The sequence below is a fragment of the Paenibacillus sp. RUD330 genome (assembly GCF_002243345.2).
GTDB lineage: Bacteria > Bacillota > Bacilli > Paenibacillales > Paenibacillaceae > Paenibacillus_O.
In genome coordinates this window covers 5,096,716-5,212,058 of record NZ_CP022655.2, presented here as the reverse complement: position 1 = coordinate 5,212,058, position 115,343 = coordinate 5,096,716, and the positions used below count along the sequence as shown (strand labels likewise).

At 58.1% G+C, this 115,343-nt stretch carries 97 protein-coding genes and 2 riboswitches (2 of these 99 only partly in view); of the genes, 74 read left to right on the top strand and 23 right to left on the bottom strand.

The features are described 5' to 3' along the window. The 15 genes from CIC07_RS23590 to CIC07_RS23525 form a co-directional block, all read left to right on the top strand. A protein-coding gene (locus tag CIC07_RS23590) for an AAA family ATPase (RefSeq protein WP_076357640.1) crosses the window boundary here: on the top strand, positions 1–559 show its 3' portion. Its footprint begins 200 nt before the window's first position; 559 of the gene's 759 nt are visible here — the last part of the coding sequence; its start codon lies off the left edge, out of view; the stop codon is at positions 557–559. Between the two features lie 366 nt (positions 560–925). Next, a complete protein-coding gene (locus CIC07_RS23585; protein ID WP_076358021.1) occupies positions 926–2,668 on the top strand; it encodes an ABC transporter ATP-binding protein in 1,743 nt (580 codons plus the stop codon). A 176-nt stretch (positions 2,669–2,844) separates the two neighbouring features. Beyond that, complete coding sequence (locus CIC07_RS23580) at positions 2,845–3,660, top strand: winged helix-turn-helix transcriptional regulator (protein ID WP_083688203.1); 816 nt, start codon at positions 2,845–2,847, stop codon at positions 3,658–3,660. 206 nt (positions 3,661–3,866) lie between these two features. Beyond that, the gene (locus tag CIC07_RS25545; RefSeq protein ID WP_234992961.1) at positions 3,867–4,136 is read left to right on the top strand and encodes a hypothetical protein; all 270 of its coding nucleotides are present in this window, start codon (positions 3,867–3,869) and stop codon (positions 4,134–4,136) included. Between the two features lie 6 nt (positions 4,137–4,142). Next, complete coding sequence (locus tag CIC07_RS23575) at positions 4,143–5,591, top strand: ABC transporter ATP-binding protein (protein ID WP_234992962.1); 1,449 nt, start codon at positions 4,143–4,145, stop codon at positions 5,589–5,591. A gap of 120 nt (positions 5,592–5,711) precedes the next feature. Beyond that, a complete protein-coding gene (locus tag CIC07_RS23570) occupies positions 5,712–6,785 on the top strand; it encodes an oxidoreductase (protein ID WP_076357642.1) in 1,074 nt (357 codons plus the stop codon). 250 nt (positions 6,786–7,035) lie between these two features. Next, complete coding sequence (locus CIC07_RS23565; RefSeq protein WP_157741974.1) at positions 7,036–7,614, top strand: RNA polymerase sigma factor; 579 nt, start codon at positions 7,036–7,038, stop codon at positions 7,612–7,614. Beyond that, positions 7,592–8,545: a DUF4871 domain-containing protein gene (locus CIC07_RS23560; RefSeq protein WP_076357644.1), complete on the top strand. Its 954-nt coding sequence runs from the start codon at positions 7,592–7,594 to the stop codon at positions 8,543–8,545. The genes CIC07_RS23565 and CIC07_RS23560 overlap by 23 nt, the downstream gene beginning before the upstream one ends. 78 nt (positions 8,546–8,623) lie before the next feature. Beyond that, positions 8,624–8,950: a hypothetical protein gene (locus tag CIC07_RS23555; RefSeq protein WP_165895278.1), complete on the top strand. Its 327-nt coding sequence runs from the start codon at positions 8,624–8,626 to the stop codon at positions 8,948–8,950. Positions 8,951–9,296: 346 nt separating this feature from the next. After that, positions 9,297–10,397, top strand: coding sequence for an ABC transporter ATP-binding protein (locus CIC07_RS23550; RefSeq protein WP_076357648.1), 1,101 nt, complete (start codon positions 9,297–9,299; stop codon positions 10,395–10,397). Next, a complete protein-coding gene (locus CIC07_RS23545) occupies positions 10,394–12,130 on the top strand; it encodes a putative 2-aminoethylphosphonate ABC transporter permease subunit (RefSeq protein ID WP_083688209.1) in 1,737 nt (578 codons plus the stop codon). The genes CIC07_RS23550 and CIC07_RS23545 overlap by 4 nt, the downstream gene beginning before the upstream one ends. A 148-nt stretch (positions 12,131–12,278) precedes the next feature. Then, positions 12,279–13,097, top strand: coding sequence for a phosphonoacetaldehyde hydrolase (phnX, locus tag CIC07_RS23540; RefSeq protein ID WP_076357650.1), 819 nt, complete (start codon positions 12,279–12,281; stop codon positions 13,095–13,097). Next, the gene (gene phnW, locus CIC07_RS23535; protein WP_076357652.1) at positions 13,094–14,221 is read left to right on the top strand and encodes a 2-aminoethylphosphonate--pyruvate transaminase; all 1,128 of its coding nucleotides are present in this window, start codon (positions 13,094–13,096) and stop codon (positions 14,219–14,221) included. The genes phnX and phnW overlap by 4 nt, the downstream gene beginning before the upstream one ends. A gap of 139 nt (positions 14,222–14,360) precedes the next feature. Further along, positions 14,361–15,146, top strand: coding sequence for a DeoR/GlpR family DNA-binding transcription regulator (locus tag CIC07_RS23530; RefSeq protein WP_076357654.1), 786 nt, complete (start codon positions 14,361–14,363; stop codon positions 15,144–15,146). 107 nt (positions 15,147–15,253) lie between these two features. Next, complete coding sequence (locus CIC07_RS23525) at positions 15,254–15,919, top strand: hypothetical protein (protein ID WP_076357656.1); 666 nt, start codon at positions 15,254–15,256, stop codon at positions 15,917–15,919. A 99-nt stretch (positions 15,920–16,018) separates the two neighbouring features. Here CIC07_RS23525 and CIC07_RS23520 read toward each other — a convergent pair whose 3' ends face one another. The 3 genes from CIC07_RS23520 to CIC07_RS23510 all read right to left on the bottom strand — a co-directional run bounded on the left by CIC07_RS23520 (position 16,019) and on the right by CIC07_RS23510 (position 19,595). Further along, positions 16,019–16,624 carry a TetR/AcrR family transcriptional regulator gene (locus CIC07_RS23520; protein ID WP_076357658.1) on the bottom strand — a complete coding sequence of 202 codons (606 nt, stop codon included), beginning with the start codon at positions 16,622–16,624 and terminating at the stop codon, positions 16,019–16,021. Between the two features lie 81 nt (positions 16,625–16,705). Further along, a complete protein-coding gene (locus CIC07_RS23515; RefSeq protein WP_076357660.1) occupies positions 16,706–18,127 on the bottom strand; it encodes an MDR family MFS transporter in 1,422 nt (473 codons plus the stop codon). Positions 18,128–18,524: 397 nt separating this feature from the next. Further along, on the bottom strand, positions 18,525–19,595 hold the full coding sequence (locus CIC07_RS23510; protein WP_240923495.1) for an LLM class flavin-dependent oxidoreductase: 1,071 nt from the start codon (positions 19,593–19,595) through the stop codon (positions 18,525–18,527). Between the two features lie 339 nt (positions 19,596–19,934). On the opposite strand from CIC07_RS23510, the gene CIC07_RS23505 reads away from it, so the two are divergent. Further along, a complete protein-coding gene (locus CIC07_RS23505) occupies positions 19,935–21,029 on the top strand; it encodes a putative 2-aminoethylphosphonate ABC transporter substrate-binding protein (protein ID WP_076357662.1) in 1,095 nt (364 codons plus the stop codon). A 292-nt stretch (positions 21,030–21,321) separates the two neighbouring features. Here the strand turns inward: CIC07_RS23505 and CIC07_RS23500 are convergent, their stop codons facing one another. After that, positions 21,322–22,095, bottom strand: coding sequence for a carbon-nitrogen hydrolase family protein (locus CIC07_RS23500; RefSeq protein WP_076357664.1), 774 nt, complete (start codon positions 22,093–22,095; stop codon positions 21,322–21,324). 689 nt (positions 22,096–22,784) lie between these two features. Between CIC07_RS23500 and CIC07_RS23495 the strand changes: the two genes are divergently transcribed. Then, positions 22,785–23,063: a hypothetical protein gene (locus CIC07_RS23495; RefSeq protein ID WP_139334432.1), complete on the top strand. Its 279-nt coding sequence runs from the start codon at positions 22,785–22,787 to the stop codon at positions 23,061–23,063. A gap of 153 nt (positions 23,064–23,216) precedes the next feature. Here CIC07_RS23495 and CIC07_RS23490 read toward each other — a convergent pair whose 3' ends face one another. The 7 genes from CIC07_RS23490 to CIC07_RS23465 all read right to left on the bottom strand — a co-directional run bounded on the left by CIC07_RS23490 (position 23,217) and on the right by CIC07_RS23465 (position 31,495). Continuing rightward, entirely contained in the window at positions 23,217–24,119 is a 903-nt protein-coding gene (locus CIC07_RS23490) for an MFS transporter (protein ID WP_346775650.1), read from the bottom strand. Then, on the bottom strand, positions 24,109–24,534 hold the full coding sequence (locus tag CIC07_RS25780; RefSeq protein ID WP_346775649.1) for an MFS transporter: 426 nt from the start codon (positions 24,532–24,534) through the stop codon (positions 24,109–24,111). Before CIC07_RS25780 ends, CIC07_RS23490 begins: the two co-directional genes overlap by 11 nt. A gap of 117 nt (positions 24,535–24,651) precedes the next feature. Further along, positions 24,652–26,427 carry an ABC transporter ATP-binding protein gene (locus CIC07_RS23485; RefSeq protein WP_076357668.1) on the bottom strand — a complete coding sequence of 592 codons (1,776 nt, stop codon included), beginning with the start codon at positions 26,425–26,427 and terminating at the stop codon, positions 24,652–24,654. A gap of 63 nt (positions 26,428–26,490) precedes the next feature. Then, positions 26,491–27,165, bottom strand: a complete 675-nt coding sequence (locus tag CIC07_RS23480; protein ID WP_165895370.1) for a YhgE/Pip domain-containing protein — start codon at positions 27,163–27,165, stop codon at positions 26,491–26,493. After that, complete coding sequence (locus tag CIC07_RS23475; RefSeq protein WP_165895368.1) at positions 27,162–28,421, bottom strand: YhgE/Pip domain-containing protein; 1,260 nt, start codon at positions 28,419–28,421, stop codon at positions 27,162–27,164. Before CIC07_RS23475 ends, CIC07_RS23480 begins: the two co-directional genes overlap by 4 nt. A gap of 66 nt (positions 28,422–28,487) precedes the next feature. After that, complete coding sequence (locus CIC07_RS23470; RefSeq protein WP_076357672.1) at positions 28,488–30,761, bottom strand: HAMP domain-containing histidine kinase; 2,274 nt, start codon at positions 30,759–30,761, stop codon at positions 28,488–28,490. Between the two features lie 71 nt (positions 30,762–30,832). Continuing rightward, complete coding sequence (locus tag CIC07_RS23465; protein ID WP_240923494.1) at positions 30,833–31,495, bottom strand: TetR/AcrR family transcriptional regulator; 663 nt, start codon at positions 31,493–31,495, stop codon at positions 30,833–30,835. 197 nt (positions 31,496–31,692) lie between these two features. Between CIC07_RS23465 and CIC07_RS23460 the strand changes: the two genes are divergently transcribed. Then, positions 31,693–33,945 (top strand): MMPL family transporter, encoded by a 2,253-nt coding sequence (locus tag CIC07_RS23460; protein ID WP_076357676.1) that lies wholly within the window; start codon positions 31,693–31,695, stop codon positions 33,943–33,945. A 1,155-nt stretch (positions 33,946–35,100) separates the two neighbouring features. On the opposite strand, the gene CIC07_RS23455 is transcribed toward CIC07_RS23460, so the two are convergent. Together CIC07_RS23455 and CIC07_RS23450 are read right to left on the bottom strand one after the other, a co-directional pair. Further along, complete coding sequence (locus CIC07_RS23455; protein ID WP_076357678.1) at positions 35,101–36,411, bottom strand: deoxyguanosinetriphosphate triphosphohydrolase family protein; 1,311 nt, start codon at positions 36,409–36,411, stop codon at positions 35,101–35,103. A 133-nt stretch (positions 36,412–36,544) separates the two neighbouring features. Beyond that, a complete protein-coding gene (locus CIC07_RS23450) occupies positions 36,545–37,498 on the bottom strand; it encodes an L-lactate dehydrogenase (protein ID WP_076357680.1) in 954 nt (317 codons plus the stop codon). 740 nt (positions 37,499–38,238) lie between these two features. Here CIC07_RS23450 and CIC07_RS23445 point away from each other — a divergent pair. Continuing rightward, positions 38,239–38,736 (top strand): hypothetical protein, encoded by a 498-nt coding sequence (locus CIC07_RS23445; protein ID WP_076357684.1) that lies wholly within the window; start codon positions 38,239–38,241, stop codon positions 38,734–38,736. A 133-nt stretch (positions 38,737–38,869) separates the two neighbouring features. Here the strand turns inward: CIC07_RS23445 and CIC07_RS23440 are convergent, their stop codons facing one another. Together CIC07_RS23440 and rpiA are read right to left on the bottom strand one after the other, a co-directional pair. Beyond that, a complete protein-coding gene (locus CIC07_RS23440) occupies positions 38,870–40,045 on the bottom strand; it encodes an undecaprenyldiphospho-muramoylpentapeptide beta-N-acetylglucosaminyltransferase (RefSeq protein WP_083688213.1) in 1,176 nt (391 codons plus the stop codon). 9 nt (positions 40,046–40,054) lie between these two features. Next, positions 40,055–40,735, bottom strand: coding sequence for a ribose 5-phosphate isomerase A (gene rpiA, locus CIC07_RS23435; RefSeq protein ID WP_076358027.1), 681 nt, complete (start codon positions 40,733–40,735; stop codon positions 40,055–40,057). Between the two features lie 304 nt (positions 40,736–41,039). Here rpiA and cls point away from each other — a divergent pair, with 304 nt between their 5' ends. From cls to CIC07_RS23410, 5 genes are all read left to right on the top strand, one after another. Next, positions 41,040–42,485 carry a cardiolipin synthase gene (gene cls, locus CIC07_RS23430; protein ID WP_076357686.1) on the top strand — a complete coding sequence of 482 codons (1,446 nt, stop codon included), beginning with the start codon at positions 41,040–41,042 and terminating at the stop codon, positions 42,483–42,485. A 101-nt stretch (positions 42,486–42,586) separates the two neighbouring features. Next, entirely contained in the window at positions 42,587–43,645 is a 1,059-nt protein-coding gene (locus CIC07_RS23425) for a cobalamin B12-binding domain-containing protein (protein ID WP_076357688.1), read from the top strand. Between the two features lie 13 nt (positions 43,646–43,658). Next, on the top strand, positions 43,659–45,746 hold the full coding sequence (locus CIC07_RS23420; RefSeq protein WP_083688215.1) for an ATP-binding protein: 2,088 nt from the start codon (positions 43,659–43,661) through the stop codon (positions 45,744–45,746). Positions 45,747–45,861: 115 nt separating this feature from the next. Further along, positions 45,862–46,413: a general stress protein gene (locus CIC07_RS23415; RefSeq protein WP_076357690.1), complete on the top strand. Its 552-nt coding sequence runs from the start codon at positions 45,862–45,864 to the stop codon at positions 46,411–46,413. A gap of 26 nt (positions 46,414–46,439) precedes the next feature. After that, a complete protein-coding gene (locus CIC07_RS23410) occupies positions 46,440–46,901 on the top strand; it encodes a DUF2188 domain-containing protein (RefSeq protein ID WP_240923493.1) in 462 nt (153 codons plus the stop codon). A gap of 179 nt (positions 46,902–47,080) precedes the next feature. Here CIC07_RS23410 and CIC07_RS23405 read toward each other — a convergent pair whose 3' ends face one another. After that, a complete protein-coding gene (locus CIC07_RS23405; RefSeq protein WP_076357692.1) occupies positions 47,081–48,862 on the bottom strand; it encodes a PdaC/SigV domain-containing protein in 1,782 nt (593 codons plus the stop codon). Positions 48,863–49,265: 403 nt separating this feature from the next. On the opposite strand from CIC07_RS23405, the gene CIC07_RS23400 reads away from it, so the two are divergent. The 5 genes from CIC07_RS23400 to CIC07_RS23380 all read left to right on the top strand — a co-directional run bounded on the left by CIC07_RS23400 (position 49,266) and on the right by CIC07_RS23380 (position 53,617). After that, positions 49,266–49,799, top strand: coding sequence for a type 1 glutamine amidotransferase domain-containing protein (locus CIC07_RS23400; protein ID WP_076357694.1), 534 nt, complete (start codon positions 49,266–49,268; stop codon positions 49,797–49,799). Between the two features lie 227 nt (positions 49,800–50,026). Continuing rightward, positions 50,027–50,524: a CcdC family protein gene (locus CIC07_RS23395; protein WP_076357696.1), complete on the top strand. Its 498-nt coding sequence runs from the start codon at positions 50,027–50,029 to the stop codon at positions 50,522–50,524. Between the two features lie 202 nt (positions 50,525–50,726). After that, positions 50,727–51,236 (top strand): MarR family winged helix-turn-helix transcriptional regulator, encoded by a 510-nt coding sequence (locus tag CIC07_RS23390; RefSeq protein ID WP_277345197.1) that lies wholly within the window; start codon positions 50,727–50,729, stop codon positions 51,234–51,236. Continuing rightward, complete coding sequence (locus CIC07_RS23385; protein ID WP_076357698.1) at positions 51,223–51,759, top strand: glutathione peroxidase; 537 nt, start codon at positions 51,223–51,225, stop codon at positions 51,757–51,759. The genes CIC07_RS23390 and CIC07_RS23385 overlap by 14 nt, the downstream gene beginning before the upstream one ends. A gap of 193 nt (positions 51,760–51,952) precedes the next feature. Next, entirely contained in the window at positions 51,953–53,617 is a 1,665-nt protein-coding gene (locus CIC07_RS23380) for a glutamine--tRNA ligase/YqeY domain fusion protein (RefSeq protein WP_076357700.1), read from the top strand. A 157-nt stretch (positions 53,618–53,774) separates the two neighbouring features. Here CIC07_RS23380 and CIC07_RS23375 read toward each other — a convergent pair whose 3' ends face one another. Further along, positions 53,775–55,379: an S-layer homology domain-containing protein gene (locus tag CIC07_RS23375; protein WP_076357702.1), complete on the bottom strand. Its 1,605-nt coding sequence runs from the start codon at positions 55,377–55,379 to the stop codon at positions 53,775–53,777. A gap of 199 nt (positions 55,380–55,578) precedes the next feature. Further along, positions 55,579–58,053, bottom strand: coding sequence for an O-antigen ligase family protein (locus CIC07_RS23370; RefSeq protein WP_076357704.1), 2,475 nt, complete (start codon positions 58,051–58,053; stop codon positions 55,579–55,581). Between the two features lie 112 nt (positions 58,054–58,165). On the opposite strand from CIC07_RS23370, the gene CIC07_RS23365 reads away from it, so the two are divergent. From CIC07_RS23365 to rfbD, 12 genes are all read left to right on the top strand, one after another. Then, positions 58,166–59,464, top strand: a complete 1,299-nt coding sequence (locus CIC07_RS23365; protein ID WP_327205390.1) for a glycosyltransferase family 4 protein — start codon at positions 58,166–58,168, stop codon at positions 59,462–59,464. Beyond that, a complete protein-coding gene (locus CIC07_RS23360) occupies positions 59,461–60,537 on the top strand; it encodes a mannose-1-phosphate guanylyltransferase (protein ID WP_076357706.1) in 1,077 nt (358 codons plus the stop codon). The genes CIC07_RS23365 and CIC07_RS23360 overlap by 4 nt, the downstream gene beginning before the upstream one ends. 14 nt (positions 60,538–60,551) lie before the next feature. Continuing rightward, complete coding sequence (gene gmd, locus CIC07_RS23355; RefSeq protein WP_076357708.1) at positions 60,552–61,514, top strand: GDP-mannose 4,6-dehydratase; 963 nt, start codon at positions 60,552–60,554, stop codon at positions 61,512–61,514. Positions 61,515–61,528: 14 nt separating this feature from the next. Next, complete coding sequence (locus CIC07_RS23350) at positions 61,529–62,509, top strand: GDP-mannose 4,6-dehydratase (protein WP_076357710.1); 981 nt, start codon at positions 61,529–61,531, stop codon at positions 62,507–62,509. Continuing rightward, positions 62,496–63,269 carry an ABC transporter permease gene (locus tag CIC07_RS23345; RefSeq protein ID WP_076357712.1) on the top strand — a complete coding sequence of 258 codons (774 nt, stop codon included), beginning with the start codon at positions 62,496–62,498 and terminating at the stop codon, positions 63,267–63,269. The genes CIC07_RS23350 and CIC07_RS23345 overlap by 14 nt, the downstream gene beginning before the upstream one ends. Beyond that, positions 63,269–64,534, top strand: a complete 1,266-nt coding sequence (locus tag CIC07_RS23340) for an ABC transporter ATP-binding protein (RefSeq protein ID WP_076357714.1) — start codon at positions 63,269–63,271, stop codon at positions 64,532–64,534. Before CIC07_RS23345 ends, CIC07_RS23340 begins: the two co-directional genes overlap by 1 nt. Positions 64,535–64,551: 17 nt before the next feature. After that, positions 64,552–65,886 (top strand): FkbM family methyltransferase, encoded by a 1,335-nt coding sequence (locus tag CIC07_RS23335; RefSeq protein WP_076357716.1) that lies wholly within the window; start codon positions 64,552–64,554, stop codon positions 65,884–65,886. After that, positions 65,870–68,395, top strand: a complete 2,526-nt coding sequence (locus CIC07_RS23330; protein ID WP_094248274.1) for a glycosyltransferase — start codon at positions 65,870–65,872, stop codon at positions 68,393–68,395. The genes CIC07_RS23335 and CIC07_RS23330 overlap by 17 nt, the downstream gene beginning before the upstream one ends. A gap of 58 nt (positions 68,396–68,453) precedes the next feature. Continuing rightward, positions 68,454–69,197, top strand: coding sequence for a sugar phosphate nucleotidyltransferase (locus tag CIC07_RS23325; protein ID WP_076357720.1), 744 nt, complete (start codon positions 68,454–68,456; stop codon positions 69,195–69,197). 78 nt (positions 69,198–69,275) lie between these two features. Beyond that, a complete protein-coding gene (rfbC, locus tag CIC07_RS23320; RefSeq protein ID WP_076357722.1) occupies positions 69,276–69,839 on the top strand; it encodes a dTDP-4-dehydrorhamnose 3,5-epimerase in 564 nt (187 codons plus the stop codon). 33 nt (positions 69,840–69,872) lie between these two features. Next, on the top strand, positions 69,873–70,904 hold the full coding sequence (gene rfbB / locus CIC07_RS23315) for a dTDP-glucose 4,6-dehydratase (protein WP_076357724.1): 1,032 nt from the start codon (positions 69,873–69,875) through the stop codon (positions 70,902–70,904). A 19-nt stretch (positions 70,905–70,923) separates the two neighbouring features. Further along, positions 70,924–71,775, top strand: coding sequence for a dTDP-4-dehydrorhamnose reductase (gene rfbD / locus CIC07_RS23310; RefSeq protein WP_076357726.1), 852 nt, complete (start codon positions 70,924–70,926; stop codon positions 71,773–71,775). A 45-nt stretch (positions 71,776–71,820) separates the two neighbouring features. Here the strand turns inward: rfbD and CIC07_RS23305 are convergent, their stop codons facing one another. Both CIC07_RS23305 and CIC07_RS23300 read right to left on the bottom strand, forming a co-directional pair. After that, complete coding sequence (locus tag CIC07_RS23305) at positions 71,821–73,371, bottom strand: hypothetical protein (protein ID WP_076357728.1); 1,551 nt, start codon at positions 73,369–73,371, stop codon at positions 71,821–71,823. A gap of 100 nt (positions 73,372–73,471) precedes the next feature. Next, positions 73,472–74,275, bottom strand: a complete 804-nt coding sequence (locus tag CIC07_RS23300) for a helix-turn-helix transcriptional regulator (RefSeq protein ID WP_076357730.1) — start codon at positions 74,273–74,275, stop codon at positions 73,472–73,474. Positions 74,276–74,594: 319 nt separating this feature from the next. Here CIC07_RS23300 and CIC07_RS23295 point away from each other — a divergent pair, with 319 nt between their 5' ends. The 6 genes from CIC07_RS23295 to CIC07_RS23270 all read left to right on the top strand — a co-directional run bounded on the left by CIC07_RS23295 (position 74,595) and on the right by CIC07_RS23270 (position 82,086). Then, the gene (locus CIC07_RS23295) at positions 74,595–75,992 is read left to right on the top strand and encodes a glycoside hydrolase family 30 protein (protein WP_083688223.1); all 1,398 of its coding nucleotides are present in this window, start codon (positions 74,595–74,597) and stop codon (positions 75,990–75,992) included. A 158-nt stretch (positions 75,993–76,150) separates the two neighbouring features. Then, the gene (locus CIC07_RS23290) at positions 76,151–77,497 is read left to right on the top strand and encodes a GH1 family beta-glucosidase (RefSeq protein WP_076357732.1); all 1,347 of its coding nucleotides are present in this window, start codon (positions 76,151–76,153) and stop codon (positions 77,495–77,497) included. Further along, the gene (locus tag CIC07_RS23285; protein WP_076357734.1) at positions 77,498–78,799 is read left to right on the top strand and encodes a glycosyltransferase; all 1,302 of its coding nucleotides are present in this window, start codon (positions 77,498–77,500) and stop codon (positions 78,797–78,799) included. Positions 78,800–78,936: 137 nt separating this feature from the next. Beyond that, on the top strand, positions 78,937–80,364 hold the full coding sequence (locus tag CIC07_RS23280; RefSeq protein ID WP_076357736.1) for an undecaprenyl-phosphate glucose phosphotransferase: 1,428 nt from the start codon (positions 78,937–78,939) through the stop codon (positions 80,362–80,364). Next, positions 80,354–81,313 carry a glycosyltransferase family 2 protein gene (locus CIC07_RS23275; RefSeq protein WP_234992965.1) on the top strand — a complete coding sequence of 320 codons (960 nt, stop codon included), beginning with the start codon at positions 80,354–80,356 and terminating at the stop codon, positions 81,311–81,313. The genes CIC07_RS23280 and CIC07_RS23275 overlap by 11 nt, the downstream gene beginning before the upstream one ends. Before the next feature lie 50 nt (positions 81,314–81,363). Next, positions 81,364–82,086, top strand: coding sequence for a serine/threonine-protein kinase (locus CIC07_RS23270; RefSeq protein WP_076357738.1), 723 nt, complete (start codon positions 81,364–81,366; stop codon positions 82,084–82,086). 48 nt (positions 82,087–82,134) lie between these two features. Here CIC07_RS23270 and CIC07_RS23265 read toward each other — a convergent pair whose 3' ends face one another. Continuing rightward, entirely contained in the window at positions 82,135–82,401 is a 267-nt protein-coding gene (locus CIC07_RS23265) for a hypothetical protein (protein WP_076357740.1), read from the bottom strand. Between the two features lie 107 nt (positions 82,402–82,508). Here CIC07_RS23265 and CIC07_RS23260 point away from each other — a divergent pair, with 107 nt between their 5' ends. The 12 genes from CIC07_RS23260 (at position 82,509) to trxA (ending at position 97,191) form a co-directional block, all read left to right on the top strand. Further along, positions 82,509–83,381 (top strand): DUF72 domain-containing protein, encoded by an 873-nt coding sequence (locus CIC07_RS23260; protein ID WP_076357742.1) that lies wholly within the window; start codon positions 82,509–82,511, stop codon positions 83,379–83,381. Between the two features lie 249 nt (positions 83,382–83,630). Continuing rightward, on the top strand, positions 83,631–84,704 hold the full coding sequence (locus tag CIC07_RS23255; RefSeq protein ID WP_076357744.1) for a LacI family DNA-binding transcriptional regulator: 1,074 nt from the start codon (positions 83,631–83,633) through the stop codon (positions 84,702–84,704). After that, entirely contained in the window at positions 84,701–86,611 is a 1,911-nt protein-coding gene (locus tag CIC07_RS23250) for a cache domain-containing sensor histidine kinase (RefSeq protein WP_076357746.1), read from the top strand. The genes CIC07_RS23255 and CIC07_RS23250 overlap by 4 nt, the downstream gene beginning before the upstream one ends. Then, entirely contained in the window at positions 86,608–88,104 is a 1,497-nt protein-coding gene (locus CIC07_RS23245; protein WP_076357748.1) for a response regulator, read from the top strand. Before CIC07_RS23250 ends, CIC07_RS23245 begins: the two co-directional genes overlap by 4 nt. Before the next feature lie 406 nt (positions 88,105–88,510). Continuing rightward, the gene (locus tag CIC07_RS23240) at positions 88,511–89,389 is read left to right on the top strand and encodes a carbohydrate ABC transporter permease (protein ID WP_076357750.1); all 879 of its coding nucleotides are present in this window, start codon (positions 88,511–88,513) and stop codon (positions 89,387–89,389) included. Positions 89,390–89,392: 3 nt separating this feature from the next. Continuing rightward, positions 89,393–90,229: a carbohydrate ABC transporter permease gene (locus CIC07_RS23235; RefSeq protein ID WP_076357752.1), complete on the top strand. Its 837-nt coding sequence runs from the start codon at positions 89,393–89,395 to the stop codon at positions 90,227–90,229. A gap of 1,287 nt (positions 90,230–91,516) precedes the next feature. After that, a complete protein-coding gene (locus tag CIC07_RS23230) occupies positions 91,517–92,458 on the top strand; it encodes a glycoside hydrolase family 113 (protein ID WP_076357756.1) in 942 nt (313 codons plus the stop codon). 37 nt (positions 92,459–92,495) lie between these two features. Next, positions 92,496–93,713 carry an AGE family epimerase/isomerase gene (locus tag CIC07_RS23225; protein ID WP_076357758.1) on the top strand — a complete coding sequence of 406 codons (1,218 nt, stop codon included), beginning with the start codon at positions 92,496–92,498 and terminating at the stop codon, positions 93,711–93,713. Positions 93,714–93,868: 155 nt separating this feature from the next. Next, positions 93,869–95,200 (top strand): ABC transporter substrate-binding protein, encoded by a 1,332-nt coding sequence (locus CIC07_RS23220; RefSeq protein WP_076357760.1) that lies wholly within the window; start codon positions 93,869–93,871, stop codon positions 95,198–95,200. A gap of 247 nt (positions 95,201–95,447) precedes the next feature. Beyond that, positions 95,448–96,284, top strand: coding sequence for an aldo/keto reductase (locus tag CIC07_RS23215; protein ID WP_094248428.1), 837 nt, complete (start codon positions 95,448–95,450; stop codon positions 96,282–96,284). A 118-nt stretch (positions 96,285–96,402) separates the two neighbouring features. Then, a complete protein-coding gene (locus tag CIC07_RS23210) occupies positions 96,403–96,828 on the top strand; it encodes an RrF2 family transcriptional regulator (protein ID WP_048748248.1) in 426 nt (141 codons plus the stop codon). Between the two features lie 51 nt (positions 96,829–96,879). Further along, the gene (gene trxA, locus CIC07_RS23205; RefSeq protein WP_048748247.1) at positions 96,880–97,191 is read left to right on the top strand and encodes a thioredoxin; all 312 of its coding nucleotides are present in this window, start codon (positions 96,880–96,882) and stop codon (positions 97,189–97,191) included. A 237-nt stretch (positions 97,192–97,428) separates the two neighbouring features. Here the strand turns inward: trxA and CIC07_RS23200 are convergent, their stop codons facing one another. Further along, positions 97,429–98,769 (bottom strand): 5'-deoxyadenosine deaminase, encoded by a 1,341-nt coding sequence (locus tag CIC07_RS23200; protein WP_076357762.1) that lies wholly within the window; start codon positions 98,767–98,769, stop codon positions 97,429–97,431. A 48-nt stretch (positions 98,770–98,817) separates the two neighbouring features. Next, a riboswitch (purine riboswitch) is annotated at positions 98,818–98,916 on the bottom strand. Between the two features lie 231 nt (positions 98,917–99,147). Between CIC07_RS23200 and CIC07_RS23195 the strand changes: the two genes are divergently transcribed. The 4 genes from CIC07_RS23195 to CIC07_RS23180 all read left to right on the top strand — a co-directional run bounded on the left by CIC07_RS23195 (position 99,148) and on the right by CIC07_RS23180 (position 102,748). Next, positions 99,148–99,618 carry a DUF2569 family protein gene (locus tag CIC07_RS23195; RefSeq protein WP_157741973.1) on the top strand — a complete coding sequence of 157 codons (471 nt, stop codon included), beginning with the start codon at positions 99,148–99,150 and terminating at the stop codon, positions 99,616–99,618. An 84-nt stretch (positions 99,619–99,702) separates the two neighbouring features. Next, complete coding sequence (locus CIC07_RS23190) at positions 99,703–99,864, top strand: hypothetical protein (protein WP_157741972.1); 162 nt, start codon at positions 99,703–99,705, stop codon at positions 99,862–99,864. A gap of 195 nt (positions 99,865–100,059) precedes the next feature. After that, positions 100,060–101,322: an SGNH/GDSL hydrolase family protein gene (locus CIC07_RS23185; protein ID WP_076357764.1), complete on the top strand. Its 1,263-nt coding sequence runs from the start codon at positions 100,060–100,062 to the stop codon at positions 101,320–101,322. A 193-nt stretch (positions 101,323–101,515) separates the two neighbouring features. Next, on the top strand, positions 101,516–102,748 hold the full coding sequence (locus tag CIC07_RS23180; protein ID WP_175619193.1) for a molybdopterin-dependent oxidoreductase: 1,233 nt from the start codon (positions 101,516–101,518) through the stop codon (positions 102,746–102,748). Between the two features lie 402 nt (positions 102,749–103,150). Here the strand turns inward: CIC07_RS23180 and CIC07_RS23175 are convergent, their stop codons facing one another. Next, a complete protein-coding gene (locus tag CIC07_RS23175) occupies positions 103,151–103,294 on the bottom strand; it encodes a hypothetical protein (RefSeq protein ID WP_021881336.1) in 144 nt (47 codons plus the stop codon). A gap of 95 nt (positions 103,295–103,389) precedes the next feature. On the opposite strand from CIC07_RS23175, the gene CIC07_RS23170 reads away from it, so the two are divergent. The 11 genes from CIC07_RS23170 to CIC07_RS23120 all read left to right on the top strand — a co-directional run. Next, positions 103,390–104,361, top strand: coding sequence for a DUF6612 family protein (locus tag CIC07_RS23170; protein WP_076357766.1), 972 nt, complete (start codon positions 103,390–103,392; stop codon positions 104,359–104,361). Positions 104,362–104,685: 324 nt separating this feature from the next. Next, entirely contained in the window at positions 104,686–104,886 is a 201-nt protein-coding gene (locus tag CIC07_RS23165; RefSeq protein WP_076357767.1) for a hypothetical protein, read from the top strand. A 234-nt stretch (positions 104,887–105,120) separates the two neighbouring features. Further along, complete coding sequence (gene ychF, locus CIC07_RS23160; RefSeq protein ID WP_048748243.1) at positions 105,121–106,221, top strand: redox-regulated ATPase YchF; 1,101 nt, start codon at positions 105,121–105,123, stop codon at positions 106,219–106,221. 218 nt (positions 106,222–106,439) lie between these two features. Continuing rightward, complete coding sequence (gene prfA, locus CIC07_RS23155; protein ID WP_076357768.1) at positions 106,440–107,513, top strand: peptide chain release factor 1; 1,074 nt, start codon at positions 106,440–106,442, stop codon at positions 107,511–107,513. Positions 107,514–107,671: 158 nt separating this feature from the next. Next, positions 107,672–108,727 carry a N5-glutamine methyltransferase family protein gene (locus tag CIC07_RS23150; RefSeq protein WP_083688225.1) on the top strand — a complete coding sequence of 352 codons (1,056 nt, stop codon included), beginning with the start codon at positions 107,672–107,674 and terminating at the stop codon, positions 108,725–108,727. A 395-nt stretch (positions 108,728–109,122) separates the two neighbouring features. Next, positions 109,123–109,899, top strand: coding sequence for a stage II sporulation protein R (gene spoIIR, locus CIC07_RS23145; protein WP_083688227.1), 777 nt, complete (start codon positions 109,123–109,125; stop codon positions 109,897–109,899). A 324-nt stretch (positions 109,900–110,223) separates the two neighbouring features. Further along, a complete protein-coding gene (locus CIC07_RS23140; protein ID WP_076357769.1) occupies positions 110,224–111,342 on the top strand; it encodes an L-threonylcarbamoyladenylate synthase in 1,119 nt (372 codons plus the stop codon). Positions 111,343–112,222: 880 nt separating this feature from the next. Next, on the top strand, positions 112,223–112,789 hold the full coding sequence (locus CIC07_RS23135; RefSeq protein WP_048747642.1) for a manganese efflux pump MntP: 567 nt from the start codon (positions 112,223–112,225) through the stop codon (positions 112,787–112,789). A gap of 51 nt (positions 112,790–112,840) precedes the next feature. After that, positions 112,841–113,437: a low molecular weight protein arginine phosphatase gene (locus CIC07_RS23130; RefSeq protein ID WP_076357770.1), complete on the top strand. Its 597-nt coding sequence runs from the start codon at positions 112,841–112,843 to the stop codon at positions 113,435–113,437. A gap of 127 nt (positions 113,438–113,564) precedes the next feature. Continuing rightward, positions 113,565–113,646, top strand: a riboswitch (ZMP/ZTP riboswitch). Positions 113,647–113,828: 182 nt separating this feature from the next. Next, on the top strand, positions 113,829–114,431 hold the full coding sequence (locus CIC07_RS23125) for a TIGR01440 family protein (protein WP_076357771.1): 603 nt from the start codon (positions 113,829–113,831) through the stop codon (positions 114,429–114,431). 243 nt (positions 114,432–114,674) lie between these two features. Further along, on the top strand, positions 114,675–115,343 hold the 5' portion of the coding sequence (locus CIC07_RS23120) for a serine hydroxymethyltransferase (protein WP_076357772.1). The gene runs 579 nt beyond the window's last position; only the first 669 of its 1,248 coding nucleotides appear in the window; its start codon is at positions 114,675–114,677; its stop codon lies beyond the right edge, outside the window.

The following is a 115,343-nucleotide window of genomic DNA, read 5'->3' as shown; positions in this document are numbered from 1 at the left end:
GGGCTTCAATGCCGAGGGAGGCGGCCTGAACTTCACGTTCTCCACCTATGCTTCCCATTCGGAGCTTCACCGGCATTTGAGGCTGGCGCGCGGAACCCGCAAGCCTCGGGACGGGTTCTTCTTCCGGGCAGAGAGCTATTACAATCTGGCCAGCAATATCGAGGAGCTGGACCGGGAAGGCTCCGGCCCCTCCATCATCGACAGCTATGGCGGCCGCTCGCTCCATGAGCAGTCGCATGGGGAATCTTTTTTTGCGGCCTTCATGAACCGGTTCGGCGGCGGAGGACTGTATGTGATGGACGAGCCGGAGGCGGCGCTGTCGCCGACGAGGCAGCTGTCGATGCTGGCCCGGATCCACGAGCTCGTCGGCAAAGGCTCCCAATTCATCATCTCCACGCATTCGCCGATTCTGATGGCTTATCCGGACGCAGTCATCTATCAGCTCAGCGGGAGCGGCATCGAAGAGGTCGCGCTGGAGGAGACGGAGCATTTCCGGGTGACGAGGCAGTTCCTGAACAACCGGAGTCCTATGCTGGAGGAGCTGTTCTCGGAGGAATAGGCTCGAATCCTTCCGCTCATGGAGCGACAGGTTTAAGGGCATTGGGAAGAGGCGTGTGGAGAGCCAAAGAGAGGCATGAGAAGTTCTCATGCCTCTCTTTGTTCTTCCCGGGAGGCTTCAGCCAGGCTTTGCGGTCCCTTCGCTGCGGATCGGGAGCGCGGCGGCAGCCGACTGGCAATGGCACTTGAGCGAGACCTATAATAAGAGCAAACAGATTCCCTCGGGACGGAAAGAGGGAAAGGGGGCTGCAGACGCATGGCATCTTCAACCGAAACCTCATCCTACCGCGAACGGGGCGATGCCCCTTCATCCGCCGGACAAGCCGGCGGCAAGCGGGCCGGCTGGCGTTCCTTCGTCAGGCTCATCATGGCGTCCAAGCCGCCCAAAAAGCTGATCGCCGTCGCGCTGCTGCTGAGCCTGGCTTCCACGGCGGCAGGCCTCGTCGTGCCGATGGTGACCAAGCAGTTCATCGACGGCTTCAGCCTGAGCGCCTTGAAGCCGGGCCATATCGTCATGCTGGCCGGATTCTTCGTCATCCAAGCGCTGGCCGGAGCGTACTCCAGCTACCTGCTCGCCCGGCTCGGGCAGCATGTCGTCGCGAGCCTGCGCGAGCGGCTGTGGCGCAAGCTGATGGCGCTGCCGGTCGCTTATTACGATCGCCACCAGACGGGCGAGACCGTCAGCCGCATGACCAACGACACAGGCGTCGTGCGCGGACTCATCACCGATCATCTGGTCGGCTTCGTCACCAGCATCATCTCGGCGATCGGAGCGTTCATCCTGCTGCTGACGCTGGATTGGCGCATGACGCTCATCCTGCTGATCGCGATTCCGGTGCTGGCCGGCATCATGGTGCCGCTCGGCATGATGATGCACCGCATCGCCAAGGAAACGCAGGACGAGACGGCTGCCTTCTCCGGCGGCATCAACAACGTGCTGTCGGAGGTCCGCCTCGTCAAGGCGTCGGGCGCGGAGCGGCGCGAGCTGGAGCACGGCTTCAAGGGTATCCGCGCCTTGTACCGGCTCGGCGTCCGAGAAGGCAAGGTCGGAGCGTGGATCGGCCCCGCCGTCTCCTTCACGATCATGATGCTGCTCGTCATCATCATCGGCTACGGCGGCGTGCGCGTATCGTCAGGCGAGATGACGGCCGGCGATCTCGTCGCCTTCATCCTGTACCTCATGCAGATCATCATGCCGGTCAGCCAGATCGCGGTCTTCTTCTCCCAATTCAACAAGGCGATGGGAGCGACGGAGCGGATCAGCGCGACGCTGGAGGAGACCGAGGAGGACTTCGCCGCCGGCGGGGAGCTCCGCAGCGCGTCGGCACCCGTCACGGCCGAGGGACTGGCGTTCGCCTATGCAGGCAGCGATCCCATCATTCAGGGCATGGACTTCGCGATCCAGCCGGGACAGGTTACGGCGATCGTCGGTCCCAGCGGAGGCGGCAAAACAACGCTCTTCTCGCTTCTGGAGCGGTATTACGCTCCTACCGCCGGAAGGCTGCTGATCGGGGGCGTGCCGCTCGCGGACTACTCCCTCGCCAGCTGGCGCAGCCGGATCGGCTATGTGGCGCAGGAAAGCCCGCTGATGGCCGGCACGATCCGCGACAATCTGACGTACGGCATCGACCGCGCGCCGGAGCCGGAGGAGCTGGAGAGAGCGGCGCGCCTGGCCTACGCCGACGTCTTCATCAGCGAGCTGCCGCAAAAATACGACACCGAGGTTGGCGAGCGCGGCATCAAGCTGTCCGGCGGGCAGCGGCAGCGCATCGGGATCGCGCGGGCTCTGCTGCGCAATCCGGACATCCTGCTGCTCGACGAGGCGACCTCGGCGCTCGACAGCCAGTCGGAGGTGATCGTGCAGCAGGCTCTCGGCAATCTGATGGAGGGGCGCACGACGGTCGTCATCGCCCACCGGTTGTCGACCGTCGTGGACGCCGACCAGATCCTGTTCGTGGACAAGGGACGCATTACCGGTCGGGGCACCCATGAGGAGCTGCTGGAGACGCATGAGCTGTACCGCGAGTTCGCGCTGCGCCAGCTGCGCTCTCCGAAGGAAGACGAGGCGGAGGAGCCGGTTGACCCCCGTTCGCAGCCGGAATTATACTAGAAGCATGGCGGCATGCCGCCATAGGGAATGGGAGGCGGATCCGCGCCTGCCTGCCCTCTGTACGGAATATCACGGGGTTGCACAGATAGAGTCTCAGACAGATAGAGAAATAGGGACAGAGATAGAACGAGAACAGATCCTCTCGCAGCTGGCAACGGATAGGAGGAGATTGTGGAGTGAACAGCATCCATTCTGAAGAAGACCTGGTCAAGCTCGCGCAGCTTCATCTGCCGGGCTATGGCTACGGAACGAAGGCGGGTGCGGAAGCATCCGCCGTCTCGACGGCTGAAGCCCTGCCGCCCATCATCTGCGCCTCGACGCGGCGGATCGTGCTGATCAGCCCGTACCCCAACCTGCTGCATGAGCTGATCCGGGACTTGTCCGCCGCCTGCTACGATGTCATGGTCTTCCACCGCGTGGATGATTACGTTCTGCACAGCCTGCAGGCAGACCTGTACCTGATCGACGGCAGCGCGGCCGACATGCTCGGCAGCGATCCCGGCTTCCGCACCTTCATGGCGGATCCGTCCAAGCAGAGCCGCGCCATTCTCCTGGACGGCCGGGACAAGCAAGGAACTCAATTCCGCGGCAGCGCGGATACCGGAGTCCTGCAGACGGTATCCCCCGCGGACGCTTTGGATCTCGTCGAGGACTGGCTGCTTCGGCATCCTGCCGCAGACGAGGCCGATCCAGGCATTCTGGGCTTCAAGGACCTGATCCTGGACACGAAGCGCATGGCGGTGTTCCGCGGCGGCAGCCCGATCGATCTGACCAAGACGGAGTATGAGCTGCTGCTCAGCTTCATCGGCGCGGAGGGAGCCGTCCAGACGCGCGACCATCTCATGGCGACGATCTGGGATGCGCCGTTTTTCGGCAACAGCAACGTCGTCGACGTCCATGTGAAGAGCCTGCGGCGCAAGCTGGGCGACAACGCCCTGGCTCCGATGTACATCGAGACCGTGCGCGGAGTCGGCTACCGGCTCGCGGATTGAGGAATGCCAGGCAAGAAGGAGCGCCCGCCGGGGCGCTTCTTTTTGTCTTTTTGATCCAGCCGTGACAACCGGCTTTTGGGAGGGCTGTTCGTCCGCGGGTTTGGCTATAGCCATCCTTTACGTAGAGCGCGCGCCGCGATAGGGATACTCTGAAAGGAGAAGGCGCGCTTCCAAGAAGGAAGCTGTGTCCGCAGGAGGTGCTTCCCGTGAAATGGCTCCAGGCATTCCTCGCCTATTACAGGCCTTACCGGCTCATGCTGGCCGCCGATCTGTTCTTCGCCGCCCTGGCTTCCCTCGTCGTCCTCGCTTACCCCATGCTCATCAGCCGCATAACAAGCGAGGCGATCAGCGGGCAAGGCATAGCGGCAGAGATGATGGCGAGGATCATCGGCGTGTTCTTGTTCCTCATGATCGTCGAATACGCAAGCGGCTTCTACACGGACTACTTCGGGCATGCCGTGGGCGCGAGAATGTAGGCGGACATGCGGGAAGATCTGTTCGTCCACGTCCAGAAGCAGAGCTTCGCCTTCCATGACAGCGCCAGCACCGGCCAGCTGATGTCGCGCATGACGAACGACCTGTTCGACATTTCGGAGCTGGCCCATCACGGGCCCGAGGATGTCGTCGTCTCGCTGGTGCGGATCGCAGGCTCTTTCGTCATTCTGAGCCGGATCAACGGCCCGCTCACTGGGCTGATCTTCTTGATTCTTCCGGTGCTTTTCCTGCTTGTCTATTTGTACAGCGGAAAGCTGAAGAGGGCGCTGAAAACGAGCAAGGAGCGCATCGGCGACATCAATGCCCAAATCGAAGACACGCTTGCCGGCATCCGGGCCGTGCAGGCCTTCAGTGGCGAGGAGGCCGAGACGGAAAAGTTCAGGCGCCGAAACCGCCGTTTTTTCGACAGCCGCAAAAGAGGCTACTGGGCCGAGGCGGTCATGTTCAACGGCCTGAACAGCTTCGTGTCGCTGCTTACGATTCTGGTCGTTGTCGTTGGCGCCTATCTTATCGGCCGCCGCGAAATGCAGCTGCCCGACCTGATCAGCTTCCTGCTCTATATCGGCACCTTGATCGCACCGGTCCGGATGCTGGTGAATTTCACGCAGAACCTGCAGAACGGCATCGCGGGATTCGAGCGCTTCCGGGAGCTCATGGAGCTCCAGCCCGATATCGCGGATGCGGATCACGCCGCCGATCTCGATCATGTCCGCGGAGAAGTTGAATTCGACCGGGTCAGCCTCCGCTACTCGCGGGAGGAGGGGGATGTGCTGGCCGGCATCGGCTTCAAGGCCCGCCCCGGCGAGTTCATCGCTCTCGTCGGCTCCTCGGGGGTCGGCAAAACGACATTCTGCAGCCTCATTCCCCGATTCTATGGATGCACCGAGGGAACGGTGAGGATCGACGGCAAGGATGTCCGGGACATCCGGCTGAAGTCGCTGCGCAGGCATATCGGCATCGTGCAGCAGGAGTCGTATCTGTTCGCGGGAACGATCGCAGACAATATCCGCTACGGCCGGCCGGACGCGACCGATGACGAGGTCAGGGAAGCGGCGGCGAAAGCGAACGCCGATGCATTCATCCTGGAGCTGCCGCAAGGCTACGGCTCCATGGTCGGGCAGCGGGGCGTGAAGCTGTCCGGCGGACAGCGCCAGCGCATCAGCATCGCCAGGGTGTTCCTCAAGAATCCGTCCATTCTCATCCTGGACGAAGCGACCTCCGCTCTCGACTACCGGAGCGAAAGGGCGGTCCAGGAAAGCCTGGAGCGGCTGGCGAGGGGCCGTACGACGTTCGTCATCGCCCACCGGCTGTCGACGATCCGGAGCGCGGGCCGGATTCTCGTGCTCTCGGAGCGGGGCATCGCGGAGGAAGGCACGCATGATGAGCTCATAGCCCGGGGAGGCTTGTACGCCCGTCTGACCGGAGTGCAGGCTTGACCGGGCTGAAGAGCCGAGCGGCCGATCCGTTCGGGGGCTTCGGAGCTTGGCTCTGGTTCCGCGAGGCGGCATGCGGGTAAGGATAAGTACCTTAATCCTACCGAAACGGAGGCGTTCATCATGGGCATACGAACGGGATTGATCGGATACGGCCTGTCAGGCTCGGTATTCCACGCCCCCCTCATCGCAGCCGAGGAAGGCTTGCAGCTGACCGGAGTCGTCACCTCCCAGACGGATAAAGTCCGGGAGGATTATGAAAACGTCGACGTGTACGAAGACGTGGAAGCGCTGCTGGGCAGCGGAGTGGAGCTGGTCGTCGTGGCAAGCCCGAATACGCTGCACTACGAGCATGCCAAGAGCGCCATTCTCGCGGGCAAGCATGTCGTGGTGGAGAAGCCGTTCACCAATACGGTGCGCGAGGCGGAAGAGCTGATCGAGCTGGCGCGGACCAAGGGCGTCATGCTCAGCGTTTTCCACAACCGCCGCTGGGACAACGACTTCCTTACCGTGCGCCAGGTGCTGGATTCCGGCACGATCGGACGGGTTTCCGTCTACGAGGCGCATTACGACCGGTATTCGCCGGAGGTGGAGGTCGAGGCGAGGTGGCGGGATCAGCCGCTGCCGGGCTCCGGCATTCTGTACGACCTCGGAGCGCATCTCATCGACCAGGCTGTGCAGGTTCTAGGCCGTCCGGATTCCATTTGGGCCGATCTGCGGCTCGATCGGGATGAAGCGGAGACGGTGGACTACTTCCACCTGGTGCTCGCCTATCCCCAGTCGCGGGCGATTCTGCGGGCCGGCACGCTGGTCCGGCAGGCGGGGCCGCGCTTCATGGTCCATGGCGATCTGGGGAGCTATATCAAATACGGGCTGGATCCGCAGGAGGATCAGCTGAAGGCCGGCCTGAGGCCGGGCGACGCCGACTGGGGCGCGGACAAGGAGGAATGCTACGGCGAGCTGACGACAGCCGTCGGCGACCTCACCATGCGCACCAAGATCGACACGCTGCCCGGCAGCTATCAGGACTATTACCGCGGCATCGCGGAGGCGATATCCGGCGGCGGCAACCCCCCGGTCGGCGCGGAGGAAGCGATGGAGGTCATCAGGCTGATCGAGGCGGCGCATCGCAGCGCCCGGGAGCGGAGGGTCATCGATCTGGCGCCGGCACTCGACGAGACCGCCAAGAAAGAATAGCTTTTTCTTGAAAAAAGGAGGCCGGCTGTTGGGATCCTGGTCGTCGGAACGGCTTGTACAAAACCGAATGCATCCCGGCGCGAGACCGTTCCCCCGTTATCAGGGGAGAACGGTCTTTTTGCTGTTCGCAAGCTTCGTCCTGCAAGACAGAGCAGGCTTGCCTGGAAGGATCTTCGCGCCAAGATTTTTTCTTGAAAAAATGGAACCGATCGTCCGCCAAAGCGGTCCTATATGCATGAGGGGGGCGGCCATGTCGGAAAAACTGGACTATATCAAGCATCTGGCTCCGGGATTCGACCGCGGCAGGGTGCTGCAGGATCTGATGGATCATTTCGGGGACGACGTATGGAGGTTCGCCTACTTCCTGACGCGCCGGGCCGATGCGGCGGACGATCTGTCCCAGGAGGTATTCCTGTCGGCGTACAGCTCGCTGCACGCCTATCGCGGGGACGGCTCCGTCAAAGGCTGGCTGCTCAAAATCACGCGCAATAAAGCCCTGCATTATTTGCAGAGCGCTTTCGTCCGCAAGGTGACGCTGACCGATCTGTTCACGGCATCCGGAAGCTCTCCCGGCGCCGACGTCGTCTTTTTCGACCGGATGGAGAGCCGCTCGTTGTGGGAGGCGGTGATGAGCCTGCCGCGAAAATACAGGGAGCTGCTCATTCTGGACTATCATTATGGCTTTGCCGTGAAGGAGATCGCGGCCATGACGGGGCTTCCGGCAGGAACGGTGAAATCCCGGACGCACCGGGCCAGGAAGAAGCTTGGCCAACTGCTGATTGAGGATGGAAAGGAGGCCGAAGGCATTGAACGCCAACGATCGGAATGAGAGGCTGAGAAGCCGGATGCAGCCGTCGCCATTCGTCTCCGGCCGGTTCACGGAGGAAATGGCGCAGGCGGTGAGCCGCAGGATCCATTCGCAGTCCGCAGGGCGGGGGGGAGAGGCCTGGAGGAGGCCGCGTCGGGCTATTCTGGCTGCGGTGCTGACGGCTGTCTGTCTGGCCGCGGTTTGGGGACTGCCGTCTCCGTTGCCGGGCCATCGGGGACAGGGAGGTCTGACGGAGAGCCATGCCTATTTCGAGCAGGGCAAGCAGCTGTTCGCCATCTATCCGGAGCCGGATGCGCGGGCAGGCATCATGCAGGGTTATGTATTCTCGTTCACCGCTCCCTTCCGCGTCTTTGAGGGCAAAAACCTCCGAGTGGAAGCCGTGCATGCCGAATCGGGCTGGAGAGAGACCGCATACTCCGGCCTGATCCGGAGTCCGGACAGCGGTTATGAAGGATTGGAGAGGCATGGGATGCAGTTCGTCCTCCCCCTCGGCGGACTGTGGAGGCTCGACGTGCTTCTCGACGGGGTTTCCTACGGACATGTGACGATAGCCTTGCATGAGCCGGACTGGCAGGCCAGTCCCGAGTTCCGCTCCGGAGCCTATCTCATGCGCGGCGTGGAAGGAAAGGTGGCCTTCATAGACGCCGGTTTCTCGGCAGGCATGCACCAGAAGTACATGTGGCATTTCTGGGGGGACAAGGAGAAGTTCGACGGAGGCTTCCAGGTGAAGGCGATCAAAGAAGGAGAGGAACGGCCTGTCGACGTCTTCTCGACGGATTCGTTCTTTTCCGGCTCCTTGAACGGCGCCGACCTGAGCGCCGTCTCCATGATGTCGCTGCCCGAGCCGGGACGCTGGCGCCTGCTTCCCTACGCGGACGGCAGGCTTTTGGATACGATCGTGGTGGATGTGAAGCAGGCGGGCAAGGAATGAACGCACGGGCAGGGATAGAAGCATGGCGGAAAAAGCAGGCAAGGGGTGAAAGCAAGAAGAGCAAGAAGCGCATGGAGCATGGAGAATAAGGCAAGCCATGGAGAGCCGGAAGAGCAAGAAGAGCAAGAAGAGCAAGAAGAGCAAGAAGAGCAAGAAGAGCAAGAAGAGCAAGAAGAGCAAGAAGAGCAAGAAGCAGGAACCAAGGAAACCAAGGAAACCAAACGGACCAAGAAGCAAGGAAATCAAAAAAGTGCCCTATATCATGATTGGAACCGCCTAGGGCGGTTCTTTTTTTGGCTGGCGATGGCGGAACACAGGGCGGTCATCGCACCCTCAGGCAATGGGAAACCTCGAGCATGGAAGAACCGTCTTACTCGAGCTTTTGCGGCAGAAACGGCCAAATAAGCGGGGAAACCCGTCTCGCTCGGAGCATTTCCGGCAGAAACGGCAGAATAAGCCGAAACCCCCGTCTAACTACTCGGAGGCTTGTCATTCGTTTGATGCTGTCATCGGCTAGTCCGATGATTGAAGATCCGTGAAAGGAGGGCCTTTCATGAGGATGATGGGGAGCTGGATGGGCGGGTTCGTCATTTGAAAGCCACAAACATGGGGATTAGTCTTGAAAAACAAGCGAAAACAACATAAATTAAAAGTGAAAACAACAAAACACACAATCTTAACTTGGTTTTGACATTCTATTTACACTTCACTCCTATCATGAAAGCAAGAACGAGCAGGATGGAGGGTGCCCATGGCAAAGGAAGGATTGACGGCACGCGGAGTAGGCAAATCATTCGGCGCTTTCGAGGCGCTCGGCGGAGTCGATGTGCATGCTCCCGAGGGGAAGCTGACCTGCCTGCTGGGACCGAGCGGCTGCGGCAAAACGACGCTGCTGCGCATCATGGCGGGGCTGGAGCAGCCCGACCGGGGCGAGGTGGCGCTGGGCGGACGCAGCCTGACGAGCGTGCCCGCCTCCAAGAGGCGCTTCGGCTTCGTGTTCCAGTCTTACGCGCTGTTCCCGCATATGACGGCGGCGGGGAATATCGCTTACGGCCTCAAGGGGAATATGCCGAGACGGGAAATAGGAGCCAGAGTGGACGAGCTGCTGAAGCTCGTCCGTCTGGAAAGCGTAAAGGACCGCTATCCGGCCCAGCTGTCCGGCGGCCAGCAGCAGCGGGTCGCGCTGGCCCGTGCGCTGGCGCTGCAGCCGGAGGTGCTGCTGCTCGACGAGCCGCTGTCAGCCCTGGACGCCAACGTGCGCGCCACTCTGCGCGAGGAGCTGTGCCTGCTGCAGGAGAAGCTCGGCATTACCACCGTCATGGTCACCCATGACCAAGAGGAAGCGCTCACGATGGCGGACGAGATCGTCGTCATGAACGGCGGCAAGGTGATGCAGGCCGGCACGCCGACGGACATCTACGATCATCCGGGAAATCCCTTTGTCGCCTCCTTCATCGGCGCGGTCAACTTCCTTCCCGAATGGGTGGGCGCATCCAGTCCGGACAGGCGGCTGGCCATCCGCCCGGAGCATGTCCGCATCGCCCGGGCGGACGACATTTTCGACGCCGCCAGGCGCGAGCTGGCGGCGGGGGCGGCGGAGCGCCAGCCGGGCGGGCGCCGGTCAGCCGGCTGCCTGCTGCTCGCAGGCCGGGTCGAGCAGGCTCAATTCCGCGGCTCCAGCTGGCGGATCAGCGTGCTGCTGCCGCATCCGTCCGGAGCGGAGCCGACGCTGATCCACGCCGATCTGCCCGCCCATGAGGCGGCGGGACTGCGTCTGGAGCGCGGTTCCCTGCTGGATTTGGCGCTGCCGGAGAACCGGCTGCTGAGCTACCCGGCGGAGGCGTGCCGATGAACGCCCGGCCGCCCGGCTCCTCGCCGCTTCAACCGGCGGCATCGGCGAAGCCGCGGCTCGGCGGCGGCGCCCTGGCGCAGGGAGGATCGCTTCTCCTGCTGCTCGCGCTGCTCGCCGCCGCTCTCGTGCTGCCGCTGCTGTTCATGTTCCGGCAGGCGGTGCTGAATCCGGACGGAAGCTACGCCGGGCTGCGGTATTTCCGGGCTTACCTGGAATCGCCGGCGCTGCTGGATTCGCTCCGTCACACCGTCTACATCTCGGTCATGACGACCGTAATCGCAGTGCCGCTGGCGTTCCTGCTGGCCTATGCGCTGGCCCGCTCCGCGATCCGCGGCAAGGCGCTGTTCAAGGCCATCGCGCTGCTGCCGCTGTTCGCTCCGACGATGATGCACGGCATCGGACTGACCTATCTGTTCGGCAACCAGGGCTTCGTGACGACCGGCCTGTTCGGCCTGCTGCCCTTCGAGCTGCGCATTCCGCTGTACGGCCCTGTCGGCATCATCCTCTCCGAGGTCGTCTATACGTTCCCGCAAGCATTCCTGATCCTGTCCGCGGCGCTCTCGGTGAGCGATTACCGCCTGTACGAGGCGGCCGAGACGATGGGAGCCGGACGGGCGCGCCAGCTGCTGACCGTCACGCTGCCTTCCGTAAAGTATGCGCTCGCGGGAGCGGTCACGGTCTGCTTCTCCCTCAGCTTCACCGATTTCGGCGCGCCGAAGGTCGTCGGCGGTTCCTACAACGTGCTGGCGACCGACATTTTCAAGCAAGTGGTCGGCCAGCAGAACATGGCTCTCGGAGCCGTCGTGAGCCTCGTGCTCTGCATCCCGGCGGTACTGGCTTTCATCGTCGACCGCGCCGTCTCGCGCAAGCAGCAGGCCTATGTCACGTCGCGATCGACGGCTTACCGGCATCGTCCCGGCAGGCTGCGCGATGCGGCCGCCTACGCTTGCGCATCCCTTGCCTCGCTGGCGATCGGAGCGCTGCTCGCGGCTGTCGTGCTGGCTTCTCTCATCAAGGTATGGCCGTACAACCTGTCTCTGACGCTGAGCCACTTCAACTTCGCCGACGCGGCCGCCGGCGGCATGGCGCCCTTCTGGAACAGCGTGCGGATGAGCCTGCTGACCGCTGCCATCGGCACGGCCGGAGCCTTCATGGCCGCGTATCTCATTGAACGGATCTCCCTGTGGAGAGGCCTCAGGCAGGCCGCATACTTCCTGTCCGTGCTGCCGCTCGCCTTGCCGGGCATGGTCATCGGCCTGGCGTACATTTTCTTCTTCAACCATCCCGGCAATCCGCTGCATGTGCTGTACGGGACGATGGGAATTCTGGTGCTCTCGGGAGTCATGCATTTCTTCTCCGTTCCGTTCATGACGGCCTCGGCTTCCCTGAAAATGACGGACAAGGAATTCGAGACGGTATCCTTGTCCATGAATGCCGGCTGGCTCCGGACGTTTTTCCGAATTACGGTGCCGCTCTCGCTGCCGGCCATCCTGGAGATGGCGGTGTACTTCTTCGTCCAGGCGATGGTCACCGTGTCGGCCGTCATCTTCCTGTACGGCCCGCAGCTCAAGCTTGCCTCCGTCGCTGTCGTCAGCATGGATGACGCCGGCGACACCGACATGGCCGCGGCGATGTCGGTGCTGATCCTCGGCGTGAACGTGGCCGTGAGGCTGGGGTACGAGGCTGTCAGCCATTGGCTGCGCCGCCGCACGGCGGCTTGGCGCGGATATTGAACGGAGGCGCAAGCGGCCGTCTTGGCCGCTTGCGCCGCTGATGCCGCTTCCGATGCGCTTCTGATGAAAATCGAAGCCGATCGAGCTTTGCCTTGCAAGGAAACAAGAGAAACGAGAATATCATTCGACCACACGGGAGGAAATGAAAATGACAACGGAACAGCAGCGCGTGCAAGCCGTCATTCTGGATTGGGCGGGGACGATGGTGGACTACGGAAGCCGGGCTCCGGTGGAGGCGTTCATCCGCCTGTTCGCAGAGCGGGGGGTGGAAGTATCCGACGAGGCGGTGCGCAAGCCGATGGGCCGCATGAAGCTCGATCATCTCCGCGACATCTGCGCGGACGGCGAGGTGAAGCAGGCGTGGAAGGCGCGCTACGGCAGCGAGCCCGGAGAGCAGGACGTGCAGGAGATGTACCGGGAGTTCGAGCCGATGCTGATGAGCACGCTGGACCGGTTCGCCGATCCGGTGCCGGGGGCTCTCGCCCTGCAGGACCGGCTGCGCGCCGCGGGCATCCGGATCGGAACGACGACCGGATATACCCGCGAGATGATGGCGGTCATCGAGCCTGCGGCGGCGGAGAAGGGCTACGCGCCCGATGCCGTCGTGACGCCGGACGAGATGCCGCGCGGGGGACGGCCGCATCCGTGGATGATTTTCCGCAACGCGGAGGTGCTTGGCATCTATCCGCTGTCCGCTTACGTCAAATGCGGCGATACGCCTGCGGATATGAGGGAAGGCCGCAACGCCGGCGTCTGGACGGTCGGCGTCGTTTTCGGCGGCAACGAGCTCGGCCTGTCGCAGGATGAGGTCGCCGCCCTGTCCGAGGACGAGCGCGAGCGCCGCTTCCGCGAGATCGCGGCGGGCCTGGAGGCTGCGGGGGCGCATGCGGTCATCCGCGAGATCGGCGATCTCGACCGCTTCATCGAGACGGTCAACGAGCGGCTGGCGAAGGGGGAGCGGCCATGAGGGCGGAGAGGCCGTATCTGCTGCTGACGCCGGGACCGCTCTCCACGACAGCCACCGTCAAGGAAGCGATGCTGCGCGACTGGTGCACCTGGGACGACGAGTACAACGGCCTCGTCCAGTCCATCCGCGAGCGGCTGACGCTGCTGGCGGCTCCGTCGGCGCCGGAGGCGTATACCGCCGTCCTGATGCAGGGCAGCGGCACGTTCAGCGTGGAGGCCGCCGTCGGCACGGCGCTGCCGCGCGATGGCGGCCGCCTGCTCGTGGCGGCCAACGGCGCTTATGGCGAGCGGCTTGCGCAAATCGCGGAGCTGCTCGGCATCGGCACGACGCGCCTCGGCTTCGGAGAGGTCAGCCCGGTCTCGCCGGAGCGGCTGGACGAGGCGCTGGCTGCGGATTCCGGCCTGACGCATGTCGCCATCGTCCACTGCGAGACGACGACCGGCATCCTCAATCCGCTGAGCGAGCTGGCCGCCGTTGTCCGCCGGCACGGACGGGAATTCATCGTCGACGCCATGAGCAGCTTCGGCGGCATTCCTCTGGACGCCGCCGAGCTCGGCATCGACTGGCTGATCAGCAGCAGCAACAAATGCATCCAGGGCGTGCCGGGCTTCGGCTTCGTCATCGCCCGCCGGGCCGTGCTTGAGCGCTGCGGCGGCCATGCCCGCTCGCTGTCGCTCGACCTGCACGGCCAGTGGGAGACGATGGAGAAAGGCGGCGGCAAATGGCGGTTCACCTCTCCGACCCACGTCGTGCGCGCCTTTGATCAGGCGCTGCGGGAATTGGACGAGGAGGGCGGCATCGCGGCGCGCCATCGGCGGTATGTCCGCACGCAGCGGACGCTGACCGCAGGCATGGAGGCCGCCGGCTTCGCGGCACTGCTGCCGCAGGAGCTGCAGTCCCCGATCATTACCGCTTTTCTATGCCCGGACGGCTTTGAATTCCGGGATTTCTACGGCTACCTCAAGCAGAGGGGATACGTCATCTACCCCGGCAAGATTTCCGCCGCCGACACGTTCCGGATCGGCAGCATCGGAGATGTGCAGGCGGAGGATCTGGAGGAGCTGGCCGAAGCCGCCGCGGCCTATATGGCGGCCAGGCGGACGGAGCCCGCTGCCGGAGTCTAGAGGAGCGGCGGCCCCGAGCCGGGAATTCTTGTCCCGCCTTCAGGCTTCACAAATCCGGCTCGCCGAGGTACGGTAAGAGAAACAAGCCTGCGCAGGGAGGATTTCCGCCCGCAGGCAGGATATAGAGGGGGGAGCAGCCATTTCGCTGGCGGGTGAGGAACGGAAGCAGATGATCGTGAATCTGCTGCAGCTGCAGGGCAAGGTGCGCACTCCGGAGCTGGTGAGCAAGCTGGAGGTGTCGAGCGAGACGGTCCGCCGCTATCTGGAGGAGCTGGAGCAGGAGAACCGGCTCAAGCGGGTGTACGGCGGCGCCGTGAAGGTGAATGTCGAGCGGGAGGAGCCGGCGTACGTCAAGCGCGAGGTGCTGCAGGCGGAGGAGAAGCGGCGGATCGGCCATGCTGCGGCGGCGCTAATCCAGGACAAGGACGTCATCATCCTCGATGACGGCACGACGACGGTGCAGATGATCGACATGCTGGTGCTGAAAAAACAGCTGACGGTGCTGGTGACGTCCATCCATGCGCTGAACCTGCTGCTGAGCTACAAGAACCGCGGCGTCTTCGACGGGGAGATCGTCTTTGTCGGCGGGCGCGTCAACAGCCGGCATTACCGCACGAGCGGAACGCTGGCGATGCATTTCATGTCCAACTTCCATGTGGACAAAGCCTTCATCGTAGCCGACGGCCTGCAGCTGGACGGCGGCGTCACCTGCTTCGAGGACGACCGCGCGATGCTGGGACGAGTCTTTCTCAAGCAGGCGAAGCAGAGCATCGTGCTGGCGGACCATGCCAAGGTCGGCAGCATCTATTACTGCCGCACCTGCGGGCTGGAGGAGATCGACATCGTCGTCAGCGACATCGCGCCTCCTCCTGAATGGGCGCCTTCCCTGGAGGAGAAGGATGTCCACTGGATCGTGGCCGACTAAGAGCGGAGCCTGGCTGGGAACAGCCGGGTTTTTCGCTTTTTCGGCGCCTGTCCGGACAAGGGACGGACCAGCTGGTAAGATAGGGGGAAAAACGGCGGTGGATTGCAATGGCTCGAAAACTGGCTTGCCTGCACGCGCATGAGTCCAATATCGGAATCATCCAGGAGATTGCGCCCGGGGGATTCGTCTTGGAGCATTACGTCGATCCCGGCTTGATCGCCATGATCGGCAACGATCCCGGCTTCGCAAGCGCGGGAGGCGGAGACAGGGTGCTGAAACAGCTGGAATGGATGGCTGCGGCGGGAGCGGACGCCATCCTGATCACCTGCACCCACTATATCGCGCTGCTTGACGAGTCGCGTCTGGCAGCCGGAATGCCGGCGATCGTCAAGATCGACGAGCCTTTCATCCAGGAGCTGTGCCGCAGCGGGCAGCCGCAGCTGCTGCTGTTCAGCAATCCGGCCACGGTAGAAGGAACGATGGCCAGGCTGCATGCTTATGCGGGCGCATCGCGCGGCGAGACGCCGGCAGTCCGCGCCGAAGTCATCCCGGATCTGTTCCCCCTGATCATGGCGGGCAGGAAAGAGGAATATGAGGACGCGGTAACCGCCCATCTGCTCCGGACGGCTGCGTCGGAACCGGGGCTCGTCCTATCCGTCGCCCAGCTGTCGATGGCAGGAGCCGCCGAACGGGCCGGGAGGGAGACGGGCAGGCGGATCGGCCATCCTCTCCGTCCGCTGGCAAGAGCGCTGGAGCTTTTGGCCTCGACCTGAACAAAAGAGAAAGCCCCTGCCGGGACAAGCGGCGTTCCGATCCTCGACGGGTCGAGCGGAGCGGCTTGGCCCAAAGGGGCTTTTTTCATTCCGGCGACGCTACATTCCCTCCGCCATCTTGCGCTCCATTCCGTCCAGGAGGAGCAGCAGGCCCGACTCGAACATCTCCTCCGACCCGACCAGCCGGAACAGCCCGTTCTCGTAGATCCTCCGGACGAGAGGGAACTCCGCCAGGTCGGACATCCGGTACCTCTCCTCCTCCGGATAAGCGGCCTGGACCCGCTTCTGCTCGTACTCGTCGACGGAATAGTTCAGGACATAGTTGAGGAGATGCAGCATGAAGGAGAACCGGTCCTCATCGCTTATCGGGGCGGACTCCACCATGCCGAGCAGCTGGTCCATGACGCGAAGGTAGTCCGGTTCGGGCCTTGTCTGCATGAAAATCTGCGCGGAGCAGGGGAATTCCCTCAGCTTGAGTCGGATGGTCCGTCCGCTCTCCAGCAGCCGTTCCTTCCAGCCGCCCTCCCGTGGCAGCCCAAGGGAGATTTCCTTCGCGACCTCGTTGGCAAGCGCCTGGAACAGCAGCTGCTTGCTCTTGAAATACCAGTAGATCGACGGAGCCTGGATGCCCAGCTCGGCCGCCAGGCTTCTCATCGTGAACTGCTCGATGCCCTGGACGGCGAGCAGCTTCCAGGACGCCTCCATAATCTTTTCCTCGGTGATATGTGGCCTTCGCTGAGGTTTCAATCCGCCATCTCCAATCGGGGCATGCTTGCCCTTATTATATCAATTGGACTTCGGATTGCGAAGGAAGAAGCTCAGGGCGAGAGCGGCCAGAGACAGTCCGAACGGAATCCGGAACGTGACGGCGAACGCGTGGCTGAGCGCGGCGATGTCGCTCGGAGACGCGGCCTTCTGGAGCTGACGGGTCAAGGATGACGTCAGGATCGTGACGGAAAAGGAGGTGAACAGCTGCTGGGCCGACGCCGTGATCGGCGTGATCCGGGCGAGCAGCCCCTTGGGAGCGGACTTCAGCACATACGTGTTGATCTGCATCATGCTCAGGCCTTGGCCCAGGCCGAAGAAGCAGACCGCCGCAATCAGGTAGGCGGAGGAAGAGTCCGGTGTGAGCCGGGTGAAGGCGGACAAGCTTCCAGCCAGCGACAGGATGCCCGCGACGACGACCGGCCGCGAGCCGTATTTGTCCGCGAGCCTGCCGCCTGCATTGAGGCCGATAGAGGACAGGATCGCTTGCGGGATGACATAGAGGCCCGATGTCAGCGGGGACAGCCCCTTGACCTGCTGGAGATAGAGCGTGATGAGCAGCAGGCTTCCGAACAAGGCCATCATATTGAACCAGGACAGGACGGCGCCGCGCGTAAAATAGCCGGACCGGAACGCGCGCAGCTCCAGCAAGGGCTGCTCCAGCCTCAGCTCAAGGACGATGAAGGCCAGCAATGCGGCTGCGCCGGCAATAAGCGGCGCGACGGCAGGCATGCCCGCCCAGCCGTTCGATCCGCCTTCGTGAACGCCGTACACGAGAGAAACGAAAGCGAGCGGGGCGAGAATCATGCCCGCCTTGTCCAGCTTGACGGCCCGGCCGGCAGGGCGCGGCTTGTTCGGGACGAAGCGGTAAACCATATAGAGCGCGACGGCTCCGACCGGCAGGTTGACGAGGAAGATCCAGCGCCAGGTTACGTATTCGATGAAATAGCCGGACAGGAGAGGGCCGAGAATGGGGGCGACGAGCATCGGCAGGCCGAGAATGCCCATGATGGAGCCGCGTTTCTCCGGGGGCGCCGCCTGGAAGCTGAGCGCCATGCCGATCGGCGCGACCATGCCGCCGCCGAGTCCTTGAATGACGCGGAAGAGAACGAGCTGGCCGGGCGTTCCGGCGAAGGAGCATAGAAGGGATCCGAGCAAAAAAAAGACGATGGAGAACAGGAAGGTCCGCTTGGCGGTGAAGCGGTCGGAAAACCAGCCCGCCAGCGGAATGACGGCGGACAGCGCGAGCGTATACGCTGTGATGGCCCACTGGATCGTTTTCAGATCGCTGCGGAAATGCTCCACGAGGCGGGGGACGGCGACGTTCATGATCGTTCCGTCGAGCATGACGAGGAACATTCCCAGGGCAACGGCCAGAATGAAGGGCAGGACGGCGCGCAGGGAGAAGGTCTCCGCTGCATCGGATTTCAATGGTACGGACATGGTTGAATCGGCTCCTTTTCAATTTCGGGGATGGAATCAAGGCGGCTGTCCGGGTAGGGAGAAGGCAAGGCCGCCATTACAATCTAACAACGTTATATTAAGCTTACTAAGTTAGACAATAACATCGGGCAGCGGCTTCGTCAACTGGGGATTGCATGCGAAATGCCTGCTGGCTCCCAAGAGGGCGCGGGCCGTCAGGGCGGCCGGAAGGAAGCGCAGGATGGTCCGCGGATGCAGAAAAAAGACCGTCCAGCCGCATGCAGGCGGGAACGGTCTTGGTAGCAAGTCAAGGGGCTCCTGCAGGGCGTTCTTGCGAGGAGCCGATGAGCGGGAATGAGCGGGCTTTCAAGTGGGAAATGTCCCTGGGAAGAAATGCTCGACGCTCCCTTGGGGAAAGTTACTTGCCGCCTTCGATGCGCTCCAGCTCCTTATGGACGATCGGGGCGACCTTCGTGCCGAGCAGCTCGATGGCCTTCAGCACCTCGCGATGGGGCATCGTGCTGACGTCCACATGCAGGAAGAAGCGGTCGAGGCCGAGGTTCTGGCGCAGCAGCACGATTTTCTCCGCGACGAATTCGGGATCGCCGACATAGAGAGCGCCCCGCAGAGTACGGGACTGGTCGTAGGCGGCGCGGTCGTATCCGGCCCAGCCGCGTTCTTTGCCGATGGCGCTCATCTGCGCCTGGTTATGGGGGAAGAAGGCATCGGCGGCTCCTTGAGTCGTATCGCCGACAAAGCCATGCGAGTGCGTGGCGACCCGCAGCTTCGAGACATCGTGGCCGGCCTGTGCGGCGGCGCGGCGATAGAGGTCCACCAGCGGGGCGAACCGCTCCGGCATGCCCCCGATAATCGCGAACACGACGGGAAGGCCGAGCACGCCGGCGCGAATGGCGGACTCCGGATTGCCTCCCGTAGCGATCCAGACCGGCAGCGGCTCCTGCACCGCGCGCGGGTACACGCCTTGGTTGTCGATGGCCGGCCGATGGCCGCCGGGCCAGCTTACTTTTTCCGATTGCCGGATGTGGAGCAGCAGCTCCAGCTTCTCGTCGAACAGCTCGTTGTAATCGTCCAGGCTGTAGCCGAACAGGGGGAAAGACTCGATGAACGAGCCTCGTCCCGCCATGATCTCGGCACGTCCGTCCGAGAGGCCGTCGAGGGTGGAGAACTGCTGGTAGACGCGGACGGGATCGTCCGAGGACAGCACCGTGACGGCGCTTGTCAGGCGGATCGTCTTGGTCAGGGGCGCTGCGGCGGCAAGCACGACGGCTGGAGCGCTTCCCGCATAATCAGGCCGATGATGCTCTCCGATGCCGTAGACGTCCAGACCGGCCTGCTCGGCGACGACGATCTCCTCGACCGCGTTGCGCAGACGCTGGGCATGGCTGATCGTCGGGCCTGCAGTCGAGGCCGGCATGGCCTCCAAAAACGTGCTGATTCCAAGTTCCATCTTTCTCGGTGAAGCGGACATAAGAATAGGCCTCCTTTAAGTCTATTCATTGTACTATATTATCTATTGCTTCTCAAATTTAGTAAGCAAAATGAAGGAGCTTTGAAGGGGCCTATTCGGCTCTGAAGGCATAGGTACAAGGATGCCCTGTTTCTTTTCTCTTTATTTTGGAAGAGGGGCGAAAATGCCGAGAAGAGCTTGAAACGCAACCGAAACACGTATTTTATGAGTCAAAACTTCTGCTGAATCCACATAAGAGCCAAAACAATACAAATCATTCACATTCGCTTTACGTTCCATTGAACAACCAACGCTAATGTAAGAAGGGAGAGCGAAGCCGAAGCGAAGGGGATAGAAACCATGAAGAAACAATGGCTGTTGACAGCGGCGATGCTCGCCGCATTCACCTGGGTATCGGCATGCGGCAACGGAACCGGCGGCGGAGGAACGGAAGCGGAAGGCTCGTCCAGCGGCACGCAAGCCAAGCAGGGCAAGGCGGGCTCCGAGCTGCTCGTCTACACGGCGCTTGAGGACGATCAGATCAAGGAGTATTTGAAAACATGGGATGAGCAGCATCCCGACATCAAGATCAACATCATCCGGGATTCGACCGGCATCATTACGGCCCGCCTGCTGGCGGAGAAGGACAACCCGCAGGCAGACGTCGTCTGGGGAACGGCGGCGACCAGCCTGCTCGTGCTCGACCAGAACGACATGCTGGAGCCTTATTCGCCGAAGGGCATCGAGCGCATCCAGCCGACCTTCAAGGATGACCGGGAGCCTGCCCATTGGGTCGGCATCGATGCCTGGGAGACGGCCTTCGCCGTCAACAAGACGGAGATGGAGAAGAAGGGGCTGGCGATTCCGAGATCGTACGAGGATCTGCTGAAGCCGGAATACAAGGGTCTGATCACGATGCCGAATCCTGCTTCCTCCGGCACGGGCTTCCTGACCGTCTCCGGCCTTATCCAGCTGATGGGAGCGGAGAAAGCATGGGCGTACATGGACAAGCTCAACGAGAACATCGCCATGTACGTGCACTCCGGCTCCAAGCCGGCCAAGATGGCGGGAACGGGCGAGTACCCGATCGGAATTTCCTTCGGCTACCGGGTCATCTCCGAAAAGGACAAGGGAACGCCGGTTGAAGCCGTCTTTCCTGCGGAGGGCTCCGGCTGGGACGTCGAAGCCAACGCCCTGATCAAGAAGGCGAACATCAACCCGGCCGCCAAGGAGTTCCTGGATTGGGCCATTACGGACGACGCGATGAAGGAGTACAAGAAAAATTATCCGATTACGGCCGTGAAGGACGAATCGGGCGAGCTCCCGGCCGGTTATGCCCAAAATCCCGTCGACCAGCTCATCAAGTACGACCTGCAGGCGGCCGCCAAAGACCGCGATGCGATTTTGAAGGAATGGACCCAGCGCTACGACGGCAAAAGCGAGCCGAAGAGCTGAAGAGCTGGAGAGCTGGAGAGCTGGAGAGCTGGAGAGCTGGAGAGCTGGAGAGCTGGAGAGCTGGAGAGCTGGAGAGCTGGAGAGCTGGGTAGCTGGAGAGCTGAAGAGCTGGAGAGCTGGAGAGCTGGAGAGCTGAAGAGCTGGAGAGCTGGAGAGCTGGGAAGCCAGCCGAAAAGCAGGAAAGAGTGCTGAGAAGCTGGAAAGAGAGCCGAAAAGCAGGAAGCGTGCTTGAAAGTTGGACATTGAAACGGGGGGCCTGCAGGCCATCCCCGTTTATTTGCTTGGAAGCTGCTCAGTCAAGAAGCTCCGGCCGCAGCCTGCCCGCAAGACGGCGAGTGGCTTGGGCAGGGTCGATATCGTAGACGATCAGCTCTTCGACTTCGGGGGAAGCCGTGGCAAGCGTTGCACCGGCAGGGGAAATCAGGCTGGTGACGACCTGCTGACCTTCCAATGCAAAATTGACGCTCGCGAAGTAAATTTGGTTTTCACCGCTGCGGCAAGCCATGGCGCCTTTATAGAATTCAGGGTTGGGCACAGCGGGAGTGAACTGGGGATGAAAGACGATATCCGCCCCTCGGCGCGCGGCCCAGCGGACGGTCTCGGGATATCTCCACCCCTCATGGCAGATGACGATGCCGAATTTCAGCCCCTCAATCTCGAACAGCCTTCTTCCGACGCCGGGGTTATAACCGAATGGCTCTTCGTCCGGATCGAGCTGGTTTTTGGTCTGGCGTCCAAGCAGCTCGCCATCGGCGGAGATGACAAATGCGGCCAGCTCCATGCCTCCCTCGCCTTTCCATTCCGTAGGCAGCACGACCGCGATCCGGCGGCTGGCGGCCAGCTCGCATAAGCGCTTCAGCGCAGCCTGCATGGCCTCATGATCATAGGGCTCAACTTCAAAGCCGACCCCTCTCAGCCCCGGAAGGACAGCCTCCGGAAAACAGACGATGGCGCTTCCCCGCTCCGCAGCCTGGGTTATTCCTCGGGCTATGAGATCCTCTCCATGCGCAAGAGACTTCGGAAAGCACGTTTGGGCGAGTGCGATTCGGACGAAATTCTTTTCCATTCGATATTCATCCCCTTTTTCTTCCATTGTAAGATGTCCCCAAGCAGCCTGCATAGGCTTTTCTGGGATAAGGATGAGGGAAGAAAATTCAACGGGGAGTTGGAGTCCGAAACGAGAGAAGTGGATGGACAACGAGACGAGAAGGGACAGCGGAAAACGGGGCGAGGAAAGGGGGGGGAAAGGGATAACGGGAAAACAAAGGGACGAGAAAAGAGACGGGAAAAGGGACAACAAAAGGATGAGAAAAGGGACGACAAAGGGACGGGAATGGGAAGGGGCTCGAGAACAGAACAGGAAGGAGGGGGGATTAAAAAGAACGGTAGAAATCAAACCTCGTTGAGTAGAAAGCAAGGATACGAACGTGACTGGAGACAAGAAAAACGCCCATGAAATCAAATAGGAGGCATTCTGATGCTGCCTGCGCTTATCGGCAGTACTTAAAATTCAATGCCAATTAACCGTACCGGACATAGGATCCGTTATTTGCTGAGAATGAGCTTTTAGAGGCAATTATCGGACATCAGATCCGTTATTTCTTTGAAGTCTACTTTTATGTTGATAATAAATTGGAAATGGCGGAACGTATGTCCGATAAATCTGAATTAGCCTGCAAATGGGCCGAATAGCGGAACGTATGTCCGATAAATTTCTAGAATAGCCTCTAATGGCGAAACGGGGACGAATTCCAGTTGAGTCGGAATAAGCCAATTGGCGAAAAGCGGGATACAGCGGGTAAAGCGGAGATGGTCTGTATTCGCGAAAAGCGGGATGCAGCGGGTAAAGCGGGGATGGTCTGTATTCGTGAAAAGCGGGATGCAGCGGGTAAAGCGGGGATGGTCTGTATTCGCGAAAAGCGGGATGCAGCGGGTAAAGCGGGGATGGTCTGTATTCGCGAAAAGCGGGATGCAGCCAGTAAAGTCGGGATGGCCTGTACTCGCGAAAAGCGGGGATCGCAAAGCGGCCCGTAATGAACCGGCTGCCGGTTAGGTCAAGTCACCCCGATAAGCGATGAGAACCGTTTCCCTCATGCTTGAGCCGGAAACAAAACGCTGCACGCCATCAAGAGGTGCCGGAACAAGCGGAAAACAAGAGACAAACAAAGGCTGAGCCGCATGAGCGGCTCAGCCTTTGTCATTGCGCGGGCGAATGCCGGCAAGCGCTAGGATGAAGGCGGCGGCAGCCACGGCAGCCATGACTCCAAGCAGCAGAGGCGCGGACTGCTTCATCAGCAGCGAAGCGACGGGCGGGCCTGCGGCCACGCCGATAAATCTCATGCTGCTGTACAGCGAGCTGATCGTTCCGCGCTCCTCCTTGTCGATGCCTTCGGTAATGAAGGCGTCGAGGCAGGGCAAGCCGGCGCCGATGCCTAGGCCTGCGCCCGACAGCAGGGCGATGCGGATGGAGGTGGCCTCCCAGAACAGGCAGGCGGCAATGCTGGCCGCACAGAGGAGGAATCCTCCGGTGACGGTCCATTTCATCACTTTCTTGTGCTCGCCGATCCATTTTCCCGCCGCATAGGAAGCCGCGCAAAGGACAGCCAAAGGAATCGCGAGCACAAGGCCTTTCAGGATGCCCTTCATGTGATGGCTTTTTTCCAGCGTTTCCGACAGGTAGAACAGCAATCCGAATAGGATGAACATCGAAAAGCAGCCTACGACGAACAAAGCCGTCAGCCATCTCGCCTTGCTGCGGTACAGATTCCAAACGCCGCTCAAAAATTTGCCCGGAGGCGGAGGCGCAGCTGCTTCCTTGCCCTGCTTGGGCGGCACCTTGACCAGGAACAGCACGAGGATAATGGAGAGCGCGCAAAGAACAGGCACGGACCAGAACGGCGCCTGCCAGGCAAGAAGGGCGAGAGCCGATCCGAGGATCGGGCTGAGCACCTTGCCGAACGTGTTGGAAGTTTCGATCAGTCCGAGTCCCGCGCTTACCTGCTGCTCGCTCCGGAACATGTCCCCGACCAGAGGGAGGACGATCGGCATGGCCCCTGCGGCGCCGATTCCCTGCAGCACCCTACCCGCCAAAATGATGCCGTAACCCCCCCGGCTGGAGACTGCCGGCCCAGCCGCATACCGCGCCTCCCGCCCCGGCCAGGATCAGCGAAGGGATGATGACCTTCTTGCGGCCGATGCGGTCGGATAGATAACCGGCGATCGGGATCAGAATGATGGCCATGACGGAGTAGACCGTTATGATGAGGCTCGCCTGCAAGGGCGTGATGCCGAGCGCCGTTTCGATGGCGGGCAGCACGGGAATGAGCATGGAATTGCCCAGCGTCATGATCAAGGGAACGGATGACAGGGCGAGAAGGGCGGCTGTGCGGCTGTCGTCGGCTTTCTTGTGGGAGGGCTGAGGCTCCCTGCCGACAAACTTCCCGCGCGGCCATTTCATCCCTCCGCCCGATGCGGCGGCGGAACCGCCGTGTTTATCTGGTTTCACTCCTGCCGTCACCCTTCTCTCGCGTAATGTACTCGAGCGCCGGAAAAGCGTCCTTGGGTAGGATTCGCCCCGGCCGGGAGTTTCATACCCGGCAAAGCCGGAGAAATCAGAGCCGCATCATCCTGCCTGCTGAGGAAACTGAAGCTCGTACAGACGGCGGTACCGCCCTCCTTGCTCCATGAGCTCCTCATGGGTGCCGCTCTGGGCGATGCGGCCCTGCTCCATGACGACGATGAGATCGGCTCTGCGGACGGTGGAGAGACGGTGTGCGATGACGAGGCTTGTCCTTCCGGCCAAGAGGGTTTCCAACGCGGCTTGGATGAGCTGTTCGGATTCCGTGTCCAGAGCAGCCGTCGCTTCGTCGAGAATGATGACTTTGGGGTCGGCAAGCAGTGCTCTGGCGATGGAAAGCCGCTGCTTCTGCCCGCCGGAGAGGCGGACGCCTCTCTCTCCCACTTCCGTATTGTAGCCGTCCGGAAGCTGCTCGATGAACGGATGCGCGTAGGCTGCCTGCGCGGCGCCGACTATTTCCTCCTCGGTGGCCCCCGGCTTGCCGTAAGCCAGATTGGCCCGTACGGTGCCGTTGCGGAGCATGACATCCTGCGAGACGATCGCGATCTGACGGCGCAGGGAAGCCTGGGTCACATCGCGGATGTCGGTCCCGTCGATCGTGATCCTGCCGCGGGTCGCGTCGTAATAACGCATGACGAGATGGGCTGCCGTTGTTTTGCCCGCGCCCGAAGAGCCGACAAGGGCGGTCGTTTTGCCCGCGGCCAAGGTCAGGTTGAATTCATGCAGCACATCAGCCGCGGAGGAGGAGTAGCGGAACGATACCTGCTCGAACGCGATCTTCCCGCCGGCGAGCCTAAGCTCGCCCGCATCGGGCCGGTCCTTGACGTCGGGAACGGCCGACATCGTCTCCATGATGCGGTCATAGGCCGCCGCGGACTGCTGTACGGTGCTCATGAGGCGGCTGAAGCGCCTGACCGGGTTTTGGAGCAGCCGCAAATAGCTGAGGTAGGCGATGACGGAGCCGGCGGTCATATCGCCGCGCATCGCTTGCCAGGAGCCGAAGGCAAGCACGAAAGCCATGCCTGCGTATTGGAGCAGGTCGATCATGGGGCCGAAGATCGCGCTGAAGCGGGTGGAGCGTAGATTGGCGTCCCGGTTGTCGGCGCTCAAGCGGGCGAATACAGCGCTTTCGCGTTCTTCGGCGGAGAACGACTTGACGAGCCGGATGGAAGAGAGCGTGTCCTGCAGATGGCTGCTCATCTCCGCCACGGTTTCCTGGACCCGTCGGAAGGTGCGGCGCATCCGTCCGCCGTAGCGGCGGGCCGTCAGGAACATGACGGGGAACAAGGCCAGGAGCGCAACGGTCATCTGCGCGTTCTCCAGCAGCATGTAACCGGCAATGGCGATGAACGTGACGGCGTCGGTCAGAATGCCCATCGTTCCGGAGCTGACCATTTGCTGGAGCTGGTTGACATCGCTCGTCATGCGGGACATCAGGTCGCCCGTTCGGCGGCGGTCGTAGAAGCCGAGATCGAGGCTCTGCAAATGGCGGTACAGGCGGTTGCGGATCTCGAAGACGGTCTGCTGGCCGGCTTTGCTGAACGTGTAGCTGCTGATATAGCCGAATACGCCGAGCAGAACCGCTGTCCCCAAGACGGCGCCTGCGATCGGCAGCAGCTGGCCGTACAGCTTGCCGGGAATGACATGGTCGACCGCATATTGGGTCAGCTTCGGAATGACGAATTGCAGGGCGGCGACGGCGGCCATGGACAGCCAAGCGGCCAGAAGCAGCGGCCATTGTCCTTTGACATGCAGGAACAGGCGCTTGAACATCGGCCACAGCGGAGCTTTATCGGGCTCGGGGGCGGCATGGGATCTCATTCTCAGTGGATTCCTCCGGGCGACAGAAAAAATTCTGCGTAGTGGTTCGATTTCCATCAACGGTCAATGAATAATTCCGCTTTCGCGGGCTTTTGCCGCAAGGCTCTCGGCGGCTCTTCCGAGCGGCTTCTTCAGCAGCAGGCCGGCGAGCAGCGCGATGACGCCGAAGAGCAGCAGCATCGACAAATCCCTGCGCGCGGCTGCGGGAAGAAGGCCTCCGACCGTTTCGCGGATGTCTCCGAGCGTGACGAGCATCGACTGCAGCAGGCCGATCGCCCAGAAGGTCAGGAAGCGGCCGAGATAGGCATGCGGGACGGCCGCCTCTCGATGGACATCCAGGCTGAGCATGGAGACGAGCAGCAGCGCGCCGACCCACAGCGAGAGCACGGTGAAAAACGGCGTCATCGCCGTTCCGTAATTGGCGATTGGGAACAGGGAATGCTGCTTCAGCTCGATCGGGCGGGCCAGAAATTCGGCCTTTTGGACGTAATTGCTCTTGAGCAGATCGATGGCTTCGCCGATATTGCCTTTCTTGCGCAGCTCCCGCAGCTTGGCCGCGAGGTCCCGAATCCGCTTTTCGGCCTCCGGCAGCTCGCTCTGGAAGGCGTCGAGCTTGCTTTGGCCGAACGCGATGCCTTTGGCGGCATCCCGGAGCAGTCCGGTCACGGCGGGCAGCTGGGCATGCGCCCGCTTCAGGGCGTCGCCGGCTTCTGCGGCGGCCTTTTGCGCCGCCTTCACTCCTGCCGCGACACGCGGCGCGAGCCCGCTGTCGTAGCGGCCGAGGAGGTCGGCGGCGATGCGCCCGGCCTCCTCGGCCCCTTGCCGCAGCTGCTCGGCAAGCCCGGCGGCCGGCTGCCGCCCGCCGCCAGCGCCTCGCCTGCGGCGCGGGCCAGCTCCGCCTGGCGGGCGAGGCTGCGCTCGAGCCCGCCAAGGCGCTTGCCGGCGGCGGCGAGCACGCCGCCGGCATCGCCGTAGGCGCCAAGCCGCGGCAGCAGCGCGGCCAGGGCGCCTGCCGCCGCGCGGCCCGCCTCGATGCGGGCGGCCGCTGCGGCGAGAGCTTCGGCGGCGCGGGCGGAGTTGTCCGCCCCGCCTTCGCCGAGCGCTGCGGCGGCCGCTTCGAGCGCCGCAGCAGCCTGCTGCACGAGCAGCAAATTCTGCTTCACAGCGGGAGATACCGCCTGAAGCGCCTCGCTGCCGTGCTGCAGGAACGTTCCGGCTCCGTCTGCGAAGCGGGAGCCTTCCCGGGTCAGCTTCTCGGCGAACGGGAGCGCTTTCTGCGCCTCCGCCGTGAGCTGGGCGGTCTTGCCCAGATCCTTCCGGGCGACGGCTGCGATCCGGTTCACCTCGGGCAGCTCCTTCTCCAGCCGGTAGACGAGCTGCTCCGCATGCTCGATCGCCGGCCGTTCCCGTTCGAGCTCGGTCCCGAGCTCGTTGAACAGGCGGAAGATCGTGCCGTTCACCGTTTCGGAAAATTGCTCGGTGAAGTTCTTGATGATCGTATTCGTTCCTGAGGAGGTTATCTTTGGCGCGATCGCATTGATCTTCTCATTGACGGTGTACGTAATCTCCGCGCGAAGCGGCTTGGGCGAGAGGATGCTGGCCATCCGCTCGGAGAAGTTCGGCGGAATGAGGATGCTGGCATAATAAGTGCCGTCCCGAACGCCGTCCAGCGCCTCCTTCCCGCCGACAAAATGCCAGCCGATCGACGAATTTTCTCGCAGCGCCCTGACGATTTCGTCTCCGGCCCGGAGCATGCCCCCGGCTTCGCCTCCCGCCGCGGCGCCCAGCGCCGGACTGAGCCGGTAGCCGGCATCCTCGTTGACGACGGCGAACGGGATTTCGGAAGTGCGGCCGTACGGGTCCCACGAGGCGAGAATATTGAACCAGGCGTACAAGGAAGGGAGCAGGGCGAGGCCTCCCAGGATGACGCAGGCGGTCCAGTTCCGTCCGATCCGCCGCCAATCCTCTGCAGCGATGCTGAATATCGTTTTCATGAATTCCGCCCTCCCAGATGCTGCGGCAGCAGCTTGTCTGCCTAGTATCCCGGGAGAGCGGGAGGATCATTCGGAGAGGACGGGCAGGCTGATGCGGACGACAGTTCCTTGGCCGACGCGGCTGCGGATGACGAAAGCGCCTTTGTGATTGCTGACGATGCGCTGGCTGACCATGAGCCCGAGGCCGTTGCCGCCCTCTTTGCTGGTGAAGAACGGCTCGCCCAGGCGAAGCAGGTCTTCCTCGGAAATACCGCTTCCCTGGTCCTCGACCGTGACGACGGCATATCCCGCTTCGTCCCGATGCAGGCCGATTTTCAGCACGCCGCCCGTCTCCGCCATGGACTCGATGCCGTTTTTGATGACGTTGACGAATACCTGCTTCATCTGGTTCGGCTCGCATAGGATCGGGGCGATGCCGCTGTCCAGATCGAGCTCGATTCCGACTCCGGACAGATTGGCTTCCGGCTCCAGAAGCAGCGCCATATCCTCCAGCATCGGCGCGATGCGCTGCTTGTGGTAATGATTGGCCTGGGGCTTGGACAGCACCAGAAACTCGCTCACGATGAAGTTGATCCGGTCCAGCTCCGAGAGCATGATCGACAGGAAGTACGGACTCAGCTCCTTGCCCTCCATCTGCATCTGCACGAAGCCCCGCAGCGTCGTCAGCGGATTGCGGATCTCGTGGGCGACGCCGGCGGCCAGCTGTCCGACGACGGAGAGCTTCTCCGTCCGGCGCAGCAGCTCTTCGGTATGCTTGCGGTTCGTCACGTTGCGGGAAATGCAGGATACCGCCACGATCGACCCGTCATGGTCTCGAATCGGGGAAGCCGTCGTGCTCACGTCGATGCGGGCTCCGAATTTGGTCTCGAGCGTGGACTCCGCGTCGATATAGGCGACCCCGTCCAGCACGCTTGCGATCATTCGGCGGATTTCCTCCTCGTTGGCGGGCGGGAAAGAGGCTGGAGAATTCGCATCCATCAGCTCCTGCTCCGACCACCCGAGCATCGTCTCGAAGGCGCGGTTGGCGCTCATGAGCCGCCCGTCGAGGCCGTACGTATGGATGGCGTCCTTCGTATGGCTGACGAGCGATTCCAGATGCTCCTTCGTGTGGCGAAGCTCCTCCGCCGACTCCTTCAGCCTGCTCGTATACGCGCTCATATTGGACGCCATGAGGTTGACGCTTTGAGCCAGCTCGCCGATCTCGTCGTTGCTGCTGAGGCGGATCGGCTTGTTGAAGTCTCCCTTGGCCACCGCGTTCACCCTTCGGATGACGAGCTTCAGCTTCCGCAAGGCGACGCCGGAAATCAGGTAGCTGGCCGATATGGCGACGATCAGCAGCGTGAGCGATATGGCGAGCAGCAGGAAGAACTGCTTGTTGAGCGACTCGCCGTACAAGGAGGTGTCCAGGGAAACGATGACGACGTAGCTGCGGATCGAGTCTACGTTGAAGGGGATGTAGCCCCTCAGCAGCTTTTTGCCGAGCAGCTCGGTCTTGTTGTACACCGGCAGGCCTGTCTGGCTGGCCTGTTCCATCAAGGCATAATCGTTCTCTCTATCGACGTACCGGTACGATCCGAACTCCATGGCGTTGTCCGGAAATCCTTGCCGCAGCTCGGAAGGCTGGCCGCTGTCCGAACCGGGCACCAGATCCGCATTGATGCCTGTGATTTCGACCAGACCCGGCGAATCGAGGATCATGTCGTCGATGTTGCTGTTGTCCTGGATCGGAGTCAGCTTGTCGACCATCGGCTGCACGTTGTAGGAGATCCGCAGGACGTAGTCGGCGGTTCCGTCGTAATAGAAGCTCAGCTTGGACTTGTAGCCGCTCTCGGAATAGAAGAGCGAGTCGCACCAGTAATTCTGGAGGCTCGTTCCCCGGTCGACATACGCGTATCTGCTGCTGACCAGGTCGCTGACGACCTTGCCGTTGAGGCTGCCGGAGCCGATCGTCTTGCCCTGCAGATCGGAATCGGACGAGGCCTTGATCGTAATCTTGCCGCCGTATTCGCGCTGGACGAGCGACAGGGAGCTCAGGTTGAGCTTGGCCGCGCTTTCCAGCAGGGTCGCTTGGGAGACGTCGGCGAGGCGGGGTCCGAGCAGGCCGATGGCGGCAATAGATGCGACACGCATCCGCTCCGAGACGGCGGCATCGAGGTAATAAGCCGTCCGCAGCGTCGGCGTCATGGAGAAGCGGATCTGATCGGCGGCCGTACGGATCTGCTGCTCGACCGCTTTTTCCTGCTGCCCGGTCGAATACAGGGAGAAAACGAGCAGGTTCAATGCCAGAATCAGGACAACGACTGACGATATGAGAGCGGATAGCTTCAGTTTGATCGACATGTCCTGCTTTTTCTCTCCTCACATAGCCAAGATGACCTACAGGATCGGGTGCTGGCAGACGATTGGGACAATCACGCTTGGTCTAGCGGACGTACGGAGTCGATGCCGGACCAGAACAGATCCATCATCTGATCGGCCAGCTCGTCGATGGAGCCGTACATCCCTTGCGCCGCTTCCCGATTGCCGATCATCAGCAGGGCGGTATAGAGATGGGCCATCAGAAGAGGGTTGCCCTTCTTCACTTCTCCGGCATCGAGAGCTTTGCGGAAATGGACGGCAAGAAGCTGGTGGAGATGGTCCTCGGCTTCGCGGATCTCGTTTTTCTGCTCCGCCGTCAGCCAGTGGGAGGCTTCCCTCATCAGCGTTTCGAATTCGTCATGCTGGCTTCGGGCCAGCCGGACCTGAGCGATGCGGAGCAGCCTCTCCCGCAGCGTTCCGCCGCTTTCCAGCAGCCTTTCTGTTCCGGCCTTGGCCTTGCGCAGCATATCGGTGACGGAGGCGGTGAACAGGACCGGCTTGCTCGTGAAATGATAATAGACCGACGCTTTGGTGACGCCGCACCGCTCGGCGATCTGGTTCAGCGATACGGCCTCGTAGCCTTGCTCCATGAACAGGACGGATGCGGCCTGCAGCACGAGGTCCCGGACGGGAGTTCCGCGGTCTTCCGCCTTCGGCCGGCCCGGCGCGCGGCGCGTTCCTTCTTTATCGGAATCGGAATGGTAAAATTTCGGCAAAAGAAGCTCTCCTTTCTATGTAAAATCGGAATCCGTTGAAAATTAACCCTACGGTATATATAATGGGAACAGGATTTTCGTTGGATGTTGACTTGCTTGCCTGGGAATGCGCTTCATGTCGGGCTAGCTTATTTTATCATGATTTCGTGCTCGGGGTCATACCGGGGGCGGAATGCAGAACCGAAAGGATGACGCTGATGAACGGATGGATGGAAGCTGTCGCCGGCCGGCGGAGCAAGTGGCTGACGCTGGCGGCATGGATCGTGATGGCCGCTCTGCTCAGCATGCTTCTTCCCGGCGTAAGGAGCGAGGTCGACGAGAACGCGCCCAACTTCGGCAAGCATGTCGCCTCCGTGCAGGCGGAGGAGGTGCTCAGCCGGGAGTTCGCGTCGAATGACGGAACGCCGGCGCTGATCGTCTGGCACCGGGAAGGGGGACTCCGCGAGGCGGATCTCGAGCTGATCCGGCAAGCGGCGGCGGATGTGTCGGCTCGGCCGGTCGCCCATCAGCAGGCGGCTGTGCCGCTCGACAAGCTGCCGGCGACGGCCTTGAAGGCGCAGCTGTCGCAGGACGGCAGCACGCTCGTCTGGGCCGTTACGTTCAAGCCTGAGGCCGGCACGCCTGAGCTCAAGGAAGGCACGCAGGAGCTGCGGGAGCGGATCAACGCGCTGGCCGGAGGCGGAGACGTATTCGCGGCATCCTACTCGGCCGCGGACTCCCCGGCGCCGAGCGCCAGGCTGACCGGGCCTGCGGGCATCGCGGTCGATGCGACCGCCTTGTTCAGCAGCGCCGATGTCTCGCTGCTGATCGCCACGGTGCTGCTGGTGCTCGTCTTCCTGCTCGTCATCTACCGTTCCCCCGTGCTGGCGCTCATCCCTCTGCTGGCTGTCGGCTTCGCCTACGGAGTGACAGGACCGATCCTCGGGTATATGGCCTCGCAAGGCTGGATCGATGTCGACTCGCAAGCCGTCTCCATCATGACGGTGCTGCTGTTCGGCGCAGGGACCGATTACTGCCTGTTCCTGATCAGCCGCTACCGCCATCTGCTGACGGAAGAGGAGAGCAAGGCGGCCGCGCTGCGCAGGGCCGTAACCGACGCGGGCGGGGCAATCGCGATGAGCGGGCTGACGGTCGTCATCGCGCTGCTGACGCTGCTGCTTGCCCGGTTCGGCGGCGTTCACCGGTTCGCCGTGCCGTTCAGCCTGTCGATTCTCGTCATGGCGCTGGCCAGCCTGACGCTTGTCCCCGCGCTGCTCGCGATTCTCGGCCGCGGCTCCTTCTGGCCGTTCGTGCCGCGGACGCCGGCGATGGCGGCGGAGCGGGCGGCCCGCAGGGGCAAGCCCGCGCCCGCACCGCGGAGCAGCCGGCGCTCCGGACTCACCGGGCGTCTCGTCGTCCGGCATCCATGGAAAGTGGCCGGGATCTCCCTGCTGCTGCTCGGGTCTCTGGCGGCCGTCAGCTCCCAGGTGAAGTTCACGTACGACATCCTATCCTCGTTCCCGTCCGATATGGAATCGAGAGAAGGCTTCCGCCTCATCGGCGAACAGTTTTCCGAAGGGAAGCTGGCTCCCGTGACCATCATCGCGGACACGGAAGGCCGGGGAGACATGGACGGCTTCGCGGATGAGCTGAGGAGCCAGCCTTACGTAGCCTCGGTGTCCCAGCCGCAGCAGGGGGCTGTCGATCCCGATATCCGCGCTTGGACGGTGGAGCTGAGCCTCAACCCGTATTCCCTCGAAGCGATGGACCGGATTCCGGAGATGAGGAGGCTGGCCGAAGGCGCTCTCGCCGGCGCGGGAGCCGCCGATCCGGCAGGCCATGTCTGGATCGCCGGACAGACCGCGGTCCAATACGACACCCGGGCGACGCAAGCCTCGGATACGAGGCTGATCATTCCCGTCGTCATCGGCCTCATCGCGCTGCTGCTGCTGCTTTACCTGCGTTCGGCAACCGCGATGCTGTACCTGATCGGAACCGTCATTCTCAGCTACTTCTCCGCCCTCGGCCTCGGGTGGCTCGTCCTGCAGGCGATCGGGATCGACGCGATACAAGGCGCCATCCCGCTCTATGCGTTCGTGTTCCTGGTCGCGCTGGGCGAGGACTACAATATCTTCATGGTGTCGGGCATCTGGAAAAAGAGGCGGCATATGCCGCTCCGCCAGGCCATATCCGAGGGCGTAAATGAGAGCGGTCCGGTCATTACGTCCGCCGGGCTCATTCTTGCCGGCACGTTCGCCGTGCTGGCAACGCTGCCGATCCAAGTTCTCCTCCAGTTCGGCTTGATTACGGCGCTGGGCGTCCTGCTCGATACGTTCATCGTAAGGCCGTTCCTCGTTCCTGCTCTGACGGCGCTACTGGGACGCTGGGCGTTCTGGCCTTCGGGCTTGCACCGGACCGCTGCGGAGCAGGTTCCGGAAGCCGGAGCGGCCGAAGCGAAGCAGCAGGGTTAGCCGAAGCAAAAGTGCCGGAGCAGCCGGAGGGCAGTCTGAAGGCGAGGCTGAAGGCAGGGGAGCCGAAGCGAGGCTATGGCGGTGGGAGCCAGGCTGCCGGAGCTGAAGGCAGGAGAGCCGAAGCTGAAGCGAAGCGGCAAGGTTAGCCAGAGGCCGGGCTGAAAGCGGTGGGAGCCGGCAGTTGGAGCGGTGGAGCGAAGCTGAAGCGAAGCGGCAGGGTTAGCCGGAGGGCAGACTGAACAGCGGTGGGAGCCAGGCAGCCGGAGCAGCGGAGCGAAGGTGAAGGAATGGCAGCCGAAGCTGGCAGGGGAGAGACCGGAAGCGATTTGTCCGCTCTCCGAACCGCCGAGACCGGCCATGGCGGACATCGCCTTAGGCGAGGGAATGCCGCCGAGGGCCACCCATGTACTATGGCGTCGCTTATTTTACCGGTTTTGTTGAGGTAGACCCGCAGATGCATGCCGCCGACAAGACAAAAGACCTCTTGCCTGCAAGTATCGGACATAGGATCCGTTATTTGCCTGCAAAGAGGTCTTTTGCTTTTTTATCGGACATAGGATCCGCTATTTCGGCCATTTATCGCTTTATGGAGCGAATTTCGAGCAAATAACGGATCTGATGTCCGATAAATCCGAGAATCGGCTAAATTCGAGCAAATAACGGATCTGATGTCCGATAGCCATGCCCGGCCTTTGTATAGTCGGGGCTTACGCGCAGCCAGAGCTCGGCGCGGCCAGGATCGGCATTGAAGATCGACTTGCGAGCAGGAGCGAAAGCCGAATTGGATTGGTTGAAAGCCAGGTGGTCGCCAGCAAGATACCTGGACATTCTACGAGCAACTAGTTTGTTGGAGTTCTATGTTCACGCAGGTAGTTGGATGTTCTATGTTCACGCAGGTAGCTGGAGTTCTATGTTCACGCAGGTAGCTGGAGTTCTATGTTCACGCAGGTAGTTGGATGTACTATGTTCACGCAGGTAGTTGGAGTTCTATGTTCACCCAGCTGGTCGAGCGGGAGCCGGGAGTCGTATGCCACCTGCGTCCCAGCTAGGAGTTTGGTTTTGAAAATCGGACCCGCGCTCAGAAAGCGAGGCAGAGAAACCCGCCACGCCCGCGCTCACGACCGACCATGTCGAACTCGCGGCCAGCTGTGCCGGTCAATCCATCTCATAGATGGAGCCGGACTTGCTGGCGAACAGCTCGGCGTACACCTTTTCGGCATAAGCGTCCGTCATGCCCGATATATAATCGGCTATGAAGCGAGGCCAGCTCCATTTGCCCGAGTGGCGCTCATAGTTCTCAAGCCAGTCGGGAGGGATGATCAAGCGGCCCATGTCAGGGTGGACAAAGCTTTCCCATAACCGCTGGACCATGATTTCGCTGCGCAGCTGCAGCCGCTGGACGCGGAAGTCCTTGACGAGCGTTACCCAGGCCAGCTTCTTCAGGATCTCCATTGTGCGGAGCAGGTCAAGATCCTGCCCGCCGTCGCGGACGAAGGTGACGCGCTTCCAGCCTCCGTCGTCGATGATGCCGATGCGGCCGGCAAAGGTGCTGACCCATCTGGCCTTGATCTCCCTGCGCGTGCGCGAGGACTCGCGGCCGGTGGATCGGTAGATTTCCTCCCATTGGGCCAGGAAATCGTCCAGCACCCGGCGAACCATGCCGGGGATGTCCACTTCATCCCAGCGAAAGCCCCGATTCCCTTCGTCATGGGCGATCTCCTGGACGAGATGCTCGTGGAGCCGTTCGTTTTCGAAGAAGGTCCGGTTCATGCCGATTTTGCCTGCGCGGATGCCGTCCTCGATATCATGGGTGGAGTAGGCGATATCGTCGCACAGATCCATCAGCTGCGTCTCAAGCGTCGTCTCGCCTGTCGGCATGTCCCACTTGCGGCGCAGCTCGGAAATGATTTCCCATTCCGGAGCGTACACTCCCTTGAGCCGGCCGGGCTCGTCGAGGCAGAACGGATATTTGTTGACGGCAAGCAGCACCGCAGCGGTCAGGTCGAGCCCGCTGCCGCTGCCGGCGCGCTTCTCCAGGAACATGAGAATGCGGAAGTTCTGGGCATTGCCTTCATAGTTCATTCCGTACTGCTCCTGCAGCAGGCGATTGAGCACTTCTTCTCCCCGATGGCCGAAAGGCGGGTGCCCCAGATCGTGGGCCAATGCCGCGCATTCCACGACGGCGGGACTGACGACGAGTCCGGGATGCTCTCCCCGTTCGACGAAGGGGTAGTGCTTGGCCAGCCGGCGCGCGGCTTCGCGGGCAATCTGGGACACCTCCAGGGAATGGGTCAGGCGTGTCCGGTAGTAGTCCCCGGAGCCGGCGCCGAATACCTGCGATTTCCCTTGCAGACGGCGAAACGCCGGGGATTGGATGAGGCGGGCGTAGTCGCGCTCGTATTCTTCCCTTTCTTCGCTGAAGGTGGCCGGGGCCGGTTCGTCCAGCCTCATATGCCTGATATCCATGCTCATGCTCCCCCTTGGCTGCCATGTCCAGCGGGATTCGGCGCTGGCCGAATCCCGCGTGCTGAATGCGGTATTTCGAAAATTGTAGCATAGCGGAAGCGGAGGAAGGTAGGGGCATCCCGGCAACTTGTTCCTACCAGGGAGGCAGTGTTTCCATGGCGGCCCGGATGATGGCGCAGGAGCGCTCGAAGCGTTCCTGCTCCTGGGCGCTGAGCCGAAGCTCCAGCACTTCCTGGATGCCGCTCCGGTTCAGTATGGCCGGTACGCCGATGCCGATATCCCGCTGCCCGTATTCGCCGTCCAGCACGGCCGATACCGCCATGATGCGGTGGTCGTTGTTGAGCACGGAACGGGCGATCGAGGTGAGGGCCGCCGCGATGCCGTAATGCGTGGAGCCCTTGCCGTGCAGGATTTCCCATCCCGCATTGCGCGTGCGCAGGGCGATTTCCTCCATGTCCATATGGCCGAAGCGGCCGGGGTGCTGGCCGATGATATCGGCCAGCGGCTTGCCGCCGACCGTGACATGCGACCATACCGGGAACTGCGATTCGCCGTGCTCCCCCATGATGTACCCCTGCACGCTTCGAGGATCGACCGGCAGGTCCTCGGAGAGCAGCGTCTTGAACCTGGCCGTGTCGATGGACGTGCCGCTGCCGATGATCCGCTCCCGCGGCAGGCCGGACAGCTTCCAGACGATATAGGTGACGATGTCGACCGGATTGGTGGCGGCGATAAAGATGCCGTCGAAGCCGCTCCGCATGATTTTGCCGATGATGTCCGCATGCAGCTCATAGGCGGATTCGAGCAGGTCGAGACGGGTTCCGCCCGGGATCGGATTGCCCCCTGCGCACAGGAGGACGATATCCATATCGCCGCATTGCTCGTAGGCGCCGTCATACACCTTGGTCCGCGAATGGCTGAAGTCCACGCAGTGGGACAGGTCGAGCGCCTGGGCCCGCGTCCGCTTCGGGTTTCGGCCGATCAGCATGATTTCGTCGCATACCGCCTGATTCACCATCGCATACGCGCAGCTCGCCCCTACATGGCCCACTCCGACGATGGCTGCTTTCCTGAGCTTGTTGACCATACCCGCCGCTCCTCCCGCTTGCCTCAGAACGATAACCGCTATGAATCACAATATGATGGATACCCGGTTGTCGTGTCAATGATATGTCAGAAAAATTAACACGTTAAAGCGGCCGATATTCTTTTCCGGGAATGAGCTTTTGCTTCGGGAGCTCCAGCGCCTTCCTTTCAACGTATATTTTGCCCTTCCCGCAACGATTCCATTTTGACGGAAGTCCCGAATCCGATCGGCTGGCCCGCCGGCAAAAGGCGGATCAACATGCCTGCCTGCGATTGAAATCGTCCGGATTTCCTTAAAAGGAAAAAATCTGGCGCAGAAAAACAACCAAACGGTTTTAAGGACGTTTACTTAGAAAGGAGAGGGCTTTGTCGAACCTTGCTGACGGGCAAAAAGCCCGACAGATCGTTACAGCAGGATGCCGAAGGGGGAGAGATGCATGGTGGGGTTTCTATACGGGCTGATGGTGGTGGCCTATTCCGGCTTTCGAGCGAGCAGCAGCGTGACGGCATCTTCCAGTTCTCGCTTGGCGCCGGGCTGCTCTTATTCGCCATTCATAGCGTATGCAAAAGTCTCGAAGAGAGCTGAAGAAAGCCTGCCGCCGCCAGTTGATCGGAACCGGCAGCATGGGAGCGTTCGAGCCGGCGGCCACTCGTACGGAATCGTAACGGTGCCAGGCGAGACGCATGTTCACCGAATACGGATAAACGGAGGATACGCGCAGGATAGTGGAGGATATTGCTATGGATGATGCTGATGCACCTCGGTCGCGCAAGCAGAACAATTTAATGATTGCACTGTCCGTGATCGTTGTTTTATTGTTGGGTCTTATTTTCAGAAGCTGCAATTATGTCGATGCCTATTATGAGAAAGAAAAAATAAAGAGCGTGACGATTGTTTTGAGCGATATCAAGGCAGGGCTTGAAAGGAGCGAAGACAAGTCCGTGTTGATTACAGACAAAAATAAAATGAATGATCTTTTGAATATACTAGAGGATAAAAGAATAATGCGGCTGTTTCCTCATTGGGGAGGCGTCGGATCAAACTCAACGGATCGCCTTGAAATGAGAGTCTTATTGGTTTCCGATAAGGATAAGATTTTGGACTATCATCTTACTTCTACTGGCCAATTGACTGTCAGAAAAGGAAACGACAACTTTGCGAATTCATTCCTTGTGAATGGGAAAGTCACGGAGCTTTTCCTTGAATTGACTCCATTTGTCGGCCGCATGTACGAATAAAACCTCAAGCGCCAGCCCGTACAAGGGCTGCGCTTGAGGTTTTGAAATTTGAGTATCAGGAGCTGGTTCATCCGAATTCGGGCTCATTAAGCCGACTGGCAGCAAGAATGGCCGGCCGCGCTCTGGACGAGGCCTATTTCCGCGCTTTTTGGTCGATGAGGCGGCGAAGGAGCGGCAAAGGGTCGGCCGGAGCGGCGTCGGCCATCCGCCCGCGGTAATCCGCCTTTTGCTCTTCCAGGACGGACAGATGCTCCAGCAGGGATGCCCTGTTGAGCTTCTCCTCCTGCAGCACCCGGCACAGGCCCGCCTGCTCGAAGGACGCGGCGTTGCGCAGCTGGTCGCCCCGGCTTTGGGCGAGCGTCAGCGGAACCAGAAGCATCGGCTTCCGCAGCGCCAGCAGCTCGAAGATCGCGTTGGAGCCGGCGCGGGAGAGGACGAGATCCGCCATCGCCAGCACATCCGGAAGCTCCTCCGACAAATACTCGAATGCCCGGTAGCCCGCTCCGTCATTCACAGGGCTGTCCTCAGGCAGCTGTCCTTTGCCGCATAGATGCACCACCTGGTACGGCTTCAGCAGTTGCGGCAATGCCTCCCGGACGGCTTCGTTGATGCGTCTGGAGCCCAGGCTGCCGCCCATGATGAGCAGCACCGGCTTGCCGGCGGAAAAGCCGCATAGCCGCCTGCCCCGGGCGGCGTCGCCCTGGAGCAGCTCCGGACGGACGAGAGCTCCGGCCTGCAGGATTTCCGGGCCTTTGCGGATATAGGCCGCCGTCTCCGGAAAGGTCGTGCAGACCGCCGAGGCGAACGGCATCGCGATCCGGTTCGCAAGCCCCGGAGTGACGTCGGATTCGTGGATGATGACGGGAATCCGGTTCAGCTTCGCGCCGATGACGACGGGGACGGAGACGAACCCGCCCTTGGAGAAGACGATGTCCGGGCGCAGCCTGCGCAGCAGCGCGGCGGCCTGGGCGAGGCCTTTGACGACCCGGAAGGCATCCGTCATGTTCTTCATGTCGATGTAGCGGCGCAGCTTGCCGGTGGAGACGGCATGGTAGGCGACGCCGTCCAGCGGCTCGATCAGCTCCCGCTCGATTCCGGATGCGGATCCGATATAATCGATCTTCCAGCCGTCTGCGAGCAGGCCTGGAATGAGCGCGAGATTGACGCTGACATGGCCGGTGGAGCCGCCGCCGGTGAGTACGATCTTTTTGCCGGAGAGCGCTGTCCGGAGCGGCTTCGAACGCTTTTCCGCCGTGTCGGACGCCGGTTTCGCAGAGGTGCGGGCATCGTTGTCAATAATGATCTTCATAGGAAATCCTTATGCCGGCGTTCCGCGACGAAGAACGCGGACGCCGTCCGGACCGGCTGCATAGACCGAATCCGCCATGCCGACGAAAAGGCCGGTCTCGACGACGCCGAGCAGGCTTTTCAGCTTGCCGTCCAGGGCGCCGGGATCCGTGATGTCGCCGAAGTCGCAGTCCAGAATGTAGTTGCCGTTGTCCGTCAGGACGGGCTCGCCATCTCGTTCCCGGCGCACGGCCGAGCAGCCGGCATCCTCGACGCGCTTCCAGGTGGACTTCCAGCCGTAGGGCACGACCTCCACGGGCAGCCGGAAAGGTCCGAGCTCCGGTACGATCTTGGACTCGTCGGCGACGATGACGAGCCTCTTGGAGGCGGCCGCCACCATCTTCTCGCGGAAATGGGCTCCGCCCCCGCCCTTGATGAGATCTAGCGCTCCGTTCACCTCATCGGCGCCGTCGATCGTCAGGTCGAGCGGCTCAAGCTCGGACAGCTCGCCGAGCGGAATGCCGAGCTCGCGGGCGAGCTTGTCCGTCGCCTCGGAGGTCGGCACGCCGACGATCTCCAGGCCCTCGTCCTTGACGCGTCGTCCGAGCTCCATGATCGTGTAATAGACGGTCGAGCCCGTGCCGAGCCCGACCTTCATCCCGCTGTTTACTTCCCCGGCCGCTTTTTCCCCGGCCGCCTGCTTGTGGTTCATGATCCTGCCTCCCATGGCTGGATGCCGCCTGCGGCATCGTTTTCATATTCGCTGGCTTAAAATCGCCATCCCCCGCGCTCCCGGATACGGCTCCAGCCTGTCCGGCGCCGACATCCGCCGCCCCGGCAAGGGCGGCGGGGGAGACGCTTGTGCTCTTCTCCGCACAATAGACCGTATGCCCCGCGTTGTCAATGAAAGGCGGACCTTGCATGGAGATCGCCCTAATCAATGGAAAAAGGATGCGGAAAGTCTGGTATACTGAAGCTGACAAGCAAAGCGATTTCATAGATGGGCAGGTGCCGAGTTGCATTATTTTCAGCAAGCCTACTCCGTATTTTATATTCTCAACCTGATTCTGGCCGTCACCGTCATCTTCCTGGAGCGGCGCAATATCGCGGCCACATGGGCTTGGCTGATGATTCTCTATTTCCTGCCGGGTGTCGGATTCGTCCTGTACCTGCTCCTCGGACAGAACCTCAGCCGCCGCAAAATCTACAAGTTCAAGCTGAGCCAGCTGAAAGCGGCCCGCCAGAGGCTCAAGACGCAGCAGCGGATCGTCGAGAACGGGCTTTATTCGTTCAATGACCCGCTCATGACGTATTACCAGGACATGATCTACATGAACCTGGTGTCGAGCGATTCGCTGTACACGCAGGACAACGAGGTCGAGGTGTTCACGGACGGCGAGACCAAATTCGATGCCCTGCTGCGGGACTTGGAAGCGGCGCAGGAGCATATCCATCTGATGTATTACATCATCCGGGCCGACAAGCTCGGCAAGCGCATCCTCCACACGCTCATCCGCAAGGCCGAGCAGGGGGTGGAGGTAAGGCTGATCTACGACGATATCGGGAGCATCCGCCTCAACAAGAAATACCTCCGCATGCTTGTGAAGGCCGGAGGGCAGGTCGGAGCGTTTTTCCCGTCCCGCATCTTCTTCATCAATCCGAGGCTGAACTACCGCAACCACCGGAAGATTGTCGTCATCGACGGCAAGATCGGCTACATCGGCGGCTTCAACATCGGCGACGAGTATGTCGGCAAGGTGAAGAAATTCGGCTTCTGGCGGGATACCCATCTGCGCCTGGAAGGCAGCGTCGTCGCCCAGCTGCAAGGCCGGTTCCTGCTGGACTGGAGCCTCGCTTCCTCCAAGCCCTTCATGACGGATGCCCGCTATTATCCGGCCCCGGCATCGGGCGGCTCCGTGGGGATGCAGATCGTCTCCAGCGGACCGGATTCGGAGTGGCAGCATATCAAGAACGGCTACATCAAGATGATCAACGCGGCGAAGATATCGGTCATGCTTCAGACTCCGTATTTCGTTCCGGACGACAGCCTGCTCAACGCCCTCAAGATGGCCGCGATCTCCGGCGTGGACGTCAAGGTCATGCTGCCGAACAAGCCGGACCACTTCTTCGTCTACTGGGCGTCGCATTCCTACTTCGGGGAGCTGCTGTCCGCCGGAGTGAAATGCTATCAGTACGGCAACGGCTTCCTGCATGCCAAAACCCTTGTCGTAGACGGCAATATCGCCTCTGTCGGCACGGCCAACATCGATATCCGCAGCTTCAAGCTGAACTTCGAGGTCAACGCCTTCATCTATGATTCCGCGACGGCGCAGCGGCTTCAGCGCATTTTCCAGGACGATCTGCTGCACTGCAAGGAGCTCTCCCTTGAAGACTACGATTCCCGCTCCGCCTGGCACAAATTCAAGGAGTCGGTCAGCCGGCTGCTCTCTCCCATTTTGTAGAAACTGGGTGCTCTGAAAAGGCCATCCAGCCGAGTGTGGTATACTAGAGGTCGTTGGCCCGCCGCTCCGACCCTATCCATACCCAAGGAGAGTGATGACCGATGTCCGTTGACGCTGCGCAAGCGAGCAGAGCCATCCTCGATGGCGAGAGCTTTTTGGCGGAGGAAATCGTCAGGCTTCAGTACGAGAGGCAGCCCGGTCTGGCGGAGCGCTTTGGCCGGATCGGCCACGAGAAGACGCTCGAGGACACCCGCTACAGTCTGAAGTATCTGGTCGAAAGCGTGAGCCTCCAAAGTCCGCTGCTGTTCTCCAGCTACATGACCTGGCTTCGGGTGCTGCTGATTCAATACAAGGTTTCCACGGAGGACCTGTACATCAATATTCTTTGTCTTCAGTATGTCCTGGGCAAACATCTGGAGGAGCGCGACTACGAGCTCGTCTCTCCCTATATCGATGCTGCCCTGAGGCAGCTGGACACCGATGCGGAGCTGACGGTCTCCCATCTGGACAGCAGCGCCGCAGCCGACGAGGCGCGGGCGTACTTGTCCATGCTTTTGCAAGGAGACCGGAGCGGGGCCAGCCGCCTCATCATGGGGCTTGCCGACGGCGGGATGCCGCTGCAGACGATCTACCTGGAGATATTCCAGAAATCGCAATACGAGATCGGAAGGCTGTGGCAGCTCGGCCGGCTGACGGTTGCGCAGGAGCATTACTGCAGCGCCGCCACCCAGCTGATCATGTCGCAATTGTTTCCCTATCTGTTCAATCACTCCCGCAAGGGCAAGAAACTGGTCGCGGCCTGTGTCGGCGGAGAGCTGCACGAGATCGGCCTGCGCATGGTGACGGACATCTTCGAGCTGAACGGATGGGACACGTACTACGTCGGCGCCAACATGCCGATCGGGCCTCTGGTCCGCTCCCTCAAGGAGTACGGAGCCGATGTGCTGGCCATCTCCTGCACGATGACCTATCACGTCGGGCTGGTCAAAGAGCTGATCGCCGAGGTGCGGCGCGATCCGGAATGCGACCGGGTCCGAATCCTCGTCGGAGGGTTTCCATTCAATATCGACCCTGAATTATGGGAGAAAGTAGGCGCGGACGGACATGGACGCGACGCGGAGGAATCCGTGCGCAAGGCGGGAGAGCTGACGAAACGGTGAAGGCGGTGAATTCATGGACAGCATCAATGCGGCTCCGAAGACGGACCAGAAGGTCATCTCCCTTCTCTGCAGCCGCACAGGACGTATTTCCACCATTATCAGAGACGACTTTGGCATTTCCGCTCGCTTGAGCGGGGGCGGCCATGTGTTTTCCGTGATGGACGAAATGAACGCTCTCAAATTTCACGACTTTCTCAACCGGCTTGACCAGGAAAAGGCGATTTTCAATTGGGAATTGAACCTGACCCTGGAAGACAGGCCGGTTCTTTTTTATTTCAACGGGGGCGTGTTCGACGACCATCTGCTCGTCGTCGGCTCCACGTACAACCCGGGGTATTCGTTTTTTTACGACGAGCTGATGAAGATCAACAACCAGCAGATGGTGACGCTTCGAGACACGATCAAGAAGCTCTCCAATCAGATCGTGGAGAAGATGGAGCAGGAGATGAGAACGTTCGACGAGTTCTCCTCCCTGAACAATGAGCTCGTCTCCCTGCAGCGGCAGCTGGCCAAAACGAACATCGAGCTCAAGCTGGCCAAGGAGAACGCCGAGAACGCCGACCGCTCGAAGAGCGTGTTCCTGGCTACGATGAGCCATGAGATCCGCTCTCCGATGAACGGAATCATCGCCATGAGCGAGCTTTTATCCCAGTCGGAGCTGTCCGGGCAGCAGAGGGAGTCGGTATCCATCATCATGGACTCCGGCCAGCTGCTGCTCACGATCATCAACGACATCCTCGATCTGTCCAAGATCGAGGCGGGAGAGATGAAGCTCGAAGCGGCGCCGTTCGACCTGCGCGCCGCGCTGGAGCACACGATGCAGCTGCTGCAATCCAGAGCCCAGATGCAAAAGGACTCCCTGCGATGTTATATCGATCCCCGCATCCATACGCCTGTCGTCGGGGACGCCGGCCGTTTCCGGCAGGTGCTGATCAATCTCGTGGGCAATGCCGTCAAGTTCACCCAGGACGGGGAGATCGAGGTGCGTCTCTACCTGCTTTCCCGCAGCGGCGGGCGCCAGAAGATCCGCATCGAGATCCGGGATACCGGAATCGGCATATCGGAGGAGAATGCCAAGAGGCTGTTCACGCCCTTCTACCAGGTCGACAGCTCCCTGACGAACAAGTTCTCCAGCACGGGCCTCGGCCTATCGATTACGAAGCATCTCGTCGAGATGATGGGAGGCCAGATCGGGGTCGACAGCCGTCTGGGCGAAGGCTCGGAGTTCTGGATCGAGGTCGAGCTCCAGCAGCAGGAGCAGCAGCGCGGCTCTGCGGAGTCGGCGGGACGGCCGACGGCCGTCGACGGGCTGGCCGGCAAGGACGCCGCGACCGTAATCCTGCTGGCGGAGGACAATCCGGTCAATCAGCATGTGACGATGCTGCAGCTGCGCAAGCTCGGCTTCAGCAACGTCATTGCGGCTGGCAACGGCGAGGAAGCGGTCGAGCTGTGGAAGAAGCATGAACCGCGCCTCATTCTCATGGACAACCAGATGCCGCTGCTGGACGGCTTCCAGGCGGCAGGCCGAATCCGCAAGCTCGAAGCCCGCGAGGAGATGGAGGCCGTGCCGATCATCGCGCTCACGGCGAACGCCATGATCGGCGACCGCGACCGCTCGATCAGCGCAGGAATGAACGATTACCTGGCCAAGCCGGTGACGCTGGAGAAGCTGGCGGGCATTCTGCTCCGCTGGCTGCCCGACGCGATGGGACATCGCCCGCTCGCCGCGCCGAGCGCGGCGCTGGACGAACCGAAGCTCGTCAGCATGGACACTCTGGCCGACATCGCTCCTCTTCCGTGGAGCGGCGACGATGTCGGCATGCTGCTGGAGCTTGTGCTTCTGTTCGAGCAGGACACACCCGCCAAGGTCGAGCAGCTGAGGCGCGCTGCCGCCGAAGAAGACCATGAGCAGGTGGAGCTCCTGTCCCACCATATCAAATCCGCTTCCCTGAGCATCGGCTTTGTCGCGCTGGCCCGCCTTGCCGGCGATCTGGAGCAGAAGGCGAGATATTCCGCCGGCAGCTACGGACATGAGGCGGAGCGCCTTGAAGGGCTGCTGGAGGCTTCCTGCCGGGAGATCCGGGAGCTGCTCGAAGCCTGATTTTCTGCCCGCAACCGATTCCTCTTCCTCCGCTTCGGGTAAGAAGGACGAAGAAGACATTCTAATTCCCGTCCGGCCGATAGGGACCCGGGCACAATAATCGGAGGCGAGCGATGTGACGATAAGATATGCGGGTGTATTCCGCGATGACGATCATGCTCTTCGGGCGATCGAGGAGCTACAGGCATCCGGCTTCAAGCGGGACGAGCTGTCGGTGCTGACCCAGGACAAGGAACGCTACGAGGGCATGATGGACGAATCGGGAACGATGGCGCCGGAAGGCATTGCCGCCGGCGTGACGACGGGAGGGCTGGCGGGGGGCGCGGTCGGCCTGCTCGCGGGCCTCGGAGCGCTGGCGATTCCCGGCATCGGGCCTCTGCTCGCTGCCGGACCGATCGTCGCCGCCATCAGCGGCGCTGCCGTCGGAGCGAGCACGCTCGGCATCGTCGGCGGTCTGGTCGGGATGGGATTCCCGGAGAGCGAAGCGGAGCGGTTCCAGAACGAAGTGAAGGACGGACGCATTCTCGTGTTTGCGGAAGCCGACCGGTCTGATGCGAGAGATATCCTCGGCATCATGGAGCGCGCCGGAGCGATCCGCACCCATAAGCTGGATCCCTCCGGCAACGATCCGGGACGGCCGGGCGCGGGAGATGTCACAATGGTCTAGCTCCACTATTTTTCAAGCGGAGGTGCATGATGATGCCATGGGCTAAAAACGATTATCCGCCGTCGATGAAAAATCTCGACAAGCGGGTGCGGGACAAAGCGGTGGAGATCGCCAACGCGCTTCTGAAGGATGGATATGAGGAGGGCCGTGCGATTGCCATCGCCACTTCTCAGGCGGAGAAGTGGGCGGAGGAGCATCCCGGCGGCGGACATGAGGGAAATGCCGAGGACCGTGAAGGCGGGAGGAAGGATTCGGATGCGAAAGCCCGTTCCGGACAGCGCGGAAATGGAAGCGGAGGCTCCATCCAGCATGTCGTTCCTCACGACGGGGAATGGATGGTGAAGGATGCCGGAGCGGACAAAGGCGACACCTATTCCACCAAGGCCGCTGCGGTGGAGGCGGCCAGAAAGTCGGCTTCCGACCGCGGCGGCAGCGCCATCGTCCATCGGGCCGACGGAACGGTGGAGACATCCCATAACTACTCCTGAGCGGGCAGGGTGCTGGAGCGCAGGACTCCAGGCCATTCCGCTTCTGCGGATGGATGTGACCGTCCACTTGAAGCGATTTGAAATGAAAGTCCGTTGAAGCGGCTTGAGATGAGTCCCCCTGAATCGGATTATAAGCAGATCCCCCTTCGCCGACCGCTAGGTCCGCAAAGGGGGATTTGCTACTTCTGCAGGGTGACGCTGTCGTCGCCGTAGCTTGCTTTGGCATGGAGGATTTCCGTGAAGAAGGCCAGCGGCACCGTCATCCGGCCTTTGCTGTCGTAGGCCGGAGCGGCTCCGAGCGCGACCGGAGCCATCTTGTTGTACGTATAAGAGTCGCTGCCGATCGTAACGGCCGTCCATTGGCTGCCTTTGCTAAGCTCGAGCGTCGAGGTGCGCGCATCCCATTTCAGCTTGTAGCCGAGCGCTTCGGCCGCATCCCTTACCGGCACGATGGCGACCCCGTCCTTGTTGGGGACGGCCTGGACGCCGCTCAAAGCCTTGCTTCCGATGATGACCTGCAGAGCTTTGGCGTCGGCTCCATGGTCGGGAAGAGGGATCTTGAATTCCGGATTGCCGCTCGCGCACGGAGCGATTTCTCCTTGCTGGAAGACAACGTAGACATCTGGAGCTTTCACGTAGAATACGCTGTCCGCCGCCACGCCTCTGAAGCCGTCATCTCCGGCAAAGTAATTCTCTTTGTCCTTGGAGATCGCAGCCTGAACGGCTGCCCCGACCTCGCTCTCGTAATGATTGCCGAACAATGCCGCCAGCGTCACGGGCGAAGCTGGCGAGGCGTTGCGGAAGGTCGACGCGCTTACATGCGTATCCCCGTTCGCTCCGCCTTCGTAGGTGTACGTGGTCATTTTAATGGAGACCATGCCCCCGGCAGCTGGAGAACCGTCCGAGGCGACTTCGAAGGTCGTCTTGATCTCGGAAGGGATGAAGCTCGCCGGGTTCGCTTTTTTGCGCTCGGCCGCCGCTTTTTTCAGCGAGTCCAGCTCTTTGGCCGCCGCCTGCTCCATTTGAGCATTCCATTCATCCTGGAACTTGGCATCGAGCAGCCCGCTTAAGACGGGAATATCGATGTCGGCTTTGTACAACTCGTCCTCCGTTCGGACCGGCTTGGCATCTGCCTTGACGGAAGCGGCAGCAATCGGTTGGGATGCGGCTGGAAGCGGGATCGGGAACACGGGAATTCCAGCCGAATAAGGAGCGATCTCGTAAGGCTGGAAGACGATCTGTGCGCTGCCGTTCTTGATGTAGAAGGGCTGATCGGCTGCCACGCCGGTAAAGCCATCCTTGAAATAACCGTCCGCGTTCCGCGCGATCTGCCGCTTGATCTCCGCGTTAATCGCCGCCGGGTAAGAGTCCCCGAACAGCGTCTTCAAGGTGACGGCTGAAGCGGAGCCGGCGTTTTTGACGTTGTAGGTGTCAATCCTGGAAATGCCGTGCGCTCCTCCCGTATAGACATAGGTATTCAGCTTGAGGGAAAGAATGGGGCTGTCCGTACCCGTTCCGGATAATCCCGCGGAATATTGCAGCTTGATTTCATAAGGGTGGAACTCATTGCCGGCTTTTTTTGCTGCGGCCAGGCCGGAGGCGACCTGCTTTTTCACCGCATCCAAATCCGCCATGGCCGTACGCTCCAGCTTCTCGTTGAGCGATTTCTGGTAGGAGGCATCCTTGAGCCCCGAGACGACGGGGATGAACAGAACGGCCTTCAAGGCCGATGTCGTCTGAACGATTTTTTTGGCCGTGACGGAGACGCTGGCCGCTTTATTCTGCGTTGAAGCGGGCAGGGAGGCATAGGCAGCCGGGCCGACGGAGACGTGAGCTTGTCCAGGCGCCGGAGCGGATGCGTAAACGGAAGGCAGGGAAGCTGCTGTGCCGAGCAAGGCTGCGCCTGTCAAGCCGAGGAACAGCGCTTGGATTCGTTTTTTCGATTCGATGAGATTCGCCATGATATTTCCTCCATCTATAAGCCTCTGGCAGCAGAGGTCGATTTCATTCTGAATACTAGACCGTTCTGACGACGTGAAGGTTACAAACGGGTAACGTTCTCTTCCCATTCCATGGCGAATCGTGGAATTCCTTCCCGACTGGGGCAAAAGGGAATCAAATGCTGGAGGGATCTGTCGAACCCCCGGCAGGAGAATAGTCCCGGATAGTCCTAAGCTCCCGTGTTTTTTCGCTGTACTCCGGCATCCAAGCTTAGAGGGCGCTTCCGCGAATTGAATCGGTCCTCGCTTGAGGACGAGCAGCCGTCGCCTCACTGCCGCAAGTTCAGGTTGACCGACCCGGCTAACGGGTAATATAGCTTATGTTCGACTGACCGACTGACCGACAGCAAAGGAGAGGATTATGATGGCGAAGATCGCATTCCTGCTTGGACCGCAATTCGAGGACAGCGAGATGAAAGCACCGTATGACGCTATCCGCGCGGATGGTCACGAGACGGTGATTATCGGCCTCAAGGCCGGCGAGAAGCTTGAGGGCAAGCAGAAAAAAGCGGAGTATACGACCGATTTGGGCATTCAAGACGCCGATGCTTCCGACTACCAGGCCGTTGTGATTCCAGGAGGGTCGTCTCCTGAAGCTCTTCGCAACGATCGCGATATTCAGGCCTTCGTGCAGAAGTTCGACGAGGAGGGCAAGACGATCGCCGCGATCTGCCATGGACCTCAGATTCTGATCAGCGCGGGTCTGGCCAAAGGACGCACGCTGACCTGCTACCCGCCGCTGCGCGATGACTTGGCCAATGCAGGCGCTCATTACGTGGATCAAGAGGTTGTCGTGGACCGCAACTTCATCTCCTCCCGAACGCCGAAGGACGAGCCTGCCTTCATCCGGGAAACGCTGGAGCAGATTAAGAAAGGCCTGCCTCAAGCATCCCGATAAAGAACGGAAATGCCGGATAGAAAGCAGCGGAAACGCAAGGTTTCCGGCCTCCAGCCCCATGCCGCCGAAGGAGCAGTCTGACCTGCTCCTTCGGCGTTTTTTGGCGGGTTCGCGGATTTGCGTTGTCATCCGAATTCAAGTAGGATGAAGAAAGCGGCTTCGTCCATTGAATGGAAAGCCCCGCCGGCAAAAAGCCGGCATCTTCTCCTTGGGAGTGTCGATCTCCGATGAACCTGAATATCCAACCATCGTCGCTATGGTCGCTGCTGATCCCGCTGATCGGCGGACTCGCCGTAATCGCCCTGAGGGTGCGTTCGACCCGGAAGCCGACGACCATGCGCAAAATATTGATTCCACCGCTAGGCATGTCCACGGGCTTTCTCATGTTCGTCGTGCCGCAGACTCATATTCCGTGGCTGTGGGGATTGGCCGCCTTCGCGGCAGGGGCGCTGTTCTTCGCGGCGCCGCTGATCACCACCTCCAAGATGGAGTTTGTCGGAGATGACGTCTATCTCCGCCGCTCGAAAGCCTTTTTCTTCATTATCCTGATTCTGCTCGCCATCCGTCTCGTCCTTCATGATTTCGTGGAGCAGTATGTGACGGTCATGCAGACGGCGGCCTTGTTCTTCCTGCTGGCATTCGGCATGCTGGTGCCATGGCGGCTTGCGATGGCCTCCAAGTTCAGACGGCTGCAGCGAAGCCGGGCTTCCTCGCTTCAATCCTGAAGCAGGATCAATCGAGCCTTCCGCCATAAGGCGGCTTCCGCTCGTTCCTCCCTCGCCGGGTTTCCGGCGGGGGAGTTTTGTTCCTGCGGCAGGAAGGAAGAAATGCGATTGGGATCGTTTGACATAGCCGTGAAGGATATGCTAAGTTAGTATTATCCAATTTAATTGTATACAATATAATTGAACGGAAGGAGTCGATCCCTTGCTGGATTCCCACCATGACCAGACCGCATTGCCCGGCGAGCAGGGCGATCATTCGCTTCTCCAGTTGGATCATCAGCTTTGTTTTGCGCTATACGCCTGCTCCAAGGAAGTGACCCGGTTATACCGTCCTCTCCTGCAAGAACTCGGCCTCACCTATACGCAGTATGTCACGCTGCTGGCTCTATGGGAAAGGGACGGGGAACCTGTCAAATCGCTGGGAAGCCGGCTGTACCTGGACTCCGGCACGCTGACTCCGCTGCTTAAGAAGCTCGAGTCGATGGGGCTGGTGAACCGGGTGCGTGATCGAGCCGACGAGCGGATGCTGCGGGTGAATCTGACAGAGGCAGGACAAGCCATGCGGGCAAGGGCCGGCAGCATTCCGCGGAAGCTATGCGAGGTCACAGGCATGGAGCTTCGCGATCTTGAAGCGCTCAGGCTGCAGCTTCAGCAGCTGAACGCCGTTATCCAACACCACTATGAGGAGGATTCGGAACATGGCGAAGATTGACAACTACACGCTTGAGACAATCAAAGGGGAAACGAGCGAGCTTTCCGACTATACGGGCAAGGTGCTCCTGATCGTCAACACGGCCAGCAAATGCGGCCTTACGCCGCAATATGAAGGGCTTCAGGCTTTATATAACGAGTACAAGGATCAAGGGCTGGAAATTCTTGGCTTCCCGAGCAACCAATTCGCGGGCCAGGAACCGGGCAGCAGCGAAGAAATCGACAGCTTCTGCCAGCTGAATTACGGCGTCAGCTTCCCGCTGTTCGCGAAGACAGACGTCAATGGCGATGCTGCGCATCCGCTGTTCAAGCAGCTCATCTCCGAAGCGCCCTTCCAAGGCTTCGACGCGTCCCCAAGCGGCCAGAAGTTCCAGGGCATGTTCCAGCCGGAACAGCTCGAAAGCGACGATGTGAAGTGGAACTTCACCAAGTTCCTGGTAGCCAGGGATGGATCGATCGTGAAACGCTTCGAGCCGAATGTGCTTCCTCAAGATATCGCGGCTGACATCGAGAAGCTTCTCTAGAGACTGGCTCGGGCAGTACTTCAGTCCAGATATAGCTGCAATTGCAGCTAGCCTTTGCTCCACTCATAAGCCGACAGAACGATGCAGAAGGACTGCGCCGGGCTGTCGGCTTTTCTTGCAGGCTCCCCCTTATATTCAAGCCGTATTTTGTGTAGAATGGTAGGATACAATTTATCAGAGAGGTTGTGGTCGCATGGATCCTAAGAATCCTCCGGTTTCTAATTTCATTCGCGCTATTGTCGTCGACGACGTGGAGAGCGGCCGCACGCAGCAAGTCGCAACCCGGTTTCCTCCCGAGCCGAACGGCTATTTGCATATCGGTCACGCCAAGTCGATCTGTCTGAACTTCGAGCTCGCGGATGAGTTTAAGGGCCGCACGAATCTTCGTTTCGACGATACGAATCCGGTCAAGGAAGATACGGAATTCGTGGAATCCATTCAGGAGGATGTCCGCTGGCTCGGCTTTGAATGGGAAGAGCTGCGATTCGCATCCGATTATTTCGAGGAGTTCTATGAACGCGCCGTTCTCTTGATCCGCAAAGGGCTGGCGTATGTGGACGATTCCACTCCGGAGCAAATGCGCGAGCTTCGCGGAACTCTGACGGAGCCCGGCAAGAACAGTCCCTATCGCGATCGAAGCGTTGAGGAAAACCTGGATTTGTTCGCCAGGATGCGTGCGGGAGAATTCCCTAACGGAGCTCGCGTGCTGCGTGCCAAAATCGATATGAGCTCGCCGAATATTACGCTTCGCGATCCTGTCCTGTACCGGATCTCCCATTCCCATCATCACCGGACAGGGGATGCTTGGTGCATTTACCCGATGTATGATTATGCTCATCCGCTCGGTGACGCGATCGAGGGCATTACGCATTCGATCTGTACGCTTGAGTTCGAGGATCATCGCCCGCTGTATGATTGGACCATCGAGAACTGCGAAATGGAAGCCCGCCCTCGCCAGTACGAATTCGGCCGCCTGAATCTGACCAATACGGTCATGAGCAAGCGCAAGCTCAAGCAACTTGTAGAAGAAGGTGCCGTTGACGGCTGGGACGATCCCCGGATGCCGACGATCAGCGCGCTCCGCCGCAAAGGCTTCACACCTGAAGCGATCCGCACGTTCTGCCGTGAAATTGGCGTATCCAAAGCCAACAGCATGGTGGACGAGCAAATGCTGGATCATTTTATTCGCGAGGATCTCAAGCTGAAGGCTCCTCGTACGATGGCGGTCGTTCGGCCTCTCAAAGTGACGATCACAAACTATCCCGAAGGCCAAGTGGAATGGCTCGAGGCCGAGAACAACAACGAGAACGAGGCAATGGGAACCCGGCAAATCCCATTCTCGCGGGAAATCTATATCGAGCAGGACGATTTCATGGAAAACCCGCCAAGCAAGTACTTCCGTCTCTTCCCGGGCAATGAAGTCCGCTTGAAGCATGCCTACTTCATCAAGTGCGAAGAGGTCGTCAAGGATGAAGCCGGCAAGGTGGTCGAGCTTCGCTGCACCTACGATCCGGAGACCAAGAGCGGAACCGGTTTTACGGGACGCAAGGTCAAAGGCACGCTGCATTGGGTCGAAGCGACTCATGCTGTAGCGACCGAGTTCCGCCACTTCGAGCCGCTGATCACGAGCGAAGCCGAGGAGACCGGCAAGCCGTTCATGGAATGCTTGAACCCGAACTCGCTGGGCATTCTGAACGGCTTCGTCGAGCCGGGAATGAAGGAAGCCGCAGCGGGCGACAAGTTCCAGTTTTTCCGCCATGGCTACTACAATGTGGATCCGAAGCTGTCCGCTCCAGGCAAGCCTGTATTCAACCGCGTCGTGTCGCTGAAGAGCTCGTTTGATCCCACCAAGGGCTGATGGGATTTGTTTCTTCTATTAAAAGAGTCGTTTGCATGAACGTCCTAGGACGCCTTGCAAACGACTCTTTTTGCTTGCCGGCCAGCCCCGGGCCAACATTCTTAAAACCAAAAGAGCGGCCCCGGAGGACCGCTCTCTCAACTGGTATAAAGAAGAATTAGTTCGTCAGACCAGAGATAGGCAGGTAGCGTGCGATCAGTGTAGTCGCCTCGGCACGGTTAGCGTAGGAGTTTCCAGCGATTTTCGTCGCGGATTGTCCTTTTACCAGACCGGCTTTGACAGCTGCAGCAACCTCAGCTTTAGCCCATTGGAGATTCGCAACGTCGGTATATCCAGCCAGAGCTGCGTTTGCTTCCGCATCGGACAGCTTCAGGGATTTACCGGCATACTCCGCCGCGCGAACGACGATAGCAGCGATCTCTTTACGCGTGATCGGGCTGTTCGGGTTGAAGTTTCCTTTTTCATCTCCGATGACCAGACCCAGCTCAGCAGCCGTAGCTACCGTGCCAGCGTACCATTTGGAAGATTGAACGTCTTTGAACGTGTAGGTCGAAGACGTTGCAGGAACTGCGCCCAGCGAACGGACGACCAGCGCTGCGAATTCCGCACGAGTGATGCTGCGTTTAGGCTCGAACAGGTTTTTGCCTGTGCCTTCAACAATCAGCTTCTCGGACAGAGTCGCGATGTCGTTCTTGGCCCAGTGATTCAACGTGTCGTTGAAACGAACTGTTTTGCCTTGAACGACCGTGTAGATGGAAGCACCGTCACGCTTCAGCGTAGCGATCGTTTTGTTGTCAGCCGTTGCGAAGGTGCTAGGCACGAAGCTCAGCTCTTTCGCAGTCGGGTTGAACATAACGCCCGCTGCCGTTGCGGTAGCTGCGGAAGTCAGAGGAATCGTACGGGATACGAGTTGTCCGAACTTCTCGATAGCCACTTCTTTGCCACCGCCCATTGCTACGACACGGAAGTCGTAAGAATCGGCCAGTTGCGTAGCGCCCAGTGCTTTCACAGCATTCGAAACAGCGTCAGCTGCTTCACCCGTCAGTTTCTTCATTTCCACGCGGATAACCAGATCCTTCAGCTCAACCCCGAGGGATTTAGCGAGATCAGCCAGTTTCAGAGCGGAAAGAGGAAGCGTGATGGATACGCCTGCATCGTTGTAGATGGTCAGCGTTTTGCCGTTCAGCAGAGCGTCAGCAGGCAGGTACACGGTGTCCGTAGTCGTTTTGATACGGGCATCGGCATTTGCCGCAAGAAGAGCGATCAGCTGTTCACGGTTGACTTTACCGTCAGCGCCAACGATGTCGCCTGTTGTTGGAGGAGTTACTACTCCGCCGCTCCAGCCGCCACCGCCAGTGAATTCGTCGTAGACGATCTGGCTTACGACGCCGTTCGCTGCGCTGGAATCAGCGTATTGAAGCGTGTAGTAAGTCGAATACGTCACGTTCGAGTCATTTTTGATGTTGTAAAGGTAGCGACCCGTTTTCTCGTCATATGTACTGAAAGTAGCATAGACTTGCTGCGCAGTCGTTTTGTCCGCTCCGTATACGTTGATCGTGATACGTCCTTCTTTGGTCCCATATACGCTGTAAGCAGCGTAGGTAGCAGAGTCGACATATACCGTTCCCGTAACCGAACCGTTGTTAACGCCCGTTTCTTTGGAGAAACCGGAAGCTGCGAAAGCCAGAATCGGAGAAAGCGCCGATACAATCATCATGAAAACGAGCAGGGATGCTGTTTTCTTAGAAAAAAGCTTGTTCATTTTTGTATTTCACCTCCTTTCAAGTTGAATACCTATCTATTAGGATCAAGCAACCTGTAGGTATTTGTCTAATTGTGTGGGATTATCAGGAATTAAAGGAGATAGTAGGTATTAAATCACAGCTCACAGGAAATGTAAAGGTTTTGTGTGGAATTCCGAATCTATCCTTATAATGATAGACTTGGAATATACTACCTGATCATTGCACCACTAATTCTTTAAGCAAATTCTCTTCGTTTGAATCAGCTTCTATTAATTTTTGTTTCAATTCCTCATCTTTTTGTCCGAGTTTCTCTAGCGAGGCCAGATAATAGCGTACAGCAGCTCTTGAATCAGCCACTTCTTCTGAAACATTTTCTGCTGCAAGCTTGTCGCCGATCGAAGGCTTCAGCATCTCGGCCGCTTCGGCATATTTTTGTTGATGATAGAGAATGAGACCCAGTCCTTGGCGAATGGCAGTTGTGAAATCGAACGGTCTACCTTGCAGCTGTTCTTTGGGCAGGTCCTTGAGCTGTTCGATTTTTGCCGTTATTTCTTTTTCCAGTTCCCAAGCACGGTTCCATCTGTTTTCATAATCAGAGTTGCCAGCATTCTTTTCGTCCAGACCAAGATAAGCATTCTGCTTTATCGCCATTTCATAGATGGTTATGTCCCAGATAAAATTGGGCAGAGCCTTCTCTGTAACGGCGATGGCACCTGGACGATTCCCTGCCAGCATCTGGTTTGTGTACTCGGCTTCTACTATTTGACGCGAGTTGGCGTCATGAAGTTGCGCTTTTTGAAGAGTTTTTTCAGCAGACGTTAAATAATCGGCATTTTGTGTTTGTTTATACACCTGCGTCATCCAATCCGCTTTGACCAGTTTGAACTGCGAATTGGCGGGCGAGAGGCTGATGGCCTTGTCCAGCTGGGTGAACAATTTTTCAATGGGCTGCTGTTCTGCCGCCATTGTCTGTGCTTTCTCGAACTGAAGATGGGAGGCATAAGTGCGGTAGGTGAAAATACCGGTTCCGATCATGAGAAGAGCAAGCATAGTCGGGTATACGCGATTCAGCGGCAAGCGTTTCAGGGTAAAACGAGGAAGAGCCAGCTCCTTGTCGTAAGTACCGACCATGCTGCCCAAACAGAAGAACACCATCGCGGCAATCGTAATATAGCTCATGTCGAAGTCGATAAAGCTGTGCAGCAGGATCGAAACCGCAAAGATATAATAGATCAAATGGCTGCCTCGTTTTTCCGGATGGCGGATCCAGTTGCGAATGAAGAGCCAGAAGACGAGCAAGAATACAGCTGCATGGAGAAGCAATCCCAGGTAGCCGGTCTCGACTAGAGTCTGAATGAAATAACTGTGTGCCTGGTTACTCGTATAGGGGTTTGTCTGGTATTTCTGATAAAGAGATTTCCATGCGCCGCCGCCGCCGCCCAGAACAGGGTAATCGGCTGCGATTTGGAATCCATTCTCATAGAATGTTGCACGCTCAAGCACGCTGTGCTGCTTGAAGCTGATATTTTCAAGCCGGTTGGCCAGATTGGAAGGGAGCAAATCCCGGACCATGCTGCTGGACAGAATGACAGCGGCGCCTGCAGCTGCAAGGATGATCATGATGGCAGGGGCTGCAAGATAAGAAATGCGACGTTGAGAGAAGGTTTCCAACCGTGCATGAAGCCAAGGGTCGACCCATTTGTCCATTGCGAAAGCAATGAGCGTGAGCGCGAATGAAGCACCCATCAGCAGCGCCCAGCCGGTTAGCGGCTCGGAGCTCCAGAGAGAGGCGAGCTTCTCGGGGGGGATTTGCTGATTTAATTCGTTGAAGCGGAGCACCTTCTGCGCAATGGAAAAGGCTTTGGTCTCGATCGGGCCCAAAACGGCAAAGGAAACGATGACGGCTGCTGCCAAGTAGAAAATATACATAATCTGTTTGGCGACCTTCATGAAAGGCAGCGTAGCCAGCACAGCCAGTGGAATGATGACCAGCGCTGCACGGGAGTAAGTCAGCATGAAGGAAATAAATACGGGAACAAGCATGAACGCGTGGAGCAGTCTCCAGAAGCGTTTTTTGGCATGCGTGGCGTAGTACGAGGATGCAAGCAGAACTGCGATCAACAAAGCGGCATACGTATTGGGGTATTGGAAGACGGATGTCATGCGGTAGGTCTCAAGCTGGAACCACAAAGCGTCCGGGTACCAGTACTGCCCGAACAGATTGATAATGCCAAACCATACCAAGACATAGCTGGCTCCTATCAGGATCGTCTCAAGAGCTGCACGCGTGTATTTGTTGTCGTTGAAATAAAGGCCGAATACAAAAAAGCCAGCCAGCAGGCAGCTGAGCATCGTCATGATATGGGCGTAGTTTTCCGACGCGGCATTTATTGAAGAAAGAGCAAAACTCAGCGGCAGCAGCCATATGACGATGGAGAGGATGGATTTCCAGCTTTTATCCTTCCATACCTTGAAAAGGTGGATAGACATAAGAAGAATGAAAATGATGGAATAGAGAGAGGCGCCGACCAATTTTTTCTCAAAGCCATAATCGTAGCCGTTAAAAAGGCCTGCTCGAAAGCTATAAAACAAGAAGAATATGCCAGCCATGAGAATGGCTGCCCATTTGATAAGCGATACGTCAGATTCTTCCTTTTTGACGTACTTGGGTGGTGAAGGTTGTCGATTCATGGTAAACTCCTTTTTAGTGGCTTAAAGACTACTTTTATTCTATCTAGATGATAGATAAAGATCAAAGATTTCTTTGGTTGCGATGTAATGGGTTCAACTTACATATTTGGCGGTGTTTTTTATAAAAAAACTGTTATTTAAAGGGATATACAAAATAGCCCTCGGTTTAAAGATGGTTGTCAGACCTCTTCTCTCTCCGGAACAGCGGCAAAAATTCAAAAAAATTTTGCTTAAAAAAGCCTATCCTCTTAAAAACAACGATTCCTCGAGTGAAAAGCATTTTGCCGGGAAATTCGGCGTCAATTTGGTTGGATATGCAAGAGCTGAGATGGGCATTGGAGAATCGTGTCGAATCGCCGCCAAGTCATTGGAAGCAGGGGACATTCCATTTGGAATCCTGAACTATACGGGGACCAATAAAGCGAGAATGGGCGATCTTTCCTGGGTACACAAAGAAATGAGCGAGCCTTCGTATATGTTCAACGTGTTTCATCTTAACGCCGAACAAATGATGGAGGCTTACGCTCACTATGGGGATCGCATTTTCAATGGGCGGTACAATATCGGTTTCTGGCATTGGGAGCTTCCTGAATTTCCGGATGAATGGCTCGAAAATATGAATCTGGTGGATGAAATCTGGGTGCCTTCCACCTTCGTCGCGGATTCCATCGCAGCGAAGAGCGGTGTGCCCGTCGTCAAGATTCCGCATTCGATTGAGGTGACGATCAAGGAACCGAGATCGCGGGAGTATTTCGGTCTTCCGCAGGACCCTTTTTTATTTTTGTGCATGTATGACCTGAAGAGCTATCAGGAACGGAAGAATCCCATGGGAGCAATCAAGGCTTTCCAAGCCGCGTTTGATCGGAATGATGATTCTGTCGGACTTGTTGTCAAAGTCAACGGTCTCCACGATGGGGACAAGGATACTGCTGTCCTGAACGAGATTGCCGCGGGATACCGAAATATCCACTTCATCAAGCAGACACTGTCAAGAAGCGACACGAACGCTCTCATTCAAGCCGCCGACAGCTTCGTATCCCTGCATAGAAGCGAGGGCTTCGGACTGGGATTGGCCGAAGCCATGTACTTAGGCAAGCCGGTCATCGGCACAGGCTGGTCCTCGAATATTGACTTCATGAACGCCTACAATTCCTGCATCGTGGACTATGAGTTAACGCCCGTCGGTCAGGATCATGGACCGTACAAAAAGGAGCAGCTCTGGGCCGAGCCTAATCTCGACACCGCTGCATCATACATGGGCAAGATTTTCCATGACGCAACGTTTCGGGAGCTAATCGCGTCAAATGGACAGATAACGATATGGGAGGAGTTTTCTCCTAAAGCCGTAAGCATGAAAATCAAACAACGGCTCGACTACATCAATCTATGGAATTCCGGAGGCTTGAAATGACGATTACATGCGTAATAATGGCCGGCGGCAAGGGAGAGCGCTTCTGGCCTAAAAGCCGGACGAACCTGCCGAAGCAATTTCTGAATATATCCGGGAATAAGTCCATGATCCAGCAATCAATCGAACGCCTCGAGAAATGGCTCCCGATCGACCAAATTTTCGTCGTAACCAATGAGCTGTATGCAGAGCTTATCCATGTCCAGATTCCGCATTTGCCCAAAATGAATATCATCATTGAACCTGTGGGCCGCAACACGGCGCCATGCGTGGGACTTGCCTCCGTTCTGATTGAAGAGCGGTTCCCGGACAGCACCATGATTGTAATGCCTTCCGACCACATTATTGAAGATGCGGATGGTTTCATTCGAATTCTGCAGACCGCCGTCGAGGTAGCTCAGGAGAACAGCAACCTCGTTACCCTGGGAATCAAGCCATCTTATCCGGAAACGGGCTACGGATATATCGAGTGCACAAGCAACACTCAAATCGTTAACAGCTTTGAGGTACATAAGGTAAATCAGTTCGTCGAAAAACCGGATTATGGCACGGCGCAAAATTATGTGGAATCCGGCAATTACTTATGGAACAGCGGGATGTTTGTCTGGAAAAACTCCACTCTTCAAAGCTACATCAAAGCGTTGATGCCTGAAGTTGATGATATCCTTCAGACGATCATGTCGGTAACGGATCCAGAAAAGCGAAATCAAGCTATCCGCAGCGAATTCGTTAAAATGCCGGATCAATCGGTCGATTACGGAATCATGGAGAAGGCCGAGAATATTTACGTAATTCCGGTTTCTCTGGGTTGGGATGATGTCGGATCCTGGACAGCACTGGATCGTATCAACGACAAAGACAATGACGGCAATGTAATTAAGGGAAACATCTTAAATATAGCAACGAAAAACTGTATCATCGAAAGCGATGGCAAGCTGATTGCAACGCTGGGCATCGAGGATCTGATCGTGGTGGATACGGAAGATGTGACTTTAATTTGTACCAAAGACAAGGCTCAGGAGATTAAATCCCTTCTGAAGGCTTTGAGAGAACAAAAAAGAGTAGAATACCTTTAAAGGAGATTTATAAAATGACAAAACGCGCATTCGTAACAGGTGTAACTGGACAAGACGGATCTTACCTCGCAGAGCTTCTATTAGAGAAAGGCTATAAAGTATACGCGCTTCGCCGCCGTACAAGCATGCCGATCATGGAGAATATCGAACATATCAAAAACGAGATCGAGTTCATCGATGGCGATCTTCTCGATCAAGGCTCGCTTATTAACGCGATGCGTATTTCCAACCCGGATGAAGTTTATAACTTGGCTGCCCAGTCTTTCGTTGGCACCTCCTGGATTCAACCGGTCCTGACCGGGCAATCGACAGGCATCGGCGTGACGAACATGCTGGAAGCAGTCCGTTTGACCAAGCCTGATGCCCGTTTCTATCAAGCTTCCAGCAGCGAAATGTTCGGTAAGGTTGTCGAAACTCCACAAAAGGAATCCACGCCTTTCTATCCGCGCAGCCCATATGGCGTTGCAAAAGTATACGGGCATTGGATCACAGTCAACTACCGCGAGAGCTTTGATATGTTCGCTTGCTCAGGAATTCTTTTCAATCATGAGTCTCCTCGCCGCGGCGTCGAGTTCGTTACTCGCAAAGTGACGGATGCGGCCGCTCGTATTAAACTTGGTCTTCAAAAAGAGCTTCGCATGGGCAATCTGGATGCCAAACGCGATTGGGGCTTTGCAGGGGATTATGTAAAAGCTATGTGGCTTATGCTCCAACAGGATACACCGGAGGATTATGTCATTTCTACGGGAGAGACTCATACCGTCGAAGAACTGGTGGAAATTGCATTTGGGCATCTTGATCTTAACTGGCGGGATTATGTCGTTATTGACGAGAAGTTTGTTCGTCCTGCAGAGGTTGATCTTCTCCTTGGAGATTGCACGAAAGCGAAGCAGCAGCTTGGTTGGGAGCTGGAAGTCGGATTTGAGCAGTTGGTGACGATGATGGTAGACAGCGACCTGGCAAAGCTTCAAAAATAAGGACGGGGATCAAATTGAAAGCACTGGTAACGGGTATAACTGGCTTTGTCGGCAATCATTTATTAAATGAATTGTTGTCAAGAAAGGATTGGAAAATATGGGGAGCGGTTAGAACCGCCTCCTTTTTTCCCATATCCCACGATTCTTTATCTTTGATCCAGCTGGATCTCCATAATGAAGAGGAGATTATTGATTGTATAAACAAAATCAAGCCGCATTATATTTTCCATCTAGCTGGTCAAAGCAATGTGCGTTTATCTTGGGATGATAAGAAGCAGACTTTCGACATTAATACTATGAATGCTTTAAACTTGCTAGAGGCTATTCGGAAAAGTGAAGTGTCCGATTCAGTCAGGCTGCTCACAGTAGGTTCGTCGGAAGAGTATGGAATCGTAAAGACGGAACATCTTCCGATTAATGAAGATACTGCACTCAATCCTCAAAATCCGTATGGCATATCCAAAGCAGCGATAAGCATGCTCATAAAGCAGTATCATAAGGCTTATGGTCTCAATGTAATTCATGTTCGTCCATTTAATCATATTGGCCCTGGACAAAGAAGGGGCTTCGTCACAGCCGATTTTGCCTATCAAGTAGCAGCAATGGAAGCGGGCAAAATTGAAAATGTATTTAGAGTCGGCAATCTATCTTCACAACGCGACTTTTTGGATGTTCGTGATATTGTTAAAGCTTATCTAGAAATAGTCATGCACGGCAAAGGCGGGGAAATTTATAATGTCTGTTTGGGAAAAGCGACAAGCATACAGGAAATACTTAATTTCTTTGTTTCTCAAGCCTCATTGCCTATAAATGTCGAAGTATCGCAAGAATTATTCAGACCTGTAGACATTCCGCTTTATGTTGGAGATAATACCAAGTTGTTTGAAGCGACGAAGTGGAAGCCAAACTTCACCCTTCAGAGCAGTCTTGCTGATATTCTTCATTATTGGCGTAACGAAATGGGAAATGAAGGAGATTCAAGTGGACAAAATTAGTGAAATTTATAATTATCGGCAAATGCTTTTTAGCATTGTCCGTAAGGAGCTTCGTTCGCGGTATAAAGGTTCCTTTTTAGGTTTTCTATGGACCTTTGTAAATCCTATTCTCCAATTAATTATCTATTCAATTGTGTTTCCATATCTGCTTAGGAATAACCAGGAAAATTATCCTATGTTCCTATTTGTAGCTTTACTTCCGTGGCTATTTTTTACATCTTCCCTACAAGGTGCAACCATAAGCGTAGTTAGTAATGCTAATCTTGTGAAAAAAATCTATTTCCCAAGAATAATACTGCCTTTATCAGTCGTCTGTACCAATCTCATGAACTATATATATGGACTTATTATTGTCTTTCCGGCCTTGCTCATTACAGGTGTGCCCCTTACTCTTCATGTATTTTGGCTGCCCCTTATCCTTCTGATTGAATTTATTCTGGCACTTGGTTTTGCGTTTATATTCTCTGCACTATATGTCCGATTTAGAGATTTGGAACATGTCATCAATATCGTTACCATGATCTGGTTTTATATTACTCCTATAGTATTTGCAATCAGTATTTTCCCGCAAAAAGTGGCTGACGTAATAGGTTACAACCCAATGGTGCCCATTATTAATGGTTTCCGCGATATCCTTTTATACGGCACATCACCGAACTGGAATGAGTTATTATACTCCTTGGCGATAGGGATTATCGTTTTATGCGTAGGTTACTTTATTTTTGAAAAGAGCGAAAAGACCTTTGCGGAGGATTTATAATGAAGAACAATCCAGTAATCTCAATAAATAATGTAAGCAAAAAATTCAAGATTTATAAGGATAAGCCTTTAACTTTGAAAGAAAAGCTTCTTCGTCTCAGAAGTGATGATTATAGCGATTTTAAAGCTGTTGATGGTGTAAGCTTAACAGTTCACAAAGGAGAAACGGTGTCATTAATAGGACATAATGGCTGTGGCAAGAGTACGCTGCTCAAGCTCATCACTAAAATTCTGTATCCCGATCAAGGCCAGATCAAGGTGAATGGTCGGATTTCCAGTTTAATTGAACTAGGAGCTGGTTTTCATCCTGATTTCACCGGAAGAGAAAATATATATACCAATGCCTCCATCTTTGGATTATCAAAAAAGGCTATCGACGAAAAATTGGATGATATTATAGGATTCTCGGAATTAGGACATTTTATTGATAATCCTGTTCGAACGTATTCGTCGGGAATGTACATGAGACTTGCTTTTTCTGTGGCCATTAATGTAGATCCCGAGATTTTATTGATTGATGAAATATTATCGGTTGGCGATGAGAATTTTCAAAAGAAATGTTTTGAAAAGATCGAGAATTTCAAGAAAAGTGGGGCGACAATCGTCATTGTTACCCATGATTTAGGCACGGTTGAAAAAATTTCGGATCGTGTGGTCTGGATGAATGCAGGTAAGGTTGTAGCTGAAGGTGATGCAGATCAAGTGCTCAATCTATACAAGCAGCATATGAATGAAAAATTCGTCCAACAAAAGCAAATAGAGTTTAATGAAAATGCTGTACAAGCCTCAAAAGAAAAATCGACAATTGCAAAAAAAGAGCTACAAGTTATTTCCGATGATAATCATTGGGGTTCTAGAGAAGTTGAAATTACCGATGTCAGAATAATAAATAAGAATGGTGAAAAGACAAACGCAATCATTGCGAATGAGAGCATGTCCATAGAAATTGACTACAAAATAAACAAAGAGCAGAAAGAGTATATTTTCGGTATGGGGTTTTATAACTCTGATCTGTCATTAATATATGGGAATAACACGGAGATAGATAAACTCAAATTGAAGGATTTGCCACAAATAGGTTCCATACAGTTTCATATACCAACGGTGGAATTACTCTCGGGGACGTATAAGCTAAATGTGGCTATTGTGGACGAGAGTCATAGAGCTCTTGATTTCTATAAATACTATATGGATTTCTCTATTGTATCCACGGATAAATCTGTGGGATCCTACTCTATATCTCACCAATGGAAAGTAAAGTCTTAATCGCGGGATGGTGAATTATGAATTTTCAAAATCCAGAACATAAAGTGATTTACGAAAAAATGCAGGCCTGGACCGGGAAGGGCGCTATAAGTGAGGTTTCGCCTGCATCGTATAATACAGAGGAATACTTAAAGGAAATAGTTCGGCAAATCGAAGTCATGCAATATACCAGACAAAATTTCGCTTACAGACATTTGCAATCCCATCGTCGGTTTTTGGGTAAACCTGTTACCTTTATTAAGAAAGTCATAAGGAAGATTTTAAAATGGTATATTGAACCTATTGCTTTCCAACAAACAGAATTCAATAACTCCGTAACCCCGGCGATGGGAAGAATTACTGAAATCCTTAATCACTTTAATACTAAATTCAACGAACTGGAAAAACAAAATGAAATACTGGTAAAAATGAAGAATGAATTGGATAATGCTAGGCAAGATTTGCAAGACATAAATAAACAAAACATGATTCTAATAGATGAAAGAAAAAAGCTTACCACTATGCTTGATCTAAAGGAAAACAATCTTGTTGAACAAATGAATCAGTATGACATTATTCAAAGAGAATTTAATATTCAAAAAATAGAACATGAAAAATTAAGCCAACAAATGGAATTAATTGAAAAGATTGGTGTTCTAGATCAGCCGGCCTCATCTATTTTTATTAAAGAAACTTTCGCTCAGTCAGGTGAAGATTCCATTGTCACGTACATTTTGCATGTTTTAGATATTCCATTAGAACAAACTACTTATGTAGATCTTGGGGCTAATCATGCCAAAGAGTTGAGTAATACCTATTATTTGTATAAAAAAGGTGCGAAAGGAATTTTAGTTGAGGCCAACAAGGAACTTATCCCTGAATTGAAATTCTATAGGAGCAAGGACATTGTTCTAAATCAATGCATTGGCCAAGAGTCTGATAGAGATCAAACTTTCTACATTTTGAATGGAGATGGTCTTAGCACCACAGATTATGAAGCAGCTTTAAACTTTTGTGCTATAAATCCGGATTTGAAAATCATAGATCAGATCAGCTTAAAAACGATTACTTATAACGATGTTGTTGATAGATATTTGGGAGAACCTCCTACGTTGCTTTCGATAGATATTGAAGGTAAAGACATTGAGATTATTGAATCTATGGATATGGAAGATAAAAGACCATTAATCATTATCATAGAGATGATAAAATATGACACAAAGCTTGCTTACAATACAAAGAACAATGAAATTATTGAATTAATGAAAAAGTTGGAATATGATGAATATAGCTTCACGGGAATTAATTCTATTTTTATTGACCGTCGATATTTAATTGGAAGGAATATGGTTGCCCATGAATATAGCAATTGATGTCCTAGCCATTTTGGGAAAGGGATCAAAAAATAGAGGTATAGGAAATTATACAACGAGTCAGTTGAAAAAAATGTTTGAGCTTGATAAAGAAAACAATTATTACTTAATTAATTTTTATGAAGAGAAGAATCTAAAAGAATTACTCTCATTCTCAAGTAATGTAAAAGAGTTATATTTTTATACTTCCGATATAAATCAGATCAGAAATGAAGAAAATTTCAAGATTGTATTAAAGGACATTATTCAAAAGATTATTTTAGATTATTCAATTGATGTGTTTTATGTTACATCTCCCTTTGATGGAACGATGATTTATGAGCATGAATGGTTCAAAGGTACAAAAACTGTTGTTACTCTCTATGATATTATTCCGTATATTTTTCAAGGTAAATATCTCACGGATAAGTTTTTCAAGAACGAGTACATGAAATGTCTAGAGGAACTTACTAAATACGATAAGATATTATCGATTTCCCAAAGTGCTAAAGATGACTTAATCACTCATTTTAACGTGGACGAAGAAACGGTAGATGTTATTTATGCAGGCGTAGATGAAAAATTCCAAGTTTTAAACTCCATGGAGCTAGAAGCCGCAAAAAAAGAACTGGAAACAATATATGGAATTCGTTCTGAATTCATCATGTGCACGGGCGGTGATGACGACCGTAAAAATATTGGTGAACTTATCCTTGCATACTCTGCTTTGCCTAAGAATCTTATAGAACGTTTTCAATTGGTTATTGCATGCAAATTAAGCGATATTTCTGAAAAAAGATACTATGATATGGCAGAAAAGAATAAGGTAAAGGGTAGAGTGATACTCACTAATTTTGTTCCTGATCATCACTTGGTTCAATTATACAATCTCGCGTATGCTGTAGCATTTCCTTCTAAATATGAAGGTTTTGGCCTTCCAGTGGTCGAAGCTATGGCTTGCGAGACTCCTGTACTGACTTCAAACAATTCGAGTCTTGGAGAAATCGCCGATGGTGCGGCCATCTTGGTTGATCCGTTTAATACGAAAGACATTACAAGAGGACTCCAGGAATTGCTGGAAATGAGATCTGTTCAAGATTTAGTTGAGAAGGGCAGCGAACGTGTAAAACAATTTTCCTGGGAAGCTGTTTCTAAGAGAACACTGGACGTAATTAAATCAATGAATAATGAAAACAAACCCGTGAAACAACATCGCAAGCAGTTGGCTATATTTACTCCGCTGCCTCCTATACAGTCGGGAATATCTGATTATAGTTTCGACCTTATTAACGTTCTGGCAGAGGATTTTGATATCAGCGTTTTCATTGATGATACGTATACTGCGGAGGAATTTGCTCATTCCCAAATTAAAATTTATCCTCATCATGAATTTAAAAGCATAGCCAAAAGGTTTGACGAAATTATATATCAAATGGGAAACAGTGACTATCATGCTTATATGCTTAATTACATCAAAGCGTATAAGGGCTTGTTAGTTTTACATGATTACAACATTCATGGATTGCTTGATTTAATCAGCTCCAATGAACAATCTTTAAATCAATATAAAGAGTACTTGTTAGAGGACTACGATTCCGAACTAGTTAGTAAATACATAGCGGACGTTAAGTCAGGAAGAAATACTCGCAAAATCCATGAACTTCCTTTAAATGGGGTTATCACAAACTATGCAAAGAAAATTATAGTTCATAGTGAATATTCCCAAAACAAACTCTTGAATAAGAATTTGAATCTAAAAATAAAAAAAATTAATCATTATGCTATAAATTCTCCTCTTGTCGAAAAATCTAGAGCTAAGGAGAACATTGGCATTCCTTCGAATCAGTTCGTAATAGCTTCATTTGGGCATATTCACGAAACGAAACGAACGCTTCCCCTGATTGAAGCTTTTAAAGAGCTTGCAGCGACTAATGAAAATCTTTATCTATATTTGGTAGGAAAGCCCGCTCCAGAGATTCAAAAGCCTATTGAAGCGCTTTTAAATGATTCATTAATTAAAGAACGGGTTATTATAACTGGTTACACTTCCTTGGAAGAATATGAGGGCTACATGGATGCTGCAGATCTGTGTGTGAATCTACGTTACCCTTATAATGGAGAGACATCGGGAAGCCTAATGAGAATTCTTTCCAAGGGAAAATGTTCTCTTATCTCTTCCATTGGCAGTTTTGAAGAGGTTCCTGATCACTGTTGCGTGAAAATTGACAGTGCGGAACATCTCACTAAACATTGTGAGGTTTCAGAAATTCAAAATAAATTAGGGTATTTAATTGAAAATCCTGAAGCAGTTAAAGAAATAGAAAGAAATGCAAGAACATATTCCGAGAATTTTTTAGATATTAGACAAATTTCTCGGCAATACAAAGAATATATCCTTAATCCATATGAATCCCATTTGACCGAGAATGTTTTGCGTGGAATAATTGAATACATTAATCGTAATAATTGGAATTCGCAGATCAATTTATATAAATTGGCTCAAACTATTGCATACTCTAAAAGCTATTAGAAAAAGGATAGATGACATACACGTCATCTATCCTTTCTTATAAAGGAGGAGGATACCAGTGAAGGGAATCATTCTTGCAGGCGGGACAGGCTCCCGCCTGTTTCCTTTAACCAAAGTAACCAATAAACATCTGCTTCCTGTTGGCAAATATCCCATGATTTATTACTCCATCGCTAAACTAAAAGAATCCGGCATTCACGATATTCTCATCGTCACCGGAAAAGAGCACATGGGCGACGTGGTGAATCTACTCGGGAGCGGCTATGAATTCGGTGTGTCCTTGACTTATAAGGTGCAGGATCAGGCCGGAGGTATTGCTCAGGCGCTCGGCCTGGCCGAACATTTTGTCGGCGGAGACCAGATGGTCGTCATTTTAGGCGATAATATTTTCTCGGACAGCATTTCTCTTTATGTGGAACACTTTCAGAAGCAAGCGGCAGGAGCTAAGATACTCCTTCAGGAAGTGCATGATCCGCAGCGATACGGCGTTCCGGAACTGAAGGGCGAGCATATTGTATCGATCGTTGAAAAGCCGAAGGAGCCGAAGAGCAGCTACGCAGTGACAGGAATTTATATGTATGATTCCGAGGTATTCGATATCATTCGATCCTTGAAACCTTCCAACCGGGGCGAGCTGGAAATAACGGATGTGAACAACGCCTATATCAAAACCAATTCGCTAACATATGATATATTACAAGGCTGGTGGACCGACGCGGGAACCCATGCCTCGCTGACCTACGCAAACGAGTTGGCCAAAGAAATCACTCTCGGCACCGAATTCGGGGAAATGAAGAACTAGCAAATCGCCTGGAAGAATCGAGTCTGACAGGCGTGAACCGGAAGGGTGAAATCCCACCAAGGAAGGGGCTGAAGGAACTTGATCGTCCAGGAAACAACGCTGCCGGGATTGAAATCGATCGAGCCGGCTGTTCATGGAGACCAGCGAGGTTTTTTTGTGGAGAGTTACAACGAAGCCCGATTTCAAGAGTACGGAATAACCCATCGATTCGTGCAAGACAATCATTCTCTTTCTGTGGAAGCAGGAGTATTGCGGGGACTGCATTATCAGCTTGATCCGAAAGCCCAAACGAAGCTGGTCCGCTGTACGGCAGGAGCGATCTATGATGTCGCTGTAGATATCCGCCGAGGCTCGCCGACCTTTGGGAAGTGGCAAGGATTTATATTGAGCGCCGCCAATCATCGCCAGCTGCTGGTTCCTCGAGGCTTCGCTCATGGGTTCTGCACGCTGGTGCCGAATTCCGAGGTTCAGTACAAAGTCGACGAGCTCTACTCAGCCGAGCATGACCGGGGAATCGCCTGGAACGACCCGGCTCTCGGCATTGATTGGCCTGTCCGCAATCCCGTCCTTTCGAAGAAAGATGACATGCATCCCGCATTGATGGACGCAGAGATTGATTTCATTTACGACATCAACGGTTAATTCCACCAACCGGGAAGAAAGGGACGTTGCCAAGTGAAGCTGCTCGTTACCGGCGGAGCCGGATTTATCGGAAGCAATTTTGTGCTGTATATGGCGCAAAAGTACCCCGGGTACGAAATTGTTAACGTAGATGCTCTGACCTATGCCGGGAACCTAGAGAATTTGAAATCTGTCGAACAGCATCCCGGATATCATTTTGTCAAAGCGGATATTACCAATCGCGCGGAGCTGGAGCCCATTTTCCAAGCCGGTGTGGATGTCGTGGCCAACTTCGCGGCGGAGTCTCATGTGGACCGCAGCATTCTTGAACCGGATGTATTTGTAAAAACGAATGTTCTTGGTACGCAGGCTCTGCTGGAGCTATCCAAGCAATACGGAGTCAAAAAGTTTGTCCAGGTTTCCACGGACGAGGTTTATGGGACTTTGGGGGAGACAGGCCTCTTTACGGAAGAAACCCCGCTCGCGCCTAACAGCCCTTATTCGGCAAGCAAAGCAGGAGCGGATTTGCTCGTTCGGGCCTATCACGAGACATTCGGACTCCCCGTGAACATTACGCGATGCTCCAACAACTACGGACCGTATCAGTTCCCCGAGAAGCTGATCCCGCTGATCATTCAGAACGCCCTGCAGGATAAGCCGCTGCCTGTGTACGGAGACGGGCTTAATGTCAGGGATTGGCTTTACGTGGAGGACCATTGCAGCGCCATCGATCTCGTCATCCATCAAGGCGTGAACGGAGAAGTGTACAACATCGGAGGCCGCAACGAGCGAACGAATATTCATGTCGTCAAGACGATCTTGGAGGAGCTTGGGAAACCGGAAGCACTGATCCACTATGTCAAGGATCGTCAGGGTCATGATAAACGGTATGCCATCGACGCCGATAAAATCCGCAATGAGCTGGGCTGGAGCCCGCAGCATGATTATGAATCTGGAATCCGGACAACCATCCGCTGGTACCTGGACAACGAGGAATGGATGAAAGGCGTGCTGAACGGAAGCTATCAGAGTTATTTCAAGCTCCAATACGGAGATCGCTTGAATGAAGCGGGGCTCTCGGAATGAAGCCGCTGGGGGTGCGAGAATGAAAAAGAAGATTCTCGTAACGGGAGCAGGAGGGCAGCTTGGCAAAGAACTGGCCATGTGGCCGAAATCGGAAGAATTTGAAATCATCGGCCTGGATCGGGAGGGCTTGGACATCGTCTCCCGCGAGCAATGCCGCGAGGTCATCGGAAATCTTCAGCCTGACGTCGTCATTCACTGCGCGGCTTATACAGCCGTGGATCAGGCGGAATCCGATCTTGAGGGCGCATATGCCGTAAATGCAACCGGGTCCGGTTGCGTGGCGGAGGCGGCTGACGAGATCGGCGCCAAGCTGATTTATGTCAGCACGGATTATGTTTTCGACGGGAACGGAACGTCGCCTTACCGTACGGACGCTCCTGTCAACCCGCAAACCGTCTATGGGAAGTCCAAGCACGCAGGAGAAATGCTTGTGGAGACGCTGAACAGCCGGACGTTCATCGTGCGTACTTCCTGGGTGTACGGCAAGCATGGGAACAATTTCGTCAAGACCATGCTGAAGCTTGGAAAGGAAAGGGGAAGCGTCAAGGTCGTCAATGACCAGACGGGATCACCTACCTATACGAAGGACTTGGCTCGCTTCCTGCTCCGGCTGGCAGGTACGGAAGAGTACGGGACGTATCATGCTTCCAATAGCGGGAGCTGCACCTGGTTCGAATTTGCTCAAGCGATATTTGAAGAGAGCGGTATGGCGGCCCAAGCGTTGCCTTGCACCTCGGAGGAGTTTCCGCGCCCGGCTCCGCGTCCGCGTTATTCGGTCCTTGACCAGAGCCGTATCAAGGAAATCGGACTGGAGGAGCTTCCGGAGTGGCGGGACGCTTTGGCAAGATTTATTCAAGAGATTAGGGAATAAAGGCACAATTAAGCCGGCTCATCCAAGTGATGGCCGGCTTTATTCCTATTTCCAGTCCGTTTTGCGGGAGGATCGGCTGAAGATATCCCCAAGCATCGCTCCTATGATCCAGGCCAGGATCATCAAGTTGGCATAAGCCATTCCAACCGCAAAATGGTGTTCCCATCCGCTAAGGGAACCGTTGCCGAACCCGCCTCCTTGGCGGGCTCCGCCAATGTTTCCTTCGCGCAGCCCACCTGCGCCTCGTCCGAAGCTATCCATACCGAAACCGGGATTGCCGCTGATGTCTCCCCGTCCTTGGGCAGCTCCACCAACTCCGCTGCTTCCAGGGCTTCCAAATGGCGAGTTGTCGTTACGGAAACGGTTAGAAGAGACCAAGCTGCCCCCCCGCAGCCACTTCCCTCCAAACCCTCCGTTCAGCACCAGCCAAATATTGAGCGCGGTCGACATCGTGAACAGTCCGGCCGGAATTCCCCAGCGTACACGTTCCCTTCCGGGATCCAGCAGGAACGGGATGAGCAGCAGGAACAGCATGGCGGGAACGCCGTAGCGCTCGTGGATTTCCGTCGGCAGCAGGAAGAAGGCCAGATTGACCAAAGCGGCCGCCTTCAGGAGATGAATGGCTTTAAGATCGCGCAAAAGCAGGATATAGGCCGCCACGAACAGGCAGGCAACCCCAAGCAGGATGAACCCGAAGGTCTTATAACTGACGCCGCCAAAGAAGATCGTGTCGTCATGGACGGAAGGATTCGTGAAGAGGTGATACCACAAATTAAACGCGTTCAGCGAAAGCTGGGGATACATATCCGTCGCGCTGAGGTACGCCATGCGGACCATGTCGTCCAAAGCGCCCTTCAAGGCGAACCAGCCTGCGGTCACTGCCGCTGGGATGGCGAAGCCGGCGATGAAGAGCAGCGGACGCCGCCAGTCGCGTCGCAGCAGCTGTCGGAGCAGCAGCGCCCCCAGGACGGGCGCAACGACGATTGCTTGGAACTTGCTAAGCAAAGCGACCGCAATGAGGACGCCGGCCGCTAGCGGCTGGGTCAGCACGAGCAGCACGGATAGGACCATCAGCGCGCTGTGGAAGACATCGATCTGCCCCCAAACCGCTCCATCTGCGAGCAAGGCCGGATTGAAGGCCAGACAGGCGAGAAGCGCCAGACGGCGCTTGTAAGACCAGCGTCGGAAAATCAGCAGGAGCGATGCCATCGTGCCGAGATCAAACAGGATCGGAAGCATTTTGCTGCTCAGATGGGCGGTCCGGATTTCGACGCCGAGGAAGTTCAGGACATGCCCGTACCCTTCCAGAATGGCGATGAATACCGGCGGGTAATTCTGCATGCCGGAGTTGAGGTACGACCCGCGCACCCCGTGCTGCATGGCGGCTTCCATCCAACGGATGAAATACATCTGGTCTCCGACATACCCTTGGGTGTAGATCCCAAGCACAATCCGGATGGCAAGCCCTCCTGCAAAAAGGGCGGCGACCGCTGCATAGAACTGCCCAGGCCCCATCCTCTCCGATGGAAGCCCGGTCCTGTCTCTCTTGAAATGGACCTCGCCATCCAGCATCAGACTGTCGCTATCGCTTTTCATCCATCGGCTCTCCTCTCCGCTATTTCTTTATTGCCCCGTCTATCCTGCATGTAACCTGCATGTCCGAGGTCTCTTCTTGTTCAACTCTGTCAGCCAGTCATTATTCCCGCTTGCGGTAGCTGCCTGGCGATAGGCCATAGCGCTCGCGGAATACCCGATGAAAATAGGTGTAGGTTCCGAAGCCGGACTCGTCCGCGATCTGCTCCAGCGTCAGCTGGCTGTTGTCCATGAGCCTGAGCGCCATAGCGAGGCGGACCTGCTGGGCGTACTGCATGATGGAGCAGCCGATCTGCTGCTTGAACAGATGAACGGCGCGGGTTTTGCTGATGCCGGCATGAGCGGCCGCCTCATCCAGAGTGAAGGAGGCGGTGGCGTTGGCTTCGACAAAATGCTTGATTTTCAGCGCTTGCAGCGCGGTCGCGCCGCTCTTCGCGGCTGCAGGCGCCTCTGTGATGGCGCGGTCCAGCAGCAGGCAGAGCGCCTGCAGCAGTGCGGCCAGGATGGCCCGACTGCCTCCGTCGAGCCTGCGCCGCTCCAGCATGAGCTGCTGCCAGACGCTGTCGATCTTCCCGTCATCCGCGATGCGGATCCGGGAAGGGCGTTCCCGCATGCGCCACCACTCATCTAGCCAAGGTCCTGTGGCCATGACGTAATAGTCGGCGCTTGGACCGTAGCGGCTGTCAGCAGCGGGAGCCTCGATCTGCAGGTCGTAGGCATCGCCTGGACGATAGAGCAGCAGGTCGCCGGGCAAGATTGCAGCCATCGCGCCGCCGATGAGCGCTCGGGCCTCTCCTTCCGTCTGCAAGCGGAGGAGGTAGGTATCGAGGCTGCGGAACGATTGGCGGAATGGCTGCAGATGCCTGGAAAAGTCGCATAAGGTCAGCGTAACAGGATCCTTGTCCATAAGAAAGCACCGCCTCTCCTAGTCAGCTTAAATCAGAATGATGAAGCTGGAATGAACGGAATGCAGGTTTTGCAATTGGGCAATTTTGCAGTTCGGCAGTTCCGCAGAACTGCAGTTCTGCAATTCTGCAATTCTGCAATTCTGCAGTTCTGCAGTTCTGCAGTTCTGAAACTCGGCCCGAAGGCTGCAGATGGGTGGAATCCGGGAGCATGTCTCCCCTCATGACCAGATCGTTGAGGTTCATAGCCATATTGTTTCTTCATTCCGAAAGGCCTTTCCTCCTATAATAGAGTCAATTGTACAGGAAAGGATGAGAAGCATGAGCGAAGGGACTAATTCGACCCGAATTGCTGTAAGCGCATACGCTGTCCTGGAAGCCGGCACGGCAAGGGTGCTGCAGACGGCAAGAGACACCGGAGACAGGCTGCAGGAGATGCCGCAGCTGAGGTTCCGCGCCGACGATAATGGCCATGAGAACCAGCTAATCAACATTTACGACGATGTAGCCTATCAGACGATCGAAGGCTTCGGCGGCGCGCTGACGGAGGCATCCGCCGTTACGATCGCCAAGCTGAGTCCGGCCAGGCAGCAGGAGATCATCGACGCGTATTTCGATCCGGAGCATGGAATCGGCTATACGCTGTGCCGCTCCCATATTCAGAGCTGCGATTTCTCGCTCGGCAATTACGCCTATGTAACAGACGGGGACGAAGGGCTGGAAAGTTTCAACGTCGACCGCGACCGCATGTCGATCCTGCCGCTGATCAGGCGTGCGGCCGACAAGGCGGGCAGCGGCTTCAGGCTGTTCTCCTCCCCGTGGAGTCCGCCGGCCTTCATGAAGACCAACGGCGAGATGAACCGCGGTGGACAGCTTAAGCCGGAATACCGCCAGGCATGGGCCGACATGTTCGTGAAGTACGTCGAGGCTTACAAGCAGGAAGGCATCGAAATCTGGGCGCTGAGCGTGCAGAACGAGGCCAAAGCCGTTCAAACCTGGGATTCGTGCGTCTACAGCGCCGATGAGGAAAAGGATTTCGTGCGCGACTATCTCGGACCTGCGCTGGAGAAAGCCGGATACGGCCATATCAAGGTCATGATCTGGGACCACAACAAGGAGCGCGTGTACGAGCGGGCACGGACAGCGTTCGAGGACGCGGAGGCGTCCAAGCACATCTGGGGCATCTGCTTCCATTGGTACTCGGGCGATCATTTCGAAGCTCTGTCGGCCGTGCATGACCGTTTCCCGGACAAGGCTCTGTTCTTCAGCGAAGGCTGTCAGGAAGGCGGCGTCCATATCGGCTCCTGGAATACGGGCGAGCGCTACGGCCATGACATTCTCGGCAACCTGAACAATTGGACGGCCGGCTGGACGGATTGGAACATCGTGCTCGACGAGCAGGGCGGCCCGAACCATGTGGGCAACTTCTGCGATGCTCCCATCATCGCCGACACGGTGAAGGACGAAGTCATCTATGAAAGCTCGTTCTACTATATCTCTCATTTCAGCCGTTATATCCGTCCTGGCGCCGTCCGTATCGGCAGCTCCCGATACACGGACAAGCTGGAGCAGACAGCGTTCCGCAATCCGGACGGCACGATCGCACTCGTCGTGATGAACCGCACGGATGCGGAGCTGCCCTATGTGGTGAGGCATCGAGGAGAACTGGCGGACAGCAGCATCCCGGCGCACGGCATCCAGACGCTGCTGTTCCGCTGATCCGGGCGGCAAGCGTTCGGTGCATGTCTTGATGCGCCAAAGCGGCTAGGGAGCGCTAATCGTTTTACAGAATTTGGCTGGAGGGGCCGAGTCAGACGGCTTTGCGACCGGAGGAACCAACCTCAACTGCTAGCATTCTACTTTCGGAGGGACTTATTATGGCTAAAATTACTTTCCCCAAAGACTTCGTCTGGGGCACAGCGACAGCTTCCTATCAAATCGAGGGCGCCTGGAACGAGGACGGCCGCGGCATGTCCATCTGGGATACCTTTTCCCGCACGCCCGGAAAGGTCGTGAACGGCGACACGGGAGACGTGGCCTGCGACAGCTACCACCGCTACGAGGAAGACATTGCCCTGCTCAAGAAGCTGGGAGTGTCTTCGTACCGCTTCTCCATCGCATGGCCGCGGATCTTCCCGCAGGGCACGGGAGAGGTCAATGAAAAGGGACTGGACTACTACGGCCGCGTCATCGACGGCTTGATCGAAGCCGGCATCGAGCCGGCCGTCACGCTGTACCACTGGGATCTGCCGCAGGCGCTGCAGGACAAGGGCGGCTGGGACAACCGCGAGACGATCGATGCGTTCCTGAAGTATGCCGAGGTCGTGTTCAATGCTTTCGGAGGCAAAGTGAAGCAGTGGATCACGTTCAACGAAACCTGGTGCGTCTCCTTCCTCTCCAACTTCATCGGCGTGCACGCTCCCGGCCACACGGATCTGCAGCTGGCGACGAACGTCGCCCATCACTGCATGGTCGCCCATGGAAGGACGGTCCAGCTGTACCGCAGCCTGGGACTGCCCGGAGAAATCGGGACGACGCATAACCTGAGCTGGTCGGAGCCTTACACGACGAAGCCGGAGGATGTGGAGGCGGCCCGCCGCTCGCGCGCCTGGGGCAACGAGTGGTTCCTCGAGCCGACGTTCAAGGGGACGTATCCGCAGTTCCTGGTGGAGTGGTTCCGCGGCAAAGGCGTCGAAGTGCCGATTCTTCCGGGAGACATGGAGACGATTGCGCAGCCGATCGACTTCATCGGCGTGAACTTCTACACGGGCGGCTACACGCGCTACAAGGAGAACAACGGGCTGTTCGACAGCGAGGATGTTCAGGTCGGCTTCGACCAGACGCATATCGGCTGGAACGTTTATCCGGAGGCGCTCTACAAGGTGCTCAGCTGGCTGCATGAGGAATACGGCGATACTCCGATCTACATTACGGAGAACGGTGCCTGCTGCGACGACAGGCTGGATGCCGACGGCAGCGTCCATGACGCCGACAGGGTCGACTACTACCGCAAGCATTTCATTCAGTGCCAGCGCCTCATCGACTCCGGCGTACCGCTTGCGGGCTACTTCGCCTGGTCGCTGCTCGACAACTTCGAGTGGGCTGAAGGCTACGCCAAGCGCTTCGGAATCGTATACACGGACTATGAAACACTGGAACGCACGCCGAAAGACAGTTATTATTTTATTCAGAAGGTCATTTCGGAAGGCGGGTTCGAAGTATAAATGAACAACCAGGATCCAGCGGCGCATTCGTCGCTGTCTCCGGACAAGGGCGGCAGCGGGGCGGCAGGCTTCGCTGCCGCTCCTGTCCGGGGGACGGTGAGCGTCCATATCGTGACTTACAACAGCGAAGAGGATATCGAGGGCTGCCTGGACTGCGTCCTGGCGCAGTCGTATCCCATCGAGAAGATTATCGTGCTGGACAACGCGTCCAGCGACGGCACGGTGGAGCGGCTGCGCCGCTACGAGGCGGGAATCGCGCGGGAGAGGGACCTCCGAGCGGACCGCGAGCGGCAAGCCGGCAGGCAAGGGCAGGCGGATGAAGGCAGCCACTACGGGGCTGAAGCAGCCCAGCTGCCGTCAGGCGGCGCCCGCGCGCGGCTCGTCATCATCGAGAGCGCGGTGAATACCGGCTTTGCCGGCGGCCAGAACCGAGCGCTCGCGGAGGCGGACAGCGATTACGCGCTCGTCCTCAATCCGGATGTCAGGCTGCATCCGGATTATGTGCGCGGGCTGGCGGAGCGGCTGGACCGCATGCCGGCAGCGGGCAGCGCCGCCGGCATGCTGGTCCGCCAGCCGGAGGGAGGCGTCGGCATGCCTGCTGCCGGCGCTTCAGGAGCGGGTGGCAGCAGGCCCGCAGCGGAAGCTCCCGGAGCGGGCGGCGGCAAGGCCGCCGCCGGAGCTCCGGCGGCCGGCCCGGCATCGCCGCGCCGGGCGCTGCCGCAGGCGGTCCGCGCCTGGCTGGACCGCCTGCCGCCGGAGGCGGTCATCGACAGCACAGGCCTGTCGATGGATGCCGCGCGGCAGGCCCGCGACCGCGGAGCCGGGGAGCCGGCCTCCCGCTGGCTGGACGGCGGCGAGGCGTTCGGCGTATCCGGAGCCGCCGCGATGTACCGCCGCCGCATGATGGAGCATGTCTCCATCGAGGGCGAATTTTTCGACGAAACCTTTTTCGCTTACAAGGAGGATGTCGATGCGGCTTGGAGGGCGGAGCTCCTCGGCTGGAAATCCCTCTACGCGCCGGAGGCGAGAGCTTTGCATGCGCGGGGCTGGAAGGAAGGCGGGCGTTCGGGAATCTCTCTGTTCGTGCGGAGGCATTCCTACGAGAACCGCTTCTACACCTTGATCAAAAACGAGCGAAGCCTTTTGAACCTGCCCGCCGTGATCGCGATAGAAATCCTCAAAGCGGGGTATATCATAGTGAAGGAGAGAGATTTGGCTCCTTGCTGGAAAACCATCTGGAACCGCATTCCGGAAATGCGGCGCAAGCGGCGCGCGCTCCGTTTGAAGCCGCGGCGCCGTTGATCCGCCGGCCTGCAGGCCGGGGCTCCTCTCATTGCCAGCAACCTTTTGCCGCATGACGCGTCGAATAGATAGCTGGCTTTCTCCTTTTTTGGTACAATTAGTGAGATAGCTAGACTTATAGATTTGCGGTGATGACTATGTTGAGAAGAAACCAGCGTTTTTTGACGCAAATATACATTTTGGCGGATCTGGTCTGCATGCTGGGCGTATTTCTGATCGCCTACTGGATCAAGTTCCACAGCGGACTGCTGCCGTCCTACGAGACGATTCCGTTCAAGACCTATCTCGTCTGGAGCACGGTCTATGCATTCGCCGCCGTCCTGATCGGGTTCTATACGAGCTTCTATCAGCCCAAGCGCCGGATGAACTTCTCGCGCGACGTGCTCAAGATCTTCCAGGTGCAGTGCCTGAGCCTGCTGCTTCTCTTGAGCCTCTTGTTCATCAGCAAGGAAGTACATATTTCCAGGGAGTTCCTGGCCATCTTCTTCGCTTTCAACCTGTTCGCGATGATCGTGTACCGGTTCGCGGTCAAACGTCTGCTTACCGTATTCCGCCGGCGCGGATTCAACAAGCGCTACGTGCTTATTCTGGGGGCGGGCAGCGTCGGCCGGAGCTTCCACGACCAGCTGCGCCTCTATCCGGATCTCGGTTATGAAGTGTACGGCTTCCTGGATGATTTCCAGGTCCGGCACGAACCCGAGGTGATTGGGAGCTACAGCTCGGAGCCGCTCAGCCCGATTGTCGGCAAGCTGGAGGATCTGGAGCAGATGCTGGCGGACAATCCGACGATCGACGAGGTCATCATGGCGCTCCCGCTGGATGCCCACTCCAAGTACGGCTCCATTATCAAGATCTGCGAGAAGGCCGGCGTCAAAACGCTGATCATTCCCGATTACTTCGATCTGCTGCCCGCCAAGCCGTTCTTCGACAATTTCGCGGGCGTGCCGCTGATCAACATCCGCGACGTGCCGCTGGACGAGATGGGCAACCGGATCGCCAAGCGAACCTTTGACATCCTGTTTTCCCTTATCGCCATCCTTCTGCTGTCCCCGATCCTGCTCGGGATCGCCGTCGGCATCAAGCTGACTTCTCCCGGACCGGTATTGTTCCGGCAAGAGCGGGTGGGGCTCAACCGCCGCAGCTTCCATATGCTGAAGTTCAGGTCCATGAAGGTCAGCGCCGGAGTCGCTTCCGACGTCACCTGGACGGTCAAGAACGATCCGCGCCGCACCCGCTTCGGCACGTTCCTGCGCAGCACGAGCCTTGACGAGCTTCCTCAGTTCTTCAATGTGCTGAGGGGAGAAATGAGCGTAGTCGGCCCCCGTCCGGAACGTCCCTTCTTCGTGGAGCAGTTCAAGGAGGAAGTGCCGCGCTACATGGTCAAGCATCATATCCGGCCGGGAATTACCGGCTGGGCTCAGACGAACGGCCTGCGAGGGGATACGTCCATCGACGAGCGGATACGGCATGACTTGTTCTATATCGAGAACTGGAGCTTCTTCTTCGATATCCGCATCATTTTCAAAACCGTCGTGAAAGGACTCATCCATAAAAATGCCTATTAACAGCAGGGCCGACTCCCCGGCTGCCGGCCTTCCTTATTCGCGGGGGCTGACGGACAGAATCTCGGTCATCATTCCGACGCGCAATGCCGGTCCGGGATTCGGAGAGCTGCTGGAGCGGCTCAAGCGGCAGACCCTTCCCCCATACGAAATCATCGTCATCGATACGGAATCGTCGGACGGGACTCCGGAGACGGCTCATCGCGCAGGCGCCCGAGTCCTGACCATCCGGCGCTCGGAATTCGACCATGGCGGCGCTCGCAACCGTGCGGCTGCGGAAGCTTCGGGCTGCATCCTGCTGTTCATGACCCAGGACGCCATGCCTTGCGACGACCGGCTGCTGGAGCAGCTGGCCATGTCGCTTCACGAGGATGGCATCGGATATGCTTATGCCCGCCAGCTGGCGAGGCCCGAAGCCGATCAGCTGGAGCGCATGTCGAGGGAATACAACTATCCTCCGGAATCCCGGCAGAAGGGGAGGGAGGATCTCGGCGCGCTCGGCATCAAAACCTTCTTCTGCTCCAACGTCTGCTCGGCGATCCGCCGGGGCATGTTCACGGAGATGGGCGGATTCCAGGAGCCGACGCATTTCAACGAAGACCTTTTCATGGCGGCGAAGCTCGTGCTCAAGGGCTATCGGATCGCCTACAATGCCGAAGCCCGCGTTGTGCATTCCCATGACTACACGCCGCTGCAGCAGTTCAAGCGGTTTTACGACAACGGCGTCTCCATGGCGGAGCAGTCCTGGATACTCCCTTACGCTTCCGTCGGCAAGGAGGGGGCCGGACTGGTCAAGGCCCAGCTCAGGTCGCTGGCGGGAGACGGCAAGTGGCTGCGGATTCCCCGCCTTGCGGCGGAAAATGCGGCCAAGCTGATCGGCTATAAGCTGGGCATCCACCACAAGCGGCTGCCGCTCAAGCTTCAACGCAAGTTCAGCATGTATCGCCCGTAGCCGGACTGCAGTCCGCTTGCGGGCCTTCTCTTATTTTGGAGGGACATCGAATGGAACAGCAGGCAGTAAGGCATGCCGAGGAAAGAATACGCACGGAGCTGCTGCCTGGGCTGAGGCTCGAGAGCGGGAGCCTGCGCCATCCGGTGCAGGCGCTGGATATCCCTCCGGGCTGGGAGCTGCTCGGCTGCGGCAACTATGCCGCGGTTCTGGCTCATCCGGAGCTCGAGGGGCTGGCGGTCAAGGTCTATGCCCCGGACCGGGAGGGCTGGGAGGATGAAGTGGAGGTTTACCGCAAGCTGGGGGAGCACCCGGCTTATGGCCGCTGTTATGCATCCGGAGAGCACGAGGGAGCCCGATATCTGCTGCTGAAGCGGCTGCGGGGAGTGACGCTGTACCGCTGCCTGCTGGAAGGGCTTGTCATTCCGGAGCGGGCGATCGCCGACGTGGACGATGCGCTCGCCTATGCAGCCTCGAGAGGACTGAACCCTCATGATGTCCATGGGAAAAATGTGATGGTCAGCGACGGAAGGGGAGTCGTCGTCGACGTATCCGATTTCTTGAAGCCGGAGCCCTGCAGCATGTGGACGGATTTGAAAAGAGCCTACTACGGCCTTTATCGGCCTTTATTCGCCAAGCCGGACCGATCGCTGCGCATTCCGCCCTGGATGATGAACGGAATCCGCCTCGGCTATCGCCTGGTCAGGCGGCAATCGGGCCGACGTCCGAAGGGAGCTCCGTCCAGACGGCCCCCCCAAGGGACGCCGCCCGAATAGGGGCGGCATGGCCTTGCGGACTCCGGCGGGAGCCTGCCTGAGCCGGCGTCAATGGCCTTCGTCATCGAAGGCCTCCGCCAGCCGGCGGGCCTGCTCCGCTTCGCCGCGGCGGACAAGCAGGCGCAGGCTGCCGGCTTCCTCGCTCAGCTTGGTCTTGATTCCATGATCCCGGAGATAGGCCTGCAGGCGGTACAGCCGGTCGGCCCGGACGCTGCTCTCCGACTTGGCCAGAACCCACCCTTTGCCGGCCTTGATGCTGATGAAAAGAATCGCTCCCACAACCAGCACGACGATTGCGGCCCATACGAATGTCATCCCGACACCACCCTCGTTAAGTTAGGATGCTTTCGTGGTTATTCTATTCCTATGCGGCTGTCGGGCATGACAGGAAATGTGAGTTTGCGGAGAGGAGAAGGGAAGCGATGATCACGATCGGACTCGCGGGCTGGGGAGATCACGACAAGCTCTATCCGACCAAGGAAAGCGCACGGAACAAGCTCCACGCTTACGGAATGCTTTTTGGCGCCGTGGAAGTGGACAGCAGCTTCTATGCGGTGCAGCCCAAGCGGAATATGGAGAAATGGACGGCGGACACCCCGGATGCGTTCCGCTTCATCGTCAAGGCTTACCAGGGCATGACCGGCCATTCCCGCGGCAAGATCCCGTATCCGGACGAGGACGCGATGTTCGCCGATTTCAAGCTTGCTCTGACGCCGATGATAGAGGCAGGCAAGCTCGGCTGCGTCTTGTTCCAGTATCCGCCCTGGTTCGATTGCACGAGGGAGAACGTCGCCGTGCTTCGCGAGGCCAAAGCCCGCATGGACGGATTGCCCTGCGCGCTCGAATTCCGGCATCAGAGCTGGTTCGTTCCGGGTATGAGGGAGAAGACGCTGGCATTCATGCGGGAGCATGGCTGGCATCATTCCGTCTGCGACGAGCCGCAGGCGGGGGAAGGCTCGGTACCGATCGTCGAGGAAGCGACGGACAGCGGCTTCACGCTCGTGCGGCTGCACGGGCGCAACGTATCCGGCTGGCATTCATCCGGGCGTCCGAACTGGCGGGAGGTCCGCTATTTGTACCGGTACAGCACGGAGGAGCTGGAGGAATGGGCCGAACGGCTGGCGAGGCTGGAGAAGCAGTCGGAGCGGGTTGCCGTCATCTTCAACAACAACTCCGGCGGCGACGCGGCGGACAACGCCAGGGAGCTGATGAGCCTGCTGGGGCAGCCGCTTCCGGCTCTTCCCGCTGCTCCCGAAGAAGCGGATCCGGATGTGGAGCAATTGGAGCTGTTTTGAAGATCGCATGAAGAACGACGCCGATTCTGATTTCCCTTGGGGATTGCAGGATCGGTTTTTTTGAGCCTGGGTTCCCGGCCGGGGCTGCCCGCGGATGAGGCTGGCAGTAGGCCTAGCCCCATGTTCGGATGATTCCGGCAATGATTGAAATTCTATAGGTGGAAATCGAAACGGCGTTTCGTGGTATCATAGCTGTTAGCTTGCAAAAAGACAATCAACCTAACAACCTAACAGATGGGCGGGTTCGATATGAATGCCAAAGTGACGATGCAGGATATTGCCGACCATGTCGGGATGTCGAAGTTCGCCGTATCCAAAGCCCTGTCCGGCAAGGGAGGCGTCAAGCCCGAGACGAGGGACCGGATCGTGCAGGCGGCCATCCAGCTCGGGTACAAGTTCCCCGCGCGGGACGCGGCGGCCGCGGACGTCGTCCAGACACCGGTGTATGAGGGCAAGTCCGTGCACATCAACAAGCAAGTGATCATCCTCGTCCCGAACGTCCGCTTTCAGACCCGGCAGTCGTACTACTGGGGACGCATCATCGAAGGCGCCCAGGAGGAGCTGGACGAGCGCGGAATCGGCACGATGCTGGTGACGGAGCAGATTACGAGCCAGTTCTCCACAATGATCAATCCCAGAGGGGTGCTGGGGCTGATCGGGGTCGGTCTCATCTCCTATCCAAGCCTGCTGGAGATCCGTAATCTCGGCATTCCGATGGTGCTGATCGACCACGAGGAGCCGCTTATCCCGACGGATGTGCTGTCGATGAACAACTTCGAATGGATGAGGCGCATCGTCCATTATGTGATCGGCCTCGGCCACCGCAAGCTGCAGTTTGTCGGCAACCTGTCGTACTCGCGCAGCTTCTACGACCGCTGGTTCGGCTTCCGCTCCATGCTGGAGGAGCATGGGCTGGACGTCTCGGGCCAGCATGACGGGCTGCTGACCGTGCGGGGACATAACCGTTCGGAGATGACGGAAGCGCTGGAGCCGATGCTGCAGGAGCTGGCGAGGGAAGGCAGGATGCCGACCGCCTTCTCCTGCGCCAACGACTCCATCGCCATGTGCGTCATGACGCTGCTTGCCCGGATGGGGATTTCCGTGCCGGGAGACGTGTCCGTCACCGGGTTCGACGACATTCAGGATGCGGCGCTCTCGAGCCCGACGCTGACGACGGTCCATGTGCACAAGCACGGGATGGGACGGAGGGCCGTGGAGGCGCTGCTGCGCCGGGCCGAGCAGCCGGCGAACCCCGTGGAGAAGGTGCTGCTGACCGGCGAGCTGGTCATCCGCCGCTCGACGGCGGCATGTCCGAGGTTATGAGCGGCTTGCTGAGCCGCCTGAAGCTCCGGCTCGATCCCCTCTGGCATCGGATGGAGGCAAGGCTGTTCATCGTATACGTGTTCGTCGTGCTGCTGCCGATTGCGGTCATTACGTATGTGTCCGCCTCCCATAATTTCCGCACGATCGAGAACAATACGATCACGTTCGCCTCCCAGATTTCCGGCAAAATGATGAATTCGCTGGACGACTACATCCACGATATGAAGCAGATTTCCATCATCCCGGCGTATCTCGACGAAATTCAGAGCGGGCTCGAGCAGTCCAATCTTTTTTATGAAAACCACCGGGGGGAAAATCCGGACAGCGATCCTTCCTATCAGTGGGAGGAACGGAGCTTCAAGCTGAAGATCCAGCGCGAAATCGAAAGCAGCATCTATTTCATGAACAATCTCAAGGAAGGGTCCAGCAACGTGTACCTGTTCGACAAGCTGGGCAACCCCTATACCGCGGTCAAGAGCGGCGGCGTGCGCAACGACCTGCGCGAGACCTACGCCCGCTGGAAGCAGCTCGCGCAGGCTCGGAACGGAACTCCGGTGCTGGTCAGCACGCAGGCGGTGACGAGCAACTCGCACAACAAGCAGTATGTGTTCACGGTCGTCCGGGACATCATCACGACCTCCTTCAACTCGGTCGGCCTCATCGCCGTCGACGCCAACATCGGGGTCATCGAAAACATGGTGACGGATCTCGACGAAGCGACCCGGGGCACAACGATCATCGCCGATGAAGAGGGCAACATCATCTACGACAGCGAGCGCCAGTTCCTGGCCCAGAATCTCGGGCAGACGCCGCTGCTGAAGCAAGCGAAGGGGGCATCGGGAAGCTTCCGGACGGAAGTGGCCGGGGAAGAGAACCTCGTCATCTACCGGCAGTCTCCCGAGACGGGCTGGAAGCTGCTCATCACCGTCCCGCAAAAGCATCTGGTGGAGGACGCGGCGCGCAACCGCATGTACAGCCTGGCCGCCGCCGGACTGTCCATGGCCGCGGCGCTGGTCATCACGCTGGTTCTGATTCTGGCTTTGACCAAGCCGCTTCGTTCCATCATCGGCCTCATGCGGCAAGTGCAGGGAGGCAACTTCGACGTCCAGTTCCCGGTCAGGCGCCGCGACGAAGCCGGCATGGTCGGACACGCCTTCAACCGCATGGTCGCGAGAATCCGCGAGCTGATCGACAACATCTACCGGATCGAGAAGCGCCGGACGGAGGCGCAGCTGGAGAATCTGCAGCGGCAGATCAACCCGCATTTCATCTACAATACGCTGGAATCGATCCGCATGACGGCGATCCTCAACGACGATGCGGAGGTAAGCCGCATGGTGCAGCTGCTCGGCGAGCAGCTGCGGTACAGTCTCCATGCGGGGGACAACCTCGTATCCGTCGCCAGGGAGTGGGAGCATCTCGAGCAGTACATCGAGCTGATGAACCACCGCTACGGAGCCCGGTTCCGGCTGGACATCACGCCGGATGCCCGGCATGCCGACACGAACGTCATGAAGCTGATCTTCCAGCCGATCGTGGAAAATGCGGTGCTGCACGGCTTCGACGACGAGCGGGAATGGCTGAACATCAAGATCGAGACGCGCGTGGAGGGAACCGACCGCCTGTTCATCATCTGCGATGACGGCCGGGGTCTCGCGGAGGAGGAGCTGGCGCTTGTGCGCAGCCGTCTGCAGCCGGGGGAGCCGGAAGGCGAGCCTGACCCGTACGCCGGAGGAATCGGCCTGCGCAACGTGCAGGAGCGGCTTCAGCTGCGTTACGGACCCTCCAGCGGACTGAAAGTGGACGGAGAGCCGTCCAAGGGAACTTGCGTCACCATGAGAATTCCGGATACGGCGCTGCTGTCGCCGGAAAGCGCAGCCGGAAGAGGGGAGGAGGAAGGACCATGATCAAAGTAGCCGTTGTAGACGACGAGGAGAAGATCCGTCTTGGCCTGGCGAAGATCATCGAGCGGACCAATCCCGCTTATAGCGTTGTCGGCGTCTGGGGAAGCGCGAGGGAGGCGCTCAGCCGGCTGGAGGAATCCGGTGCGGACCTGCTCATCACCGACATCCGCATGCCGCAGATGGACGGCCTCCAGCTGGCCGCGGAGCTGCGCAGCCGGGGAAGCGCCGTTCATATCGCCATCCTGAGCGGCCACAACGACTTCAATTACGCCCGCGAAGCTCTTCGCTGCGGCGTGGAGGACTATCTGCTCAAGCCCGTCAATCAGGAGGAGCTGGAGCGGCTGCTGGAAAGGGTGGAGGGCAAGGTCGGCGAGCAGCGCGGACGGCAGCCTTTCCATCCGGAATCGCTGCTGGAGCTGATGCTGTCCGCAGACTCGTCGCGGATTCCGCGTCCGGTATGGCAGTCGGCATGCGACCAGCTCGACGAGCTGCCGCTGATCCGGGGCATGTATGCGTTCATGGTGCTGCATGTCCTTCCCGGGCTGGACGGGGAGGAGCTGCGCCGGGCCGCGGCGGAGCTGCGCAGGGACAGCCTCGCTCTCGTGCGGGAGGGAGGAAGCGTCGCTCTGCTGATCGGCCTGCGCAAAGGCGACCACGCCGATACGGCCCGAGAGCTCGCGGTGACGCTGCTGGGCAGGCTGCCGATCTCGATGGAAGCCCGCATCGGGACGGGAGGCGTCTACAGCGGCGGATCCGGCTTGGGCCAAGCGTACAGGGAAGCGGAGGCCGCCTGCCATAACGCCTGGTATGCTCCGTCTGGACAGCCCGTCGCCGCATTCGCCCCCGCGCCTCAGCGGCAGGCCGACCCGGAGCCGCTCCGCAGATGGCTAGACAAGGCCAAAGGAGCCGTCAAAGCGGGCGATCTCGACGGCGCGTCCGCAGCGCTGGACGAATGGATCCGGGAAGCTGGAAAGCTGCGCATGGCGTGGAGCGGCCTTGCGGATGCGGCAGCGGAAGCAGCCGCCTCCCTGGAGGAGGGGCTGACGGAACGGAAGGAGTCCGCAAGCCATTCCTTGCCGCAGCCCGGCAGCTTACCCGAGTGGCAGCGCTACGCGGCGGCGCTTCGGGAGATTTTCCAGGAAGGGCTGCGCAGGGTCAAGGACCAGCGGCATGAAAGCCGGTCGGTCGAAACCGTCAAAGCCTATTTGCACGAGCATTACAGCGAGGAGCTCGACCTGCAGAAGCTGGCCGATCTGGTGCATCTGACGCCGAGTTATCTCAGCAAGCTGTTCAAGAGCGAAACGGGAGAAACGATAACCGATTATGCGATCTCCGTGCGGATCGAGCAGGCCAAGAAGCTGCTGAAGGAACGGCCGGAGCTGAAAACCTACGAGGTCGGCGAGCTGTCGGGCTACACCGATCCCGCCTATTTCACCAAGGCGTTCAAGCGGGCCACGGGGAAAACGCCCAAGGAATACAGGGACGGCGCCAGATAGCGGGAAAAAGCCTTTCTTTGCAGCCGCCATCGGTCGAAGGCCGCAACCGCAACTGCATTGGCCGCATAATCGGGAATCATTGTCATCGCGGGTTCATTGGCTTCGAGAGCTTCATGCAGCTTGGCAAGGCAGAGTCTGAGGGCGGAGCAGCCAATGGACGGCAACGACGGAAAAGGCAGGAATGGAGATCGGCCGGATGAGGGGGATCCAATTCCGGCAGGCAGCAAACAGGCATCTGCATCCGTGCAGATGCCTGTTTGCTGCATAAGCTAACGCAGCTAACAGAGTTAGCACAATAGAAGACAACAAAACCAAACACCGTCCATTCGCAAAGTCCAGGGAAGGGCCTATAATTACCTATACTGAAAGCGGTATCAACCCGGCAAATGAAAGTGAGGGAAACTTCGTGAATCGGCTCAACTACAAAACGCAGCGATTACTGATCTTGTTCGGCTTTCTGACTATACCGGTCTTGCTCAGCCTTACATTCTCGTACTATCCGGCCGTTTCCCTGATCTACTACAGCTTTACGGACTGGACCGGCACCGGCTGGGACATGAACTGGGTAGGCCTGGACAACTACAAGCAGATCTTCTCCCAGCCCGAGGTGTTCAGCGCCCTCAAGAACAACGCCTATTATTTCGTCGGCGGCTTGATCCAGGTGGCCTTCTCCTTGTGGTTCGCCGTTATCCTGACCGGCCGCCTGAAGGGGAAATACGGCTTCCGCGTCGCGCTGTTCCTGCCGTATGTGCTGCACAGCGTCGCGACGGTCATCATGTTCAAGAACGTGTACCATCTCGACTATGGAGCCTTGAACGGCCTTCTGCGCGCAGTCGGACTGGATTCCTGGCAGCAGAGCTGGCTCGGCAATCCGCATCTGGTCAACGTTTCTCTGGCATTCATTTCGATGTGGAAATACATGGGCCTCAACATGGTGATCTTCATCGGCGCCCTGCAGTCCATTCCCGGGGACATCTACGAGGCGGCGTCGATCGACGGCGCGTCCGGCTGGCAGAAGTTCCGCTTCATTACCGCGCCAAGCATCAAAAGCGTCCTCTCGCTCATGCTGCTGCTGACGCTGACCGGCGCCCTCGAGGCCTTCGATATTCCTTACGTCATGATGCTCGGAGCCAACGGAACGCAGACCTTCGTCATCCAGACCGTGGACACGGCCTTCAAGTACCAAAGCTTCGGCCTCGCATCGGCCATGGCGGTCGTGCTGCTCATCATCGTACTGATCTTCATCGTCATCCAGCGCAAAGTCTTGTTCAGGGAGGGGAAATAAACCATGGATCAAGAGAAAAGCTCGCCGCTGTTCACGGCTTTCAAATATCTCACGATCGTGCTCGCCCTGTTCGTCGTGTTCTTCCCGATCTACTCGGTATTCGTCGGCGCGTTCAAAACCCAGATGGAGTACTACCAGTCCTCCTCCCTGGCGCTGCCGCATGACTTCTTCAACTTCGACAATTTCAAAAAGGTCTACGATGTCGGCGATCTCGGCCTCGGCTTCAAGAACACGCTGATCATCCTCGTGGCGGCTGTCGCCGGCAACGTCGTGCTCGGCACGATGGTCGCGTACGCCTTGGGCCGCTTCGATTTCAAGCTGAAAAAGCCGATCATGGGCATGTACCTCGTCGCCCAGGTCATCCCGATGGTGACGACGCAGGTCGCCACATTCTCGATCATCCAGAAGCTCGGCCTGTACAACACGATGGGCGCTCCCATCATCCTGTACATCGGCGCCGATGTGCTGCAGATCGTGATCTACCTCCAGTTCGTCAACAGCATTCCGAAAGACCTGGACGAGAGCGCGATGATGGAAGGGGCTTCGCTGTTCAAGATCTACCGCTCCATCATCTTCCCGCTGCTGGCCCCGGCCACGGCGACGCTCATCATCCTGAAGACGATTTCCATCTACAACGACTTCTACACGCCTTACCTGTACATGCCGGGCCAGAAGCTCAAGGTCGTCTCCACCGCGATCTATTCGTTCGTGGGGCCGAATGCCGCCCAGCTCAACGTCATCTCGGCCGGCATCCTGATCATCTTCATTCCGACGGTCGTTTTGTTCCTCTTCCTGCAGCGCTACATTTTCGCGGGGGTTACGAACGGCGCGGTCAAGTAAAAAATTGCAGAGGCGGCTTGAGGGCCGCCTTTGCTGTTTCCGCAGAGGGTGAACAGGCTGCGCTGGGGAGTCCGTCGGGGAGAAGAACAAGCTGCGCTGCGGAGTCCATCCGATCCTTCAATCGCTGTTGAAGCCGGATTGCTCTGATTTACACCCCCTTACAGGGTTGCAATCCGTCTTCAAAGGCGAACGCTGCCGCTTTTCCGGATTCGGATGGCCACCTCCGCTCCGCTTGGAGGGAGAACAGCAAGGGATGGCCACCTCCCTCCGCTCCGCTTGGAGGGAGAACAGCAAGGTAGGCCACTTCCCTCCGCTCCGCTTGGAGGGAGAACAGCAAGGTAGGCCACCTCCCTCCGCTCCGCTTGGAGGAGAGGCGGAGAAGTCTCACCAATGAAGTCGTGGAGCCATAGTGGCGTCTGGTTTGACTTATCGGACATACGATCCGCTATTCGGCTCAAAATCAAGGATTTCATCATTTATCGGACATACGATCCGTTATTCAGCGCTTTTAGCCCTCATTCGGCCCTATTTTGGAGAAATAACGGATCTGATGTCCGATACTAAGCTGTCTGGGTAGCGAAATGACAAAATAACGGATCGTATGTCCGATAACAAGCGAAGCTCAGACGTAAAGGAACTTCACAGGAGCTGCAATTGGCCAAGCTGCGAGGATTGAGATCACACGATAAAAAAGCTATGAAAGCAATCATTGTAGTTGCCGAATACGTCAAGCACCCAGCCAGTACAGCACAGTTAGTCGGAGGGCTCGGTTCATGAACGCCCAGCGAGAATAGCGCACGACTAGTACGGTGGATCACATATCACCCGGAAAGGATAGCGCCGATCTGCGTTGAGTGTTCATGATTGCGCAAAGAGAATAGTCCGGAATTAGTTGGATGGTTCACATAACGTCCGGCGAGAAAAGCGCCGATCTGCGTTGAGTGTTCATGATCGCGCAGCGAGAATAGTCCGGAATTAGTTGGATGGTTCACGTTAACGCCTGGCGAGGATAGCGCCAATCTGCGTTGGATGTTCATGATTGCGCAAAGAGAATAGTCCGGAATTAGTTGGATGGTTCACGTAAACGCCTGGCGAGGATAGCGACAATCTGCGTTGGATGTTCATGATCGCGCAGCGAGTATAGCCCTGAATAAATGCTGTTCTGGAGCCAAGCGAGCAATTCGAAAGCTGCTTTCGAATACGAGGCAGGCATCGGAAAACCTTGCCGAGGCCCAGCGATGGCAAAACGGATTTGTTTTTTAAGCCTAGACGAGGAGGAACAATAAAATGAGCAAACCCGAACTCGAGATGATTACCGGCATGACCTGGGGATGGACCGGAGTAAGAGGGACCTGGGAAGGCCCCGATGCCGAGCATTCCATGAACGAAATGGCCAAGCTGAACGTCGGCTGGGCCGGAATCACGCTGGGAGCGATGCAGGCGACGGCGCAGTCGACCGAAATCACGTACTGGCAGGAGCCGACCGTCACGGACGGAGAAGTCCGCGCCGCGATCCGCCGGGCGAAGGAACTGGGCATGAAGGTGGTCATGAAGCCGGTAGTCAACTGCGCGGACGGCACCTGGAGAGCGCATATCAACTTCTTCGACATGGACATCCCCGGCGAGCCGACCTGGAGCCAGTGGTTCGCTTCCTACGGAAAGTTCATCCTCCACTACGCGGAGATCGCCGAGCAGGAAGGCTGCGAGATGCTCTGCATCGGCTGCGAGATGGTGCAGACCGACAAGCGCGAAGCCGAATGGAGGGCGCTGATCGCCGAAGTCCGCAAGGTGTACGGCGGCCTGATCACCTACAACTGCGACAAGTACCAGGAGGGCAATGTGAAATGGTGGGATGCGGTCGACATCATTTCCTCCAGCGGCTACTATCCGATCGGAGAGTGGGAGCGGCATCTCGACCGCATCCAGGAGGCCGTTTCTCCTTACGAAAAGCCGTTCTTCTTCATGGAAGCCGGCTGTCCGAGCCGCGAAGGCTCTCCGCTGCGGCCGAATGACTGGTCGCTTCCCGGAGCTCCGTCCGGCGAAGCGCAGAAGAGTTATTACGAGGCGATGTTCAGCGCCTGCGAGAAGCGCGGATGGGTGCGGGGCTTCATGCTTTGGGACTGGCCGGCAAGGCTGTACGGCGAAGAGGATGCTGCGGCCAACGACGATTACTGCATGTACGCCAAGCCTGCCGCGGCGGTCGTGAGGGATTACTACGGACGGATTTAAGCGCAGGCTTTTATTTTCACGAAGGAGGATATATACGATGATCGAATCCATGAACGCCGAATGGCGCGCGGAGCTGGAGAAGGAGCTGAAGGAGAACATCCTCGGCTTTTGGAAGAAGCATACGCTCGACGAAACGAACGGGGGCTTCATCGGCGAGATGAACGGAGCCGGTGAAATCGTACCCGGGGCGCACAAGTCGCTCGTGCTGAACGCCCGCATTCTATGGACGTTCGCGGCGGCCTATCGCCGCTACGGCCAGGAGGACGATCTGCGCATGGCGGAGCTCGCGCTCGAGCAGCTGAAGACCCGCTTCAAGGACGAGGAGCATGGCGGCTTCTACTGGATGATCCATCCCGAAGGCGGCCCTTCCGAGGATAAAAAGCAGGTGTACGGGCAGGCCTTCGTCATTTATGCGCTGGCGGAATATGTCCGTGCGACGGGCAATCGGGAGCCGCTCGGCCTCGCCGAGGAGATATACCGTCTCCTGGAGCGGTACGCCTATGATCCGGTCCATACCGGCTACATCGAGGCTCTCGCCCGGGATTGGAGCGAAACGGACGATCTCAGCCTGAGCGGCAAGGACCTCAATGAGCGCAAATCCATGAATACCCACCTTCACGTGTTGGAAGCCTATACGAACCTGTACCGGATCTGGAAGCCGGAAGGGCTTCGCTTGAAGCTCAAAGAACTGATCGAGGTGCATCTGGACCGGATCTTGGACAGCAGAGGCAGCCACTTCCTGCTTTTCTTCGACGACGAATGGAATTCGCAGGCCGCAGACGTTTCCTACGGCCACGACATCGAAGGCAGCTGGCTGCTGTGGGAAGCGGCGGAGGTGCTCGGAGATCCGGAGCTTGAAGCCCGCGTCCACAAGGCTGCGCTGGCGATGGCGCATGCGACGCTCGAGGAAGGAACGGATGCCGACGGAGCTGTTTTCAACGAGCTGCATGGAAATGGGAAGCTGGACGACAGCAAGGACTGGTGGCCGCAGGCCGAGGCGATGGTCGGGTATCTGAACGCTTATCAGCTCTCCGGCGAAGAGCGGTATCTGGAGGCTTCGCGGCGCAGCTGGCGGTTCATCCAGGAGAAGATCAGCGACCGCGAAGGCGGCGAGTGGCATTGGCAGGTCAGCCGCGACGGCGTGCCGAACCCCGTGCAGCAAAAGGTAGGAGCCTGGAAATGTCCTTACCATAACAGCCGCGCCTGCCTGGAAGCAGTAGAGCGTTTGGAATCGCTAACAAAAAGATCTCGTTAGCATAAGAGATGACAATAAAAACAAACGCAGTTCATTTTTTTGCAAGACCGCAAGGGCTAGAATAGGTCATGTAAGCGATAACAGAAAACGGTTTCGAACCGAAGACCGGAAAACCCGCATAATTCCGCACATTATATTTTAGGGGGCAAAAAAACATGAAAAAACCGCTTTTGGTCACAATGACAGCCGTCCTCTCCCTGTCCATGCTTGCCGCATGCGGCAACAATGACAACAGCGGCAACGCCGGCAACACAGGCGACACGGGCGCGGCCAATACGGGAACGGCATCCAATACGAATGCCGGCGGCACGGGCGAAGCTGGCGGCCTGAAGGGCACGCTCAAAGTGCTGACGCACCGCACCGACTACATCAACGACGGCACGATGGACAAATACGTCAAGAAGTTCCAAGAGAAAAATCCGGATGCGAAGGTTGAATTCGAAGGCCTGACGAACTACGCGACCGACATCAAGACGCGCCTGACGACAGGCGAGACGGGCGACGTGCTGATGGTGCCTGCGGGCATGCCGGCTACCGACTATCCGAAATATTTCGAGCCGCTTCCGGACTCGATGTTCGACGACGTCTACTTCGCGGACAACAACGCCTTCGAAGGCAAGCGCTACGGCATCACGACGGGCGTCAATACGCAAGGCCTCGTGTACAACAAGCAGGCGTTCAAGAAAGCCGGCATCGACAAGGCGCCGACGACTCTCGACGAGCTGTACGCCGACGCGCAGAAGCTGAAGGACGCCGGAATCATCCCGCTCTACATGAACTTCGGCGCTCAATGGCCGATGGGCACTTGGGGAGACGGCTCCGCGTTCTATGTTGCAGGCGAAGCGGACCTCTCGGCCAAGATGGCCGCCGATCCGGCTCCGTTCCAAATGGACAATGCCTGGGGCCAGCTGGCTCAAATCGGACGTGAATTCATCAGCAAGGGCTGGGTCGAGAAAGACCTGTACACGAACAACTGGGAAATGTCCAAGGGCGAAGTGGCCAGCGGCAAAGCCGCCATGTACTTCCTCGGCAACTGGGTCATTCCGCAAGTCGAGGCAGCCGGCGCCTCCTCCGACGACATCGGCTTCGTGCCGTTCCCTTACGACAACAGCGGCAAGCTGAACGCGCCTCTGGGCTCCGACTACATGATCGCCGTCAGCAAGAACAGCAAGAACAAAGAGCTCGCTACCGCATGGGTCGACTTCTTCGTCAAAGAATCCGGTTATGTGAAAGACTCCGGCTTCATGCCGATCATCAAATCGGAAAAAGCGGAGTCCCCGCAGCTGGCCGAGTTCCAGGCGACGAACCCGACGTTCATCGAAGGCCTGCCCAACGATCCGAAATTCGCGGAAATCGCGAACAAAGCGCAAATCGGCATCGGCACGGGCAACTACATCCAGGATCTGCTGATCTCCAAGGATCTGAAAGCCGGCCTGGACGACCTTAACAAAAAATGGGCGAAAGCCAAAACGGATCTGGGCTACTAAAACCGGATTCCCCGCCAAGCAGGCTCCCTCATCGGGAGCCTGCTTTTTTTCGTCATCTTCGCCCGTGGCTCTGCTTGAGCCGGCAGCGGCTGTCCTGACGCATTTGCCCCGCCGGTTGCACCGGCGGCCAAGCTCCGGCTCCTTGCCGCCTTGCAATGGCTTGTTTGTTTGACGGGGGGACCGGGTGGTAAAATAAGTAGTGTAAAGGGTTGAAAAGCAAACATTCAATGTGGAGGCGATGTTCGGAATGACGGTACAACTGCAGGGACTTCAGGATACGGCCGAGCTGCATAACGGCGTGCGCATGCCGCGGCTGGGACTTGGCGTCTGGAAAGTCACGGAGGAAGGCCAGGTCGAGCAGGCGATCAAGGATGCCGTGGACGCCGGCTACCGCAGCATCGACACCGCGAAGATCTACGGCAACGAAGAAGGCGTCGGCCGTGCGATCGCGGACGTTTCCGTGCCGCGCGACGAGCTGTTCATCACGACCAAGGTTTGGAACGCGGAGCAGGGCTACGACAGCACGCTTGCCGCTTTCGAAGAGAGCCGCCGCAAGCTCGGCCTCGACATCATCGATCTGTATCTGATCCATTGGCCGGTCAAAGGCAAGTATAAGGAAACCTGGCGCGCTCTGGAGCAGCTGTACAAGGACGGCAAAGTGCGCGCGATCGGCGTCTGCAACTTCCATGTGCATCACCTGGAGGATCTTCTCCAGGATGCGGAGATCAAGCCGATGGTCAACCAAGTGGAATATCATCCGCTGCTCGCCCAGACCGAGCTTCGCCAGTTCTGCCAGGATCAAGGCATCGTGCTGGAAGCCTGGAGCCCGCTGATGCAGGGCAACCTTGATGTGCCGCAGCTGAACGAGCTGGCGGACAAGTACGGCAAGACGCCGGCGCAGATTGTGCTCCGCTGGGACTTGCAGAACGGCGTCATTACGATTCCGAAATCGACGAACGAGAAGCGGATCCGCGAAAACGCGGACGTATTCGACTTCGAGCTGTCCCATGAGGACATGGCTCTTATCGAAGGGCTGAACCAGAATAAGCGCTTCGGCGCCGATCCCGACAACTTCGACTTCTGATTCATGGCGGGACGGCGGATAACGGGCATATCCAAGGCGCACACTAAGGACGCCCTCCTCTTGACACTCTCAACTGTAACTGGTATTATTACAGTACGAAACGGGGTGGCCGTCTCGCATGAACAGTGAATTTACGATTGCCGTCCACAGCCTGGTGCTGCTGGCTTACTTGCCGGAAGGCAGCGCCTCCAGCGAAACGATCGCCGAGAACGTGTGCACCAATCCGGCCCGCGTCCGCAAGGTCATGGGTTATCTCAAGCGCAGCGGCTATGTCGCCACGCGCGAGGGCTCCGGAGGAGGCTACCGGCTTCTGATGGATCCAGCTGAGGTGACGCTGAAGGATGTGTACCGGACGATTGCGCAAGGGTCGCTGATGCCGAACTGGTGCTCGGGCGATCCGGATTGCGATTGTCTCGTCGGATCCAACATGAACGAGGTCATGAACCGTATCTTCTGCACGGCCGAGCAGCAGCTGGAGGATTACTTCTCCGGCCTGACCATCGCCGGCGTGCTCAAGGACATCCATAGCTGCGATTCATGTTGAGCGGCATCCGGGTCAGATGGATCAACTATTTAACCGAGAGGATGATTGAACATGGCAGTAGCACTGACAAAAGAAACCTTCAATGAATCCGTGCAATCCGGCGTGTCCCTGGTAGACTTCTGGGCTCCTTGGTGCGGACCTTGCAAAATGCAGCTTCCGATCGTCGAAGAGCTCTCCACGGAGCTTGCCGGCACGGCAACGATCGCCAAGATCAATGTCGACGAAGAGCCTGAGCTGGCTTCCCAGTTCGGCGTCATGAGCATCCCGACGCTGATCCTGTTCAAGGACGGCCAACCGGTCGACAAAATGGTCGGCGTGCAAAGCAAAGACGCCCTGAAAAACAAAATCCAAGGCCAGCTGTAAGCTTCAGCCTTGCGGCTTGCGCCGCCGCCGCTCTCTTCGGCACCAGCCGCGACGCGGCGGCATCAGCGCAAAAACAACCCCGGTCCTGCGCCTCGCGGCGAAGACCGGGGTTTTTTGCTGATTTCCCTTCGGCTTCTTTTCGAGCTTGTCGATATCGCTCCTGCATCTGGCGCATAAGCTCGCCGAAAAGCCTTGCTCCTCCAAAGGAGGGCAAGGCTTTTCGGCATGAGCCGGATTCTAGGCCAGAGGGCTGCGCTGCAGCAGGCGGCGGATGGAGCGGTCCGCCTCGCGGAGCGTCACGTCCTTGTCGACAGTCAGCATGACGCCTCGGTCCATAAGCACCTTGCCGTCGACGATCGTCGTCTCGACATCCGCGCGGGTGGCGGAGTATACGATGCGGGAGATGATGTCCACATCGAAGGAAGGGAAGGTGTGGAACTGGTTCAGGTTGAGGATGGCCAGGTCGGCTTTTTTGCCGACTTCCAGACTTCCGATATCCGCGCTCATGCCGACCGCCTTGGCTCCGCCGATCGTCGCCATGCGGAAGACGCTGCGCGCGTCCATGGACGTCGGTCCGTGGACGGGCTTCTGGATGAGGGCCGCCAGGCGCATCTCGTTGAACATGTCGAGATTGTTGTTGCATGGCGCTCCGTCGGCTCCAAGGCTCACGCTGATGCTCGTATCGAGCATGTCGGGAACCTCGGCGATGCCGGAAGCCAGCTTGAGGTTGGAGCCGGGGCAATGGCTGACATGGACGCCGCGCTCGCGGATGATCCGCTTCTCGTTGTCGTCCAGCCAGATGCAGTGGGCCAGGATCAGCCGGTCCGTGGCAAGCCCGATATGATCGAGGTAGGCGATGTTGCGCATGCCGGTCATCTGCTCCACCAGCTCGATCTCGCCGAGATTTTCGGAGGCATGGGTATGGACGTTCACCTGATAGCGATCCGAGAGGCTCGCAACCTCGCGGAGCAGCTCATCCGTGCAGGACACGACGAAGCGCGGGGAGAAGGCGTAGCGGATCCGGCCGTTGTCGTGCTGATGCCATTTTTCCAGCAAGTCGACGCTCTCCTGCAGAGAGGCTTTCGTCTCCTCCTGCAGCGGCAGCGGAATGTCGCTTCCTTTGCGGTCCATCATGACCTTGCCGGACAGCGCGCGGATGCCGCTCGCAGCGATGGCCTGGAAGGCCGAGTCCGTGTGATGGACGGTCTCCATGTCTACGATCGTCGTTGTGCCGCTCTGCAGCAGCTCGCCGATGCCGAGCATGGCGGAGTAATAGATGGACTCCTCGTCATGGGCTGCTTCCAGCGGCCAGATGCGCTTGCGCAGCCAATCCAGCAGCTCCAGATCGTCCGCCTTGCCGCGGAACAAAGTCTGGCACAGATGGATATGGGTCTGGACGAAGCCGGGGATGACGGTGCGGCCGGAAGCGTCGATGACGCGGTCGGCGCCGCTGGCGTCGAGATCCGGGCCGATCGCGGCGATCCGGTCGTCCTCGATCCGGATGTCTCCGTGCACAATCTCTTCGCTCGCATTCATCGTGACGATCTGGGCGTTCCGGATCAAAATCGTGTGGGGCATGGAATCTCCACTCCTTCAAAACTAAAAATAGCCGCGAATAAAATACGCCGAGGGGCATATTTTTTTCGTAGCTAGAAATTTACGGTTTCCGGTAGAAACCCTGAACCCTATCGTCCAGGATATACGAAATGAGACGTATTTATGCGGTTGTAGGACCAGAATACTGCAATGTCAGCTTCAATGTCAAATCATGTGAGGCCGGGTCGGCGCTAAGGGCTCGGCAAGGTCCAGGCAGGGCATCGAGTACCGGAGAGGGGCGGCGGCATGGGCGAAAGCAGGCGCAAGGCGAACCGAAGCCAAAGGACAAGCCGATGGCTGAAGGCCGGACGGCGGGGTCGGTCGAAGGAAGGAGGATCAGGGAAGGCGGGAGGAGAGTGGTTGGAGCCTCCCTTGTCGGGACTGGGCGGGTGGCTATGGCTCGTCCAGCTCGGCCTCGCTCTTCAGCTGGCTGTGTTCGCGGCGCAGCTCGCCGGGCTGATCGGCTATTTGTTCGCGGACGGAGGCTGGCCGGCGATCGCCGACAGCCAGGCGGCCGACTATCATCCGCTGATGGTTCCGCTTGCCGTCTACGAGCTGGCGGAGCTGGCCGTGCTGCTCCTGGCCACGGCGATGATGCTGGCCGGCTTCTACCGCAGGCTGCAGGCCTTCCCTGCCTGGATCGCCCTGTATCTGCTCGCCTGCCTGGCTGCGGTCGCGCTGGAATGCGTGTTCATCCTGCTCATGCCTGCAACGAGGGAAAGCTTCCTCCAGAATTCGCTTCCGGCCCTGCTGCGGACGGCGGTCTTGGCCGCGGTCTGGATTCCCTACTTCAGGCGGTCTCTCCGGGTGAGGAACACGTTCGTCCATTGAACAGCCTTTGCCGAGAGCGTCGGAAGCCTTTGCCCGGGGTATATAGAGCTATAAGAACGATTCGAACGAAGGAGGAATTTCCTTATGCGCATCCTAGCCGTCATCCTCATTATCGCCGGCCTTATTTTCGGCATATCCGGGCTGTTCGATCTCGTCGTCAACTCGGTCAAATTCGTCTTCTACATTCTAGCCATCCTGCTCCTCATCGGAGGCATTGGAATGATGTTCAGAAGGATCAAGTCCTGACCCCGCGATTCCGAAAATCGCGGCTTTCCGAAGAAACGAGGCCGATCGACGGCTTCGTTTCTTTTTTTGTCCGTCGGCTGCCGAAACGCCGTCCGGCCTGTCGGATCAAGGCGGTAAATATATCCTCCATCCTTATATTCAGAGCCAAATCCAAATGATAGAATAGAGGGGGTTTACTAGAGAGGAGCGTTTCTCATGAAAAGAATCCATCTATCGCTGAAGGGCCGCCTCGCCTTCGCCCTCGCTTTCCTGCTGCTTATCGGCGGCGCGGGCGCCGCTTATGGCGCAGAGACAGCGGTTCAGCCTGATGACTATCATATCGTCGCTCTGGGAGACTCCATCACCGTCGGGTACGAGCCCAAGGTGGAATACACGGTTGCTTCGCCTCCTTACGGCTACGCCGAGCGGCTGTACGAGCAAGCGCTGCTGCATGGACGCGCTTCGCTGTCCAACTACGGAATCGCCGGCTTGAAAAGCTCCGGCCTGAAAGCGTTTGTAAGCGCCATCGGTTCGGGAACGCCGATAACGGCCGAGGCCATTCAACCGAGCCTTCCCGATCCGAGAACGAACGAGTTCGGAGCGGCGGCCGCAAAGATCCGCCAGGAGCTCGCGTCCGCCGATCTCGTCGCCCTCACGATCGGCGGCAACGACGTCTCCGCGCTGCTGACGAGCGCGTCCGCCTTGTCGGATGCCGATCTGGCGGCGAAGGTCGCCTCCCTCCTGACCGAATACACCGGCAATATGACGGCCGTAATCGACGCTCTTCATGAGATCAATCCCGATGCGTCCATCGTCATCGCCGACCAGTACCAGCCGCTTCCGGTCATCGGGGGCAAGGAGCTGTACGCCAAGCTGACGAGCGCGACGGATGCTTTCACGGCCAATCTGGACAAGCTCGCGGCGGGCTACTCCGCCCAGGGCGCGGATGTCAAGGTCGCCCATGTCGCCAAGGAATTCGTCGGGCGCGAAGGCGTCCTCACCCATATGATCAAGGACCGGGATTTTCATCCGACGCAGGAAGGGTACGCAGTTATCGCCGGCACCTTTGCGGCGGCGGTATGGGGAGCCGGCATCGACCTGGCTGCTCCTGCGGCAGGTTCGCCGATGAACATCTATGCCGTCGGCAGGAAGCTCGACACCCCCTATAAGCCGGTGCTCAAGAAAGGCGTCAACTACATCGCCATCCAGGATATCGTGCAGGCCGTAGGCGCGAAAACCGTATGGGATGCCAAAACGTCGACGGCCAACATCAAGTACGGCAGCTTGACGGTCGGCGTGAAGATCGGCGCTGCGACCGTGACCGTCAACGGAGTCGCGGTTCCGGTCGATTCTCCGGCCTACCTGCAGCAGGTAGGCAAGGAGTCCAAGACGTATGTGCCGCTGGCTACTGTGGCCAAAGGGCTTGGCTTCGGCGTGACCTACATTGCTCATCTCAAAACGGTATTTATCAATCCATAGCTTTTTTGTCCCGGCCATTTTGCGGCCCGTCCAGCGTGTTCCTTCCGGAAGCGCCCTGCGGCGGGCCGTTTGGCTTGAAGGATGATGTCCATATTAAGGAATACGATGGCAACGATGGCCCCGACGCGTCATCCGACGGAGAATGCCGGACGTGTACCTGATGAGAAGACAAATGCCGAGAGGAGGCCGAGGAATGGGGAACTGGCTGGCAACGCTCCGCAAAGGCTACGGCCGCAAGCTCGCCGGCATCCATTCGCTGAACGGATGGATCGTCTTTCTGCTGGCGGTGTCGGGGCTTATGCTGTTCGGAGGCTACTGGAGAGGCGTGCTCGGAGAAGGCCGCGTCTGGCTGAAAGGAATCCATATTGTGCTCGGCGTCGCCTCCTTGCTGCCGATGGCGGCCTATGCGCTGCTCGCTCCCAAGCACTGGAAGCAGCTGCGGGGCAAGCCGTGGCAGAGAGCGAACGTCATCGTCGTGCTGGCTCTGCTCGGCGGCTGGCTGCTGTCGGGAATCGTGCTCTGGCTGCACCGGCAGCTTGGTCCCGGCTGGGCGAATCCGGCTCTGACCTGGCATGACTTGCTGACCTGGATCGGCCTGCCCTACGTGCTGTACCATTCCATCACCCGGCTGAAATGGCTCAAGCAGGCTGGCCGCCGCACGGTCCGCACCGGCAAGGAGGACGGTCTGCATCCGGCCGCCTCTACGGAAGCGCTCATGTCCAGACGGACGTTCATCCGGACGGCCGTAGGGGCGGGCATCGCGCTGGCGGTCGGGCCCTCCTTCCTGCAGTGGGCGGGGAGGGCTCTCGGCAGCGCCGGCGGAGCGTCCTCGGAAGAGCTGGCGAGCCGCGATGCCAACAGGCTCATCCCCGCTCCGCAGCCGCTGCCGGCATCGCTGCCTCCTCAAGGAGGCGGGGCCAAGGGCCATTTCCGCGTCTACACGGTCACGCCGATTCCGTCCTTCACGAACGCGGACTGGTCGTTCACGGTAGACGGTCTGGTGGAGAACAGCTTCAACTGGAACTGGGAGCAGTTCGTCGAGCTGAAGCGGACCGTCCAGGTCAGCGACTTCCACTGCGTGACGGGCTGGTCGGTGTACGGCAATACGTGGGAAGGCATTCCGCTGAAGCTGCTTCTGGAGAAGGCCGGCGTGAAGGAGGGGGCGGCGACGGCGAAGTTCTACTCCGGCGACGGGGTCTACACCGACTCGCTGACTCTCGAGCAGGCGGTCATGGAAGATGTCATGGTGGCCGTCCTTCATGACGGCAAGCCGATCCCGAGCGATCTCGGCGGTCCTGTCCGTCTTATCGTGCCGCGCATGTACGCCTACAAATCGGTGAAGTGGCTCAATCGCATCGAGCTGATCAAAGGCGACCATACGGGGTACTGGGAGGAGCGGGGCTACAGCAAGGACGCCTGGGTGTGACGGGAACGGTGCTGCGGCGAAGCGCCTTCGTGTGACGGAAGCGCTGCATGCGGCAAGGATGCCCGTGTGTGACGGGGACGCCCCCTGCGGCGCTTTCTGGACGATAGAATCCGGATGGATGCTGTTCATGAAAGCAGGGACTTTCTTGGGGGAGCCGCAGCCACCAAGAAAAGGATGCCTTGCTTTTTTTGTGCTTCCATTGGCTACGAATAGCTGCTCCGCTGGACTGGGCATCTTGCTCTAGCAGGCAATGCGGGACGGTCTTGCCGTCGCATAAGCGTTCGCTTCCTTTATTGATGCAGCTTAAAGCCGCCTTTCGGCGGCTTTTCGCTTTGGACGGGTTTCCAACTCGGCAGCCGGAGTCGCGGCTGTTTGCGGGTGGTCGGAAGACGAGGACAGGCTTCAGTCGGTTTTCTTCTTTTTGCCCGTAAAATTAGTGACGGATTTGACATCCTCCACCACGTCGTTGACAAATTCCATATTTTGGTTCTTTGCATGGCTGTGCGACGTTCCTTTATAGTTACCTTGATGGGACTTGTTCTCCATGAGCGGCTCACCTCCCGCCGTTAGTATGGTTCGGGACGGGCCTGCCGATACGGCAGGGGGCCGCGGACAGTCCATCCGGAAAGGAGACTGACAGCATGAATCTCATCTCGAATCCATTCCGCAGCCGCCCGGAGCGGCGGCTGCGGCATCTGATAGCCGGCTTGATGCTCGGCTCCCTGCTCGTCGCCGCCGGCTGCTCGGGACCGCAGGACCAAGGGGAGCCGGCGCCGTCAGCCGCGCAGGCGACCGGAACGCCGACTCCATCGCCCTCCGGGCAGGACGACGCGGGTCCTTCGCCCGCCTCCATGCTGGAGCGCGGCAGCAAGGCTCTGGCGGAAGTCCGGAATTTCGATCTGGACATGGAGCTCACGCAGCAGATGGTGACGGACGGGGACACGACGTCCATGTCCATGAGCAATAAAGGCTCTATTTTCCTGGAGCCGCTCGTCCTGAAGCAAGTCACGGTCAATGATTTCATGGGCGACCAGTCGACCATCGATTCGTACCTGAACAAGGACGGCTACTACATGTACGATCACTCCAATTCGTCCTGGAGCCGGATGCTGGCCTCCGAAGTGCCGAAGATCAAGGCGACGCTGTCGGACTTCCAGATCGCACCCTCCAAGGAGCTCGACAAGATCAAGCCGCATGCAGCGAGCTTCAAGGCTTCCTCCAAGGAAGGCGTCCGGACGCTGGCCTACAGCGGCGACGGCAAGGACGGGGCCGCCGAGGCGCTCGTGCGCGATCTGCTTCGCAGCACGATGGGAACCGACGAGATGGATGCGGCCATCCGGGATTCCATCCAGGTCGTCTCGCTTGCGTATACGCTTGAATTCGATGAGAAGACGGGACTGCTGATGCGGCTGAAGGCCGATGCGGATGTCACGATTGAATATGATGAAGGCAATCCCTCCAAGCTCCATCAGGAGCTGACTTTGGATTACGGCAGCTGGAACGGGGCGAAGGCCGTGCAGGTGCCGGAGGAAGCACTGAACGCTCCGGAGGTCATGCCTGCCGACCAGGGACTTCTGGATGCGCTTGGCGTGGAGGAAGGCGAGCAGCCTTAGATCGGACGGCCGTGGAGTATTGTTAGTTTGGACCCGGCATTTCCGCTTGGGTCGAGCGGATTAGGATGCCTTCATAGCCCAGGGCGGTCGGCATCCGTTAAACCGTTCAGGGATGGAATCCTTGATGAACCCTATCCCAGATGGATACCATCTATGAATCCTGTTTGTTGTCCTCAAGCTTCCGGCGCTTCTGCCCGGAAGCTTTTTTGCATCTGCTGCCGGGCAGCCATCCGGGTGGTGGGAATAATTTTCATTGCATAAGAACATACATTCTCGTTTATAATAAAATAAGAATATATGTTCCTATACCGAGGGGGTCATGGCATGGAATTCCGGAAGTGGATCGGACGTGAAGTGGAGATGATTTACGAGGACGCGAAGGGCAGCTTGAGCCGCCGGCTCGTACGCGTGGAAGGGCTTAGCGGGAAGCATTTGAAGGCTTTCGATCTGGCCAAGCGGCAGCCGCGCACGTTCCGAACGGATGGAATTCTGGCGCTGATGCCGGCCGCCCGCCGCGCGGTCTGAGCAGGGCGGTCTTGACCCGCCTCCTTTCGCTTCCATTTCTGCAAGTCCGAGGGGCCGCCCAAGCCGCGGCTTTTCTTTTTAAATTGCACGATGTCATGTATAATGGCTCCTAGAGATCAAGCCTAACGGTTTCCCCGCCTTATGCGGCGGAGAACGTTCGCGTAGAGAAGAGAAGAAGGGATGCGCGCTTGATATCCTTTCTTATCGGACAAGACTTTGAAGGAGTTGTTTTCATTGGCGCTCTCATGTGGCATCGTCGGTCTTCCCAACGTGGGCAAATCGACGCTTTTCAACGCAATCACTCAGGCTGGAGCGGAATCCGCCAACTATCCGTTCTGCACGATCGACCCTAACGTCGGCGTCGTGGAAGTTCCCGACGAGCGGCTGGATAAATTGACCGAGCTCGTCGTGCCGAAGCAGACCGTGCCGACCGCATTCGAATTCGTGGACATCGCGGGCCTCGTCGCCGGCGCCAGCAAAGGCGAAGGGCTCGGCAACAAATTCCTCGCCCATATCCGCGAAGTGGACGCCATCTGCCATGTCGTGCGCTGCTTCCAGGACGAGAACATCACCCATGTGTCGGGCAAGGTCGATCCGCTGGGAGACATCCAGACGATCAACCTGGAGCTGATCCTGGCGGACATCGATTCCGTCGACCGCCGCATCGACCGCTCCCGCAAGAACATGAAGGGCGGCAACAAGCAGTACGCCCAGGAAGTCGAAGTGCTGGAGCGGATCAAGGAAGCCCTCTACAACGACCAGCCGGCGCGCAGCGTCGAGCTGAGCGACGAAGAGAAGACGCTCATCCGCGACCTTCACCTGCTGACGATGAAGCCCGTGCTCTATGCGGCCAACGTGAGCGAGGAAGAAGTCGCCGACGCCGAAGGCAATCCGTATGTGAAAATCGTGCGTGAATTCGCCTTGGCTGAAAATGCCGAAGTCGTGCCGATCAGCGCGAAGGTCGAAGCCGAAATCGCGGAGCTTGAAGGCGAAGACAAGGCGATGTTCCTGGAGGAGCTCGGCATGGAGGAATCCGGCTTGAACCGCCTCATCAAGTCCGCCTACAAGCTGCTCGGCCTGTACACGTACTTCACGGCCGGCGTGCAGGAAGTCCGCGCCTGGACGATCCGCAAGGGCATGAAGGCGCCTCAGGCTGCCGGCGTCATCCACACGGACTTCGAGCGCGGCTTCATCCGCGCAGAGGTCGTATCCTATGACGATCTTGTCTCCGCAGGCTCCATGAACACCGCCCGCGAGCGCGGCCAGCTGCGCCTCGAAGGCAAGGAGTACGTCGTCAAGGACGGCGATGTCATGCATTTCCGCTTCAACGTGTAGCGCGGATTCAAGAACCGAGGGAAGCCGATTCATCCGGCCGCCCCTTGGAGCAGACAGCCCTGCCGCCGATTATCGGCGCGCAGGGCGTTTTGCGGTGCGCCGGGAATCTGGACCGGCCGCCTGTTTTTCCACGGCTTAACCATTTATGAATAAGTCTCATATATGGTATAATGGATGTCAGGACTTTTTTTACAGAATATCACTAGGGGTGAAGTCAGGTGTTGGACCGTCTACAAGCGCTTGCGGACCGGTACGAAAAACTGAGCGAGCTGCTGTGCGATCCTGATGTAGCCAGCGATCCCAAGCGGCTCCGGGATTTGTCGAAGGAACAATCGGATCTTCAAGGCGCTTACAGCGCTTATACGGAATATAAAGAAGTGCATGCCCAGTACGAGGACGCCAAAGCGATGCAAGGCGAGAAGCTCGACGACGAGATGCGCGAGATGGTCAAGATGGAGCTCGAGGAGCTGGGCGAGCGGCTCGCCGGGCTTGAGGAGCAGGTTCGCGTCCTCTTGCTGCCCAAGGATCCCAACGACGACAAGAATGTCATCGTGGAGATCCGCGGCGCGGCGGGCGGCGACGAGGCGGCGCTGTTCGCTTCCGATCTGTACCGCATGTACACCCGCTTCGCGGAGACCCAAGGCTGGCGCGTCGAGCTCATGGATGCGAGCGAGAACGATCTTGGCGGCTTCAAGGAAGTCATCTTCAAGATCACCGGCAAGGGCGCGTTCAGCAAGCTGAAGTTCGAGAGCGGCGCACACCGCGTGCAGCGCATTCCGGTGACGGAATCCGGCGGCCGGATCCATACGTCCACGTCCACCGTGGCCGTCATGCCGGAAGTCGAGGAAGTCGAGATCGAGATCCACGACAAGGATATCCGTGTCGACACGTTCTGCTCCAGCGGAGCGGGCGGCCAGTCGGTCAACACGACCAAGTCCGCCGTGCGCGTGACGCATGTGCCTACCGGCATCGTCGCCACCTGCCAGGACGGCAAGTCGCAGAACGACAACAAGGCCAAGGCGCTGCAGGTTCTGCGCGCCCGCATCTATGATATCCACCGTCAGGAAGAAGAAGCCAAGATCGCCGGCGAGCGCAAGAGCAAAGTCGGCACGGGCGACCGCAGCGAGCGGATCCGCACGTACAACTTCCCGCAAAGCCGCGTGACCGATCACCGCATCGGCCTCACGCTGCATCGCCTCGATTCCGTCATGAACGGCGACATGGGCGACATCGTCAATTCCCTTTCGCTCGCCGAGCAGGCCGAGCTGCTGGAGCGCGAAAATCTCGCCTAAGCGGGATTGAGGCGGCTTCGAATTGCCGGCAGCAGCTTCATGCAGCGCAGTGAACAGCGGCATGCACAATGCGCGACATACGCCCCAAGCCCGCCGATCGGGATGGGGCTTTTTTTTCATCAATGCGCAGGCCATCATCCTTCAGGAGGCTCGAAAAGATGAGCGACAACGATCTAGGCCGGGCGGCGGAGCCTTTCCGCCAGGAAGCAGGAACTTCGATTCAGGCCGCCCGCAAGCTGGCTGAGGCCTATCTGGACCGGTGCGGCGTTGAGGAGGCGGGGGACAACGCCTCCCTGCTGCTTCAGCATATTCTAGGCTTGAACCGGGCGGAGCTGCTTCGCGACGGCCGGGAGGCGTTCCCGCCGGAGCGGCTGGCGGCTTGGGAGGAAGCCGTCACCCGCAAGGGGCGGGGAGAGCCCGCGCAGTATATTGTAGGGGAGCAGTGGTTCTATGGCCGGCCGTTCGCCGTCACCCCGGCGGTGCTGATTCCGCGCCCCGAGACGGAGCTGCTCGTGGAGGCGGTGCTGCATGCGGCGGACAGGCTGTGGCCGCATGCGGGAGGTTCGGCTGCAACGGCGGCATCGCCCGAGGCATTGCCGGGAAGCGCCGAGCCTGCCGCAACCACCCTGCGGCCTGCCGGTCTGGAAGCGCCTGCCTCCGCTGCCGCGCCCGTCGTCCTCGACGTTGGCACGGGCAGCGGCGCGATCGCCGTCACGTTGGCCGTGGAGCGCCCGGCATGGCGGGTGCATGCCTCCGATCTGTCTCCGGATGCGCTGCGCACAGCCGAGGGCAACGCCCTCCGTCTGGGAGCTGCGCTGAGCGCGTTTATTGAGGGAGACCTGCTGCAGCCGTTTCTGGCTTCCGCCGGGGGGAGCATGGAGGGACTCGAAGTCGACGTTCTTGTGTCTAATCCCCCCTACATTCCAGCCGGAGATTTGCCGGGGCTGCAGCGGGAAGTCAGGGAATTCGAGCCTAGGCTTGCCCTCGACGGCGGGGAGGACGGCCTCAATCCGTACCGCGCCATGGCGGAACAGCTCAAATCTTTGACGCGGCTTCCGTCGGTCGTGGGCTTCGAGCTCGGCATCGGACAAGCCCGGCAGGTCGCTGCGCTGCTTGAAGAAATCGGGCATTGGGACGACATCTCGATCGTGACCGATTATGGAGGCATCAAGCGCCATGTAATCGCAGTCAGGACGACAGGTTCTGAAAGCTAGAAGACGATGATGTACATGTTCAGGAGCCAAGCTGCGAAAAGTAGAGGCCGATGCCATATCCGCGATCAGGGACAGGGCTGGCGCGCTGAAGCTCTGTCTTTGTCTGCGGCACAGGGAAAGGGCATCCCCAATTGTATGCCGGCCGCAGAGGACGGCCTTTGCAGCCTAAGCTCGCTTGAAAAATGGCTAGTGGAGGGCGGCTCGGACTGTCTTCGGCTGCTTGCCTCCCCGTTACAGGCCAGCCTTCCCCGATTCAAGCCCTCTTAATCTCGCAATCTTCGAAATTCGGATTTGCAGGCAAGGTATAGAAGAGCGGAGAGCGGACATACTGGAGCATAGAGACGTTCCGGAACGCAAGCGGCGGTGCCGACGGGTGCCCGAGAGGAGCTTGTGCAATGTCCGTTCATTCCTATACTTCGGTGACCCGCCCTTATCCGTCCGCAGCTTCCCGTCCTTATCCGGCACCAGCCCATTCCTACCGATTCCCGTTCCGCCTGTCCTACCTGTACCTCATCGTCTGTGTCGCCTTCCTGATGATGAGCTGGGAAAATGTCCGCAACGACGCCGCTCTGGCCCAAAGCTCCATTCCAAGCGAGGCCATCCGGCTGCGCATCCTCGCCAACTCGGATTCCGCCGTCGACCAGGCTACGAAGCGCGTCGTGCGCGATGCCGTCGTGAAGGCGATGAACGGCTGGGCGGCAGGGCCTCAGACGATCGAAGAAGCCCGCGCCACGCTGCATGCCCATATGGGGGAGATCGAAGTCATCGTAGCCCGCACGCTGGAGGATCGCGGATTCTCCTACAGCTACAAAGCCGAGCTTGGCCAAGTGGCTTTTCCGACCAAAGTCTACGGCGAGCAGGTTTATCCGGCAGGCGATTATGAAGCGCTCCTCATCACCCTTGGCGAAGGAAAGGGCCAGAACTGGTGGTGCGTCCTTTTCCCTCCGCTGTGCTTCTTGGACTCATCGTCCGGAGACGCGGCTCCGAAAGCGGAAGCTGCTGCTGCGGTCGCGGACAGCAAGCCGGACCGGCTGTCGCAAGCCGATGGCGGCAAATCCGCCTCGGCCAAAGCCGATGCCCCTGCAGAAGCAGGACAAGCCCCGGAGGCGAAGTTTTTCATCTGGGAGCTGATCGAATCGTTCTTCTCCTTCCTGCGCGGTCTCTTTTCCTGATGGGCCGGGCGGGAGCTGCCCGGTGTCCGAGAAGGAATGGAAGAGGCGCCTTTGGCAGACGACGATGTCCGTTCAGCCGGAATCCGTCCCTGCTGCCGGATGGCATGCCGGCCAAGCGGCTTGATCACTGCGTTCACCCCTTTCAATGACGATGGGATCTGCCTTCCGGCGGGTGCGAGCAGTCTTTGCAGGGGGTGTTTTCGATTCTTGCCCGCAAGGAGGGAAGGCATTGAAAGGTTGGTAACGCGGCGGCGCGAGAGGTATACTGTAGCTATATCGCCGGGGGCTTCCGCGGCAACTCCGGATGAGAAGGAATGGAATCGAATGACGACGACAAGCACGATTTATTGGAGAAGCGGAGCGGCGGGAGCTGTTTCGGCAAAAGAATTGCAGGAAGCGGCCGAACTGCTGCGTTCCGGCGGAACGGTGGCCTTTCCGACGGAAACGGTGTACGGCCTCGGCGCGGATGCCCGCAGCACGGCGGCGGTAGAAAGCGTGTTCCAAGCGAAAGGGAGGCCGTCCGACAATCCGCTGATCGTCCATATCGCCGATGGGCGGCAGCTGGAAGGTCTCGCTGCGGGCTTGACGGAGACGGAGCGCGGCTTGATGAGGTCCTTTTGGCCCGGGCCGCTGACGATCGTGCTTCCGGTGCTTCCGGATGCCGTATCGCCGCGCGTGACGGCGGGGCTGGATACCGTCGCGGTCCGCATGCCGGACCATCCGCTGGCGCTGGCTCTGATCCGCGAAGCGGGCTGTCCCGTCGCGGCCCCGAGCGCGAACCGCTCGGGGCGCCCAAGTCCGACAGCGGCCTCGCATGTGCTGGAGGATCTGGCCGGGCGGATCGGCGGCGTGCTGGATGGCGGAGCGACCGGAGTCGGACTGGAATCGACGGTTGTCGAGGCTGTCGGAGAGCGGTCGGTCCGCATCCTGCGGCCCGGCGGCGTAACGCCGGAGCAGCTGCGGGCGGCGGGGTACGCCGTCGAGTTCGATGCCGGAGCCGGCATTCCGGCCCTCGGGCAGCCGGCGTCAGGGTCTGCGGTCTCCGAGACCGCGGCTTCCCAGCCGGCGGCGCCCCGCTCTCCCGGCATGAAATACGCCCATTATGCGCCGCGCGGGGAGATGACCCTCGTATCCGGCTCGCCGGAAGCGGTGCGCGCGTATATCCAAGCCGAGGCCGATGCGGCATGTGCAATGGGGCTGCGCACCGGCATTCTCGCCTACGAGGAGACGGCGGCTTCCTACCGGGCCGATGCTGTCCTGGCCTGCGGCTCCCTCGGGAAGCTGGATAGCGCCGCCCGATCGCTCTACGCCGTTTTGCGAGAGTTCGACGAGCTCGGCGCCGAGCGGATTTGGGCAGAAGCCTGCCCGTCGGACGGCATCGGTCTTGCTCTGCTCAACCGGCTGGCCAAGGCCGCCGGCGGCAGGCAGGTCGATGCGGGCTGACTGCAGCTCCATCTGCGGGCTGACTGCAGCTCCATAAGCGGGCTGGCCTCAGCTTGATTTATTTTCCTGAAGCATCATAGGCTATCGGACATACGATCCGTTATTTCATGCAAATCGTGCGTTAAAATAATTTTAACGGACATAGGATCCGCTATTTCATGCGAATACATTGAAAACAGCGGGTTTCTGCCTAAATAGCGGAACGTATGTCCGTTAACTGCAAGGAAACCGGCTTTGGGGCGAAATAGCGGAACGTATGTCCGATAAACGGTAGGTTCCCCGCCATGTGCTGAATTTGCGATACCTACAAAACGCAATGGTTCCTGCTGGCTGCGTGGCTGCAGACCACGCACCACCCGCCGACCGAGCTCGGTCGAGCGCCTCAGGCCCTCGTCCCGCCGAGCAAGCTGGGTCCAGGACGTCAAACCTCGGTCGAGCGCCTCAGGCCCTCGTCCCGCCGAGCGAGCTGGGTCCAGGACGTCAAACCTCGGTCGAGCGCCTCAGGGCCTCGTCCCGCCGAGCGAGCTGGGTCCAGGACGTCAAACCTCACTCGGGCGAATCGGACCTTTTCCCGCCCAGCCAGCGCGCAAGAGCTCGTCCCGCCGAGCTCGGTCGAGCGCATCGGACCTCGCCCCGTCGAGCGAGCAGGTCGAGCGCGTCAGGCCCTCGTCCCGCCCAGCCAGCGCGCAAGACCGCGCCCTGCCGAGCGAGCCCGGTCCAGGACGCAAGACCTCGCCCGGGAGCATCGGCCCTCGTCCCGCCGAGCGAACCGAGCTCTGCGCCGCACCTCGCCCGACTCTTCGGGACAGGTCATAATCTCTCTCCTTGTCCGCATAAGCTGGATAGAACAAGCCAGCGTAGGTAAGGAGAGATTGCGCAAATGTTGGAAGCGGGACTGCATGAAGGACAGCTGCTCACTTTATTGATCATGGCGCTAGCTCTCGGGATGGATGCCTTTTCGCTGGGCGTCGGCATCGGAATGAGGGGCATCCGGATCCGGGACATCTTGAAGCTGAGTCTGATTATCGGCATTTTCCATGTCGTCATGCCGCTTCTGGGCTTGTACACGGGCCATTACATGAGCTTTCTGCTTGGTCACGTGGCGACGGCGGCTGCGGGAATCCTGCTCATCCTGCTCGGCGGCCATATGCTTCTCGCCGCTTGGAGAGGCGATGGCGAGTCGCCGTCCTTCGCGGACCACAGGACCGCGGGAGGCATGCTGCTGTTCGCTCTGAGCGTCAGTGTCGATTCCTTCTCCGTCGGAATTTCGCTGGGCATGTTCGCAGCCGACCTGATTCTCACCATCCTGCTGTTCGGACTGGCCGGAGGGCTGATGTCGGTAGCCGGACTGCTGGCCGGCCGGCGCATCGGAAAAAGCCTGGGGAGCTACGGGGAAGCGGCGGGCGGCGCGATTTTACTTACTTTCGGCATCCTCTTCCTGCTGTAGGGACATCCCGGCGGCAGGAGAAGCCGCTCAAGGGAAAAGGAGAGGGAGTCCATGCGCATCTTGTTTGTCTGTACCGGAAACACATGCCGTTCCCCGATGGCGGAGGCATTCCTGAGGGAGCTTTCGGCCGAGAGGGGGCTGCGGCTTGAAGTCCGCTCAGCGGGAGTATCCACCGTGGACGGATTGCCTGTATCGCGCCATGCGCTTCAGGTGCTGGAAAACAGCGGCATCGCTCATAAGGGCTCATCGACGCCTGCGAGCGAAGGCCTGCTTGAATGGGCCGATCTCGTGCTGACGATGACTTCCTCCCACAAGCAAGCGCTTCTGAGGCATTGGCCGGAGGCTTCCGGCAAAGTCCATACCTTGAAGGAATACTCCTTGCCGGGACGGGACGGAGCGGGCGGAGAGCTGGACAGGCACTACAGCGAAAGAATGATCGCCCGGTCGCTTGGCCGCCGTCCCGACGACGCTTTGGAACGGCGGATCCGGGAGCTGGAGCGCCAGCTTCCCCATCCGGACATCGCCGATCCGTACGGAGGCTCCTACGAGGATTACGCCCGCTGCGCGGAGGAAATCCGCGAGGCGCTGTCGGGCTTGCTGGAGCGTCCGGAATTCCAATCCCGGCCATCCGAAAGGAATGAGGGGTAGCGGGATCGGCAGCGGAACCGCTTCTTTTTCCGGACTCGCATCCATTGGGAAAAAGAGGCCCTGCAGAAGGCTTATCCATCATTGACTTTCCCTTTTCGTGTAAGCTATGATGAAGGCAAGAAACAACGGTTTCCGGTGTAACTGGCGACGAAGTGGGATTAACCACGATGGAGCATCGGAACATACGGCCGGTCGCCTGGGCAGAGAGCAAGCACGCAAACTTTTTTGCGCGCGTTGCTCTCTTTGTCATTTTGGGTAGTCTCGTCTAAAAGGCCTTCGGTCCGGTATAATAGAACCGAAACGGCGAACTTGTCCCTTGTTCCGGGAGCCGCTTGCAGCGGAGACGCTTGCAGCGGAGACGGAAGAGGGGCGGAGACAGGAGGATGCTGGAATGACGAATGGATCGAAGCCGGAGGCGGCGATAACCGCCGGGGTCGAAACGCTTGTGCGCGAGCTCGCCGGCGGCGGACGCCTGCGGGAAGGGCAGCTGCTCGTTCTCGGAGTGAGCACGAGCGAGGTGCTCGGCAGGCGCATCGGAACCTCGGGCAGCACGGATGCGGCAGCGGCGGTTTTTGCCGGCGTGGAGGCGGCGCGCAAGGAGATCGGCTTCACGCCGGTGTTCCAGTGCTGCGAGCATTTGAACCGGGCGCTCGTTCTGGAGCGTGCCGTTGCCGAGAGGCTCGGACTGGAGCAGGTCGCCGCCGTGCCGGTGCCTGGCGCCGGCGGCTCGATGGCCGCTTACGCCTACCGTCGCCTGGCGGATGCATGCCTCGTGGAGACGGTGGAGGCCCATGCCGGCATCGATATCGGCGAAACGCTCATCGGCATGCATTTGCGCCGGGTCGCCGTGCCTCTGCGTCCTTCCCTGAAGCAGATCGGCGAAGCGCGCGTGACGATGGCGTTCACCCGGCCGAAGCTGATCGGGGGCTCGCGCGCCGTCTACGAGCTGCCGGCAGGGGAGGAGCTGTCCGGCTCCGCCGGCAGCTGCGACTGAAGGGCGAGCCTGTCCTGGGCGCTGAGGTTCTAAACGCTGAAAGAACGAATGGCTTAAGCACAGTATTCTTAGGCACTGATGTCTGATCCCTGATGTTCGAGTCCGTTATTCCAACCATTGATGTTCCAATCACAGATGTTCCAATCGCAGATGTTCCAATCGCAGATGTTCCAATCACAGATGTTCCAATGACTGATGTTCTGATCACTGATGCATCCATTATGAGGGAGGACTTGATCCAACATGGAAAATCTCCGCAAGCAGGATCCTGAAGTATTGAAGGCAATGGGGCTCGAGCTGCAGCGCCAGCGCGACAACATCGAGCTGATCGCATCGGAAAACATCGTCAGCGAAGCCGTCCTTGAAGCGATGGGCAGCGTTCTGACGAACAAATACGCTGAAGGCTATCCGGGCAAGCGCTACTATGGCGGCTGCGAGCATGTCGACATCGTGGAGGACATCGCGCGCGACCGCGCGAAGGAGCTGTTCGGCGCCGAGCACGCCAACGTCCAGCCGCATTCCGGCGCTCAGGCCAACATGGCGGTTTACCTGGCTGCCCTCAAGCCGGGCGATACGGTTCTCGGCATGAACCTGGCCCATGGCGGCCATCTGACGCACGGCAGCCCGGTCAACGCATCCGGCCTTTATTATAACTTCGTCGCATACGGCGTCGAGGAAGACACGTTCACGATCGATTACGACAACCTCCGCAAGGCGGCCTTCAAGCATCGCCCGCGCATGATCGTAGCCGGGGCGAGCGCTTATCCGCGCATCATCGACTTCGAGAAGATCGGCCGGATCGCCAAGGACGTCGGCGCGCTCTTCTTCGTCGACATGGCGCATATCGCCGGCCTGGTAGCCGCCGGCCTGCATCCGAGCCCGGTGCCGCACGCGCATTTCGTGACGACGACG

Coding starts and splice junctions, on each gene's coding strand:
- CIC07_RS23300 (WP_076357730.1), bottom strand. CDS start 74,275: ATGGACAAGGATCCTGTTACGCTGACCTTATGCGACTTTTCCAGGCAT.
- CIC07_RS23470 (WP_076357672.1), bottom strand. CDS start 30,761: ATGTCGATCAAACTGAAGCTATCCGCTCTCATATCGTCAGTCGTTGTC.
- CIC07_RS23575 (WP_234992962.1), top strand. CDS start 4,143: ATGCGGGAAGATCTGTTCGTCCACGTCCAGAAGCAGAGCTTCGCCTTC.
- CIC07_RS23550 (WP_076357648.1), top strand. CDS start 9,297: ATGGCAAAGGAAGGATTGACGGCACGCGGAGTAGGCAAATCATTCGGC.
- CIC07_RS23370 (WP_076357704.1), bottom strand. CDS start 58,053: ATGAATCGACAACCTTCACCACCCAAGTACGTCAAAAAGGAAGAATCT.
- CIC07_RS23510 (WP_240923495.1), bottom strand. CDS start 19,595: ATGTCCGCTTCACCGAGAAAGATGGAACTTGGAATCAGCACGTTTTTG.
- CIC07_RS23570 (WP_076357642.1), top strand. CDS start 5,712: ATGGGCATACGAACGGGATTGATCGGATACGGCCTGTCAGGCTCGGTA.
- CIC07_RS23270 (WP_076357738.1), top strand. CDS start 81,364: ATGGAACAGCAGGCAGTAAGGCATGCCGAGGAAAGAATACGCACGGAG.
- CIC07_RS23185 (WP_076357764.1), top strand. CDS start 100,060: ATGAAAAGAATCCATCTATCGCTGAAGGGCCGCCTCGCCTTCGCCCTC.
- CIC07_RS23500 (WP_076357664.1), bottom strand. CDS start 22,095: ATGGAAAAGAATTTCGTCCGAATCGCACTCGCCCAAACGTGCTTTCCG.
- CIC07_RS23385 (WP_076357698.1), top strand. CDS start 51,223: ATGGCGAAGATTGACAACTACACGCTTGAGACAATCAAAGGGGAAACG.
- CIC07_RS23585 (WP_076358021.1), top strand. CDS start 926: ATGGCGTCCAAGCCGCCCAAAAAGCTGATCGCCGTCGCGCTGCTGCTG.
- CIC07_RS23125 (WP_076357771.1), top strand. CDS start 113,829: ATGACGAATGGATCGAAGCCGGAGGCGGCGATAACCGCCGGGGTCGAA.
- rpiA (WP_076358027.1), bottom strand. CDS start 40,735: ATGAACCACAAGCAGGCGGCCGGGGAAAAAGCGGCCGGGGAAGTAAAC.
- CIC07_RS23420 (WP_083688215.1), top strand. CDS start 43,659: ATGGACAGCATCAATGCGGCTCCGAAGACGGACCAGAAGGTCATCTCC.
- CIC07_RS23230 (WP_076357756.1), top strand. CDS start 91,517: ATGAGCAAACCCGAACTCGAGATGATTACCGGCATGACCTGGGGATGG.
- CIC07_RS23225 (WP_076357758.1), top strand. CDS start 92,496: ATGATCGAATCCATGAACGCCGAATGGCGCGCGGAGCTGGAGAAGGAG.
- CIC07_RS23295 (WP_083688223.1), top strand. CDS start 74,595: ATGAGCGAAGGGACTAATTCGACCCGAATTGCTGTAAGCGCATACGCT.
- CIC07_RS23545 (WP_083688209.1), top strand. CDS start 10,394: ATGAACGCCCGGCCGCCCGGCTCCTCGCCGCTTCAACCGGCGGCATCG.
- CIC07_RS23305 (WP_076357728.1), bottom strand. CDS start 73,371: ATGAAAAGCGATAGCGACAGTCTGATGCTGGATGGCGAGGTCCATTTC.
- CIC07_RS23190 (WP_157741972.1), top strand. CDS start 99,703: ATGCGCATCCTAGCCGTCATCCTCATTATCGCCGGCCTTATTTTCGGC.
- trxA (WP_048748247.1), top strand. CDS start 96,880: ATGGCAGTAGCACTGACAAAAGAAACCTTCAATGAATCCGTGCAATCC.
- CIC07_RS23505 (WP_076357662.1), top strand. CDS start 19,935: ATGAAGAAACAATGGCTGTTGACAGCGGCGATGCTCGCCGCATTCACC.
- CIC07_RS23255 (WP_076357744.1), top strand. CDS start 83,631: ATGAATGCCAAAGTGACGATGCAGGATATTGCCGACCATGTCGGGATG.
- CIC07_RS23285 (WP_076357734.1), top strand. CDS start 77,498: ATGAACAACCAGGATCCAGCGGCGCATTCGTCGCTGTCTCCGGACAAG.
- CIC07_RS23400 (WP_076357694.1), top strand. CDS start 49,266: ATGGCGAAGATCGCATTCCTGCTTGGACCGCAATTCGAGGACAGCGAG.
- CIC07_RS23425 (WP_076357688.1), top strand. CDS start 42,587: ATGTCCGTTGACGCTGCGCAAGCGAGCAGAGCCATCCTCGATGGCGAG.
- CIC07_RS23360 (WP_076357706.1), top strand. CDS start 59,461: ATGACGATTACATGCGTAATAATGGCCGGCGGCAAGGGAGAGCGCTTC.
- CIC07_RS23445 (WP_076357684.1), top strand. CDS start 38,239: ATGGATGATGCTGATGCACCTCGGTCGCGCAAGCAGAACAATTTAATG.
- CIC07_RS23265 (WP_076357740.1), bottom strand. CDS start 82,401: ATGACATTCGTATGGGCCGCAATCGTCGTGCTGGTTGTGGGAGCGATT.
- CIC07_RS23290 (WP_076357732.1), top strand. CDS start 76,151: ATGGCTAAAATTACTTTCCCCAAAGACTTCGTCTGGGGCACAGCGACA.
- CIC07_RS23210 (WP_048748248.1), top strand. CDS start 96,403: ATGAACAGTGAATTTACGATTGCCGTCCACAGCCTGGTGCTGCTGGCT.
- CIC07_RS23235 (WP_076357752.1), top strand. CDS start 89,393: ATGGATCAAGAGAAAAGCTCGCCGCTGTTCACGGCTTTCAAATATCTC.
- CIC07_RS23565 (WP_157741974.1), top strand. CDS start 7,036: ATGTCGGAAAAACTGGACTATATCAAGCATCTGGCTCCGGGATTCGAC.
- CIC07_RS23440 (WP_083688213.1), bottom strand. CDS start 40,045: ATGAAGATCATTATTGACAACGATGCCCGCACCTCTGCGAAACCGGCG.
- CIC07_RS23275 (WP_234992965.1), top strand. CDS start 80,354: ATGCCTATTAACAGCAGGGCCGACTCCCCGGCTGCCGGCCTTCCTTAT.
- CIC07_RS23455 (WP_076357678.1), bottom strand. CDS start 36,411: ATGGATATCAGGCATATGAGGCTGGACGAACCGGCCCCGGCCACCTTC.
- CIC07_RS23150 (WP_083688225.1), top strand. CDS start 107,672: ATGAGCGACAACGATCTAGGCCGGGCGGCGGAGCCTTTCCGCCAGGAA.
- CIC07_RS23140 (WP_076357769.1), top strand. CDS start 110,224: ATGACGACGACAAGCACGATTTATTGGAGAAGCGGAGCGGCGGGAGCT.
- CIC07_RS23340 (WP_076357714.1), top strand. CDS start 63,269: ATGAAGAACAATCCAGTAATCTCAATAAATAATGTAAGCAAAAAATTC.
- CIC07_RS23520 (WP_076357658.1), bottom strand. CDS start 16,624: ATGGAGGCGTCCTGGAAGCTGCTCGCCGTCCAGGGCATCGAGCAGTTC.
- CIC07_RS23525 (WP_076357656.1), top strand. CDS start 15,254: ATGGCTCGAAAACTGGCTTGCCTGCACGCGCATGAGTCCAATATCGGA.
- CIC07_RS23395 (WP_076357696.1), top strand. CDS start 50,027: ATGAACCTGAATATCCAACCATCGTCGCTATGGTCGCTGCTGATCCCG.
- CIC07_RS23330 (WP_094248274.1), top strand. CDS start 65,870: ATGAATATAGCAATTGATGTCCTAGCCATTTTGGGAAAGGGATCAAAA.
- CIC07_RS23555 (WP_165895278.1), top strand. CDS start 8,624: ATGGAGAATAAGGCAAGCCATGGAGAGCCGGAAGAGCAAGAAGAGCAA.
- CIC07_RS23450 (WP_076357680.1), bottom strand. CDS start 37,498: ATGGTCAACAAGCTCAGGAAAGCAGCCATCGTCGGAGTGGGCCATGTA.
- gmd (WP_076357708.1), top strand. CDS start 60,552: ATGACAAAACGCGCATTCGTAACAGGTGTAACTGGACAAGACGGATCT.
- CIC07_RS23410 (WP_240923493.1), top strand. CDS start 46,440: ATGATGATGCCATGGGCTAAAAACGATTATCCGCCGTCGATGAAAAAT.
- rfbD (WP_076357726.1), top strand. CDS start 70,924: ATGAAAAAGAAGATTCTCGTAACGGGAGCAGGAGGGCAGCTTGGCAAA.
- CIC07_RS23375 (WP_076357702.1), bottom strand. CDS start 55,379: ATGAACAAGCTTTTTTCTAAGAAAACAGCATCCCTGCTCGTTTTCATG.
- CIC07_RS23475 (WP_165895368.1), bottom strand. CDS start 28,421: ATGAAAACGATATTCAGCATCGCTGCAGAGGATTGGCGGCGGATCGGA.
- CIC07_RS23250 (WP_076357746.1), top strand. CDS start 84,701: ATGAGCGGCTTGCTGAGCCGCCTGAAGCTCCGGCTCGATCCCCTCTGG.
- CIC07_RS23405 (WP_076357692.1), bottom strand. CDS start 48,862: ATGGCGAATCTCATCGAATCGAAAAAACGAATCCAAGCGCTGTTCCTC.
- phnW (WP_076357652.1), top strand. CDS start 13,094: ATGAGGGCGGAGAGGCCGTATCTGCTGCTGACGCCGGGACCGCTCTCC.
- CIC07_RS23460 (WP_076357676.1), top strand. CDS start 31,693: ATGAACGGATGGATGGAAGCTGTCGCCGGCCGGCGGAGCAAGTGGCTG.
- phnX (WP_076357650.1), top strand. CDS start 12,279: ATGACAACGGAACAGCAGCGCGTGCAAGCCGTCATTCTGGATTGGGCG.
- CIC07_RS23135 (WP_048747642.1), top strand. CDS start 112,223: ATGTTGGAAGCGGGACTGCATGAAGGACAGCTGCTCACTTTATTGATC.
- CIC07_RS23245 (WP_076357748.1), top strand. CDS start 86,608: ATGATCAAAGTAGCCGTTGTAGACGACGAGGAGAAGATCCGTCTTGGC.
- CIC07_RS23335 (WP_076357716.1), top strand. CDS start 64,552: ATGAATTTTCAAAATCCAGAACATAAAGTGATTTACGAAAAAATGCAG.
- CIC07_RS23215 (WP_094248428.1), top strand. CDS start 95,448: ATGACGGTACAACTGCAGGGACTTCAGGATACGGCCGAGCTGCATAAC.
- CIC07_RS23260 (WP_076357742.1), top strand. CDS start 82,509: ATGATCACGATCGGACTCGCGGGCTGGGGAGATCACGACAAGCTCTAT.
- CIC07_RS23220 (WP_076357760.1), top strand. CDS start 93,869: ATGAAAAAACCGCTTTTGGTCACAATGACAGCCGTCCTCTCCCTGTCC.
- CIC07_RS23380 (WP_076357700.1), top strand. CDS start 51,953: ATGGATCCTAAGAATCCTCCGGTTTCTAATTTCATTCGCGCTATTGTC.
- CIC07_RS23280 (WP_076357736.1), top strand. CDS start 78,937: ATGTTGAGAAGAAACCAGCGTTTTTTGACGCAAATATACATTTTGGCG.
- CIC07_RS23130 (WP_076357770.1), top strand. CDS start 112,841: ATGCGCATCTTGTTTGTCTGTACCGGAAACACATGCCGTTCCCCGATG.
- CIC07_RS23485 (WP_076357668.1), bottom strand. CDS start 26,427: ATGAGATCCCATGCCGCCCCCGAGCCCGATAAAGCTCCGCTGTGGCCG.
- CIC07_RS23180 (WP_175619193.1), top strand. CDS start 101,516: ATGGGGAACTGGCTGGCAACGCTCCGCAAAGGCTACGGCCGCAAGCTC.
- CIC07_RS23200 (WP_076357762.1), bottom strand. CDS start 98,769: ATGCCCCACACGATTTTGATCCGGAACGCCCAGATCGTCACGATGAAT.
- CIC07_RS23515 (WP_076357660.1), bottom strand. CDS start 18,127: ATGTCCGTACCATTGAAATCCGATGCAGCGGAGACCTTCTCCCTGCGC.
- CIC07_RS23170 (WP_076357766.1), top strand. CDS start 103,390: ATGAATCTCATCTCGAATCCATTCCGCAGCCGCCCGGAGCGGCGGCTG.
- spoIIR (WP_083688227.1), top strand. CDS start 109,123: ATGTCCGTTCATTCCTATACTTCGGTGACCCGCCCTTATCCGTCCGCA.
- CIC07_RS23165 (WP_076357767.1), top strand. CDS start 104,686: ATGGAATTCCGGAAGTGGATCGGACGTGAAGTGGAGATGATTTACGAG.
- CIC07_RS23175 (WP_021881336.1), bottom strand. CDS start 103,294: ATGGAGAACAAGTCCCATCAAGGTAACTATAAAGGAACGTCGCACAGC.